This is a genomic window from Mesorhizobium sp. M0340, assembly GCF_040321535.1.
In the GTDB taxonomy this organism is placed as follows: domain Bacteria; phylum Pseudomonadota; class Alphaproteobacteria; order Rhizobiales; family Rhizobiaceae; genus Mesorhizobium.
The window spans coordinates 112,452-224,274 of record NZ_JAMYRR010000004.1; the positions used below are offsets into that span (position 1 = coordinate 112,452).

Consider the following 111,823-nt stretch of genomic DNA (forward strand, 5'->3'; position numbering starts at 1 on the left):
CGACGCAAAATAGCTGACCAATTCGCTAGCGCTCATATAACGCGGGCATTCCTGCCCGAACTTGCTCGGATACCACAGATGCACCCGCGCCTGATTGCGCACCTCGACCGGCAGCTTAAGCCCTTCGAAATGCCCCGCTGCACAACGAATGACCAAATCCTCGGCCTCGTAGGACAGATCGCTCTCATCGAAATAGAACAGGTCGACATCTTTGATGCCGTACCCCGAGGGCTTTCCGGTCAGATGATTCCAGACGCTGTTGTAGAGCGCGCCGGAGACGACCAGCCAGTCGGGCAGGCCTAGCACCCGTACCCGCGACAGCGTCTCACTGACCAGCGGATCGGCTGAGACGATATCGAGAAAGACTGCACGCTGTTCCTCGAAGGGCAGCCCTGAATAGCGCAAATGGTCCATCGCCCTTTGGACGGCGATTCGCCAGGCGCTCGCAACCCCTCAGCCGCGCAGCACGCCGCCGGTCTGCTTGTGCACATTCTCGACGATGCGCTTGGCCAGCGCCTCGAAATCCTCATCGGTCAGCGTCTTTTCGACCGGCTGGATCGACACCTCGATGGCAATCGATTTCTTCGCCGCGCCGAGGGCTGCACCCTCGAAAACATCGAACACCGAGACGCCGGAAATCAGCTTCCTGTCGGCGGCTAGGGCGGCGCGAACGAGTGTGCCGGCTTCGACCGCCTTGTCGACGACGAAGGCGAAGTCGCGCTTGACCGCCTGGAAGGCGGACAGATCGAGCCTTGGCTTTGTCCGCGTCGGCTTGGCCTTAGGCTCGGGCACCGCATCAATGAATACTTCGAAGCCGCAGAGCGGGCCGGAGACGTCAAGCCCTTCCAGCGTCTTCGGGTGGAATTCGCCGAATGTGCCGAGCACGACCTTCGGCCCGAGCTTGATCGTGCCGGAGCGGCCGGGATGATACCAGGCCGGGCCGCCGGCCTCGATCTGCAGCCGCTCGACCGGCGCGCCGCAGGCTTCGAGTGCTGCGATCGCATCGGCCTTGGCATCGAAGACGCCGACGGCGCCGGCGTTGCCGGCCCAATGGCGGCCGGAGCCCTCGAGCTTGGCCGTGCCGCGCCGCACACCGGCGGCAATGCGCCGCTGCTGGTCGGCGCCGTCGCCCTCATAAGTGCCAGACACTTCGAACAGCGCGACATCGCCGATGCCCTTGTCGGCATTGCGCTGCGCTGCCGCGATCAGCCCCGGGAGCAGCGACGGCCGCATATCCGACATATCGGCGGCGATGGGGTTGGCAAGCTTTAGCGCCTGCTGGCCGCCGCCGAACAATTCGGCGTGTTTTGCCGGAATGAACGACCAGGTGACGGCCTCCATCATGCCGCGCACGGCAAGCGCCCGCTTGGCGGCGCGGGTGCGGATCTGCAGCACAGTCAGGATCTTGGCGTTGACCGCATCGTGCGAACCGAGCGGCTGCGGCGCGATATTGTCGACGCCGTGGATGCGCATGACCTCCTCGACCAGGTCGGCCTTGCCGTCGACATCCGGCCGCCAGGACGGGACCGCTACATTGACGACATCGCCCGTGCGCTCCGGCTTGAAGCCGAGGCGGGCAAGAATGTCGAGGCTCGTCGAGCGCGGCACTTCGATGCCGGTCAGCCGCTTCACTTCCGACAAAGGGAACGAGACGATCTTCGGCCGATGGCCGGCATAGCCGACGACCTCGGTTTGCGCCGGCGTGCCGCCGCAGAAATCGAGCACCAGCTTCGTTGCCAACTCCACGCCGGGAACCATCATTTCCGGGTCGACGCCACGCTCGAAGCGGTAGCGTGCATCGCTGATGATGCCGAGCGTGCGGCCGGTGCGGGCGGTGGCGATCGGGTCCCAAAGCGCCGACTCGATCAGCACATCGGTGGTGTTCTCGTCACACCCGGAATGCTCGCCGCCCATGATGCCGGCGATCGATTCGATGCCGTCCTGGTCTGCGATCACGCACATCTCAGGCGTCAGCGTGTATTCGCGGCCGTCGAGCGCCAGCACCTTTTCGCCGTCACGCGCCCGGCGCACGGTGAGATTGCCGGTGACCTTCCCAGCGTCAAAAACATGCAGCGGCCGACCGCGGTCGAAGGTGACATAATTGGTGATATCGACGAGCGCGCTGATCGGCCTCAAGCCGATGGCGAGAAGCCTTTGCTGCAGCCATTTCGGCGACGGTCCGTTCTTGACGCCGCGCACCAGGCGCAGGGCAAAGCCGGGACAGAGCTCCGGCGCTTCGATCGTCACCTTTATCGGCGTCGCGCCTTTGCCGGGGATCGGCTCTATCGGCGCGCTCTTCAGCGTGCCAAGCCCACTCGCCGCCAAATCCCGGGCGATGCCATGGACACTGGTGGCGTCCGGCCGGTTCGGCGTCAGATTGATCTCGATCAGCGGATCGTCGAGATGGGCATAGGCGGCGAAACTGGTGCCGACCGGCGCATCGGCCGGCAGGTCGATGATGCCGTCATGCTCTTCGGATAATTCGAGCTCACGTTCGGAGCACATCATGCCGTGGCTTTCAACGCCACGGATCTTGCTGACGGTCAGCGTCACGTCGATGCCGGGGATATAGGTGCCCGGTGCCGCAAAGGCGCCGATCAGGCCGGCGCGGGCGTTCGGCGCTCCACACACGACCTGCACCGGCGGCTTGCCGTCGCCTGTGTCGACGGTCAGCACGCGAAGCCGGTCGGCATCTGGGTGCTGCACCGCCGTCACCACCTTGGCGATGACGAAGGGGGCTAGGCTCGCCCGGTCGTCGACATGCTCGACCTCAAGGCCGATAGAGGTGAGACGCTCGACGATTTCCGCCAGCGAGGCGTCGGTCTCGAGATGATCCTTGAGCCAGGAGAGGGTGAGTTTCATGACTGTGTTCCGTCTGGTCTTTGCCGGCTGACTGGTCTTTCCAGGCTGACTGGTCTGGGCACATCGCACTTGAAGCTATGCGGCGGCGCGTCGGACATGTGCAGGAAGGCCAGCTGTCCGCGGATTTGCTGCAGCCCGCTCGTCACGCGCTCAAGCCCCCGAACAGCGTTGGCATGTCGAGCGGCCTAAAACCGTAATGCGAAAGCCAGCGGACATCGGCGTCGAAGAAGGCGCGCAGATCCGGCATGCCGTATTTCAGCATGGCGATGCGGTCGATGCCCATGCCCCAGGCGAAGCCCTGATATTCGTCAGGATCGAGGCCACCGTAACGGAGCACATTGGGGTGCACCATGCCGCAGCCGAGGATCTCCATCCAGTCGGAGCCTTCGCCGAAACGCACCTCGCCCGGCCGCGAACGATCGCACTGGATATCGACCTCGAGGCTGGGCTCGGTGAACGGGAAGAAGGACGGCCGGAAGCGCATCTTCACGCTCGGCACCTCGAAGAAGGCCTTGCAGAACTCCTCTAGCACCCACTTCATATTGGCGACATTGGCCGATTTGTCGATCACCAGCCCCTCGACCTGATGGAACATCGGCGAGTGGGTGGCATCGGAATCCTGCCGATAAGTCTTGCCAGGAATGACGATGCGGATCGGCGGCTTCTGCATCTCCATGGTGCGTATCTGCACCGGCGAGGTGTGGGTGCGCAAAAGCTTGCGTTCGCCCTGCGCGTCCGGCTGGAAAAAGAAGGTGTCGTGCATCTCGCGCGCCGGGTGGCCTTCCGGGAAGTTCAGCGAGGTGAAATTATAATAGTCGGTCTCGATGTCGGGGCCTTCGGCGATGGCAAAGCCGAGATCGCCGAAGATCGCCGCGATCTCGTCGATGACCTGGCTGATCGGATGGATGCGGCCGCGCTCGGCCGGCGATTGCCTGACCGGCAGCGTCACATCAACCTTCTCGGCGGCGAGACGGGCCGTAATCGCCGCGTCCTTCAGCTCGGCGCGGCGAACAGAAAGCGCCTCGGTGACGCGGTTCTTGAGGCCGTTGATCGCCGGGCCTTTGACCTGGCGCTCCTCGGCGCTCATCGAGCCGAGCGTCTTCAGCATCTCGGAAACCGAGCCCTTCTTGCCGAGGGCCGAGACACGCACCGCCTCGATCGCCTGCTCGTCGGCGGCCGAGGCAATCTCGGCCATCAGGGAATGTTCGAGAGTTTCCATGTCACTCATGTTCCAGATCCGATTGGAAGCAAAGAAAAACCCGCGCCAGCCCTGCCAGCGCGGGTTTCCCAAATCAAGTGTCGAATAGCTTGGGAAGCGCTGGTCTTAAGCGACAGCGCTTTCAAAAGCATTCGGCGTGGTGTTCTTGAGATATTCGAGCGCGACCTTGGCCTTGGCCACGAGTGCGGCGAAGGCCTGCGGCTCGTGGATGGCCATATCCGACAGGATCTTGCGGTCGATCTCGATGCCAGCCTTGTTGAGACCGTCGATGAAGCGGCCGTAGGTCAGGCCATGCTCATGCGTCGCCGCATTGATGCGCTGGATCCACAGCGCGCGGAACGAACGCTTGCGATTCTTGCGGTCGCGATAGGCATACTGTAGCGACTTTTCCACCGCCTGCTTGGCGATCCGGATGGTGTTCTTGCGACGGCCGTAAAAACCCTTGGCGGCTTTCAGGACCTTCTTGTGCTTGGCGTGCGAGGTGACGCCTCTCTTTACGCGTGCCATGTCATGATCTCCTTAAACGTTGTCCAGGCCGAATGCTCTAAAGGCCGTTCGGCAGAAAATTCTTGATGACCTTCTTGCCGTCCGGTTCAGCCAGAACCATCGTGCCGCGGGCATTTCGAATGAACTTGTTGGAACGCTTGATCATGCCGTGACGCTTGCCGGCCGCAGCCGACAGAACTTTACCCGTACCTGTGATCTTGAACCGCTTCTTGGCGGCCGACTTGGTCTTCATCTTGGGCATTTTGCTACTCCGTTTATATGCGCACCAATGCGCTTTTTGTTCGCTTCAGGCCGACCAAAGCCCGAAAAGCAAATGAAACCGCCACGGCATGCCCTGCCGGGCGGTTTTTTGGGAACGGCGGTCCTATACGTCAAAGCGGGCCGGCGCGCAACACCCCGTACCGAGCAACACTGTACTCAGCAATACTGCACTCAGGGGAAACGGAACAGCACCGGCAATATGCCGGACTGCTGGGCGCCGTCGATCAGTTCGAAAGCCGGCAAGGCAATCAGGAAGACCAGACCGTCCAGCAGCGTGGTTCGCAGCAGGCGCGGCTTGAAGCCGCCGGTGTCGCCTTCCTGATACAGCGACAGCTTCGGAAAAAAGCGCGGCACTTTCGCCAGGTAGGCCTGGTATGGCGCGCCGAGAACCTCCTTGAGGAATTTCTCCTCGCGCAGGATAACGATGTAAAAGGCACCCGCGCAAAGCGCTGCAAAGCCGATCATGGCGGTGATGGAGCCGATCTGTGCGCCGACACCGGCGGCAGCTAAAGTAGAGAAGACATAGAGCGGGTTGCGGGTGATCGAATAGGGGCCGCCGGTCACCACTTCGGAGGATTTGCGACCGCCGATATAGAGCGTCGACCACAAGCGTCCGACGATGCCGAGAAAGATCAGCACGACGCCAACCATTTCGATCGTTTCATGCACAGGCGTATCGGGCGGAAAAACCGACTGCCCGAACAAAAGCATCGCGAACAGGACGACGACGACGACGGCAAGCACCATCCTGCGCGTGTGCTGGTAGCTGCCCAGCCCATATTTGGCTTCCGAATGCTTGACGTCATTGACCATGTCGGGAATCCGATCGTCGAGGGAACCAGAGCGTCTTTGCTCTCGCCGGCGATCGCAGCGTCTGGCCAAGAAAACAGGCGCCCCGCCGATCGCCGGGACGCCTTGCAACATGATTCAGGCGGATTTTATGCACGTCGCCCAAAAGTGCGCAGCGGTTTTGCGACAACGACATGCACAAAACAGAACTAAAGCGCAACGCGCTTTAGCGGGGCGCCAGCACCATCATCATCTGGCGGCCTTCGAGCTTCGGTTCGGCTTCGACCTTGGCGATGGGCGCCACTTCCTCGCGAACCTTGTTCAGAAGCTGCATGCCGAGTTCCATATGCGCCATCTCGCGACCGCGGAAGCGCAATGTCAGCTTGACCTTGTCGCCTTCCTCGAAAAAGCGCCGGACAGCCTTCATCTTGGTCTCGTAGTCGTGGCTGTCGATGTTCGGGCGCATCTTGATCTCCTTGATCTCGATGACCTTCTGGTTCTTGCGCGCCTCGGCCGCCTTCTTCTGGTTGGCGTATTTCAGCTTGCCGAGATCGAGGATCTTTACGACGGGCGGCACTGCATTGGGCGATATCTCGACCAGGTCGAGCCCAGCCTCTTCGGCGAGCAGCAATGCGTCGTTGATGGAGACATCGCCGCGGTTCTGGCCTTCGGCGTCGATTAGCTGGACCCGGGGAACCCGGATGTCACGGTTGGAGCGCGGGCCTTCCTTGGTGGGCGCCGCTGCTTTGAAAGGTCTGCGAATGGTCGTGGTCTCCTTGAGCCGTTTCGTTAAGGGGTTCTTCAATTCAGAATTGCGAACGCGCAATGTGGTGAGCGCGCGGTCGGAGTCAATAGCACAGCATTCTCAGGAAATCACCTGCCCGATGAATGCTCCTCTGCACCAAGCGAAGAAAGTAGCAGAGCACTTTTCGTTGAACCCCCGCTTGTGCCAAAAGACCGGCGTGAGGGAATACACGATGAGCACCACCCCGATCTTCCTGGACCTCGACGGGACGAGCATCGCCGTCAGGCATGCGGCAGGTGCCGAGCCCGGCATCGTCTGGCTTGGCGGCTACAAGTCCGACATGCTGGGCACCAAGGCTGAAACGTTGTCGGAATGGACGCGCAAAGAAGGCCGCGCCTTCCTGCGGCACGATTATTCCGGCCACGGCGAATCGAGTGGTGCCTTTGCCGACGGCACCATCTCGAAATGGCTGGGCGAGAGCCTGGCGGTTTTCCGCCGTTTCACCCGGGGCAGGCAAATCCTGGTCGGTTCGTCGATGGGCGCCTGGATCGCGCTGCGCATGATGCAGGAGTTGCGCAAGGCGGGCGAGAACAGCGTCGCCGGCCTTGTGCTGCTGGCGCCGGCGCCCGATTTCACGTTCGAACTGGTGGAGCCGGTGCTGACCGGGGCGCAGAAGCGCGACCTCAGGAAAAAGGGCTTTTTCGAAGAGCCGTCGGACTATTCCGCCGAACCGTACATCTACACGCGCGCACTAATCGAGGACGGCCGCAACAACCGGGTGATGACCGGGCCGATCGACACGCACTGTCCGGTCCACATCCTGCAAGGCCTGGCCGATCCCGACGTGCCATCGAGCCATGCGTTGAAGCTGGTCAGCCTGCTGCCGGCCGACGACGTCACGCTGTCGCTCATCCCGGACGGCGACCACCGCCTGTCGCGGCCACAGGATCTCGACATGCTGGTGCGGACGGTGGACGCTATGGTGCGGCAGGCGGGATAGAGGCATGCGCATTTCCATTCCGGTGTCCGCCTTCGTCGCGGCGATCGTCGGCTTCGGCGGTACGCTGGCCATCGTCATTGCCGCCGCCAAGGCGGTCGGCGCAACGCAGGTCGAGACCGCAAGCTGGGTGACGGCGCTTTGCCTGGCGATGGCGATCGAGAGCCTGTGGCTGTCCTGGCGCACAAAAATGCCGGTCATCACCGCGTGGTCGACGCCAGGCGTGGCGCTGATCGCCGCGTCGACCGGCTTTTCAATGGGTGAGGCGGTTGGCGCCTTCGTCGTCACCGCGGTCCTGCTGATCACCACAGGCCTGTTCGGGCCCTTGACCAAGCTGATCGCCAGAATACCGGCGTCCGTCGCATCCGGAATGCTGGCCGGCATCGTCGTCACCTTCGCCATCAATGCGGTCAAGACCGTTCCCGTCGACCCTTGGCTGATCCTGCCGCTGGTTGCGGCGTTCTTCGTCATCCGCCTGTTCAACCCGGCACTGTCGGTGCTGCTGGTGCTGATCGGCGGCGGTCTCGCCGCCTTCCTCACCGGCCGGGTCGGCGGTCTGCCGGCACCGGAACTCTCGAGCTTGACGCTGGTGATGCCGCAGTTCACCGCCACTGCAATCATCGGCCTCGCCTTGCCGCTCTACCTCGTCACCATGGCCTCGCAGAACCTGTCCGGCCTCGCCGTGCTGAGGGCAGCCGGCTATCATCCCGAACCCGGGCCGCTGATCGGCGTCACGGGCCTGTTTTCGCTGCTGACGGCGCCGTTCGGCGCCTCGACCACCAATCTGGCGGCAATCTCGGCGGCGATCTGCACCGGGCCCGACGTGCATCCCGATCCGGCCGAGCGCTGGAAGACCGGGCCGTTCTATGCGTTGGCTTATCTCGTCTTTGCCCTGTTCGGCGCCTCGCTGGTGGCGATCTTCGCCGTATTGCCGCAGAGCCTGATCGCGCTGGTCGCCGGCCTGGCGCTGATGGCGCCGCTCGCCAATGCACTGTCGATCGCCTTGAAAGACGAGGACGAGCGGATGGCCGCCACGGTCACCTTCGCCGTCACCGCATCGGGGCTGACGCTGTTCGGCGTCGGCGCGGCGTTCTGGGGGCTGATTGCCGGATTGGTCGTGCTTTTCCTCGAAAATCTCAAAAAGCGATAATCATTTCAGCCGCTTGTCCGGTTTTGGCGATCGCTGTCTTGAATCGCCGTTTTCTCCATCCCATTTCGATTCAACGCAGCCGGATTTGGCTGTCTCCAACTGAAGGATTGGGAGAAATGAACACATCTGCATTGATCCGTCCGGCCTGGACGCCGGCGACCATCGCGTTGATGGTGATCGGGTTCATGGTGTTCTGGCCGCTCGGCTTGGCCATGCTCGCCTACATCATCTGGGGCGACCGGCTCGACGGCTTCAAGCGTGACGTCAACCGCGCCACCGACGGCATCTTCGCCGGCTGCCGCCGCGGTTCCGACAAGGCCGCGCGCTGGGGTCATGGCTCCGCCCGCACCGGCAACGTCGCTTTCGATGACTGGCGCGAAAAGGAACTCGAGCGGCTTGCCGAGGAACGCCGCAAGCTCGACGAGATGCTGAGCGAGTTCGACGAATATGCCCGCGAGTTGCGCCGCGCCAAGGATCAGGAAGAGTTCGATCGCTTCATGGCCAATCGCAACAAGTCGACGTCCCCCACGACCGGGTCGGCGACGAACAACAAACCCAGCGGCAACTCGACGCCAGGCCTGCTCGACGAGTAAGGTCCCGTGCGCGGATAGATAATCCAACGGCGTCGCGTCAGCGGCGCCGTTTCTTTTTTGTTCTAGTCGTTTCCCTCGAATCACGTATCGTCCCGGAATGTCCTTCGGCTTCTTTCGCACCCCGACGAAACCCAAGCCCACGCCCGTCGTGGAGCGCGAGCATTGCGTTGCCGGCCGCACGCTGCCGCTCAAGATCGTCGAGAACGACCGGGCGCGGCGCCTGACGCTGCGCATCGATTCCGGTGGCCGTGGTCTGCGCATCACCGTGCCGCCGGGGCTGCGGCGCGGCGAGGTGGAAAAATTTCTCGACCGCCATCAGGACTGGCTGGAGCAAAGGCTGGCCAAAGTGCCCAACCGGCCGCAGGTGCGGCCCGGCATCAAGATACCGGTGCGCGGCGTGCCGCATCGCATCGTCCATGAACCGTCGAAACGCGGCACCGTCACGCTGTCGCGCGACGAGCGCGGGCCGCTGATGATCGTGCATGGCGAACGCGTGCATCTGCCGCGCCGCATCGCCGATTTCCTCAAGCGCGAAGCCAAGCGCGAGATCGAAGCGCTGGTAACCAAGCACAGTGCGGCGGTCGGCAAGCGCGCCAAGGCGATCCGCTTCAAGGATACGTCGAGCCGCTGGGGGTCGTGCACGTCGGACGGCAATCTGTCGTTTTCCTGGCGCATCATGATGGCGCCGCGGCCGGTGATAAACTACCTCGTCGCGCACGAGGTGGCGCATCTCAAGGAGATGAACCACGGCCCGAAATTCTGGAAATTATGCGAGCAGCTTTGCCCGGACACCGAGCGCTGCAAGGATTGGCTCAAGCGCAATGGCGGCGCGCTGCAGGCGATCGCGTTCGAGTAGTTGTCCGATCAATCGTCATTCGCCGCGTTCAACTCCTCCGGCCGCAACCCCTCATCGACATGGCGCGGCCAGGGCAGAAAATCCTTCTCGAAGGTCTCGTTGCTGAAATAAGCCAGCGCCCGGTGCGCCTCGGCGCCGTTGAAAGCCGCCTTGTCCATCAAATGAGCGATGACCTCATGGGCCTGCGCCAGCTTTTGCCTGAGTTCCGCGACGGTCTTTTCCGGCATGATCTTTGTTCTCCCGCCTTTGTGCCTGAGCAAGTAGCGTTGCGCTCTTATACCAGCAAGGTAGCGCGTTCCGCTCTTACATTAGCAAGGTAGCGCGTTCCGCGCCGGCGGCAAACAGGATGCTTTTTCTCGACTCTTTGGCCGTTTCGTGCCAATCCCGCGCCATGGCGCTCGACATCAAGATATGCGGGTTGAAGACCAACAAGGCACTGGCTGCGGCATTGGCCGGCGGCGCCAGCCATGTCGGCTTCATTTTCTTTGCCAAAAGCCCGCGCTATGTCGAGCCGGCGGAAGCCGGCCGCCTGCGCGAAGCGGCGCGCGGCAAGGCCAAGGCGGTTGCCGTGACGGTCGACGCCAGCGATGCGTTCCTGGATGAGATCGTCGAAAAGATGCAGCCCGACATGCTGCAGCTTCACGGCGCCGAGCCCCCCGAGCGGGTGGCCGAGGTGAAGGCCCGCTACGGCTTGCCGGTGATGAAGGCGCTGCCGGTCAGCAAGGCTGCCGATCTCGCGCGGGTCAAACCCTTCATCGGCATCGCCGACCGCTTCCTGTTCGATGCCAAGCCGCCTAAGGGTTCGGAATTGCCGGGCGGCAACGGTCTTGCCTTCGACTGGCGCATTCTGGCTGGCCTTGACGCCGGCGTTGATTACATGCTTTCCGGTGGGCTCAATGCCGGCAATATCGGCGACGCCTTTCGGCTGGCGAACCCGCCTGGAATAGATGTTTCCTCGGGCGTGGAGAGCGCGCCGGGCGTCAAGGAACCGGCGCTGATCGAACAATTTTTCCGCGCCGTCGGGGCAGCACGCGACAACCGCGCCGCCTGACCACGCTTCAAACCTCAGACCAGGAGATCGGCGATGGACAAGCCGGCGATACCGAATTCCTTCCGCACCGGCCCCGACGAGCAGGGCATGTTCGGCATTTTTGGCGGTCGCTTCGTTGCCGAAACGCTGATGCCGCTGATCCTGGAGCTGGAGCGGCACTGGAACGAGGTCAAGAACGACCCGGATTTCAAGGCCGAACTGACCGATCTCTCGACGCATTACGCCGGGCGGCCGTCGAAGCTCTATTTCGCTGAAGGCCTGACCAGGCATCTTCGTGAGGTGTCCTTGGCAAAGGGCCTCGGGGGCGGCGCAAAGGTCTATTTCAAACGCGAGGACCTGAACCACACCGGCTCGCACAAGATCAACAACTGCCTCGGCCAGATCCTGCTCGCCAAGCGCATGGGCAAGACGAGGATCATCGCAGAGACCGGTGCCGGCCAGCATGGCGTCGCTTCCGCCACGGTCGCGGCGCGCTTCGGGCTTCCTTGTATCGTCTATATGGGCGCGACCGATGTCGCCCGGCAAAGCCCCAACGTCTTTCGCATGAAGCTTCTGGGCGCCGAGGTGCGGCCGGTGACGGCCGGCCACGGCACGCTGAAGGACGCCATGAACGAGGCCCTGCGCGACTGGGTGACCAACGTCGAGGATACCTATTATCTGATCGGCACCGCCGCCGGCCCGCACCCCTATCCGGAGTTGGTGCGCGACTTCCAGTCGGTGATCGGCACCGAGGCGCGCGCCCAGATCCTCGAGCAGGAAGGCCGGCTGCCGGACACCATCATCGCTTGTGTCGGCGGCGGTTCCAACGCTATCGGCCTGTTCCATCCCTTCCTCGACGACAGTGAGGTGCGCATCATCGGCGTAGAAGCCGGAGGCCGCGGCCTCGACGGCGTCGAGCATTGCGCCTCGATGAGTGCCGGCGCGCCCGGCGTGCTGCATGGCAACCGTACCTACCTCCTGCAGAACGCCGACGGCCAGATCATGGACGGCCACTCGATCTCGGCCGGCCTCGACTATCCCGGCGTCGGGCCGGAGCACTCATGGCTGCGCGATTCCGGCCGCGTCGACTACGTGCCGATCCTCGACAGCGAGGCGCTGGAGGCGTTCCAGTTGACGACACGCGTCGAGGGCATCATTCCTGCGCTTGAATCGGCCCATGCCATCGCACAGGCGGTGAAGATCGTGCCTGACATGGACAAGGACCAGATCGTCATCGTCAACCTGTCCGGCCGCGGCGACAAGGACGTGCATACGGTGGCCAATATGCTGGGCATGGAGATCTGATCATGGCCACCCGTATCGACCGCCGCATGGCAAAGCTGAAGGCCGAGGGCCGACCGGCACTCGTAACCTATTTCATGGGCGGCGACCCTGACTACGACACGTCGCTCTCGATCATGAAGGCGCTGCCCGGCGCCGGCAGCGACATCATCGAGCTCGGCATGCCGTTTTCCGATCCGATGGCCGACGGCCCGGCGATCCAGGCGGCCGGCTTGCGGGCGCTGAAGGGCGGCCAGACACTGGTCAAGACACTGAAGATGGCCTCGGAATTCCGCGCCGGCGACAGTGAAACGCCGATCGTCTTGATGGGCTATTACAATCCGATCTACATCTACGGCGTCGAGCGCTTCCTGAGCGACGCGCTGGCCAGCGGCATCGACGGGCTGATCGTCGTCGACCTGCCGCCGGAGATGGACGAGGAACTTTGTATCCCGGCACTCAAGGCCGGCATCAATTTCATCCGGCTGGCGACGCCGACCACCGACGACAAGCGCCTGCCCAAGGTGCTGCAGAACACCTCCGGCTTCGTCTATTATGTGTCGATGACCGGTATCACCGGTTCGGCGCTGGCCGACACCGGCAAGGTGGCGGCAGCTGTCAAACGCATCAAGAGCCATACCGACCTGCCGGTCTGCGTCGGCTTCGGCGTCAAGACAGCAGAGCAGGCGCGCATCATCGGCGCGTCGGCCGACGGCGTCGTTGTCGGCACCGCGATTGTCAATGCCGTCGCCAACGTGCTGGGGCCGAAGGGCGAAAAGACCGCCGATCCGGCCGAGGCCGTCGCCACGCTGGTCAGCGGGCTTTCGCAAGGGGTTCGCGCGGCTCGCCTTGCTGCCGCCGAATAATCTTCCTACGTCTTCTTAAGGGACAGGAGCCGAAGCGATGAACTGGATCACCAATTACGTCCGTCCGAAGATCAATTCGATGCTCGGCCGCCGCACCGACATGCCGGAAAACCTGTGGATCAAGGATCCCGAGACCGGCGAAATGGTGTTCCATAAGGATCTGGAGCAGAACCAGTTCGTCATCCCGTCCTCCGGCCACCATATGAAGATATCGGCTAAGGAACGGCTGAAATTCTTCCTCGACGACGGCAAATACGAGACGCTCGAGTACCCCAAGGTCGTTCAGGATCCGCTCAAGTTCCGCGACGAGAAGCGCTACGTAGACCGGCTGAAGGATGCCAAAGCCAAGACCGGCATGGAAGACGCGATCATCAATGCGCTGGGCACGGTCGAAGGCGTGCCGGTGGTGGTGACGGTGCAGGATTTTGCCTTCATGGGCGGCTCGCTCGGCATGGCGGCCGGTGACGCCATCGTGCATGGTTTCGAGGTCGCCTTGCAGCGCAAGCGGCCGCTGATCCTGTTTGCGGCCTCCGGCGGCGCGCGTATGCAGGAAGGCATCCTGTCGCTGATGCAGTTGCCGCGGACCACGGTCGGCGTCGACAGGCTGAAGGAGGCCGGCCTGCCATACATCGTCGTCCTGACCAACCCGACGACCGGCGGCGTCACCGCCTCCTACGCCATGCTGGGCGACGTGCACATTGCCGAGCCAGGCGCGCTGATCGGCTTTGCCGGACCGCGCGTCATCGAGCAGACGATCAGAGAAAAACTGCCCGAAGGCTTCCAGCGCGCCGAATATCTGATGGAACACGGCATGGTCGACATGGTGGTGTCACGGCTGGAGATGCGCCAGACGATTGCGCGGCTGCTGAGAATGCTGCTCAAGCTGCCGGAGGAGCAAAAACCGCAGGAGCCGGAGATCCTGCCGCCGTCGGTGATTCCGGCCGAAGCCCGGCCGCACGCCTGACGCATTCACCACGAACTGCGATTGCGCGCCATCCGTGACGCGCCTAGAGGGGTTCCGGTTCTCCTGGAACCGGTAACCCGCTCTAACTATCTGTTTTGCCGCATTTATGCGGACGCCAAATGATTCCATTTGGCTGCAAAATGCTCTAGGATTCGCCATGACCACGCTTGCCGCCGACCGCGAAATCGAAAGCCTGATGGCGCTTCACCCGAAGGGCTTCGACCTTTCGCTCGACCGCATTTCGCGGCTGCTCGAACGCCTCGGCAATCCGCAGGACCAGCTGCCGCCGGTCATCCACATCGCCGGCACCAATGGCAAGGGCTCCTGTGCCGCCTTTTCACGGGCGCTGCTCGAAGCAGCCGACTACCGCGTCCACGTCCACACTTCGCCACACTTAGTGAACTGGCACGAGCGCTACCGGCTGGCCGCCGATGGCGGCGGCAGGCTGGTTGACGACAAGGTCTTCGCCGAAGCCATCGCCCGGGTCGCCGAGGCCAATCAAGGCCAGAAGATCACCGTCTTCGAAATCCTCACCGCCGTCACCTTCCTGCTGTTTTCCGAACATCCGGCCGATGCCGTCATCCTTGAGGTCGGCCTCGGCGGCCGCTTCGACGCCACCAATGTCATCGCCGAGCCGGCCGTGTCGGTGATCATGCCGGTCTCCCTCGACCACGAAGCCTATCTCGGCGACCGCGTCGAGCTGATCGCCGCCGAAAAGGCCGGCATCATCAAGCGCGGGTGCCCGGTCGTCATCGGCGCGCAGGAAAGCGAGACGGCGCAGCAGGTGCTCATCGAAACCGCCGAACGGCTCGACTGCCCCGCCTTCGTCTATGGCCAGGATTTCCTTGCCTATGAGGAAAACGGCCGCATGGTCTATCAGGACGAAGATGGATTGATGGACCTGCCGCCGCCGCGCCTGCCGGGGCGCCATCAATTCGCCAATGCGGCGGCGGCGATCGCTGCGGTCAAGGCGGCGGGTTTCGAGATCAGCCACCGCGCTGCCGAGAAGGCGATGACGAATGTCGCCTGGCCGGGCCGCATGCAAAAGCTGCCGCAAGGCCGGCTGAGCGAGCTGGCGCCGAAGGGCGCCGACATCTGGCTCGACGGCGGCCATAATCCCGGCGCCGGCGTGGTCGTCGCTGAGGCCCTGGCGGAGCAGGAGGAAAAGAACCCGCGGCCGCTGTTCCTGATCTCGGGCATGATCAACACCAAGGACCAGAGCGGCTATTTCCGGGCCTTCAAAGGGCTGGTGCGGCACGTCTACACCGTGCCGGTGAGCCTGAGCGACGCCGGCGTGCCGAACGACGAACTGGCGACCCGCGCCATTGAGGCAGGCTTGTCGGCCGAACCGGTCAGTTCCGTTGCAAGCGCACTGATGCTGCTGCGCGACACATGGGACGGACCGCCGCCGCGCATCCTGATCGGCGGATCGCTTTACCTGGCCGGCGCGGTACTGGCCGAAAACGGCACGCCGCCAACCTGAGGCGTGCGTTCGCCGGGCCGCGATGACGCCACACCTGTCAGATCACCGCGAGGAGCCAGTCATGATCAAGGTAAAGCAGCTCGCACACGTTTGCATTTTCGCGAATGACCTGGAGATGACGCGAAGCTTCTATCGGGACGTCCTCGGCATGGACACTCAGTTCAATTTCCTGCGCGACGGGAAGACTTTCGGCTTCTACCTCAATTGCGGCAGCCGTAGCCACGTCGAGGTGTTCCAGAAAGACGGCGCAAGCTATAGCGACTTGAACCAGATCAACCACTTCTGCCTCGAAGTGGAAAACATCGACGCCGCGATCGCCCATCTGAGGTCAAAGGGGGTCGATGTCACTTCCAAGAAACCCGCGTGCGATGACACCTACCAGGCCTGGATCCGCGACCCCAACGGCGTGAAGATAGAACTGTTCGAATACACTGAGAAAAGCGCACAATTCCTCGGCGGCGATCGTATCGCGGATTGGTGAATAGCGCCGCGCCGGACAATGGTAGCGGCGCAGCCGATGGTTGGTGGACTATTTCAACTCGACCTCGATGAAGGCGAATTCGCCATCGTTTGCGCTGATGACGTCATGTTCGACGCCCTCGTTGCGGAAATACGGCGAGCCCTTCTTCATTTCGGCAAAGGATTCCCCATCCTTGGTCAGGAGCTTCACCTTACCGTCGGTCAACGGCACGATCACATAGTCGTGGCCATGGCGGTGCCAGCCGGTGTTGTCGCCCGGGGCGAAACGGTATTCGGTGACGATGACTCGCTCATTGTCGATGAAGACGGTGGCCTTGGCGGATCCGGTCATATCGCTTCTCCTTTGTATTCAGAACAGAAGAATACCGGGCGGCAAGCCGCGAGTGCCAGAGCGCCCCACCAATGACGCCAGCAAAAGAAAGCCCGGCACAAGGCCGGGCTTTCTGCAAAATTTTGATCGGATCAGGCGAGACTGCCGTTGATCCAATGCGACAATGCCGTTTTCGGCGCAGCACCGACCTTCATGTCGGCGACTTCGCCGCCCTTGAAGATCATCAGCGTCGGGATCGAGCGCACGCCGAACTGCGCGGCCAGCTCAGGATTCTCGTCTATGTTGAGTTTGGCGATCTTTATCTTGCTGCCGAGTTCGATGGCGATGTCCTCGAGCGCAGGGGCGATCATCTTGCACGGGCCGCACCATTCCGCCCAGAAATCGACCACGACCGGCTCCTTGGCGTTGAGCACGTCGGCCTGGAAATTGCTCTTGTCGACCTTGACGGTGGCCATGCTGAGATCCTTTCGATTTGTTCGTCGCACCAAATGTGGTGGTGATCGCGTGCGTCTTCAAGCAAGTGTTGTGTCACGCTCCCGTGAGTCTAGCAAGCGCGTCGTCCATGGCCGCTGCCGGCAGATCGATCAGCCGCGGCGCCTCGGTGAACAGCAGCGCCGCCGAGACCTCTCGTCCCGGATAGAGCGGCTGAAGCAGCGCGCGATAGAGTGCGAGCTGCAGAACATAGGCTTGCGGGACTTCGGCGAGCGTAGCTGGCGCTGGCCGATTGGTCTTGTAGTCGACGATCGAAACCTTGTCCGGCGTTACTGCAAGCCGGTCGATCTTGCCGGAAATCGAGCGCAGTTTGCCCCTCACTCCCAGGCTGCCCATGATGGCGACTTCGGCGCGCGAGTTTGGCGCAAACAGCGGTGCGAAACGGCTGTCGGCAAGAATTCTGAAAACGCCAGCCAGGGCCTTGTCGCGCTCGCCGTCGGGCCATGCCGCGCCGGCTCTTGCCAGATAGCGTTCGGCGGCATCCCGGCGTTTTCCCTCGGCGATGCCGGGCAGCATCTGCAGCAATTTGTGCAGCGCCAGCCCGCGCACGACGGCAAAGCCGGGCTCGGCGTCGGCATCCAGCACCGGCGAACGCGTGTCGGCCACCGCTTGCCGCGCCTCGTCGATCAGCACCGAGGCGCCGGACGGCGAGAGCGGCCGCGGCAATTCCTCGAAGGGCGGCAGAGGCTGGAACAGGGTTTCCGGCAATGGCGCAAAGCGTTCAGTCTGTCGTGCCTCATCCACTGACGCCAGTGGCATGGGCGGCAGTTTCGTCGCCTGGAAACGATGCACGGTCTCGCCGGTGGCGGGATGCCGGCGTGCTTCGCTCTCCGCGGCACCGACCAGTGCGCGGCTGACGATCGAATGCCAGGTGCCGGTATTCGGCGCCCGCTTGCCATGGTAGCCGCAGACGATCAGCCGATCCTCGGCGCGGGTCATGCCGACATAGAGCAGCCGGCGATATTCATCGTCGGCGAGCTCTCGGGCGCGGGCCGATGCGGCGCGTGAAAATCCATTGGCGACATCGCTGGCCGAACGCCAGAGATAACCCTTGCCCTCCCAGCAGTCGCCCGAGCCTTCGAACGGCATCAATCTCGGCAGATGCTGGTCGCTGAACGGCGCGGAGCCGCCATCGACAAGGAATACCACCGGCGCCTCCAGGCCTTTGGCGGCATGCACGGTCATGACGCGAACCTCGTCGCGGGTCTGGTCCATTTCGCGCTTGATCTCGGGGCCGGCGTTTTCCAGCGCCGACAGGAAGGATTCCAGTCCCGGCAGGCCGGTCCGCTCCTCGGCCAGGCAGAAATTCAGGAATTCGTCGAGGATGTCGCCGGCCTCCGGCCCGAGCCGCGCGATCATCTTCTTGCGCAGGCCGTCGCGGGCGAGAGCTGCAGCATAGAATTCGAACACCGGCTTGAATGCGGCCTCGTTCGACCATGTGTCGAGCCGGCTGACGGCGGCGGCCAACGCCTCGCTTTCGCCGGCATGCCGGCGCAGCGAGGCGATCAGCGAGACGCCCGACGGCCTCCCCGCAGCAAGCGCGAAAAGCTGCGCTTCCGAGACATCGAAGATCGGGCTGCGCAGCACGGCGGCCAGCGACAGATCGTCCTCGGGCTGGATGAGGAAATGACCGAGTGCGATCAGGTCCTTCACCGCGATATGGCCAGGCAGGCTGAGCCGGTCGGCGCCGGCCACGGGGATGTCGCGGCGCTTCAACGCCCGTGTCAGGGCATGGACGAAGCGGTCGCGCTTGCGCACCAGCACCAGCACGTCGCCGGGCCGGAGTTTCTTGCCACGCCCTTCGATGACCTCGCCGCCGCCGATCCAGCCGGCAATGGTCGCTGCAACGTTTTCGGCAACGCGCACCGCCGGTGCGTGGGCGTGATCCACCGCTTGCGTCCAGTCGTCCGGTTCGTCGACGGCGTCGGCGCCAAGCGAGGGCCAGACCTCGACATAGCCCGGCGCATCGTTGCGGATCGCCTTGTGGTCGAGCGGATCGGGATCGTGGCTGATGCCGCGCCGCACGTTCGGGTCGGCAAAGACACGATCCACCGCCGCAAGCACGTCGTCGGTCGAGCGAAACGACCAGGTCAGCTTGAGATCGGCGAAGGCGGCGGCGGCGGACCTGACTTTGCCGGCAAACAAAATCCGGCTGTCGGCAAAGGAGTCCGGGGCGGCTCCCTGGAAGGAATAGATCGACTGCTTTTCGTCGCCGACCGCAAAGATGGTGCGGTGGACGGCGTCGCGTGCGCCGAGTCCGGCAAAGAACTCCTCCGCCAGCCGCTTGACCACCTCCCACTGGTCGGGACTGGTGTCCTGCGCCTCGTCGAGGAGGATGTGGTCGATGCCCTGGTCGAGCTTGTATTGCACCCATGGGCCGGCGTCGGGCCGCGCCAGTAGATGGACCGTGCGGGTGATCAGGTCGTTGAAGTCGAGGAAGCCGCGGGCGCGCTTCAATTGCTCGTAGCGGGCGATCAGCCAGTCGGCGATGGTCAGCGCCGCACGCGTGCCTTCCAGCATCCTGAACAAGGCCAGCCGGTCGGAGATTTCGAGAATGGCGTCGACCGCCGCCAGATAACGTTCGGCAAGATCGGGCAACCGGTCAAGCAATGCCTTTTTAAACGTCTTTGCCGGATCGTAAGGCTCGCCGTCGGCCCTCAGGAAAGCCTTGGAGAGCAAATTCAGGCGACGGACCGGATGCTCCTCTGCGAAGGCGAGACGGGCGTATGGCAGCATATTGTTCAGCACCACGCGCGCATCGGCGGCCTCGGCCGCCCGTGAAAAGGTGACGAGATAATCCGGCAGGACGCCGGGCAGCGGCCAGACGGAGGCGGCTATGCCTTCGGCCGTCTGCCCGGCGCGGAACTGAAACTCGTCGAACAGCGCCTGAAAACCATCGCCGCCGGCCGCGGCGATGAACGCACGCAAACCATCGCGCTTGCGCACGATCTCGGCCAGCAGTGCGTCGAGCCCATGTTCGCCGCCGCGCTCAAGCACGGTGGCGAAGGCCTCGGCCAATGCCGCATCGCCTGCAACGCCGCCCGAAATCATGTCGCGGCGGGCGGCGGCGAACAGCGAAGCCTCCATTTGCGGATCGAGCATTTCGAAATGCGCCGGGATATTGGCTTCCAGCGGGAACTGATGCAGCACCGATTCGCAGAAGGCGTGGATGGTCTGGATCTTCAGCCCGCCCGGTGTTTCCAGCGCCTCCGCAAACAACCGCCGCGCCCGGCGCATGGTTTCGCGGTCGGGCTGGCGGCCGTCCAGCGCCTCTATCCGTTTCGAGAGCTCGGCATCGCCCAAGGTCGTCCATTGCGACAGGGTCGAAAACACCCGGTTCGACATGTTGGCGGCGGCGGCACGCGTATAGGTCAGGCACAGGATCTTGGACGGATCGGTGCCACGCAGCAAAAGCCGGATAACGCGCTGGGCGAGTACATGGGTCTTGCCGGATCCGGCGTTGGCCGACACCCAGGCGGAATTGCGCGGGTCGGACGCGCTTGCCTGGCTCGCGGCAGTGTCGCTTGGAATGGGGTAGGCCTTTTTCATGCCTCCCCTCCCTCGTCGTCGGCGTCGCCGCCGGCCGACCATTCGAGCACGCGGGCGAGATGGTCATAGTCGCCGTCGGTCTCGCCCTCGCGGAACGGCAGCGCCCGCGACAGATAGCCGGTCGCCGGGTCGGCGTAGTGGATCAGCAGTTTTTCCAGCCGCGCCCACGCTTCTTCGGCGAGATCGGCGGCGGTTCGCGGCTTGCGGTTGTATTCGAGGATGGATTCCTCGAACACTTCGCCATTCGGCCTCAGCCGCACGAAGGCCAGTTGCGACGGCTCGCATGCGCCAAGCTCCTTGAAAGCGCCGCGCCTGAGCAGCGCGCCCTCCAGCGCCAGTTGCGGCGCGAGCAGCGTGTGCGCCTGTGCTTTGGATGGCGACGAGCCGGTCTTGTAGTCGAGGATGTCGGCCATTCCGCCAGCCAGCAGATCGATGCGATCGGCATAGCCGGACAGGGTTACGCCGGATCGGCCGACCCCGGTCTTTTCGGCGCGTTCCTCGGCGTGCCGCCGTGCCACGGCTGCGGCCCGGCCGCGCTCCCATTCGATGATGCCGGCGGCAAGCTTTTCGAAGCGTGGCCACCACACCGCCTCGACATCGGCGGGCAGCGCAGCCTCGGCAAAGCAGGAGCGGCCTGCGGCGATGAGCCCGTCCAGCGCCTCCGGCGCGCGCGGGTCGGCCACCCTCGCTGAGAAGAGGTGCAGAATTGCGTGAAACAGCGTGCCACGCTCGGCAGCGCCCGGATCGCGAATGACCGGATCGAGCGGCATCAGGCCGAGTATCCTTCTGGCATAGACCGCATAGGGATCGCGACGCAGCGTTTCGATCTCGGTGACCGAGAAGTGGTGCGGCCGTACGGTGAGCGGCGGTTTCGGCTGCGGCCGCGGCGCAAAGTCCTGCTTTTCGCCGGCATCGAGCACACGCGCCCAGGCAAGCAGTTCATCGCCGCGCCGGCGAATTGCCGTAGCATGGTCCTCGCCGACGAAGGTAAGGATACGCTGCAGCCAGCGCGAGGGCACCGACGGTGCGTCGCCGGAACGGGCGGAGCGGGCCAGCACCAATTTCTTGGCGCCCATGGCCATCTGGAAATCATGGGCGGCAAGGCCGATGCGCCGCTCCGGCGGTTCAAGATCGATGCCGGTCTTCATCAGCCGCGACATGAAGCGGTCGCTCTCCGGCTTGCGCGGCCACACGCCTTCGTTGAGCCCGCCGACGACCAGCGTATCGACATCCTGAAGCCGCGCTTCCAGCACACCCCAGATGGCGATGTTCCTGTCGGTGCCTTGCGCCGGCTTGACCATCTCGGGCGCGATCAGCGCCTCCATCACGTCAGGCCATTCGTCAGCCGCGAAGGAGAACGACACCGAGGCCGCGACCAGCCCGCGCAAGAGCTCGGCAAGCTTTTCGCCGGCATCGCCGGCATAGAGTTCGCTCAGGCTGCCGTCGGCGGCGTGTCCGAGGCTTTCGAGCGCAACGACGCTGGCACGCACAAGCGTGGCAAGATCGGCATTCTCCTCGCCGCGAAAAGCAACCAGCGGCGCCAGCGCAGCCGCTAGCCGGATCAGCAGCTCGCGCGCCTGTTCTATGCGCCTGACCGAGAGGCGCGATCGCCAGAAAGGCGGGCGGCGATTGCCGCCGCCGTCGAATTCGAGGAGCCGGGTGTCGAAGAGCTGCGGCAGCGACGCGACGTCCGGACGCCCGGTGCCACCGCGCAGCGCCACGAGTTCGACGATTTCGGCCGCATGGCGCATGCTTGCCCGCTCCCGGCCGAGGCCAAGCAGGGGATGCTTGAGCAGCGACAGCAAGGCGACCGGGTCGCCCGGGCGGAAGGCTGCCTGAAGCGCCAGCCTGAGCAGGCTGGCGGCTGGCGTGTTGATGAGCGGCGTGCCCCCGGAATCGTCGGCGGCGACGCCGCCGCGCAACAGCTCGACCGAGACGCGCCGCGCCAGCGCGCGATCGCCGGTGACCAGCGCGGCGCGCTGGCCGGGCCGTTCGACGGCCTGTTTGAGCGCGACGGCGATCGCCACGGCTTCATCGCGTTCGCTGGCGGCTTCGAGAAGCGTCACGTCAGCGAAGGCCTCGGTAATATCACCGGCCGAAAAGCGGGCGCGCGTCTCGGCCCAGAGCTCGGTAGTCTCCGCCGGGCGAAGCGCTTCGCCGACGAGTGCGGCGCGCAATGCAAGCGGCCGCGGCGCAACAGCGAGGTCCTCGACGTCGGCGCGCGGCACGCCGATCTTGCCGATCAACTTTGCCAGGCCGTATTGCGGGTGGCCAAGCAGGGCCGGGCGCGCACCGAGTGCACTGATGGCGGCAAAGGACGGCTCGTCCAGTGTCCGGTCGAGCCCGGGCAGCACAACGGCGCCATTGGGCAGACCGGCGATCACGGCAAGCAGCTCGGCCGTGGCTGGGATCGATCCTGTGGAGCCGGCGGCGATCACCGGCCCGGCCGGCGGATTGCGCCTGAGCCGCGCCGCCTCCAGCCTTATCAGAGCATTGCGATGCGCGGCGGGATTGGAGCGATGGCGTTCCTCGAGCAGCCTCGGCCAGTTCTCGGTCACGATGCTCAGGAAATCGAGCGTCACCTGCCACCAGCCTGCGAGATTGCCGGTCACAAGGTCGGCGAGCCTCGCCCAATCCGTGCCCTCGGTCTCGATCTCGTCCATCAGCCGCGCCAGGTCGCGCGCCAGCCAGAGGGCGTCGGCGGCGGAGGCCGGGATGACGATCTCCTCGTCGAACAATGCGGCGACATGTGCCGGCAGGCGGCGTTTCCACGCTCGCACCAGCGGCGCAAGCAGCAGCAGGCGCTCTACCGCGGCGATCGGCGGCGCAAGGTCGATAGCGGCCGAAGCTCCTGCCTCGAAGGCGGCTTCATCTTCGTCGAATTCGCCAAGCGGGCGGATGACCGGCAGGATCGCCGAGCGGCCTCCGGAGCGCGAGAGAGCATCGACGAAGACGCCGCGAAGCGCCCGCGCCGCACGGCGCGTCGGCACATAGATGGTGAGATCGGCCAGCATCAGCGGATCGCCATCGTAGGCAAAGCCGGGAACCAGGCGCCCCGCAAGCAGCGCCTCTGCCACCGTCGGCAGGAACGGCGCTCCGGGCGGGATCGAGAAAACGCGGCGGGAGCCGCTCATTTCGACTCGGTAAGAGCGCCGGGTGGCTCGGCAACTGCAGCGGGCGTGCCGGCAAGCGCGGCGGCGACCGCTGCTTCCGCCCGCGGGATCGCGTCAGGTGTGCCGACAGTGATCCAGTGACCCTGCATCTTCATGCCGAACAGGCGGCCGGCGGCGATTGCCGCATCGAAATAGGCGTTGAGCGACAGCGGGCCGGCCGGCGCATCCTTGAAGATGCGCGGATGGATGATTGCGGCGCCGGCATAGATCAGGCCGGCCGGATCGTTATTCGCACGCTGCAAGGCGCCGTCCGGCGCCATCAGGAAATCGGTGCCGCCGCTATGTCCGGTTGCCGACTGAAGATCCGCAAGCATCAGCAGAATGTCCCTTGTCGCGTCCTCCCATGCAAGAGCAAGTCGCCTGAGATTGGAGACGCCGCTGTCGATCCAGAAGGTGTCCGCGTTAAGCACATAGAAGGGCGCCCCTAACCTGGGCAATGCCTTGACGATGCCGCCGGCAGAGTCGAGCAAGCCGCTGCTCTCATCCGAAATGACGATTCTCGGCGCACTGCGGCGGGCCACATGGTCCACGATCTGTTGCGGTAGGTAATGGACATTGACGACGGCGTTGGCGACGCCGGCTTCGGCCAGGCAATCCAGCCCCCAGTCGAGCAATGTCTTGCCGGCGATCTTGACCAGCGGCTTCGGCATGGTGTCGGTGATCGGCCGCATGCGCTTGCCGAGCCCGGCGGCGAGCACCATAGCGGTCGTTGGCACCGGTTCCTCGTCCGACACCGCCAGGCCTAAATCCTTAGCCGTCAAATCGAGCGTTCCTCCAGCAAGCCGTGGGCGATGTAGAAATCCTGCAGCCCGGCCAGCACCGGATGCGCCAGCGCCCGGCGAAGATAGTCGCGGATGCGCGGCAGATGCTTCAGATAATAAGGCTTGCCGTCGCGTTTTTCGAGCCGCACGAAGATGCCGAGTACCTTGGAATTGCGCTGTGCGGCCATGATTGCATAGGTTTCGAGGAATTCGTCCTCGTCGAAGACGCCGGCAGCGCGCCGCGCGGCGATATAGGCGGCGAGCGTGTGCTTTTCGATTTCAGGTGAAATGGTGACGCGCGCGTCCATGGCGAGCGAGGCGACGTCGTAGGCGGACGGTCCGATCAGCGCATCCTGGACATCGACGACGCCGAGGCGGTCATGACCGGAACGGTCAGCGCGCCAGATCAGGTTGGGCGAATGGAAGTCGCGCAACATAAGCGTGTATTCGCGCCCCTCGAGCCGATCGAGCACCGCATTCCATTCGCTGCGGTAGCCGGCGCGCAGCGCCTCGTTTGGCGGAGCGCCTGAAATCGCCGGGACATACCAGTCGACCAGCAATTCGGCCTCGATCATCATGGCGTCGCGGTCGAAAGGCGGCACTTCGTGGAAGACACCGCGGCCGGCCTGCATGCGGGCCGGCCATGTTTTGCCGTGCATCATGGCAAGCAGTTCGGCCGCCGCCGCATAACGCGCGGCCACCGGCTGGCCGCGCTTGTCGAGAAAGCCTTGGGAACCGAGATGCTCCAGCAGAAGAAAACCCTGCTCGAGATCCTGGGCATGGATTTCCGGGACGCTGACACCGCCGGCGCGCAAGGCCCGGTCGATGGCGACGAATGCCGAAACGGATTGCGCCGTGTGGGCGATCTCGGCATAGGGTTTGCCGTCGCGGACTGGCGGTCCGAGCACCAGCCTTGGCGAGTTCATCAGCACGCGCGGCGGAAATCCGGCGAGCGTGACGATCTCGTAGGAGCGAGCCGAGGCATCACCGATGAAATATCGTCGCTGCGCTTCGCCCCAACCGGCCTGCCCGAGAAAATCGCGCATTGCCAGCGATCGCGCCGCGCGCTCGAAGGCGGCGCCCTCTCCCGACAGTCTCGCCAGTCGGCCGTCGCCCTGCTGGAAAAGTTCGACCAGCACCGACGTATCCGGCAAATATGCCTCTGCCCGCTCCGGCCATTCGACCAGCGCAGCCGCTTGCGTCAGTGCCTCATCGAAGCCCAGCTCGTCCAGCTCGGATGCCGTGCCCAAGCGGTAGAGATCGAAATGATGGACCGGCACACGCGTGTCGTAGCTCTGGACCAGCGTGAAGGTCGGGCTCGGCACGTCGAGGCCGGCATCGTCGGCCAGCGCCCTGATCAGCGCCCGTGCCAAGGTCGATTTGCCGGCGCCGAGATCGCCCTTGAGAGCGAGCACGTCGCCAATGCGCAGCGACATGGCAAGATCTTCGCCGAGCCTTGCCGTCGCAGCCTCGTCGGCGAGAAAACGCTCCAGCACCAATACCGCCATCGACCGCGCTACTCGGCCGCCGCACGGATGCCCGACGGCGTGTCGGGAAAAGCGCAAACAACCGTGGTGCCCTTATCCCTGCCGGTCTCGATGCGGACGCTGCCGCCATGGAGTTCGACAAAGCTCTTGACGATCGACAGGCCGAGCCCGGCGCCACGGCGGCGGCCGCCATTGGTGCGCGGCTCGAAGCGCCGGAACACTGACTCAAGCAGGTCCGGCGGCATGCCGGGGCCGTCATCGTGAACGGAAAATTCCACGCCGTCGGCAAGCTGGCGGCAGGCGAGCGTTATGGTACTCGCCTCCGGCGCGTAATTGGCGGCATTGCTGAGCAGATTGTAGAGTATCTGGCGGACGCGGATCTCGTCGCCGTGGAAGGTCTTCGGCGCGGCAGCCGCGTCGATCCTAAGCTTGATCGCATGTTCCTCCAGCCGATCGGCGACCAGTTCGGCGGCGGCTGTAATGGTTCGATTGATGTGAACTTCGGAAATGTCGAGTTCCATGATGCCGGCATCCACCGTCGCCAGATCGAGGATGTCGTTGACGATGGTGAGCAGGACCGAGGAGGACGAGCCGACATGCCCGATGTATTCGCGTTGCTTCTGGTTCAACGGACCAGTCGACGGCAGTGAAAGAAGCTCGGTAAAGCCGATGATGTTGGTGAGTGGCGAGCGCAGCTCATAGGAGACGTGCTGCACGAATTCGTTCTTGATCTGGTCGGACTTTTGCAGCGCCTCATTCTTGTCTTTCAGCGCCCGCTCGACATTGACGCTGTCGGTAACGTCGACAAAGGTCATCATCACCTGGCCGTTGGGCAAAGGGATGACGGCGTAGCGCAAAACGGTGCCGTTGTTCAATTCGGTCTGGCCGTGGCGGTCGCGGCGCTCGTCGTCGAAGCCGGTGATGGCGGCAACGAACCCGCCCCACGGACTGTCGACGGCACGGCGGTCGCAAAGTTCGCGGATCGTCGAGACATGGACGTTGGGTTTTGAGGCATCGGCATCCAGCCCCCACAGTGCCGCGAAGGCCGGGTTGGACAATCTCAGCCTGCCGTCGGGGCCGAACACAGCGACGCCTTCGGCAAGGTTGTCGAGCGTCTCACCCTGAACCCGCACAGCGGTCTGATAGCGACTTTCAAGGTCCATCTTCTCGGTCAGGTTCTCAAACACCCAGGTGACGCCGCCCTTGGGCTGCGGATTGGCGACGACGCGAATGGTTTTGCCGTCCGGCAGATGCCACCAATGCTCCTGCGATTCAACCGCGCGGTAGGCGCCGAGCAGGCTCTCTTTCCAGCGCCGCCATTCGGGCTGCTCGGCGATCTTGCCTTCGCTGCGCAGGCGGTCGAGCAGCAAGGCGTTATCCGGCGCGCTGTGCAGGAAGCCGCTGTCGAGGCCCCATAGTTTCTGGAACGCCTGATTGAAAAATCGCAATTTCTCGTCGGTATCGAAAATCGCCACGGCGGTGTTGAGCTGATCGAGCGTGTCGGCGTGGCTCTGCACGGTCCGCTCATATTCGGCGCGAATGGCCTCGATGGCGCTGATGTCGCAGGCAAGACCAGCCGAACCATCCGCCCCGGCAAAATCGGTCACGGCAAACATACGGCGGTCGCCTTCGATCACCGTGGAGAGCGTCTGTTCGAAGACGGGGTGCGACTTGTGCTGCGCAGCGATGGTGTCGCGCGCCTGGCCTCCGAGGAATTCCTTGCCGTCACGAACCGCCGCTTCGGCATTCTCGGCCTCGACCGCTTCGGCATAGGCCCGGTTGACCCATTTCAGCCGCCCGTCAACAGCCCGCAACCATGATGGCATCTTGAGCGCATCCAGAAGGCCGATCAGCGTCTCATGGTCGGCGGCCAAGCGCTGGTTCTCGATCTTCAGCCTGGCCTGGCTTCGCTGTGTCTCCGAAAGCGAGACGAAGCGAACCAGCACATGCGCCGCACTCTTGCGGCCGTGAACCTCGAGCGGCTGGCCGGCCTGCGATTCGATGACCAGATCGAACGGCTTTGCCTTGTCCCGCAGTGACGCGACGGCATGTTCGAGTGCGGCCGCCGAACGCGGCATCAGCCAGCGGCCGAAAGCCAGGAAGGCCGCCCGGTCCTCCGGCGCGCCGCTCTCGAGCGGCAATGTCCCGACAAGCTCGGGCTTCTTGTTTTCGGCCGCCCATACGACCACGCGCTGATCGCGGGAATGGAGCAGCGCCTCGGAGCGCTGCAGCGCGGCATTGACGTCGGCGATACGGGTCCTGAGCTCGGCATTTTCCGCCGCGGTGCGCGCCCGTTCGCGGATCAGAAAGATGGCCGACAGCAATGCCGCCCCCATGACGCCGACGAACATGGCGAGTTGCATGACCTCGACCGTGCTGACTGACAGCCCGGCCTTTTGCGCCACGCGGGTTTGCGCATGTGCAGCAAAGCCAAGCAGCGGACCAACCAGCGCGGAAGAAGCAAGCAGCACCCCGACACGGGTGCCGGCACGCCACAAAAGGCTGCCGCCTCTGGCAGCGGAGCCCGTGATCGAATCGTTATGGCCGCCGGAAACGGCCTGTCCCGCGCAAGGCGGGTTATCCCCCGGCATGTCTTGGTCCTCTTCGCCGCCTGAATGCAAGACCGCCCTGATGCGTGCGCCCGGGCCTCGTCCCCGGACCGCGAATCAGCACCATAGCGCTTGCGCGAATCGGCGTGAAGAATCAATCAGCGCAAAAATAAAGCCGGGCGAAAAGTCAATCGCCCGGCTTCAATATCTAGTGGCAAGTTTCGCCGTGGTTAATAGCGGTAGTGTTCCGGCTTGAACGGTCCCTGCGGAGTGACGCCGATATAGGCGGCCTGTTCGCCAGACAGTTCGGTCAGGCGGGCACCGAGCTTGTCGAGATGCAGGCGCGCGACCTTTTCGTCGAGATGCTTCGGCAGGACATAGACCCGGTTCTCGTACTGGCCGGGCTTGGTGTACAGCTCGATCTGGGCCAACACCTGGTTGGTGAAGGACGCCGACATGACGAAGCTCGGGTGGCCGGTGGCGTTGCCGAGGTTGAGCAGGCGGCCTTCCGACAAAAGGATCATCCGCTTGCCGTCCGGGAAGGTGATCATATCGACCTGAGGCTTGATGTTGGTCCATTTCAGGTTGCGCAGCGAGGCCACCTGGATCTCGTTGTCGAAGTGACCGATGTTGCCGACGATCACCATGTCCTTCATCAGGCGCATGTGATCGAGGGTAACGACGTCCTTGTTGCCGGTGGTGGTGATGACGATGTCGGCCGTCGGCGCCGCCTCTTCGAGCGTGACCACCTCAAAACCGTCCATCGCCGCCTGCAGCGCGCAGATCGGATCGACCTCGGTGACCTTGACGCGGGCGCCGGCGCCCTTGAGCGAAGCCGACGAGCCCTTGCCGACGTCGCCATAGCCGCAGACGACCGCGACCTTGCCGGCCATCATCGTGTCGGTGCCGCGGCGAATGCCGTCGACAAGCGATTCCTTGCAGCCATATTTGTTGTCGAATTTCGACTTGGTGACGGAATCATTGACGTTGATCGCCGGGAACGGCAGCAGGCCTTTTTTCTGCAACTGATAGAGCCGGTTGACGCCGGTCGTCGTCTCTTCGGTGACGCCGCGGATCGCTTCCTTCTGCCTGGTGAAGAAGCCGGGTGATGCCTGCATGCGCTTCTTGATCTGGGCAAACAGGATCTCTTCCTCTTCGCTGCCCGGATTGGACAGCACATCCTCGCCGGCCTCGGCGCGGGCGCCGATCAGGATGTACATGGTGGCATCGCCACCGTCATCGAGGATCATGTTGGAGGTGCCGCCATCGGCCCACTGGAAGATCTTGTCGGTGTAGACCCAATAATCCTCCAGCGTCTCACCCTTGACGGCAAACACCGGAATTCCGGCCTCGGCAATGGCCGCGGCGGCGTGGTCCTGGGTCGAGAAGATGTTGCAGGAAGCCCAGCGGATATCGGCGCCGAGCGCCTTCAGCGTTTCGATCAGCACCGCCGTCTGGATCGTCATGTGCAACGAGCCGGTGATGCGCGCGCCCTTGAGCGGCTTCTTGTCGCCGAATTCCTCGCGGCAGGCCATCAGGCCCGGCATTTCGGTTTCGGCGATCTCGATCTCCTTGCGGCCCCAGCCGGCAAGCGCGATGTCTGCGACCACATAGTCCTTGCTACCCGTCATGGCAGTGCTCCGATGCGAATTGATTGCGGGACGCGCCCCGCCCCGAAGGCGTGTCGGAGGGCGCGAGTTGCCGGCCTGACTAGCAGATCGAGAGTTGGACGACAATGGGATATAAAGAAATCTTTATCCGTGCATGTCTTCGGAAGCGATCAGCACGTCAGCATTCCTCGCCAAAACGGGAAGCAACCAGTTGCTCCAGCGCATCGATGACCTCTTCGGCCTCCGGGCCGCTGGCGGTGACGCGGATCGAATAACCGGGGCTTGCCGCCAGCATCATCAGGCCCATGATCGAGGTGCCGCCGACCTTGACGCCGTCCTTCTCGACCTGGACCGTGGCATTGAAGCCGCTGGCAATTTGAACGAACTTGGCCGAGGCGCGCGCATGCAGGCCGCGCTGGTTGACGATCGGAAAGTCGCGAACGATCTTGTCCTTTTCCGGCAACAGCGCGCTCATTTGCTGCTCAGGAGTTGACTGGCGACATTGATGTATTTGCGGCCGGCAGCCTGCGCTTCATCCAGGGCTGCCGTCATGTTGTCGCCTTTGCGAACGCTGGACAGCTTGATCAGCATCGGCAGGTTCATGCCGGCAATGACCTCGATGCGGCCGGATTCCATCACGGAAATGGCGAGGTTGGAGGGCGTGCCGCCGAACATGTCGGTCAAAACGATGACGCCTGATCCCGTATCGACGCGGCCGACTGCGTCGATAATGTCGCGGCGGCGCTGTTCCATATCATCGTCGGCACCGATCGCCACGGTCTCGAAATTGTCTTGTGGCCCAACGACGTGTTCCACGGCATTGCGGAACTCGGCGGCCAGTTGACCGTGCGTTACAAGCACGAGTCCGATCATTCTTTGGTGGCTCCCGTCATCGCCGCTTCACAGGCGCATTTTATGCTCGCCGACCGTTCCAGGCGGCGGGAGCGCTATCTTGTCGACGCAAGGCCCGTTGACAAGCCCAAAATTGCGCCGGCCCAAGCCAATTTGACGCATTGCAGCAAAAAATCGAAATCGGATCACAGGAAAGGCACAATCGACAGACGCGACATCACTGCCGGCAAGGCGGCCGCGACATTGCGCCCGGCAAGATCGATGCGCGGCACTGTCACACCGACAACGAGTTCGCTGCAGTCTTCCTGGAAACGGGCCATTTTGCCGGCTGGCACCAGCCGGATAATGAGGTCGATCACGCAGCTTGGCTCGAACTGTATCGGTTTGGGGCCGAATCCCGGCACCTCGACGAGGCCGGCTATGCTGGCTGGTGCGCGGCAGACCAGCCGCCCCTCGCAATCGGCGGCAAAGAGCTGGTCATCGCCGATCAGCCGGGAAAACAGCCCACGTTGGCTGCAATGATCGATCAAGGCGAGCGCCAGCGTCGTCTTGCCCAAGCCGGACGGTCCGGTGATGAGAATGCCGCGATCACCTATCAGGATCGCGGTGCCGTGAATGTGTTCAGGCTGCACAATAGGACCAGGCGAGATTGGAATTCATCCCTCAGCCTTCCGCCGGCAGCGTCACCACGAAGCGAGCGCCCTTGATCTCGCCAGGCTTGGTGCCCGGGATGTTCTCGGCGCTCAGCGTGCCGCCATGGGCTTCAACGATCTGCCTGGATATCGACAGGCCCAGGCCCGAGTTCTGGCCGAACGCCTCACCGGCCGGCCGATCGGTATAGAACCGCTCGAAAATGCGATCGATGTTATCGGCCCGGATGCCGGGGCCATTGTCGTCGATGGTGACGATGTTGAACTTGCCGGCGCGTGCCAGCGATATGGTGATGTGGCCACGATCTTCGGGAACGAACGAGCGGGCATTCTCGATCAGGTTGGTGATCACCTGGCCGATCCTCAGATCATGGCCGACGACGAAGTAGCCTTTCACGCCCTGCGGCAGTTTGGCGACCTTGAACTCGATCTCGACCGCCTTCTTGTTGCGCGTGGCCTCGCGCGAGACGGCGACCAGATCGGTGATGAACTTCTTCAGGTCGACGGTTCCCGCGTCCTCCCGCGCCAGCTCGGCATCAAGACGGGAGGCATCGGAAATATCGGTGATCAGGCGGTCCAGCCGCCTCACATCGTGCTGGATGATATCCATCAGCCGGCTCCGCGAATTGTCGTTCTTGGCCAGCGGCAATGTCTCCACAGCGCTGCGCAGCGAGGTAAGCGGGTTCTTCAGCTCGTGCGAGACATCCGCGGCAAAACTTTCGATCGCCTCGATACGGGCGTAGAGCGCATTGGTCATGTCGCGCACGGCGATCGAGAGATTGCCAATCTCGTCCTGGCGGTCGGAGAAGTCGGGGATTTCCTCGCGGTTCTTGACGCCGCGGCGAACCCTGACCGCCGCCGCGGAAAGCCGGCGAAGCGGGTTGGCGATGGTGGAGGCCAGCAGCATCGACAGGATGGCGGTAACCAGGGCGGCGATGCCGAACACGCGCAGGATCGCCTTGCGCTCGGCCGCGACGATCTTGTCGATGTCGCCGCCTTCGGTCGACAGCATCAGCACGCCGAGAACGGCACGGAAGCGCTGGATCGGCACCGCCACTGAAACGATCTGCTCGCCCTGCTCCGAGATCCGCACGATCGTCGACGGACTGCCGGTAAGCGCCTTGACCACTTCCGGAAACGCAGCACCGTTGCCGCCCGGCTGCTCGCGATAGACAGGCAGCTGCTTGTTGCGGAAGAAATCAAAGACGAATTTCTGGATGCGCTCCAGAAGGTCCGGCTGTTCCTCTTCGACCGGCGGCAGGTCGTAGCGAAGGATCTGGCCGCGCGAATAGAGATGGCGGGAATCGAGCAGCAGGTTGGCGTCGCGGTCATAAATGCGGGCGCGCGTGCGCGTCGGCGAGATCAGCCGCCTGAGCACCGGCGCCACGCGCTCCGGATTGATCGGGAAATCGAGATTGTCGAGCTGGTCGGAGCCCGGGCCGAGGCTTTCGCCGGCCTGCAACTCAAGCAGCTTTTCCGGATCGATGCTGATCGAATCGGTTTCGACCGTCGCCGATGCGGCGATCGCGCCGGCGATGATCTCGCCTTGGGTCATCAGGCTCTCGACACGGGCGTCGATCAGCCCGTCGCGAAAGGTGTTGAGGTAGAGAATGCCGGTGACCAGGACGGCAAGGCCGGCGAGATTGAGAAAGAGAATACGCCGTGTCAGGCTGGAAAAGATGTGATGGCCGAGAAACCGGCGCATCGGCACCGTAATTTTCGACACGAAGGCGGGCAGAATCCGCGGCGGGCGCCTGGCGGCGCCCGACCGTCTCACTCGCTCTACTTCCACTGCCATCGAATAGCAGCTCCCGCTCGGTAATTAGTGAGTAGTGAGTCGGCAGCAGGAATAGAGAAATGGTTGGCTGAGATCGCGGCGATGCATGGGTGGCCGCTCGCATCATTCAAAACTGACTACCGACTATTCCCTACTGCCTACTGCCTATTCATGCTTCGCGGAACCGATACCCGACTCCGTAAAGGGTTTCGATCATTTCGAAGTCATCATCGACGGCCTTGAACTTCTTGCGCAGCCGCTTGATGTGACTGTCAATGGTGCGGTCATCGACATAGACCTGCTCATCATAAGCGGAATCCATCAGCGCATCACGGCTTTTTACGACGCCCGGGCGCTGTGCCAGGGAATGCAGGATGAGGAACTCGGTGACGGTCAGCGTCACCGGCTCGCCCTTCCAGGTGCAGGTGTGGCGCTCCTGGTCCATGACAAGCTGGCCGCGCTCAAGCGACCGAGCCTGCTGGTTGGGCGCCTTGGCCGCCGCCTCGCGGGTGCTGGCGCGGCGCAGCACGGCGCGGACGCGTTCGACCAGAAGACGCTGCGAGAAGGGTTTGCGGATGAAGTCGTCGGCGCCCATCTTGAGGCCAAACAGTTCATCGATCTCATCGTCCTTGGAGGTCAGGAAGATCACCGGCAGGTCGGATTTCTGACGCATCCGGCGCAGCAACTCCATGCCGTCCATGCGCGGCATCTTGATGTCGAGGATGGCGAGGTTCGGCGGGCGCGCCGCCAGTCCCTCCAGCGCCGATGCCCCATCCGTGTAGGTTTCGACCCGATAACCCTCGGATTCGAGGGCGATCGAAACCGAAGTCAGAATGTTGCGATCGTCGTCGACAAGCGCGATTGTTGCCATTTCAAGCGGCTCCCTCATGAGCTGTCCCTTCTTTCGTCGAGAAGGGGCTTTTGCAGGACAAATTAGGTACAAAATGTGGCATAGGCTTTATCCGCTGTCACGCGCGGCACGCCGGCGGCCACAATTGTACCTCGATATGGATTGGACGAATGAACATCGCCAATCCTTTGGGCAACCATCAGTGTTTTTGCACATATAAACGATTTAAACAACTTTCAAAATATTTAAATCGATTAATGATTTGATATCATTCGCCTTTTCTGGTTTTGACGTTATTAGCTCCTGCAATGGGGTTTCCGGAATTCGCCGGTAAAGACGCGGTAAATCGAAGAAGGGACACCCATGTCGGAAGCCGGCAAACGCAATCCTGCATGTGCAATCGATCGGATCGGCCTGAGAACCACTGGCGTGGTGCGCTATAATTTCGGCGCGGCCGCGCTCTACGAGGAGGCAATCCGCCGTGGCGAGGCCCGACTCACCGCGCATGGCGCGCTTGCCGCCGAGACCGGGCAGCACACCGGCCGCTCGCCCAGGGACAAATTCGTGGTGCGCGACGAAAGCACCGCGCCGCATGTATGGTGGGACAACAACAAGGCGATTTCGCCGATCCAGTTCGATACGCTGCTTGCCGATTTTCGCGCCCATGCGGCTGGAAAGGACCTTTATGTGCAGGACCTGGTCGGCGGTGCCGACGAGGAACTGAAGCTGCCGACCAGGGTGATCACGGAGCTTGCCTGGCACTCCTTGTTCATCCGCAATCTGCTCATCCGGCCTGCAGCCGCCGAACTCGAGCATTTCGTGCCCGATTTGACGATAATCGACCTGCCGTCGTTCCGCGCCGATCCCGCCCGCCACGGCACGCGCGGCGAAACGGTGATCGCCGTCGATCTTTCGCGCATGATCGTGTTGATTGGCGGTACCTCTTATGCCGGCGAGATGAAGAAGTCGGTGTTCACAGTGCTCAATTATCTGCTGCCGGCAAAAGGCGTGATGCCGATGCACTGCTCGGCCAATGAAGGGCCCGCCGGCGACGCGGCCGTTTTCTTCGGCCTTTCCGGGACCGGCAAGACGACGTTGTCGGCCGACCCGTCGCGCACGCTGGTCGGCGACGACGAGCATGGCTGGGGACCGCACGGCATCTTCAATTTCGAAGGCGGCTGCTATGCCAAGACGATCAAGCTTTCGGCTGAAGCCGAGCCGGAGATCTTCGCCACCACCCAGCGCTTCGGCACGGTGCTGGAGAATGTGGCGCTCGACGCCGGCCGCGTGCCGGATTTCGACGACGGCGGGCTGACCGAAAACACGCGCTGCGCCTACCCGCTCCATTTCATCCCCAACGCCAGCAAGACGGGGCGCGCCAGCCACCCGAAGAACATCATCATGCTGACCGCCGACGCATTCGGCGTGATGCCGCCGATCGCGCGCCTGACCCCGGCGCAGGCGATGTATCATTTCCTCTCCGGCTATACCGCCAAGGTGGCGGGGACCGAGAAGGGCGTTACCGAACCCGAAGCGACATTTTCGACATGCTTCGGCGCACCGTTCATGCCGCGGCATCCGTCGGAATACGGCAATCTGCTGCGCGAGCTCATCGCCCGCCACGGCGTCGATTGCTGGCTGGTCAACACCGGCTGGACCGGCGGCGCCTACGGCACCGGCAAGCGGATGCCGATCAAGGCAACGCGGGCGCTGCTCGCGGCGGCGCTCGACGGCTCGCTGAAAGCGGCCGACTTCCGCACCGACGCCAATTTCGGTTTTGACGTACCGGTGACGGTTGCCGGCGTCGACCGCGCCATTCTCGACCCGAGATCGACCTGGGTCGACAAGCCCGCCTACGACCGGCAGGCGGCAAGGCTGGTCGGCATGTTCGTCGACAATTTCGAAAAGTTCGAAGCCCATGTCGACGCCACCGTGCTCGGCGCCGCACCACGCATGCAGGTAGCGGCTGAATAGCCGTCGCCCCTGGTGATGCTTCAAGGCCCGGCTTCGATCGGGCCTTTTCTTTTTCCGCCTGCCGCGCCATGACTGCGGCATGAACGCCGACGACAAGATCATCATCACCGACGATGCGGTGATTAATCCGGGCGACCTGCACGAGGACTTCATCCGTTCGTCCGGCCCGGGCGGCCAGAACGTCAACAAGGTGGCGACGGCAGTGCAATTGCGCTTCGATGCCGCCAATGCGGCTGGCCTGTCGGAGCGGGTGCGCGAACGGACCATCAAGCTTGCCGGCCAGCGCGCCACCAAGGACGGCGTCATCGTCATCGAAGCCGGACGCTTCCGCACCCAGGAGCAGAACCGGGCGGACGCCCGGGCGCGGCTGACGGCACTGGTTGCCAAGGCCGCCGAACCACCGCCACCGCCGCGCAAGAAGACCAGGCCATCCAAAGGCGCGGTCGAAAGACGGCTCAAGAGCAAGGCCGGGCGCGGCTCGATCAAGAAAATGCGCGGCCGGGTTGAGGATGAGTGACAGCCGAAGCGGCTTCGGATCTCAGATCGCCGGCGTAACGCGCGCAGCTACTGTCGGAGGCGGCTTTCGGGTCGCCGTTTTCGTTTGACGGTGGCATTCTGATTTTCCAGACCAACGGATCAAGCAACGCGATGCTCGTACTGCCCAAAGGCGTCCGCCATATGCCCGGCCACCTCTCGCGCGCCATGCAGGAAGTGCTGGTGGAAGATATCAGGAAAGTCGTGGAGGAAGCCCCGCTGTTCGTGCCTGCAATGCCGCGTACCGGCAAGGAGATGAGCGTGCGCATGACCAATTGCGGCCCGCTGGGCTGGGTCACCGACAAGGAGCACGGCTATCGCTACCAGCCGACCCACCCGGTGACCGGAAGGCCTTGGCCGCCGATCCCGGAGATGCTGCTCGATCTGTGGCGGGACGTATCTGCCTATGCGCACCCGCCGGAGGCCTGCCTGGTCAATTTCTATTCGCAGGATGCCAAGATGGGCCTTCACCAGGACCGCGACGAGGCGGATTTCTCGGCACCGGTCGTCTCGGTGTCGCTCGGCGACGAGTGCCTGTTCCGGATCGGCCAGACGACGCGCGACGGCGCCACCAAATCGTTCAGGCTGAAGAGCGGCGATGTCGTAGTGCTTGGCGGCGAAGGCCGGCTCTGCTTTCACGGCGTCGACCGTATCTACCCCTCGACCTCGGCCTTGTTGAAGAACGGCGGGCGGATCAATCTGACGCTGAGGCGGGTGACGACGCCGACATAGGCTGTTCGGGTGCCCGGGGGTGCCAGTAGCACGACCGCCGTTGTAGCGTTTGGCCAGCAGCAGGGCACTGCCCCGGCCAGGGTTGCAAGCCCGGAGCTGGCGGTGCGTTGCATCGTTGCGCGCACGCCAGGCCTGGAGCGCCAACAGCCGATCTCGGGCGGTCCGGGAATCGCATCATCTCGAGCCGTTCCGCAAACCTAGACCAGCGCTGGCGAATACCCAGTGGCGAAGCATCACATAGTTGACGAGCGGGATTACGAGGCATGTCAGCACAATCGGAATCTGCGCCTGCAGGCCCAGAATCCCGGACAACACGGCGGGCAGAAGAAATGACACCGCCAGACCAAGCAATGTCAGCACGAAAAAGCGAGGCGCCTCGAAACGATGCGCCCCGCTGGACGCGAAGGTAAAATACTTGTGGCCGGCGTAGGAGTAGAGGGCCGCGATGACGTAAGAGAGCACCGAGCCAGAAGCGGGCCGCATCAATGGCGTTTCCCCCATCGAAAATACCGCGGCAAGCAGTGCGTAGAGCAGAGTGGCGCCAAGGCCGATAATCAGGAAACGCGCCGGCTGCTTTGCAAGTCTGAAGCCCGAACCGGCGCTAAACACGGCCGCTGCATATATATTGCGCCCCGAGCGGCAGGTGCGAGACCCAGCCCTCGACCTTGCGCGCGACCGAATTCGCGAAAGGAAACATCAGAAAATGTCTACCTTCGACCTCTGTGAGGCCGGCTGTCTCCATGAGATTCCCGGCTTGGCGGCGACTGATCAGGACAGCATCTTCATCGAAGGGGCAGCGGAAGACGGCAAGGCGTGTCAGCGGATTGTACGGGTTGTGCTCGATCACCGAGACAACGCCGCCGGGTCGGACGACGCGTCGCATCTCGCAAACAAAGCTCGGCCAATGTTCAGGCGGCACATGATGGACGACGCAAACGGCGAATGCGAGGTCGAATGTGCCATCCGCGTAAGGCAGCACGGGAGCCGTGTAGTCGGCATAGGTGACCCAGGGGTTTTCCTCACGCGCCCGGGCGATGGATTCCCTCGAAATGTCGCAGCCGTGAAGGTCTGGAAAAAGCGGCTTCACGTAAGGATGCAGCGCGCCGATCCCGCAGCCGACATCAAGCGCCCGAACGCTGCCGTCGCGCCTCGCGATACCGCGTGTCGCGATCAGGTCGGCGAGAGGGGCCAACTTGGCCTGCAGGAAGAAGTCATGCTTCAGCCCGGAGAACCTGATCGAGTCGTCGACCGTCCTGTTATAGGTGGTGCGATATTGATCGAAGAGTTCGGCCATCAACCAAACCTTCTGTCGCGTGACGCCGACAACGTCGCCTCGGTGTTTCGATTGTCGACTTCCGCCCGGAGCGCGTCCTCGAAGCCAGTAAGGCGATCAATGACGTAGAGCGGCCGGCGCTTGATCTCGGAGTGGATCCCGCCGACATAGAGGCCGACGATACCGGTCATGAACAGGTTGATCCCCGACAAGAAGGAAACAATAACAACTGTCGACGTCCAGCCTTGGACAACACCGAAACTGAATGCCCAGGAAGCCACGGCGAAGAGCCCGAGCAGCGCGGCTACCCCCGAGATAGCGAGCCCGGCCCAGAGCGCCATACGCAAGGGTTTTTCCGAAAAGCCGATGACCCCGTGGACAGCCAGGCGGAGCATCTTCCAGAAAGGATACTTTGTTTCACCTGCGGCGCGCGCCGGCCGCTCGAATGAGACCGCCGTCTGCTTGAATCCCATCCAACCGAACATGCCGCGCACGAAACGGTTGCGCTCCGGCATCTGCTTGAACGTATCGAGAGCCTTGCGGCCGATTAGCCGGAAATCGCCAACGTCGCGGGGAATGTCGACCGAAGTCATCTTCTCCATCAGCCGGTAGAAGATGCTGGCTGTCAGCCGTTTGAACCAGGTTTCGCCTTCGCGCCGCATACGCCTCGCGTAGACGATTTCATAGCCCTCCTTCCACTTTTCCACCAGTTGGAGAACGACTTCCGGGGGATCCTGGAGGTCGGCATCCATGACCACCACGGCTTCGCCGGCAGCCGCATCCATGCCGGCCGTAATTGCAATCTGGTGCCCGAAATTGCGCGACAGTTCGATCAGCCGGAAGCGTGGCTCCTCGGCAACCATCCCACGCAGGTAGATCACACTCGTGTCGGTACTGCCGTCGTCGACGAAAATAGCCTCTGCCGGTGCGTCCAGCACGTCGAGCAGGGCGACTATTCGCCGGATAAGGAGTGGAAGAACCGCCTCCTCGTTGAAGATCGGAATGACCAGGGAATAGCGGAGCTGCGTCGCACGAACTCCGGTACTGCTCGCGTTGATCACAGACTGCTCCCGACAGATCCGCTGGAATTGCCCATCGAACACTAGCCGGGATAGCCTAAGGCGCCGTTAACCGCGCCGTTACAGTTTCCTGAGCGCCACTTCCTCGACCAGATGGTTGGCGCCCTTGCGCAGGATGAGATCGGCTCGGGCGCGGGTCGGCAATATATTCTCGCGCAGATTCTTCAGGTTGATGTTGGTCCACAGACCCTCGGCGATGGCGCGGGCCGCATCCTCGGAAAGTTGCGAATAGCGGTGAAAGAAGGAGGCCGGGTCGCGGAAGGCGGTTTCGCGCAACCGCATGAAGCGGGCGATATACCAGTGATGGATCAGCGCCTCCTCCGCATCGATGTAGATGGCAAAGTCGAAGAAATCCGACAGGAAAGGCACGATCTTGCCGTCCTTCGGCAGCTTGCCCGGCTGCAGGACGTTAATACCTTCGAAGATCAGGATGTCGGGCCGGTCGATGGTTTGGAACGCGCCCGGAATGACGTCATAGGTCAGGTGCGAATAGACTGGCGCGCGGACGTTGCGCTGCGCCGATTTGATGCCGGACAGGAAACGCAGCAGCGCGCCGACGTCGTAGCTGTCGGGAAAGCCCTTGCGCTCCATCAGATTGTTGCGGCGCAGGACTTCGTTCGGCAGCAGGAAGCCGTCGGTGGTGACCAGGTCGACCTTGGGACTCGACGGCCAGCGCGCCAGCAGCTCCTTTAGCACGCGCGCCGTGGTCGATTTGCCGACCGCGACGGAACCGGCAATGCCGATGATGAACGGTGTCTTGGCCGCGTCCAGCGCGTTGAAGAAGGCCTGGCGCTGCCTGAACAGGAGTTGACTGGCTTCGACATGAGCCGACAACAGCCGCGACATCGAAAGATAGATGCGCTCGACTTCGTGGAGATCGACCGGATCGTTCAGCGACCGCAGACGACGGATTTCGTCCTCGGTGAGCGTCATCGGCGTATCGGCGCGGAACCGCGACCATTGCTCGGCCGAGAAGAAACGATAGGGTGAATACTTCTCGGTAGGAGCGAGCTGGTCCATCGAGTTCCTCCGCAGCGATCAGCCCCGGTCCAGCCGAGACGCCTTTTCGGCGATGCCCGAACGACCGGTGCGGTGTTCAAGCTCGTTGAGCACATCGCTCAGCGGAATTTCCGCTATGCCGAGAACGACAAGCCAATGATAGATGAGATCGGCGCTTTCCGAAACAAGCGCGTCCCGGTCGGCGCTGACGGCTGCGATCACCGTTTCGACCGCCTCTTCGCCGAGTTTCTGCGCTGCCTTGCTCATGCCGCGCTGAAAGAGCTTGGCCGTCCACGAATCCGGATCGCCGGAACGCGCGCGTTCGCCAATAATCTTCTCCAGATCGGAGAGCGAGAACTCGGTCATGACGGCGTTTACAGCCTCTTCTTAGCCGGAAAGGCTCTAGGACCGATTACCCGGCGAGTCCAGCCGCATCGGCAGTCCGGCCTGAGCCATGTGCAGCTTGGCTTCGGCGATGCTGTAGGTGCCGAAATGGAAGATCGACGCCGCCAGCACCGCGCCGGCATGGCCGTCGCGAATGCCTTCGACAAGGTGGTCGAGCGTGCCGACGCCGCCGGAAGCGATGACCGGCACGCGTACAGCGTCGGCGACCGCGCGGGTAAGTGCTATGTCGTAGCCGGCCTTGGTGCCGTCGCGGTCCATCGATGTCAGCAGGATCTCGCCGGCGCCGAGATCGACCGCTCGCCGAGCGAACTCGACAGCGTCGATGCCGGTCTTCTCGCGGCCGCCATGGGTGAATATCTCCCAGCGATCGGCCTCGCCCGCAGCGGACACTTTCTTGGCATCGATGGCGACGACGATGCACTGGTTGCCGAATTTGTCGGCAGCCTCGGCGACAAAACTTGGGGTCTTCACCGCCGCCGTGTTGATCGACACCTTGTCGGCGCCGGCCAATAGCAGCTTTCTGATGTCGGCGACCTGACGGACGCCACCGCCAACGGTCAGCGGCATGAAACATTGTTCGGCGGTGCGGGCGACGACATCGAAAATGGTCTCGCGGTTTTCCGACGAGGCGGTGATGTCGAGAAAGCAGAGCTCGTCGGCGCCGGCCGCGTCATAGGCTTTTGCCGCTTCGACGGGATCGCCGGCATCGACCAGGTCGACGAAATTGACGCCCTTGACGACACGACCGTTCTTGACGTCGAGACAGGGGATGACGCGGGCTTTCAGCATCAGATCCTCTCGATCGCCGCAAGAAAGTCGACGAGCAGCTGGCCGACGACGGGCGGAACCTCGGACTGGGAATCAAAGGCCGGGTCGTATGCCGAGAGCGTAACGCCCACGATCGGGATGGACCTGGCCAGTCCGCAGGCAAGCTGCCGTAACTGTTCCGGGCTCGGACCGCCCGGGTGCGTGTAGCGGTTCACCTGCAGCATATTCGGATCGAGAACATCCAGGTCGAGATGCAGATGCGCCCGCACAGTCCCTGTCGCCGTGAGCTTTCCGATCATATCGAGTGCGCCGGCACATTCGGTGCGCACGATTGGCAAGGTTTCCAGCAGGCGCTTTTCGTCGGGATCGAGGTCGCGGGCATCGACCAGCATGCAGCGCGCCGGGTTTATCGGCCGGAACCCCGGAATCGCTGCCGCCATCGGACGCCAGCAGAGCCCGAGAGTCGCCGCCAGCGCCATGCCGTCGAGAAAGCCGTAGGCCGACGTCTCCGGCGTGTTGAGATCGCCGTGCTGGTCGATCCAGATGATCGAATCCGCGGCTTCACCGGCAACCGCTCCGGCGGCGGTCAGACAATTTCCAGCAAGGATAATGGGGAAGCGTCCTCCATCGCGGGCGAGGCTAACCTTGGTCGCGACAGCGTTGCAGACGGCAAAGCCGGTTGCGATTTCGCGCCCCTGCTCGTCTCCCACCTTGCCGATATCTTCGACGGTGACGTCATGGCCAGCCACGGTCAGGGCTTCGACGAGCCCACCGCCGATGATAGCGTCCGGCCCCTGGCCGCACCCTTCATGATGGTGCCCGCTGTCATAAGGGGCGACGATAATCGAGACTTTCATGATGACGCCCCTGCCGTGGGCTTGCCGCGCAGGATCGCCAGCGCCTCGGCCGGATCGATGCGGCCGTCATAAAGCGCGCGGCCGGAGATCGCGCCTTCGAGCTTGCGGGCATCGGGCATGGTCATGCGCACGATGTCGGCGATCGAGGCGAGCCCGCCCGAAGCGATGACCGGGATCGACACCGCGTCGGCGAGATCGATGGTAGCGTCCCAGTTGATGCCGGTCAGCACACCGTCGCGGTCGATATCGGTGTAGATGATGGCGGCGACGCCGGCACCCTCGAATTTCCTCGCCAGTTCGATCACGCCGAGACTCGAGGCCTCGGCCCAGCCTTCGACCGCGACCTTGCCGCCCTTGGCATCGATGCCGACGGCGATCTTGCCCGGGAATGCCTTGCAAGCCTGCCTGACCAGATCCGGATCGCGCACCGCTACGGTGCCAAGAATGACGCGGGCAAGCCCACGGTCGAGCCAGTCCTCGATCTGCGCCAGGGTGCGGATGCCGCCGCCGAGCTGCACCGGATTGCTCGTCGCCTTTAGGATGCCGCCGACCGCCGCGCTGTTGACGCTCTGGCCCTTGAAGGCGCCGTTGAGGTCGACGACGTGCAGCCATTCGAAGCCCTGCTCTTCGAAGGCGCGCGCCTGGGCCGCCGGATCGTCATTGTAGATCGTCGCGGTCGCCATGTCGCCGTGCCGGAGGCGCACGCATTTGCCGTCCTTGAGGTCTATGGCCGGAAACAGGATCACCTTCAGGCGCCTTCGACGATGACAAAGTGCCCGGTCGAGCCGGCGAGCCTGTACTTCAAGGCCTCCTGGTATTCAGGCGAGCCGTAGCATTCCAGCGCCATTTCATAGGATTCGAATTCCACCAGCACGTGGCGATTGCCGGTCGGTCCTTCCGGGCTGGTATACCGCCCGGCGCGCACCGGGAACTTCGCGCCGTATTTCGCGAAAGCCGCGGCATTGGCCTCGATGTACTGCTTGTAGATCTCGGGATCGTGGACATCGACCATTGCCATCCAATAGCCCTTCTTGCTCATGGTTCAGGGCCTCCAGCCTAGGAAATTGGTGATCAGCGCCAGGCCCAGCGCCTGGCTCTTCTCGGGGTGGAATTGCGTTCCGGCCAGGTTGTCGCGGACGACAGCGGCCGTTATCGGGCCGCCATAGTCGGCAACCGCCAGCACCTCATCCTCTTCCCGTGCATCCAGATGGTAGGAGTGGACGAAATAGGCGTGCAGTCCCTTGCCGCCCGTCGCAATGCCGGAAAACAGCGGATGCTTGCGCTTCAGGTCAATCGTGTTCCAGCCGATCTGCGGGATCTTCAGCGTCGGATCGGCCGGCGTGATCTCCTTGACGTCGCCGGCGATCCAGCCAAAGCCCTTTGTGACGGTCTTTTCCAGGCCTCGCTCCGACATCAGCTGCATGCCGACGCAGATGCCGAGGAACGGCCGAGCCTTGGCGATCGCCACCTCCTCGACCGCCTCCCACATGCCGGCGACCGCACGCAGTCCAGCGGCGCAATCGGCATAGGCGCCGACGCCGGGCAGGACGATGCGGTCGGCGGTCCTGACCCGCTCGGCATCGGCGGTGAGTTCAATCGCGGCGGCAATGCCGGCTTCATGCGCGGCACGCTCGAAGGCCTTGGTGGCCGAGCGCAGATTGCCCGACCCGTAGTCGATGATCGCGACCCTCATCTCAGGGCTTTCCCGGAATATGGTTCAGCCCCAGTGCCAGGCCCATCTGCGCCGGCCGGGCATGTGCTGCGTCTGGGACGATACGCTGCGCAGGAGTTTGTGCATCCGAATCCGCAGCGGCTTCCAACACATAGCGGATGTCGGCGTGGGCGCGCCTGTCGGCCTCTACGACGCCCCATTCATGCCAGCCGCGACGGCGCAGGGCTGCAATTCGCAAGCCTTGTCCCTCCAGCCCGACAAAGAGCATGACAAGGAAGGATAAAAGCGAGCCGGCTGTTTCCAGGTCCAGCCTTTCGCCCAGCATCGAGAGCAGGCCCATGGCGACAAACGCCAATGCCGCCTCGACCCACAGCCGGTGCCAGGCCAGCCACAGCGGCGGCACCAGGAAGCCGAGCCAGGCAAAGCCGTCACGGATAAAGGTGGTGTCCACGCTTTCACCGCGGCCTGGCGGCTCCATCACGACATAGATGGCCATGGCGTTACCCTTTCAGGGATCCCTTGGTGGAGGGAACCGCGTCCGGCTGGCGCAGGTCGCGCTCAAGTGCCGAACGCAGCACACGCGCCACGGCCTTGAAGCAGGTCTCGGCGATGTGGTGGTTGTTGGCGCCGTAATGATTGGTGATGTGCAGCGTGATGCCGGCATTCTGCGCCAGAGCGTGGAAGAATTCGCGCACCAGCTCGGTGTCGAACGTACCGATCTTCGGCGACGAGAACGAAACATTCCAGACCAGAAAAGGCCGGCCGGAGACATCGATTGCCGCCCGCGTCAGTGTCTCGTCCATGGCGAGGTCGATCGAGGCGTAGCGCATGATGCCGCGCCGCTCGCCCAATGCCTTGGCCAGCGCCTGGCCGAGGGCGATGCCCGTATCCTCGACGGTATGGTGGTCGTCTATATGCAGGTCGCCCTTGGCCTTCACGGTCATGTCGATCAGCGAATGGCGCGACAACTGGTCCAGCATATGGTCGAAGAAGCCGACGCCCGTCGAAATGTCGGATTTGCCCGAGCCGTCGACTTGAACCGACACGGAGATGTCGGTTTCCCTGGTCTTGCGGCTTATCTCGGCGGAACGGGGCGCCATGACCTCATCCTTGTCTCAGATTTGCACGTCAGGCGTTCACAGGCCTGAAAACGAAAGCCTTCTAGCAGCATGATCCGGCGATTGCCAGTTACCGCTGCGGAGCACTATCCGGCCCGGCGGATGGCCGGTTTGCAATCGTCCGGCCTATGCATACATATGGCCGATCAAGTCACTCGTAACGCACCGATCGCCTCGATGGGATCGGTGCTTGTCGGAGCAGGAAATGTCGAATGAACTGACCATGCATGCCACGACCATCCTGACCGTGCGCAAGGGCGGCAAGGTGGTGATCGCCGGCGACGGCCAGGTCAGCCTCGGCCAGACGATCATGAAAGGCAACGCCAAGAAGGTGCGCCGCATCGGCAAGGGCGGCAACGTCATCGCCGGTTTCGCCGGCGCCACCGCCGATGCCTTCACTCTGCTCGAGCGGCTCGAAGCCAAGCTCGAACAATATCCCGACCAGCTGACACGCGCCTGCGTCGAGCTCGCCAAGGACTGGCGCACCGACCGCTATTTGCGGCGGCTGGAAGCGATGATGCTGGTGGCCGACAAGTCGGTGTCGCTGGCGCTGACCGGCACCGGCGACGTGCTGGAGCCCGAATTTGGCGTCATGGCCATCGGCTCCGGCGGCAATTACGCGCTGGCAGCGGCACGCGCGCTGATGGACAGCGACAAGGGCGCAGAGGAGATCGCCCGCAAGGCGATGCAAATCGCGTCAGACATTTGCGTCTACACAAACAACAACTTCGTCGTCGAAACCCTCGATGCCGCCTGAGCGGAGCCTCCGCTATGGTTTTCGGCCGGTGACCCAGAGGGACCTGCCGATGATCGCCGGCTGGCTTGCCGAGCCGCACGTCGCCGAGTGGTGGGACGACCCAGAGACCGAGATTGCGGAGATCCGCGAGCATATCGACAGCATTTCGGTCGAGCCGCTGATTATCGAGCTGGACGGAAAGCCCATCGGCTATTTGCAGAGCTACGATCCGCATCTGGAGGACGGCCATCCCTATAGCGACCAGCCGTTCGGCACGCTCGGCATCGATCTGTCGATCGGCGTGCCGGAGCTTGTCGGGGTCGGCCACGGCTCCGCGATCGTCCGGCAGTTCGTCGAGCAGCTTTTCGAGGAAGGTACGCCGCGCGTCATCATCGACCCGGACCCCGCCAATGCACGGGCTATCCGTGCCTATGAAAAGGCCGGTTTCACGGCTATCGATCGCAGGAAGTCGGAATATGGCGATGCCGTGCTGATGGCGATTGATGCCCCAGAGGGTGATGCCGGACAGGGTGACGCAGAAGAGGGGCAATAGCAGCATGAGCGTATCCAGCGACAAAACCGTCTCGGCCTACGAAGACAGTTGGCGAATGGGGCTCCTGCTGGTTCTCGGCCTGGTCATCTTCCAGGCCGGGGTCCTCTATGGCATGGGGCGGACGCCGATGTGTACCTGCGGCTATGTCAAGCTGTGGCACGGCATCGTCCAAAGCTCGGAGAATTCCCAGCATATTTCCGACTGGTACAGCTTCTCGCACGTCATTCACGGCTTCCTGTTCTATGCGCTGGCGTGGTTCCTTTTCCCGCGCTCGCCGATCGGGCTCAGGCTGGCGTTTGCGGTCGTCATAGAGGGCGGCTGGGAGCTGCTCGAGAACAGCCCTTTCATCATCGACCGCTACCGCGCCGGCACGATCTCGCTCGACTATTATGGCGACAGCATCATCAATTCGGTGTCCGACACGCTGGCCATGGTGCTGGGGTTTGTCATGGCGCGAAGGCTTCCTATATGGGTGATCGTCACCCTCGCCCTCATCTTCGAATTCGGTGTCGGCTATCTCATCCGGGACAATCTGACACTCAACGTGATCATGCTGCTGCATCCGTTCGAGTCCATTCGGCAGTGGCAAAGTGGAATTTAGTGATATGAGCACCTTCTCTCCCCGCGAAATCGTTTCGGAACTCGACCGCTTCATCATCGGCCAGAAAGACGCCAAGCGTGCGGTGGCGATTGCCTTGCGCAACCGTTGGCGCCGCCAGCAGCTCGAGGGCCAGATGCGCGAAGAGGTGATGCCGAAGAACATCCTGATGATCGGCCCGACCGGTGTCGGCAAGACCGAGATTTCACGCCGCCTGGCACGCCTTGCCGGTGCGCCTTTCGTCAAGGTCGAAGCCACCAAGTTCACCGAGGTCGGTTACGTCGGCCGCGACGTCGAGCAGATCATCCGCGATCTGGTCGAGATCGCCATCGGGCTGGTGCGCGAGAAGATGCGCGAGGACGTCAAGGCGCGTGCCCACGTCAACGCCGAGGAACGGGTGCTCGAAGCGCTCGTCGGCAAGACGGCGAGCCCGGCCACCCGCGACAGTTTCCGCAAGAAGCTGCGCGACGGCGAGCTCGACGACAAGGAGATCGAGATCGAAGTGGCCGATACCGGCAATGGCGGCATGCCTGGCTTCGAGATCCCCGGCATGCCGGGCGCCAATATCGGCGTGCTCAACATCAACGACATGCTGTCGAAGGCGATGGGCGGCAAGAAGACCAAGTTGCGCAAGACGACCGTCAAAGAGTCCTACGGGCTGTTGATCAGCGACGAGTCCGACAAGCTGCTCGATCAGGACGAGGTGGTGCGCAGGGCCCTCGAATCGACCGAGAATGACGGCATCGTCTTCCTTGACGAGATCGACAAGATCGCCTCGCGCGAAGGCGGCATCGGTGCCGGTGTTTCGCGTGAAGGTGTACAGCGCGACCTGCTGCCGCTGGTCGAAGGCACCACGGTTGCGACCAAATATGGACCGGTGAAGACCGACCATATCCTGTTCATCGCCTCGGGCGCGTTCCACGTCGCCAAGCCCTCCGACCTGCTGCCGGAATTGCAGGGCCGCCTGCCGATCCGCGTCGAGCTGCGGGCGCTGGAGAAGGACGATTTCGTCCGCATCCTCACCGAGACCGAAGCCAGCCTGATCAAGCAGTATATCGCGCTGATGAAGACCGAAGGCGTCGACCTGGTCTTCACCGATGACGCGATCGATTCGTTGGCCGGCATCGCCGTCGACCTTAACGCCAGCGTCGAGAATATCGGCGCCAGGCGGCTGCAGACGGTGATGGAACGGGTACTGGACGACATCTCCTATGACGCGCCGGACCGTAACGGCACCTCGGTGACAATCGATGCCGCCTATGTCGAGAAGCATGTCGGCGACCTCTCCAGAAACACGGACTTGTCGCGTTTCATCTTGTAGGAGACTCTTGATTCTCCAAGAGGCCGGGGAATTACCCCCGGCCTCCGTCAAATTCAGCCGGCATTCCGGAGGTGTGGCCAAATGGAAGCATCCGGCAAGCTTTCGTCCCGTCCGGTGCAGGCGTCTCTCGACTCCCGGTGAAGCATTACCTAGTTTGCCGCCGATTATTTGGGCGGCGGCGCATGAAAAAACTGATCCTCGTCATTTTGGGGCTGACGCTGGCGACAGCCATGTTCGCCGCGCAAGCGGCAACGATGGTGCCGCCGGGCAACCGCAACACCGAGCAGCCTGACATACCGGGCGCATCGAGCCGGCGCACCCAGGCGACCAATACCACCTTCCAGGCGAAATACCGCAAAGTCTTTGCGCTGCTCCAGAACGATGCCGAGTTGCGCGGCAAGATCAAGCAGGCGGCCGCGGCCTATGGCATCGACCCAATGCATATCGTCGGCGCCATCGTCGGCGAGCACACCTACAATGTCGATGCCTACGACCGGCTGCAGACCTACTACGTCAAGGCGATCTCGTATTTATCGAGCAAGCTCTCCTTCGCCTATGACGGCGAGGACATCACCGATTTCGTGCAGCGGCCTCAATTCGCCAAATGCGCAGGGAAGTCCGATAGCTACGACCTATGGGAGTGCCGCGAGCAGGTGTGGAACCGGTCGTTCCGCGGCAAGACCGTCAACGGCGAGAGCTTCCCCAACGACCGCTTCGGTGCCACTTTCTTCCAACCTTATTATGCCGGCCAGACTTTTGGCCTTGGCCAGCTCAATCCGTTGACGGCGCTGGAAATGAGCGACCTCGTGCACAAGGTTTCCGGCCTGCCGGAACTCGACGTCAGCGACCCCAACGCGGTCTACAAGACCATCATGGATCCTGACCTGACACTGCCTTATGTCGCAGCAACGATCCGGAAATCGATCGACGCCTATAGAAGCATCGCCGGCTTCGACATCTCAGGCAATCCCGGCATCACGTCGACGCTCTACAATGTCGGCAACCCCGAACAGCGCGCCTATGCGCTGAAGGCCGAGAACGACAAGCGCCGCGCTGCGGGCGAGCCGGAAAAACTGCCTGAGGAAAATTACTATGGCTGGCTGATCAACGACAAGCTGCCGGAGCTGAAAGCGCTGTTTTAGCCAAACGCGTTCGGCCAACTATCCACGCCCTCAGCTCACGCCGCCAGCAGCGACTTCAGCTTGACGGTGTGCGAGCCTAGCGCTTCCGGCGCCGGCTTTGCCTGCTTTGCAATCAGCATCTCGGCCAGCCTTATGTCACGGGCGACCGCGTTGCCGGGGCCGATGCCGCTTGCCGCAACCAGCCTGCCGTCCTCGGCCAGATGAAACAGGATGAAGGCGCCGTCGCCAACGTCGCGGCGAACGATGCTGCGGCCTTCGTCCGACAGGCCGGCGATCTGCAGGGTCAATCCGTACTGATCTGACCAGAACCAAGGCACCGCCGAATGCGCCTCGCCGGCGCCAAGCATGTTCCTTGCGGCGAGTGCGCCCTGCTCCTGCGCATTGCGCCAGGCTTCCAGCCGCACGCGCGGGCCGCCATAGATAGCGAGCGGAAACGAACAGCAATCGCCGGCTGCAAAGATATCCCGGTCGCTGGTGCGAAGCTCGGCGTCGACGGCGACACCATTGTCGATGGTCAGCCCCGCCTCCGCGGCAAGTCCGGTCACCGGCACGGCGCCGATACCGATCACGGCAAGATCGGCGACAATGTCGTGCCCACCGGCAAGCGCGATGCGCACTTCGGCGCCGTCATCGGCAATGGCCGCGATGCCCTCGCCGCACAGGATTTTTACGCCTTCGGCTTCATGCGCCTGATGGATGACCTGCGCGATCTCGGCCGGCACGCCCCGCATCAGAATGCGCGGCTGCGCCTCGATGACGGTGACCGCGGCACCCAGCCTGCGCGCCGCCGCGGCGAGCTCGAGCCCGATGAAGCCGCCGCCGACTATGGTGATGCGATTGCCGGCGTTGAGATGGGCACGAATGGCCAGCGCGTCGTTGAAGGTTCGGAGGTAGACGCAGCGCCCGCCAAGGCCCGGCATAGGTAGTTTGCGCGGCACCGAACCGGTCGCCAGCAGGAGCTTGTCGTAGGCCAGGGCGGAACCGTCTGACAGGCGCACGACATGCGCCGTGCGGTCGATCGCCACAGCCAGAACCGAATGGATATGCCGGATAGAGCGCTCGGCCAGGATCGCGTCGCTGGCGATCGCCTTGATCAGGGGCGCGTCGGCGACCATCGCGTCTTTCGACAGTGGTGGGCGCTCATAGGGAAGATGCGGCTCGTCGCCGACCAAGGTTACGGGGCCATTATAGCCTAGCTCGCGCAGCGCAAGGGCGGCGCGCCCGCCGCATTCGCCGGCGCCGATGACGACCATTCCCTTCGTCATCATCAACCGATCCGGACCAGGACTTTGCCGGCGTCGACTTTGACCGGATAGGTCCTTAGATCGACGCAGACCGGCGCGCCCCTGGCAGCCCCCGTCTTGTAGTTGAAGCGGCCATTGTGCTTCGGGCACTCGATGATGTCGTCCATGACCAGCCCGTCGGCCAGATGCACCTTCTCATGCGTGCAAAGCCCGTCGGTGGCGAAATACTCGTCGTCGGGGCTGCGATAGATAGCAAAGGTGCGGCCGCCATGGTCGAAGCGCATCACGTCCTCTTCGTCGATGTCCTCGGCGTCACAGGCCTCGACCCAGTCGCTCATTTACGGTCCCTCGATTTTGGGTGCCTCGGCATGGGCTTGTCATTCGGCAGCCACCGCAGCGGCAGCGTTGTCGTTGTGGAAGTGCTCGCGATAGGGCCTCGCCGTCGGCGGCAGTTCGCGCTTGATGAAATAATCCTCATTGCGCAGCTGCCGCAGGAAGCTCGGTATCATCTCGCGGTAGCCGGCCAGGATGGACGGTGTCGGCGCCGGCAGATCGTGCTTGATCAGCTCATGCAGCCTGGGCAGCGCATGATAGGGCACCATGGGAAACATGTGATGCTCGACGTGGTAGTTCATGTTCCAGTAAATGAAGCGGCTTATCGGGTTCATGTAGACGGTGCGGCTGTTGAGCCGGTGATCGGTGACGTTTTCAGCCAAGCCGCCATGCTGCAGCAGGCCGACCATGACATGGTGCCACGCGCCGTAAAGCCTGGGCAGCCCGACCAGCATCAGCGGCAGGAACGAGCCCGTGTAGAGCGCCAGGGCAATGGTCGCGGCATAGACTGTCGTCCAGATGCGGGCAATGCGAATTGCCTTCGGCTGCTCCTGGTCGGGAATGAAGGTTCTTTCGGCCGGACTGATGATACCGGCTGCATTGCGCAGCATGTCGCTCATCGCATGCCCGGCGTCGAGAATGCCGACGAAGTTGAGCACGACGCGCAGCAGATCGGGCGGACGCATCACCGAGATCTCCGGATCGCGGCCGACGATGATGGTATCGGTATGGTGGCGCGTATGGCTCCAGCGCCAGGTCACCGGGTTGCGCATGATCATGAAGCAGGCGATCTGATAGACCACGTCGTTCATCCACTGCGTCCTGAAGGCGGTGCCGTGGCCGCATTCGTGCCAGCGTGAATCGGTGGAGGAGCCGTAGAGGACGCCGTAGACGAAGAAGAACGGCACGCACCACCAGCTGCCCCAGAACCAGACGCCGCCGGCTCCGCTCAGGATTAAGGCGCCGAGCCAGATGACCGTATCGCGGATCGCCGGGCCGTCGGAGCGCTGCATCAGCTCCTTCATCTGCTTGCGTGGCACGTCCGTGTGATACCACTCGGCCGCCGCCAGCCCGCTCTCGACGGCGAGCTTCGCGTCGCGGCCGATCAGGCTGTAGTCACGCCGGGACGCTGCTGTGGCGATCGTGTTCCCGGTTCGGAGTCCAATATCCACCATGGCGGAGGCCTCGATCATAGTCGGTCCGCATTCAATAACGCCGAAGCCTGATAGGCTCAATATCACAAAGATAGTTTCTATCATTTTACATCATAATGGTGTAAAAGCAGGACAATAGAGCGAGGCAGCGATGGCGAAACGGCCGACGATTACCGACCTGGCACGCATTTCGGGGGTCAGCGTTGCCACCGTCGACCGGGTGCTGAACAACCGGTTGCCGGTGCGCGAGGAAACCGCGCGCCGCGTCTATGAAGCGGCGACCAGCATTGGCTATCACGCAGCCGGGCTGATCAAGCAGCGGATGCGCCATGAATTGCCGGAGTATCGGCTCGGGTTCCTGCTGTTGCGGCGGGAGGACGTTTTCTACAGCGAATTTGCCCGCGAGCTTGAACTGGCGGTATCGCAGTCGCCGCGCTTTCGCGGCGTGGCGACCATCGACTTCGCCGGCTCGCTGGCGCCGGACGAGATCGTCGAGCGGATGCGCAAGCTGGCCGCCAAATCCAGGGCCGTCGCCCTGGTTGGGCCTGATCACCCGACGCTGACGGTCGCCGTCGAGGCTCTCAAAGCCAATGGCGTGCCGGTGTTCTCCCTGCTTTCCGACTTTGCGTCCGGTATTCGCGAGGGCTATGTCGGCCTGGACAATCGCAAGGTCGGCCGCACCGCTGCCTGGATGATCTCGAAGGCTGCGAAGAGGCCTGGCAAGGTTGCCCTCTTCGTCGGCAGCCACCGCTTCCATGGCCATGAGCTTCGCGAGATCGGTTTTCGCTCCTTCTTTCGCGAGCAGGCGCCGGAATTCACTCTGCTCGAGACGTTGGTCAATCTGGAAGCGAACCAGATCACGCATGATGCAATGATCGAGCTTCTAGCCCGCCACCCTGATCTCGTCGGCTGCTATGTCGCCGGTGGCGGCATGGAAGGCGCGATCTCGGCGCTGAGGGAGGCAAAGCCGGCAGAGGTGCCGGCGGTCGTCTGCAACGAGATCACACCCGATTCCCGCTCGGCGCTGGCGGATAATTTCCTGACGATGGTGATCTCGACGCCACTGGCAGCGCTTTGCCGCGAGCTTGTCGGGCTGATGGCGCATGCCATCGAGATCGGCGCTGCGAATGCGCCGGGCCAGACCTTTCTGCCCTTCGACATCTATCTGCCCGAAAACATCTGACGTCGCGGTCATTGGCGGCGGACATGATGTAATCTATCAGAACGCTTTCAGGCTTGGCTTGCCTGAGCGTCCGTCCAAAAGCGCTCGAAATGCCGAAAATCCATTCTTCATGGCGAAATCTCGCTTGACGCCCACGCGAAATGGAATAAATATTTCACCAACTGAGCATTTTGGTTCTTTCGTTCCGGAAGATCTGTTTCAGGCAAATGCCTCCGGAACTAAAATGGCAATCGGGAGAGAATTCCCTGCGAGATCGGGGATTCCGGGTAGATCGGTGCAGCCGGACACCAATGTGGAGGAGAATCAAATGAAAAAACTGCTTTTGGGCGTCGCGTTCGCGGCGCTTATGAGTTCGTCCGCCTTCGCTGCCAAGATCGGCGTGTCGATGGCGTTGTTCGACGACAATTTTCTCACCGTGCTGCGCAACGGCATGATCGAGCAGGCCAAGGGCATGGACGGCGTCGAACTGCAGGTGGAGGATGCGCAGAACGACGTCGCCAAGCAACTCGACCAGATCAAGAACTTCGCCGCCTCGGGCGTCGACGCCATCATTGTCAACCCAGTCGACACCTCGGCGACCCAGGCGATGTCGGACGCAGCCGCCGCTGCCAAGATTCCACTGGTCTATGTCAATCGCGAGCCGGTCAACGTCGACACGCTGCCCGAAAACCAGGCCTTCGTCGCCTCGAACGAAGCCGATTCCGGCACGCTCGAGACCAAGGAGGTCTGCCGCCTATTCAAGGAGGCCGGCAAGACTGAAGCCAACGTCTATGTGATCATGGGCGAACTGTCGAACCAGGCAGCAGTGCAGCGCACCAAGGACATTGACGATGTGATCGCCACGCCGGAGTGCAGCTTCATCAAGATCATCGATAAGCAGACGTCGAACTGGAAGCGCGAAGAAGCGCAGAACCTGATGACCAACTGGCTGTCGACCGGCAAGCCGTTCGACGGCGTCATCGCCAACAATGACGAAAGCGCGATCGGCGCCATCCAGGCGATGAAGGCCGCCAACATCGACATGAAGTCGGTTGTCGTCGGCGGCGTCGACGCTACCCAGGACGCGCTTGCGGCGATGCAGGCGGGCGATCTCGATGTGACGGTGTTCCAGGATGCGGCCGGCCAGGGCGCCGGCGCGCTTGACGCGGCGCTCAAGCTGGCGAAGGGCGAAAAGGTCGAGCACAAGGTCTACATCCCGTTCCAATTGGTCACGCCGGCGAATATCGACAAGTTCCTGAAGAAGAACTGAGGCAGCGGACCGGCGCGGCGCACCAGCGCCGCTCCTCCTTCTCTCTCGGCCTGAAGAGCGGCCGAAGAGACCGTGGCTGACGGAGGAAGCACGATTGGCACAGACATCTCACGGCGTCGGCGGGCTCAGCTATGATGCGAAGCGGCGCGCATGGCCGGCCGAATTCAACGTCTTCCTGGCGCTCGTCATCCTGGTCGGCGCTTTCGAGCTGATCGGCCGGGTCTTCCTGGGCGACAGCTTCCTGTTCAATACCCGCGACAATATCGATGCGATCTTCAACGAAGCGCGCCTGCAGATCATCATCCTGCAGGTGTCGATTGTCGGCATCATTGCCATCGGCGTGACGCAGGTGATCATTACCGGCGGCATCGACCTGTCCTCAGGTTCGATCGTCGGCGCCACGGCAATGATCGCCATGAGCTTCGCCCAGGTGGCGACCGTCAACGGCAACCCGAACCCCAAGGCGATGTTCATCGCCCAGGGCTGGACCGACCTGCCGGTGATCGTGCCGGTGCTGGTCGCGATCGGCTGCGGACTGCTGGCCGGCCTGGTCAACGGTGCATTGATCGCCTACACCCGCATTCCGCCGTTCATCGCCACGCTCGGCATGATGGTCACCGCGCGCGGCATCGCCAAATGGTGGTCGAAGGGACAGCCGATCTCGTTTCCGACCGAAAGTTTCGCCGCCATCGGCAAGGGGCTGATGCCGGTCATCATCTTCATATCGCTCGCGGTGCTGTTTCAGCTGATCCTGAGCTACACCAAATATGGCAAGCACTGCTATGCAATCGGCTCCAATGAGGACGCCGCGCGCATGTCCGGCATCAACATCGCCAACCACAAGATCCTCGTCTACGTCATTGCCGGCGTCCTCGCCGCGCTCGCCGCCGTGGTGCTGAGCTCGAAGAATCTCACCGCCCAGGCCGGCATGGGTGTGATGTACGAGCTCGACGCGATCGCCATGGCGGTTATCGGCGGCGTCTCGCTGTCGGGCGGCCGCGGCTCGATTATCGGGACGGTGATCGGCTCGCTGATCTTCGGCGTCATCATCTCCGGCTTCACCTTTCTGCGCCTCGACGCCTATTATCAGGAGATGGTCAAAGGCGTGATCATCGTCGGCGCAGTCGTTCTCGACCAGTGGCGCCAACGCCTGCGGGCAATGAGGGCTTGACCATGTCGGACATCGTCCTGAAGACGGAAAACCTGACCAAGTATTATGGCGGCGTCCATGCGCTGGAGGGTGCCAACTTCGAGCTGCGCAAGGGCGAGCATGTCGCTATCATGGGCGACAACGGCGCTGGCAAATCGACCTTCGTACGCCAGATCACCGGCGTCGAGCAGCGCACCAGCGGCAGGATGTGGTTCGACGGCAAGGAAGTGAATTTTGCCGGCCCGATCGAAGCCCGCGAGGCGGGCATCGAGACGGTGTTCCAGAACCTGGCGCTCGCCGACGACCTCGACGTGCCGTCGAACCTGTTCCTCGGCCGCGAGCGGGTGCTGTTCAATCTAGGACCCTTCTCGATCCTCGATCGCAAGTTCATGCGCAAGGCGACCGAGGCAGCCTTGGTCCGCACGGCGGTCAAGATCCCCAATCTTTCCAACACCATCCGCCATATGTCGGGCGGCCAGCGCCAGTGCGTGGCAATTGCCAGAACCGCGACCTTTGCTTCCAAGCTCATCATCATGGATGAGCCGACCGCGGCACTCGGCGTGCAAGAGACGATGCAGGTCGAAAACATCATCCGCACGCTGAAGGAAAATGGCGAACCGCTGATCCTGATCTCTCACAACATGCGCCAGGTGTTCGACCTGGTCGACCGCATCGTCGTTTTCCGGCGCGGCCGCATCGTCGCCAATTTGCGCAAGCAAGACACCGACGGCAACGATATCGTCTCCTACATCACCGGTGCCAAGACCGGGCAGGCGGAGCTTGCGGCGTAACGGCAACGAGGCCACAGGCGCTGACACGCCTTCCCTTCCCAACCATCCTCAAAGGAAAATTCTTCATGCCTCTTCGCTTTGCTCTTCTCGGTGCCGGCCGTATCGGCAAGGTCCATGCTCGCGCCGTTGGTTCCAATCCGCAGGCCAGGCTGGTTGCAGTTGCCGACGCCTTCGAGAAGGCGGCGACCGATCTGGCCTCTGCCTATGGCGCCGAAGTGCGCAGCATCGATGCCATCGAGAAGGCCGGCGATATCGATGCGGTCGTCATCTGCACGCCGACCGACACTCATGCCGATCTGATCGAACGCTTCGCCAAAGCGGGTAAAGCGATTTTCTGCGAAAAGCCGATCGACCTCGACGCCGCCAGGGTGGAACGTTGCCTGGCCGTCGTCGACAAGGCCGGCGCCACCCTGATGGTCGGCTTCAACCGCCGCTTCGATCCGCATTTTGCCGCCGTGCGCAAGGCGATCGACGACGGCGCCATCGGCACCGTCGAAATGGTGACGATCACCTCGCGCGATCCCGGCCCGCCGCCGCTCGACTATATCGGCCGCTCGGGCGGCATCTTCCGCGACATGACCATTCATGATTTCGACATGGCGCGCTTCCTGCTCGGCGAGGAGCCGGTGGCGGTCAGCGCGCACGCTTCGGTGCTGGTCGACAAAAAGATCGGCGAAGCCGGCGACTTCGACAGCGTCAGCGTCATTCTCGAAACCGCCTCCGGCAAGCAATGCGTCATCTCCAACTCGCGCCGCGCCACCTATGGCTACGATCAGCGCATCGAGGTGCATGGCTCGAAAGGCATGATCGCGGCCGAAAACCAGCGGCCGGTGTCGATCGAACTGGCCAACGAGAAAGGTTATACGCGGCCGCCGCTGCACGATTTCTTCATGACCCGTTATCTCGACGCCTATGCCAACGAGATCGCCGCCTTCATCGCGGCAGCGACGTCGGGCAAGAAGGCGGCGCCGAGCGGCCAGGATGGCCTGGTGGCGCTCAGGCTGGCAGATGCGGCGCTGAAATCGGCCAAGGAAGGCAAGACCGTCCGCCTCGACAAAACAATCTGACTATCAAGCACAGGAGCAAGGCGATGAACGGTTCAGCCGGTCGCAATTCCGAAACACGCGCCATCGTCACCGGCGGCGCGCAAGGCATCGGCTTTGCCGTCGCCGAAGCGCTGGCCGATGAGGGCTGCCGGGCGCTGGCGCTGATCGGCCGCTCGCAGGAGAAGGGCGACAAGGCTGTCGCCGCTCTCAAGCGGGCAGGTGTCGATGCCATCTTCATCAGCGCCGACGCCTCAAAAGTGGCCGACTGCAAGCGTGCGGTCGAAATGGCGATTGGCCATTTCGGTACGGTTAACGCGCTGGTCAACGCCGCTGCCACCTCGGCTCGCGGCTCGCTGGTCGAGACCTCCGAGGATCTCTTCGACCAGATATTCCAGACCAATGTGCGCGGCCCGTTTTTCCTGATGCAGGGCGTGGTGGCGCATTTGCTGGCGCGCAAGGCACCGGGCTCGATCGTCAACGTGCTGTCGATGTCGGCGCATTGCGGCCAGTCGTTCCTGGCACCCTATTCGTCGAGCAAGGGTGCGCTGGCGACACTGACCAAGAATGTCGCCAATGCCTATCGCGGCAATCGCATCCGCTGCAATGCGGTGCTGCCTGGCTGGATGGACACCGAGGGCGAAGCGATCGTGCAGAAAAAATGGCACGACGCACCGGACGACTGGCTGGAAAGGGCCGAGGCCGCGCAGCCGATGGGTCAATTGGTGAAACCGGCACAGCTTGCCAGGTTGATCAGCTATATGATCAGCCCGCAGTCCGGCGTCATGACCGGATCGCTGGTCGACTACGACCAGAGCATCGCGGGGGCGTCGCCGGAATAGTGTCGCGGCGCACCCTGACGCTCTGGTCAATGGGCAGAACGCCCATCGCTTCGTCATCCTGGGGCGGAGCAAGGAGCGAAGCGACGCGGCGCAGACCCCAGGATCCATGCCGCGCCTTCAGAGCGCCGCAACGGTGCAGAATTCTGCTCCGCTGCACCCCTCGGCCAAGGTTACGGCATGGATCCCAGGGTCTTCGCGACGGAGCTTCGCTCCTGCTTCGCCCTGGGATGACGAAGTTGCGGAGGCTTCGACCAATCCCGAATTGGCTGCCAACAGGCCTCCAACCCCTCGGATCCCGTGCGCAGCGCTACTACGCAGCCTCATCACCCACGTGACAAGCGCCCCGGCATCGATTATATGAACCGCATGATCAACCTGACCGCCACGTATTGGTACTTTAGCAGCTCGCTGGCGGCGGGAGGATTGCGCTCGATCTGAAGATTGCAGCATCAAAAATCCGAACAGCCGCCAGACCTGGCGGCTTTTTTGTTTGCCGGCAGGTCTCCTAAAGCATGATCCCGAAAAGTGGCACCCGGTTTTCGGAAGAGATCATGCTCCAACAGACAGGAGCAGAAAGCCGTGTTGACGACCACAGACGATCTTCGGGTCAAAGAAATAAGGGAATTGAGCGCGCCGGACGAGGTGATGCGGGAGATACCGCGCACGCTGACGGCGACGCGCACCGTTGCCGCATCACGCAACGCGATCCACGCCGTACTGACCGGCGCCGACGACCGGCTGGTGGTTGTCGTCGGCCCCTGTTCGATCCACGACCCGGCCGCTGCCGTAGACTATGCCAGTCGTCTGGCGACGCTGCGCGAAAGCCTGTCGGACCGGCTGGAGATCGTGATGCGGGTGTATTTCGAGAAGCCGCGCACGACGGTCGGCTGGAAAGGCCTGATCAACGATCCCGATCTCGACGGCAGCTTCAACATCGACAAGGGGTTACGGATGGCCCGCAACGTGCTCTCCGCGGTCAACAATCTCGGCCTTCCGGCGGCCACCGAATTCCTCGACATGGCCACCCCGCAATATATTGCCGACCTCGTCGCCTGGGGAGCGATCGGCGCGCGCACGACCGAGAGCCAGATCCATCGCGAACTGGCGTCAGGCCTGTCCTGCCCGGTCGGCTTCAAGAACGGCACCGACGGCAATTTGCGGATCGCCGCCGAAGCCGTGAAATCCGCCGCCCAGCCGCATCATTTCATGGCGGTGACGAAAGGTGGGCGCAGCGCCATCGCTACGACCACCGGCAACGAGGACTGCCACGTCATCCTGCGCGGCGGTATTGTGCCTAATTATGACGCGGCCAGCATTGCTGCTGCCTGCGCGGAACTCGGCCGGATCGGCGTGGCGCCGCGGCTGATGATCGATGTCAGCCACGCCAACAGCAGCAAGAAGCCGGAAAACCAGCCAGGGGTGGCAGCCGAGGTCGCGGGCCAGGTCGCGGCGGGCGACGAGCGCATCATCGGCGTTATGATCGAGAGCAACCTTGTCGCCGGCCGGCAGGATGTCGTGCCCGGCAGGCCGCTTGTCTATGGCCAGAGCATCACCGATGGCTGCATCGACTGGGCAACCACCGAGACGGTGCTTTACGGCCTTGCCGACGCGGTCGAGCGGCGCCGGTCGGTGCGCCGCGCCATGATATCAAGCCGTCCGGGAGCCGCCTGACCCGGCCGGCGCCGCTGCCATGGACGTTGCGCCCTTCGGGCTCGGAATTCACGCCGCCTTCAAGCCTTCCCAGACGGTGAGCGCCGAAACCGCAACGAGAAGCAGTCCGGCCGCCCGGCCGGCAAGAGCGGTTGCCCTTGGATTGGCGACCAGCAGATCCCGGCTGCGACCGGCGGTAATTGCGAGTCCGCCATAGACAGCGAACTGCGTGGCGATCGTCATCAGCCCCATGATGATCGCCTGCATCCAGATCGGGCCGTAATCCGGCCTCAGAAACTGCGGATAGACGGCAAGAACAAAGAGATAGGCCTTTGGATTGATCAGGCAGGTCATGATCCCCTGGCGAAAGGCCTTCCATGCGGAGCGGCTGGCGGCAGGGCCGTCATGGCCGACGGTGATGGAGCTGCGCATCAGCGTGATGCCGATAAAGGCCATGTAGGCGGCGCCGGCAATCAGCAGCGGATTGAAGAGGATCGGCAAGAAATGCATGAGCAGGCCGACGCCGAGCGCGCCGTTCAGCGTATGCACCACGCCGCCCAGCATGATGCCGCCGGTCGCCGCAAGCCCTCTGCTGCTGCCGCCGGTCAGCGCATTGGCAAGCACGAAAAGCATGTCCATGCCGGGCACGATGATGATGCCGAAAAGGAGGAGAAAAAAGAGCCAGAGGTTTGCCGCGTAGTCCATGTCAGTTGCCTGTCGCCTCATGCAGGCGAGCTGCAGAGGAACTTGTTGATTTTCAATCCGATAGGCGATCCTATAGGTCAGTCCAACTGACGAGGTGTTGTCAGTTGCCTTCGGGCCGAGTGAGGGAATGCGCAAGGCGTCGCGTCTGTTCGAGATCATCCAGATCCTGCGGCTGGCGAGGAAGCCGGTGACGGCGGCAATGATCGCCAAGCGGCTGGAGGTGACGGTGCGCTCGGTCTATCGTGACATTGCCGCGCTGCAGGCGATGCGCGTGCCGATCGAGGGCGGGCGCGGCATCGGCTACATACTGCGTCCTGGCTTCGACTTGCCGCCGTTGATGTTTTCGATCGAGGAGATGGAGGCGATCGTATTGTCTCTCGCGCTGCTCGAACGCACGGGCGACAGCGAGCTCAAGCAGGCGGCCAAGCGCGTCAGCGCCAAGATCGCCGGCGCGGTGCCGCCGCCTTTGCGCCAAACGCTCGACGCCAATCAGTTGCATGCATGGGGTTTTGCCGCGCCATCAGCCTCCGCGGTCGATCTGGCGTTGGTGCGCCGTGCCATCCGCGACGAGGCCAAGCTGGACCTTTCCTACCGCGACGAACTGGGCCGAGCCACCGAGCGCATCATCTGTCCGATCGCCCTCATCTACTACTTCGAAACCGCCAACATCGTTGCCTGGTGCGAGCTGCGCCAGGCAATCCGCAATTTCCGCAGCGACCGGATCGAGGATTGCCAGGCGACGGGACTATGGTTCAAGGGTGAAGGCGACGGTTTGCGGCAGGTCTGGGTGAACGGGTGGGAAACGGACACCTCGGCCGCAGGCGGCTGAAGCGGCCACTGTGAAGCGGATGCCGGGGAGGGCTACCTCACGTCCTCCCAGCGGCTCTCACTGAACGACCTGGCCATCGCGTGCACGGTGCGCTCGATCTCCAAGCCTTCGTCGAAGTCGATGATGCGCGCCGGCTTGCCGGCCAGCCGCGTCAAAAGTTCCCTGCATTCGATGATCTTGAGATCGTTGAAGCCAAGCCCGTGGCCGGGTGCCGGCAGGAAGGCGTCGTAGGGCTTGTGGTGCGGCGCCACCAGGATCGTGCGATAGCCTTGCTCGGTCGGCCGGTCGGCTGTCAGATAGAGCTGGAACTCATTCATCCGCTCCTGATCGTACAGGATCGAGCCCTTCGAGCCAAAAATCTGGATGGCGATCCGGCCTTTGCGGCCCCAGGCCGAACGGTTGACCAGCAGCGTGCCGGCGATGCCGTTTTCGAGATGCATCAGGATGCTGGCGATGTCGTAGGTTTCGACCGCGCGGCGCCCGCCAGAGGCGACGCGGCGTTCGGCATAGGGTTTGGCCATGTCGCACATGACGCGGGCAACGCGGCCGAACAGCACGGCGATGAGCGAAAGCGGATGCACGGCGAAATCGTCGAGCGCGCCGTAACCGGACGCCGCCTCGTGCTTCCAGAAGAACAGCGCCTCCGGATCGGCCATGAAGTCCTCGTCCATCTCGATGCGCAGATGGTTGACCTCGCCGATGATCTTCTCGTCGAGCAGCGCGCCGATATGGCGGATTGCGGGGTTCTGGATGTAGTTATAGCCGAGCGCGGCGACTTTGCCGGACTTTTGGGCCGCCGCAGCCATTGCTTGCGCCTCCGCAAAACTCGGCGCCATCGGTTTTTCACACCACAGATGCTTCCCGGCTTCGAGGATGGCGATGGCCATTTCCGGGTGGAACTGGTTCGGCGTGGTCAGCGAGATGACATCGACGTCGGGATCGTCGACCACCGCCCGCCAGTCACCGGAGGCCCTGGCGAAGCCGAATTCGCTGGCACGGCGTTTGGCAAGGTCCTCGTTGACCTCGCCCAAATGAACCAGCCTTGGCTTGTCCACATCGGGAAAGACGGTACCAACCGCGTTCCAGGCAATGGCGTGGCACTTACCCATGAAGCCCGTGCCGATAAGACCTACCCCGACCATCCGCTTGCCTCCCTGTGTGCAAAGTTTGTGTGGATGAATTAGTCCAATTTGTCTGCAGATGGAACGCTTGTCTCATTTTTTATGGTGTTCTTGTACAGGCCCGCTATGATGGGGCACAGAGGGAACCAGACGATGAGCCTGGGCGGAGCGACAATGGACGAACGGGTGCCGCGCGATTTCGAGACCCTGCGGGCGACGATCCTGGAGCGGCGCCAAAGCCTGCCGAAACGTATCGCCCAGATCGCCGCCTATGCGCTCGACAACCCAGACGATATCGCCTTCGGCACCGCCGCCAGCATCGCCGCTTCCGCCGGTGTCCAGCCTTCGACGCTGATCCGCTTTGCCCAGCAGCTTGGTTTTGATGGTTTCACCAGCCTGCAGTTGGTGTTTCGCGAGCGTCTGCGCGAGCGCAACTCGTCCTATGATGAAAGGCTGGCGGCATTGCGCGCCAAGGCCGAGGAAGGCGCCGGCCACCGCGCGATTTTCGACGGTTTTGTTGCCGCAGCCAGCACCTCGCTCAACGACATTTCGCGCACGCTGAATGAAGACCATTTCGAAGATGCGATCGCCGTGCTGGCCAAGGCCGAAACCATTTACGTGCTGGCCAAGCGGCGCTCCTACCCGGTCGCCTCCTACATCGCCTACGCATTGGGCAAGCTCAAGATCCGCAACCAGCTGATCGAATCGGCCGCCGGCCTCAATGCGGAGATGATCGGCTTTGCCTCTCCAAGGGACGCCGTCATCGCCATAAGCTTTTCACCCTATGCCCCGGCCACCATCGAGGAGGCGCGCGTCATTTCGGAACAAGGCGTGCCGATCGTGGCGATTACCGACTCCTCCTTTTCGCCGCTCGCCCAGTTCGCCAGGGTCTGGTTCGAGGTCGCCGAGGCCGATTTCGCCGGCTTCCGCTCGCTGTCGGCGACGATGGCCTTGGCCATGGCGCTGACCGTCGCGGTCGGCGAGAAGCGGCGCGACAGCGGCAGGAAGCGCAAGCCTTAGAGCACCTCTATCGCCGTTTCGCCTCCTGCCAAAAGCCGCGCTGCGTCGCGGGCAGGCGGCGATCCGAACTGGCGGGCATACTCCCGGCTGAACTGGGAAGCACTCTCATAGCCGACAGCGAAGGCGACACGCGCCACGTTGCCCGGCTGGGCAACCAGCAGATGGCGGGCTTCCAGCAAGCGGATTTGCTTTTGATACTGGATTGGGCTCATGGCCGTCGCCGCCTTGAAGTGACGATAAAACGCAGCACTGCTCATATGGGCGATTTCGGCCAGATCCCCGACCCGAACCGGCTGATGGGGATGCGAGCGGATCCAGGCGATCGCCTGGCCAATCCGGGACAGATGGCCGTCGGCGCGCGCAAGTTCACGAAGCTTTCCGCCTTGCGGGCCTTGCAGGAGCCGAAACAGCATCTCCCGCTCGAGCATGGCCGCGAGCACGGGAATCTCCGCTGGCCGGTCAAGCAGCCGCAGCATTCGACGCAACGCGTCGAGCAGGTCGTCATCAACGGGAGAGGTGGAGAACCTGTCGCCCCCGAGGACCGGCCCGTGCTCAACGAGGAGCGCGGCGACAGCCTGCAGGTCAAGGGTCAAGCCAATGGCCAGATAAGGACGTGCGGCGCTCGCTTCGACTATCTGGCTGATGCTGGGCGTCTCGACAGTGTAGATGAAATAGCTGGCCGGGTCGTAACGAAGAGCCCGGTCGCCGATCAGAACCGTCTTCGCGCCCTGCAATACGAATAAGACCCCCGACCCCCACACACCCGGCAATGGCGCCGTCGCGACTTCGCTGCGGCCGATCGAAACGCGGGGAATCGCCGTTCTTATTCTTCGCCCGCGCGCATGGCGGCCGGCGATTTCGATCAACTCCTGCAGCGCCTCGCTCATTGCGCCAGCATCGCGCATTCGCACCGGCCGCGCAACAGCGTGAGAGGATTAGGCAAGAGCTGGAGAGTTTCCGGCGCGCGGCGCCCGCTGCCTCGCGCCATTTGTGGGTCTTCGACAGCAAACATGGAGACACGATATGACGGCATCGAAAACTGCGCTGGTGACCGGCGCCAACAAGGGTATAGGCCGTGAAATCGCCCGGCGAATGGCGACCATGGGCTTCAAGGTCTGGCTCGGAGCCAGGAGCGCCGAACGCGGCATGGCGGCGGCGCAGGCATTGCGTGCCGAAGGCCACGACGTAGAGTGGCTTGAGCTGGACGTCACGAGGGATGACAGTGTGAAGGCGGCAGCCGAGGCGTTCGGGCAGGCCAGCCGCCGCCTTGACGTGCTGGTGAACAACGCTGGCGTCGCCATCAACTACGACCTGCCGCCGAGCCAGCAGCGGATCGCCGATATCCAGGCCACCTACGACGTCAATGTCTTCGGCCCGATCCGCGTGACCCAGGCATTCCTGCCGCTGCTGCTGGCAGCACATGCTGCGCGGATCGTGATGGTGAGCAGCTCCACCGGCTCCATCGGCCGGGCGCTGGATCCCGCCACCACGAACCACGCCATCAATATGATGAGCTACGGCAGCTCCAAGACAGCGTTAAACGCCATCACGGTGGCCTTCGCCAGGGAGCTCGCACCGCAAGGCATCAAGGTCAACGCCGCCGCGCCTGGCTACACTGCCACCGATCTCAACGGCTATAAAGGTCACCGTACGGTGCAGCAGGCGGCCGAGATCGTCATTCACCTGGCGACCTTGGACGCCGACGGCCCGACCGCCGGGTACTTCAACGATGATGGCCCACTTCCTTGGTAAATCAGCTGGTCTCAGTGGTAGACACTTGACGTTCGTCTGACTTCAAAGTTTCTGAACGCGCGAGCCTTGCACAGCACTTTTCAGCTTGGGAATGCTCGTTCCATATTGACTATGGATTGGAATTATTATTTCATATTGCTGGCGCCACGCTGCCGCTCGCGCGTGTTACCCAAGACAACAAAGCCGATGGGAGGTTCGAATGAGCGAGGCCGTGGAAGCGAAATATTCGCCGCTCGACATCATCACGATCGGCCGCGCTTCCGTCGATCTCTACGGCCAGCAGATCGGCTCGCGCCTTGAGGACATTACTTCCTTTGCCAAGTCGGTCGGCGGCTGTCCGGCCAATATCGCAGTCGGCACTGCCAGACTAGGCCTGCGCTCGGCGCTGCTCACCCGCGTCGGCAATGAGCAGATGGGCCGGTTCATCCGCGAGCAGCTGACCCGCGAGGGCGTTTCGGTCCAAGGCCTCAAGGCCGATCCGGAGCGGCTGACCGCCCTGGTGCTGCTGTCGGTCGAGGATGAAGGCGTCTCGCCGATGATCTTCTATCGCAGCGATTGCGCCGACATGGCGCTTTCGCAAGACGACATCGATGAGGCGTTCATCGCTTCGGCACGCGCAGTCGTCGTCACCGGCACGCATTTTTCACGACCCAACAGCGACGCCGCGCAGCGCAAGGCGATCCGTGTCATGAAAGCCAAGGGCGGCAAGGTGGTGTTCGACATCGACTACCGCCCCAACCTGTGGGGTCTCGCCGGCCACGCCGAAGGTTTCGAGCGCTATGTGAAATCCGACCGCGTGTCGGCGCGGCTGAAGACGGTGCTGCCCGACTGCGATCTCATCGTCGGCACCGAAGAGGAAATCATGATCGCGTCGGGCGCAGACGATTGCCTGAGCGCGCTGAAAACCATCCGCTCGCTGTCGGCGGCAACCATCGTGCTGAAGCGCGGCGCCATGGGCTGCATCGTCTATGACGGGCCGATCAGCGACGATCTCGAGGACGGCATCGTCGGCAAGGGGTTTCCTATCGAGGTCTACAATGTGCTTGGCGCCGGCGACGCCTTCATGTCGGGCTTCCTGCGCGGCTGGCTCGGCGAGGAAAGCCTGGCGACGGCGGCGACCTGGGCCAATGCCTGCGGGGCATTTGCCGTGTCGCGGCTCCTCTGCGCACCTGAATACCCGACCTTCGAGGAATTGCAGTTCTTCCTGAAAAACGGCAGCAAGCACCTGGCGCTGCGCAAGGACGAGGCGATCAACCACATCCATTGGGCGACCACGCGCCGGCGCGACATCCCCTCGCTGATGGCGTTCGCCTGCGACCACCGCGTCCAGCTGGAGGACGTCGCGGCAAAAGCCGGCGCCGATCCGTCGCGGATCCCGGCTTTCAAGGTGCTGACTGTCAAGGCTGCGGCCAAAGTCGCGGCCGGCCGCGCCGGCTATGGCATGCTGCTCGACGAAAAATACGGACGCGAGGCGATGTTCGAATTCGCCCACCATTCCTTCACCTGGCTCGGCCGGCCGGTCGAGTTGCCGGGTTCGCGGCCGCTTCGCTTCGAGTTCTCGCAAGACATTGGTTCGCAACTGACCGAATGGCCGGTCGACCACTGCATCAAGTGCCTGTGCTTCTATCATCCCGATGATCCGGCGGAGCTGAGGACCGAACAGCAGCAGAAACTGCGCGCTTTGTTCGAGGCCGCGCGGAAAGTGGGCAGAGAACTGCTGGTGGAGATCATCGCCGGCAAGCATGGCAAGCTCGACGACATGACCATCCCGCGCGCGCTTGAGGAACTCTACGCACTCGGCATCAAGCCCGATTGGTGGAAGCTCGAACCGCAGGCATCGCACGGCGCATGGGCAAAGATCGAGGCGGTGATCCTGAAAAACGATCCGTGGTGCCGCGGGATTGTGCTGCTCGGTTTGGAAGCGCCGCAGGACGAGCTGGAAGCGGCCTTTGCCGCCACCGCCAAGGCGCCCATCGTCAAGGGCTTTGCCGTCGGCCGCACCATCTTCATCAACGCGGCCGAACAATGGCTTGCCGGCAAGATGTCGGACGATGAAGCGGTTGCCGACATGGCATCTCGCTTCGAGAGACTGACCGAGGCGTGGCTTGCCGCGCGCGGCCGCAAAGCAGCATAAGAAGGCGCGGCGATAAGGACTGCGGAGGAACCGACATGACCAAGACAATCCGCCTGACGATGGCGCAGGCTCTGACCCGCTTTCTTGCTCGACAGATGACCGAGATGGACGGGAAGAAGGTGCCGATCTTCGGCGGCGTCTGGGCGATCTTCGGCCACGGCAATGTCGCCGGCGTCGGCGAGGCGCTGTACCAGGCTCGCGACGAGCTGCCGACCTTCCGTGCCCATAACGAGCAGGCAATGGCGCATGCGGCGATCGCCTATGCCAAAGCCAATTTCCGCCGCCGCTTCATGGCTGCGACCAGTTCGATCGGCCCCGGCGCGCTCAACATGGTGACCGCTGCGGCGCTTGCGCATGTAAACAGGTTGCCTGTCCTGTTTCTGCCCGGTGACGTCTTTGCCAATCGCATTCCCGACCCTGTCCTGCAGCAGGCCGAGGATTTCTCCGACGGCACGGCGACCGTCAATGACTGCCTCCGGCCGGTGTCGCGCTATTTCGACCGCATCACCCGGCCGGAGCAGATCATGCCGGCGCTCAACCGCGCCATGCAGGTGCTGACCGATCCCGCCGAATGCGGCCCGGTGACGCTGGCGCTGTGCCAGGACGTGCAGGCAGAAGCGTATGACTACCCCGAGAGCTTCTTTGCCGAACGAATCTGGCATCAGCGGCGACCGCGTCCGGATCGCCAGGAGCTGGCCGCCGCGGTGGCGGCGCTTAAAGCGGCGAAGAAGCCATTGGTGATTGCCGGCGGCGGCGTACTCTATTCGCAGGCGTCGGGTGAACTGGCCAGACTGGTGCAGGACGCCGGCGTTCCGGTCTGCGAGACGCAAGGCGGCAAATCCTCGCTGCCCGACGATCATCCGCTGAACATGGCGGCGGTCGGCGTCACCGGCACTTCGGCTGCCAACAGGCTGGCCGAAGAGGCCGACGTCGTGCTTGCCGTCGGCACTAGGCTGCAGGACTTCACCACCGGCTCCTGGGCACTGTTCAAGAATGCCGGCAAGACCATTATCGGGCTCAACGTCCAGCCCTTCGACGCCGGAAAGCACCAGGCGCTGACGCTGGTCGCCGATGCGGCGGAAGGGCTCGCCGAACTCGGCGAGGCGCTGAAGGGCTGGAAGGCGCCTGCCGCCTGGACCGACAATGCGATCAAGGGCAAAAAGGAATGGCAGGCGGAGGCGGGCAAGGTGACTGCGTCGACCAATGCCGCCTATCCGTCCGACGCGCAGGTGATCGGCGCCGTACAGCGCGCCATGGGCTCCGGCGTGGTACTGCTCCACGCCGCCGGCGGCTTGCCCGGCGAGTTGCACAAGCTCTGGCAGGCGGGCGCGCCCGGTTCCTACCACGCAGAATACGGGTTCTCGACAATGGGCTATGAAATCGCCGGCGGACTCGGCGTCAAGATGGCCAAGCCGGACGAAGAGGTAGTCGTGATGATCGGCGACGGCTCCTACCTGATGCTCAATTCCGAGATCGCGACCTCTGTGATGCTCGGCCTCAAGCTGACCATCGTGCTGCTCGACAACCGCGGCTATGGCTGCATCAACCGGCTGCAGATGGCGACCGGCGGCGCCAACTTCAACAATCTGCTGAAGGACGCCCGTCACGAAACCTTGCCCGAGATCGACTTCGCCGCGCATGCTGCGAGCATGGGTGCGATTGCCGAAAAAGTGCCATCGATCGCCGGGCTGGAAACGGCGCTGGCGCAAGCGAAGAAGAACACGCGAACGACCGTGCTGGTCATCGACACCGACCCGCTGGTTTCGACCGAGGCCGGTGGAAGCTGGTGGGATGTCGCAGTGCCGGAAGTCTCGGCACGGCCGCAAGTGAATGCGGCGCGCAAGAAATACGAGGAAGCGCTGAGCGGGCGGGTTCTTTGAGCCATCCGCGAACGCGCCTCGAAATGTCTGAAACTGGAGTGACGACTTGAAAGCCAAACTGGGCATGTCCCCCATTGCATGGTGGAACGACGATCTTGCCGAACTCAGCGATGATGTGTCGCTGGAGGAGTGCCTGCGCCAGTCGCGCTCGGCTGGCTTTACCGGCATGGAAATGGGCCGCCGCTTTCCCAACGATCCGCAAATCATGCTGCCAATCCTGAAAGAGGCCGACGTGACGCTTTGCGGCGGCTGGTTCTCGGGGACGCTGGTCAATGAAGACATGGCGAAAAACAAGGATCGTATCCAGCCGATGATCGATCTGTTCAAGGCGGTGAATGCGCCCTGCATCGTCTATGGCGAAGTCGGCCGGTCCATCCAGGGCGACCGCTCGAAACCCCTCGCCAGCAAGCCCAGGCTGTCGGACGATGAGATGAAAGCCTACGCGAAGCAGCTCACGCAGTTCGGCGAATGGTGTGCCGAGCAAGGCATGCCGCTCTCCTATCACCATCACATGGCAGCGGTGGTCGAGACCGAGCCAGAGCTCGACGCCTTCATGCGCTATTCGGGAGAAGGCATTCCATTGCTGCTCGACGCGGGTCACCTGGCCTTTGCCGGGGGCGATGTGCTGCGCGCTATTGATAACCACCACCGGCGCATCAACCACGTGCATGTGAAAGACGTGCGCATGGAGGTGATCAACAAGCTGGATCGTAGCAGGCAATCCTTTCTCGATGCGGTGGCGCTTGGTGCCTTCACCGTGCCGGGAGATGGCTCGCTGGACTTTGGCGCCATCGTCCAGAGGCTCGCCGACCATGGCTATGAAGGCTGGTTCGTGGTGGAGGCCGAGCAGGATCCGAAGAAGAACCCGCCGCTCAAGATGGCGCAGGTCGGCTACAAGGAATTGATGCGGGTGATGACAGCGGCCGGCTATACGGTGGAGACACAAGGCTTTCCCAATGCTTGAGGCTCGCGAGGAAGGGCTGATCCGATGCCGGGGGTGATCCGATGAAGGACTCCGAGCACCCGTTTTTCCGGCCGCTGTGGCGGCGCGTTGCCGTTGTCGCGGTCTGCCTGGTCTGGTCGGTGATCGAATTCGCCACCGGCACGCCGTTCTGGGGCGTGATCGCGCTCGGCTTCGCCGGCTATGCCGTCTGGCAATTCTTCTATCTCTACAAGCCGGCTGACGAGGACAAGCCATCGGCGGACGCCAAACCGAAGGAATGACCATGTCTAAGCTGCTCATCAAAGCCAATAAGGGCCACGGCCGCGTCGCTCATGTGACGCCGCAAAACGCCGGCTGGACCTATGTCGGCTTCGATCTGCATCGGCTCAGACCCGGCGAGAGCGCTTCCGGGCAAACCGCGGATCGTGAGGTCTGCCTGGTGTTCGTCACCGGAAAGGGCAAGGCCAAAGCCGGCGGCAAGGATCTCGGCCTGCTGGGCGAACGCATGTCGCCGTTCGAAGGCAAGCCTTGGTCGGTCTATGTGCCGCAGGGGTCGGAGTGGTCGGTGAGCGCCGATACCGATCTCGAACTTGCCGTCTGCTCGGCGCCAGGACTGGGCGGCGGTCTGCCGGTCCGTGTCATCGGACCTGACGATCTCGGCCAGGAGGTTCGCGGCAAAGGCACCAACACGCGCTACGTCACCAACATCCTGCCGGAGGGCAAGCCGGCCGATTCCTTGCTGGTGGTCGAGGTCATCACACCCGGCGGCCACACATCAAGCTATCCGCCGCACAAGCACGACCAGGACAATCTGCCGGCTGAATCCTATCTCGAGGAAACCTACTACCACCGCCTCAACCCGCCGCAGGGCTTTGCTTTCCAGCGTGTCTATACCGATGCCGACCAGAACGGTGCTCGTTCGCTCGACGAGGCGATGGCTATCGAGGACGGCGACGTCGTGCTGGTACCCAGGGGTTATCACCCCTGCGCAGCCTGCCACGGCTATGATCTCTATTATCTCAACGTCATGGCCGGACCGAAGCGGACGTGGAAATTCCACAACGCGCCCGAGCACGAATGGCTGATGAAGGCCTGACCGCTTCCCTTCGCCCCAACCGCTGGTCCAAGCGAAAAATCGTCGGCTAACGACCCGGCTGTGTGGTTTTGTTACCGAAAACGCCGCAAAGCTTCGTCAATTCGTCATGGAAATCACCTATGGCAGCGGGGCTGACAAGGACTTTCGATGCGCTACGCGATCTATTTCACCCCCCGACAGGACGAACCGCTGGCACGGATCGCCGCCAACTGGCTCGGCCGCGACCCATTCGGTGCCGCCACAAAGCCGGTCGAGGCAGTAGGCGAGTTGTCGGCGGCAGAAGTTGCCTTCCATACCGCCTCGGCGCGCCGCTATGGCTTTCATGCGACGCTGAAGGCGCCCTTCCGACTGGCCTCCAACGAGACGGAAACCTCGCTTCGCGCGGCGCTCGACGATTTTGCCGAGGCGACGCCGGTAGTGACCATCCCGCGCCTGATCGTCAGCCAGATCGACGGCTTCTTCGCGCTGGTGCCGGAAGCACCGCTGCCGTCGCTCAACCGCTTTGCCGATGATGTGGTGCGCGACTTCGACCGCTTTCGCGCGCCGTTGACGGAAGCCGAGATCGAACGGCGCAGCCCCGATTCGCTGAAGCCCGACGAGTTCCGCAATCTCTGCCAATGGGGTTATCCCTATGTGTTCGAGACGTTTCGCTTCCACATGACGCTGTCCGGCCGGGTCTCGTCACAGGAAAGCCCTCGTCTTCGCTTAGCAATCGACAGCCTGTTTGCGGGCGTGCTGCAAAGGCCGGTGCCGGTGGACGCGCTGACGCTGTTTGTGGAAACTGAACCTGGCGCGCCGTTCATGGTGCTGTCCCATCACGCGCTCGGGCGCCGCCCGGCCAGAAGAACTGCCTAATGACTATTTGCTCTAACCGCGTTTGTGCGACGCCAATTGGTTCCAGTTGGCTGCAAAATCCTGCAAGGACTGCTTGAAATGACCGCCGAGACTGTTCTTGACAACGCCCGCATCGTGCTCTCCGACCAGATCGTCCAAGGGTTGATCGTGCTGCGCGACGGCATGATCGCCGCCATTGATGCCGGACCCGGCCGCAGCGGCGAGGACATGGGCGGCGACTTCATCATCCCTGGCCTGGTCGAGCTCCACACCGATCATCTCGAAGGCCATTACGCGCCACGGCCGAAAGTGCGCTGGAACCCGATCGCCGCGGTGCTCGCCCATGACGCGCAGGTGGCGACCGCCGGCATCACCACCGTGCTCGACGCCTTGCGCGTCGGCATGGACGAGGATGCGGACCTGACGGCTGCCGACATACGCAAACTGGCCGACGCGATCGAGGACAGTGTCCAGCAGGACCGGCTCAGGGCCGACCATTTCATCCATCTGCGCTGCGAGGTTTCGGCGCCGGACTGCCTTCCAGCCTTCGCCAATTTCGACGGTGACGAGCGGGTCAGGCTGGCGTCGCTGATGGACCATGCGCCGGGACAGCGGCAATTCGTCGATCTCGAGACCTACGCCTACTACTATCAGCGCAAGCTGAAGCTTACGGATCGCGATTTCCAGAAATTCTGCGAAAAGCGGATGGCTGAATCGGCGAGGAACTCGAGCCCGAACCGCAGCTTCATCGCCGCGGCTTGTCATGAGCGCGGCATCGTGCTCGCCAGCCATGACGACGCGACCGTCGGCCATGTCGACGAAGCGATCGAGCAAGGTGTGCGCGTCGCCGAGTTCCCGACCACCGAGGAGGCAGCGAGGGCTTCGAAAAAGGCAGGGCTCGGCGTATTGATGGGCGCGCCGAACGTCATGCGCGGCGCTTCGCATTCGGGCAATGTCTCGGCCCGCACGCTGGCCGGCGACGGCCTGCTCGATATACTGTCATCGGACTACATTCCGTTCAGCCTGATCCAGTCGGCCTTCTTCCTCGGCGACGTGGTCGAAGGTATCTCGCTGCCGCAGGCTGTGGCCATGGTTTCGAAGAACCCGGCCGAGGCGGTCGGCCTCACCGATCGCGGTGTCATCGAGCCCGGCCGGCGCGCCGATCTGGTTCGCGTGCGCGTCGACGACCATGTCCCGGTCGTCCGCACGGTCTGGCGGCAGGGACGCCGGGTCGCATGATGGTGTCGGCATCGGTCGAGCGTGAATTGTCCGCGGCGGGATTTCCGATCCGCGACGGTGTCTTCGTCGCCGTCGTCGGGCCGAGCGGTGCCGGCAAGGACACGGTGATCGGCTATGCGCGCGCGGTGTTTGCCGGCGAGAGCCGGCTGGAGTTCGTGCGCCGGGTGATCACCCGGCCGAGCGATGCGGCCACCGAGGATCACGATACGCTCGCCGATGCTGCCTTTGTCGAGGCCGAAGCGGATGGCGCCTTCGCCATTTCCTGGGAGGCGCATGGCCTGCACTACGGCATCCCGGCCGAAGTCGACTGGTCGGTCTCCAACGGCCGTGTCGCGATCGCCAACGTCTCGCGCGCGATCATCCCGGCGCTGCGGGAGCGCTACGCCAATCTGGCTGTCGTCGAGATCACGGCTACACCGGATATCCTGGCCGAGCGGCTGGCATTGCGCGGTCGCGAGTCGCGCGGCGAAGTGCTGGCACGGCTGGCGCGCAGTGCCAATGTGGCGCTGTCCGGACCGGGTGTCACCTCGATCGACAATAGCGGCCCTCGTGAAGCCGCCGGCGAGCGCTTCGCCGAGGTGCTGCGCAAGGCCATGGCCTTCTCCATGTCGGGCCTTATCTAAAGTAGCGCCCATCCGATGCATTCGGTATGGGCGCTACTTGTCTAACCAATATCTTTGGAAGCCGGTACCCCCTTTTCGGGATTATGGCGTCATGCGGCGTGACGGTCCCGACCAGCGTGACGAGTATCCGCGGCAGTGGTTGTCGAAGGCTTCACTGGCGCATCCGCCGGTGTATCCAGAACTGCAACGTGATGGCGATACACCATTTCCCAGCCCTTCCAGCCGGTGAACAGCAGTATGCAGACCACTATGAACGACAAGAGCACACCCCATGGGCGGACCGCGGCTTCGGCGCCTTGGGCATAGCGAAGATAAAAATTGATCAGTGCCACAACGACCGCGGTCAGGTTGCCCAGCATGTGATACCAGGCGTCCGACAAGGCGCGAATGCGCGGCTCGTTGAGGAAGTCGATAAAACCGGCTGTCGCGGCGAGAAGAGCCATTACAATGGCTGCCCCGATCAGCCACATCGATGCCCGTGCCCAGAAAGCATCGGCAGTTCCCCAGAAAACCAGGTCGGTGACAAAGGCACCGACAAGAAACGCGACAGGAAAAGGTATCAGCATCGGGTGGAGGGGGTGAGTTCCGACCTTTGCGGTACTTACTGGATTCGTGGGCATGGGACGCCTCCGCATAGCAAAGCTTAAATAAACGCTTCGATACGGGTTTCGTTCCAAATGGAGATTAATCTGAACTCCTGTCGCGAAGCTCAGGCCGACCTTGTGATGCCTGCCAATGGCAGTCGGCCCATTTCATCCAGCTATTTTTGCGTCATTCCGCGGCAGCACCCGCCACGCCCTTACGGGTAGCTTCCAGCATCCGCCGCCGCGCCCTGAACACGCCCCATTGCTGGTCGACCAGCACGCCGATGAGGATCACCCCGCCCATGACGGCGAAGTTGAGCGAGGACGGGATGCCGAGCAGGTTGACGAGGTTCTGCAACTCCTGCAGCAGCACCGTGCCGAGCAGGACGCCGATCAGCGAGCCTTCGCCGCCGCGCAGCGAGAAGCCGCCGAGCACCGCTGCCGCGATGGCGTAGAGTTCGTAGAACTGGCCGTGGCTCGCCGGCGAGATCGAGCGTGTGTACATGGCGAAATAGATAGCCGACAGCGCCGTCAGCACGCCGCAGATGACATAGGCGGCTATGACGATGCGGCCGGTGCGGATGCCGGAATATTTTGCCGCTTCCTCGTTCTTGCCGATGGCGTAGAGATAGCGCCCGAATACCGAACGGTGCAGCACCACCCACATGACGACGGCGATGACGATCAGCGCGATGAAACTGTTCGGCACGCCCCAGGACCGCCCCGCCGTCAGGAATTCGAGTTCCGGGAAGTTCTGCCCAAAGGCAAAGCCGGCGGTGCCGTCGGCAGTGTAGAAGCGCGCCACGCCGCGATAGATCAGCAGGCCGCAGAGAGTGACGACAAACGGCTGCAACTTCAGCCGGGTGATCAGCCAGCCATGCATCAGGCCGATGATGGCGCCGAGCGCGATGATCAGCACGAAGGCCAGAGGCCACTCCATCTCCCGCACGGCGATGAAATCGATGAACAGCGTACCGAGTAGCGCAACCACCGAGCCGACCGACAATTCGATGCCGCCGGTGATGATGACGAAGGCTTGGCCGATCGACAGGATGCCGAACAGCCCGATCAGGTTCGAGGTGTTGGCGAGATTGATCGGCAGCAGGAAGCGCGGGTTGATGATCGCCACCACCGCGCCGACCACCAGGATCAGGATCAGCAGGCCGAGATCTTTCTTGCTCATCGTCTTCTCCCAACGCCTGCGAATTACTTCGGCTGCTTGCCGACCGCCAGCAGCAGCACGTTTTCCTGGCTGAACCGGTCCTTGTCGAGAATGCCGGAGATCTGGCCCTCATGCATGACGGCAATGCGGTCGGAAACGCCGATCACCTCCTCCATGTCGCTGGAGATCATCAGCACGGCGACCCCGGCATCGGCCAGCGCCCGCATCAGCCCGTAGATCTCGGCCTTGGCGCCTATATCGATACCGCGTGTCGGCTCATCGAGGATCATCACCTTCGGCTTCATCGCCAGCCATTTGGCCAGCACGACCTTTTGCTGGTTGCCGCCCGACAGCGTGCCGGTGCGCGTCTGCACGGAGGGCGCCCTGATGCCGAGATCGGTCTTCTGTTTTTCGGCGGTGGCGGTCTCGGCGCTGGCCGAGACCAGCGAGCGCCGCGAATGCGCCGGCAGATTGGGCAGCGAGATGTTCTGGGCAATCGACAGGTCGAGCAGGATGCCGGTCAGCTTGCGGTCTTCCGGGACGAGGAAAATCCCGTTGGCCACTGCGTCGGCGGCCGAACCAAGAACCAGGTCTTTTCCGTCAAGCTGGAACGAGCCGCCAAAGCTCCTGTCGATGCCGAACAGCACGCGCGCCAGTTCCGTCCGGCCGGAGCCGACGAGGCCGGCCAGGCCGAGGATCTCGCCATGCCTCACATCGAGGTCGACGGGCCGGTCAGGATAGGCGGCGGTGCGAATGGCCTTGACCGACAGCGCGACGGAGCCCGGCGGGCGCGCCGATTCTGCGGCCTTCTCGCGCTCCTTCAGCATGCGGCCGATCATCAGCTTGACCATCTGGTCGTGATTGATGGCGCTCTTCGGCAAGGTCCCGGCGAGCATTCCGTCCCTGAGCACGACGACGCGATCGGCGACGCGCTCGACCTCGTGAAGGCGGTGCGAGATGAAAATGACACTGATGCCGTCTGCCTTCAGCGCCTTGATGACACCGAGCAGCTTGTCGGTTTCGGCGATCGGCAGGCTGGACGTCGGTTCGTCGAGGATAACCAGCCGTGCCTTAATAGACAGCGCCTTGGCGATCTCGACCATTTGCTGCTGCGCCAGCGACAGCGCCGACACCGGCGTATCGGCTGAGAAATTGGCGCCCACGCGTTTGAGCAGCGGCGCCGCCTGCGCTCGCAGCCTGGCGCAGTCGACGAGCTTGAGCGGCCCGGCGCGCAGCGGTTCGCGGCCGAAGAAGATATTGGCGGCCACGTCGAGGTTTTCGAACAGGTTGAGTTCCTGGTGGACGAAAGCGATGCCCGAGCCGATGCTGGCCTCGACAGTCAGCCCGTCATGAGCGACGCTATCGACGGTGATGGTGCCGGTGTCCGGCCTGGTCACGCCACCGAGGATCTTCATCAGCGTCGATTTGCCGGCGCCGTTTTCGCCGACCAGGCCGATGACCTCGCCGGGCCTGACCTCCATCGAGAACCCGTCCAGCGCAACGACGCCGGGATAGGTCTTGCGCACACCGTCGAGGCTCAGGAACGGAGCGTCCGCAGATGCAACGATGGATGGGTCGGAATAATTCATCACGCCTGACAGCAGCCGGTGAGCCGTTTGGTCTCAGACTGACGAGCCGCGCGAGGCCCGTCAATAGAACGCCGGCTCAAGGCGAACCTTGAGCCGGCGCAACCTAATTCGCTCAGTTTCCAGACATCGCCTTGAGGCTGGCGGCGTAGGCGTCGACATCGTCCTTGCCGATGATCTTGGTCGGGATGATGATCAGGCCATCGGCGGGAATGCCCGACTTGTCGCCCTCGAGATAGGCAGCCATCAGCTTCATGCCCTGATAGGCCCATTCGAAGGGCTGCTGCACGACGGTGGCGGCGACGGTGCCTTCCTTGACGCCGCCCAGCGTGATCGGATCGTCGTCGAAGCCGACGACGGTGATCTGGCCGAGCTTGCCGGCATCGCGCAGCGCTTCATAGATGCGCGGCGTGTTGTAGGAATAGAAGCCGACCATGCAGGTGACGTCGGGGCTGGCGACCAGCGCGTCCTCGACGTTCTTCTTGGCGCGAGCCTGATCGATGTCGTCGCCACGCACGTCGACCAATTCGATCTTGGTGCCGGCGAGACCTTCCTTCATGCCCTGGATGCGCTCCTTGGCGTTGTCGGCGCCGAGCAGGCCGACGAAGCCGAGGCACTTGCCGCCGTCAGGCATTGCCTTCTTGGCGATCTCTGCCGCCTGCTTGCCGGCATCGACATTGGACGAGCCGATATAGGCGACACGCTTGGTCTGCGGCGCGTCGCTGTCGGTGGTGAACAACGCCGTTTCCGAGGCGATCTTGTTCAGCCCGTCGGTCGACGTCTTGGGATCGACGGCCGAGACCATGATCGCCTTCACGCCGGCCGTCACCAGATCGTCCATCAGGCGCTGCTGGATGGCGACCGAGGACTGCTCCGGATATTTGAGTTCAAGATTGTAGTTGGGCAGTTCGGCTTGAGCCTTCTTGACGCCGGCTTCCGCCGCCTTCCAGAAATCGGAAGCGCCGTTGACGACGAAGGCCAGTGTCGGCTTGTCGTCGGCCCGCGCAATTGCGCTGGCGGACAGGCCGAGCAGCAGGGCCGCAGCGGCGACGGACGCATTTCGTATCACAGATTTCATATTCAACCTCCCATTTTGACTCAGTAATTTTCGCTGATGATGAACGTGCCGGCGCGGCTTGGACGCCCTCCTCCTCAAGGGTTTCCGGCAGCGAAGAACGACGCCATTCCAGCCGCGATCGTCGACTTTAGAGACTCATTCGCCGTTCGTAAATAGTCCGATTTGTCTGACATTTTCCGGAGCGGCAGGCAAGCTTCGGCTGACGGGAACCGTCCGATACCAGGCTGGCTTGCGTTCCGAACATGCGCGGTCCGAGGTCGTCCGGGCATGATGGATTGACGTTATAGTGATGCCGGATATTAGTAAAGAGTATTAGTTTGGTCGAGATTCTCGCACAAAGGAGAGAGGCCTCCCCAGTCGCAACCGTTTTGAACCGGGGACTACATCGCCTAAGAGGTCGATTATATCTATTAGTAGCGCTTCGCCCTATAAATGCGAGATTCGAGGGACCAATGACATGAACGAACCACTGCGTGATCCCGTCCTTGAGGGTACCAGGCGGCGCAAGCCGTCCGGGAAAAACCCCAAGGGCCGTGTTACCATGACCGACATCGCCAGGGTCGCCGGCTGTTCGCAGGCGACGGTTTCGTTCGTGCTCAACAACACGCCGGGCATCAGGCTGTCGCAGCAAACCCGAGAGCGGGTGATCGAGACGGCGCGAGCACTGGGCTATTCGCCGCCGGTGTTTTCTGCCTTGCGAGCCCCGGTTGCCGCATTCGACGGGCTGGATGGCGTGATCGGCTTCGCCGTCGACCAGTTGGCGACCAGCCCGGAGGCGGTCGTCGCCATTGAAGGGGCGCGGCAAGCCTCGTGGAACGCCGGCAATGTAGTGTTGGTGGCGCAGACCATGGGCGACGAGGTGATGGAGCCCCGGGCCATCGCGGCACTGACCAAGCGGGGCATTTCGGCGCTGATCTACATGACCATCTTCACCCGCGAGATCGTCGCGCCGGACTATCTCTACGGCCTCGACATTCCGGTCATCCTGCTCAACTGCTACACCGCCGACTATGCCTTCCCCGCCGTGGTGCCGAGCGAGATCGCCGGCGGCCAGAGCTCGACCCGGCATCTGATCAGCTATGGCCATCGCCGTATCGCCACCATCACCGGCGAGCCCTGGATGCAGGCGGCTCAGGACCGGCTGAAAGGTTACCGCCGGGCGCTGGCGACGGCCGACATCCCGTTCGACCCGGCGCTGGTCGTCGAAGGCGATTGGTCAGCGAGCGCCGGCTATGCCGCGACCGTCAAGCTCTTGGCGCTGAAGGACCGGCCGACCGCCATCTTCTGCCAGAACGACCGTACCGCGATCGGCTGCTACGAGGCGCTGAAGGAGGCCGGCCTGCACATCCCCCAGGATATTTCGGTGGTCGGCTATGACGACGAGGAGATCGCGCGGCATCTGTTCCCGCCGCTGACGACGTCGATCCTGCCGCATATGGCAATGGGACAATGGGCGATCGAGCAGCTCGAAGTCCCCGCTGCTCCCGGTCGCGGCCGCTATCCCATCACCAAGCTCGAATGCCCGCTGGTGGAGCGGGAGTCGGTTGGCGCTGTGGCGGGCTGAGCGCCGGCGATCGACAATGGCACAGGCTTGACATCGGGCCCGGCGTATACCCGATTGATTTCATGCGATTGCAAAGCTGCTACAATTTTCAGGACTTCCGCCGGCTGGCAAAACAGCGCCTGCCAGGCCCGATCTTCAACTATATCGATGGCGGCGCGGACGACGAGACGACGCTGCGGCGCAACACGGCGGCTTTCGAGGACTGCGATCTCGTCCCCAACGTCCTTGCCGGCGTTGGACAGGTCGACATGTCGGTCACCGTTATGGGCCAGAAGCTGGCGATGCCGGTCTATTGTTCGCCGACGGCTCTCCAGCGGCTGTTTCACCATAGCGGCGAGCGCGCCGTCGCCGCGGCGGCGGAGAAGTTCGGCACGATGTTCGGCGTCTCGTCGCTCGGCACGGTCAGCCTGGAGGAAGTGCGCCAGCACAGGACGCCACAGGTCTATCAGTTCTATTTCCACAGGGATCGCGGCCTGAACCGCGCCATGATGGAGCGCGCCAAGGCGTCCGGCGTCGAGGTGATGATGCTGACGGTCGACAGCGTCACCGGCGGCAACCGCGAGCGTGACCTGCGGACCGGCTTTTCCATCCCCTTTCGGCTTACGCTCGGCGGCATGATGCAGTTCGCGATCAAGCCGAGATGGGCTATCGACTATTTGACCCACGAAAAGTTCAGCCTGCCGCAGTTGGACGGCCATATCGATCTCGGTGGCGGAGCGCTTTCCATCAGCCGCTATTTCACGGAGATCCTCGACCCGTCGCTGGATTGGAAGGACGTCGAAGACATGGTCCGCTTCTGGAACGGCCAGTTCTGCCTGAAGGGGATCATGAGCGTCGCCGATGCCAGAAAGGCGGTCGACATCGGCTGCACCGGCATCGTTCTGTCAAATCATGGCGGCAGGCAGCTGGACGGCTCGCGCAGCCCCTTCGACCAGCTGTCCGAGATCGTCGACGCGGTGGGCGACAAGATAGACGTGATCATCGACAGCGGCGTCCAGCGCGGCACGCATGTGCTGAAAGCCCTGTCGCTGGGCGCCAAGGCCGTCGGCGTCGGGCGGTATTATCTGTTCCCGCTGGCAGCCGCCGGACAGGCCGGCGTCGAACGGGCGCTCGGCTTGATGCGAACCGAGATCGAACGCGGCATGCGGCTGATGGGATGCAGGTCGGTGGCAGAGCTTTCCAGGGAAAATGTGCGGTTTAGGTGAGGGAGCCGGGACGCACAGCATAAGCTTTTCGAAGTGCGAACCCTATACCGACCTGGCGCCCGTTTCGAAGACGGCCTCGCCGGAACAGCGTCCGTATGTCCGCCCTCAAGCTGCCGCTGCGTGTAACGCGCCGTTAACGCCGTTCGCGGCTGACAGGATGCTGGCCGCAGTTCGAAGGTATAGTCTGCGTCTCGCTGTCAGGTGCGGAGGCGAAAATGAATTTGCTTCGGATTGCGCTCTTGTGCACGGCCATGATCGACCTTGGAATGCCGGCCGTTCGTGCTGAGGATCGGCCTGTGCCGTCGAACAATAATGCCGCAACAGCGCAGCCGCCCGTTCATTGTGAAGGCCAAAATTGTCTCCCGCCGGCGCAAGATCCCGTGCAGGAATGCACTGGCCAGGATTGCACGCCAGCTCCGCCGACTGAACCGGGCCCGGAGATCAAGCAGGCCGACTGAGCAGCATTAGCTGACGATCCCCTTTTTGGCATGGGCAGCGCTCACGTCTCGCGACCTTCCGGCCGCAGGCGATAGATTCTGTTACCTATGTTCCCGGGGTGGGCATGAGTTTAATAGCGCCGCATCGGGGCGATGATGAGAACTCTGCCTATTGCCTCTAGAACACTCCCAAATGGGGCGTGAGCCAATCGCGCGGGTTTAGATCCTGTCGCTTCATTCCCGATGCCGCAATGCGTCCACAATAATCTTGAACGCAGGAAGGTTTTGGCGGCGGCTAGGATAATAGAGGAAATAGCCATCGAAGAAGGGCGACCAGTCGTCGAGGACCTGCACCAGCAACCCTGAGGCGACGTGCCGCTCCACGATGTTCTCGGGAACATAGGCGATACCATAGCCACTCACCGCGGCGTCGATCATGGCGTAGGTGTTGTTGAAGGTAAGTTGACCGTCCACACGGACACGCAGCGCCTGTCCATCCTTCTCGAACTCCCATGCGTACAGACCGCCGGCGGTTTCGTGGCGCATGTTGATGCAGATGTACCGGACCAGATCCTGCGGATGCACAGGCACACCGTGCGCCGCGAAGTATCGCGGCGAAGCCACGGCGACCAATCGCCAGTCCGGGCCGATGCGGACCGCGATCATGTCTTTCTCGACGCTCTCTCCAAGCCGGACACCGGCGTCAAAGCCTTCCTCGACGATGTTGCGGAAGGTGCTGTCCAGGATCAGTTCGACGCCGATGTCGGGATAGGCGCTGAGGACCGGCTTAAGCTTCGGCCAGACCACGCTTTCGAGCGCGTGGTCGGACAGGGTCAACCTGATCGAGCCTGACGGCTTTTCGCGGAACGCCATCAGCGCTGCGATCTCGTCTTCGATTTCACCAATGCGCGGAGCGATCGTCTGTAGCAGCCTTTCGCCCGCAACGGTCGTCGCGACATTACGCGTCGTGCGGGTCAGAAGGCGTATGCCCATGCGTGTTTCGAGCTGCTTGATCGTGTGACTGAGCGTCGATTGCGCGACGCCGAGCTTTGCCGCTGCCTTGGTGAAGCTGCGCTCTTCTGCGACGGCCTGAAACCACGTCAATTGGTTGAGATCGGTTCTGGCCATGAGCTTCCTTCGTTTGCCATCTCGCAACAGATTATTCGATGTAGTCGATTAGTTCATGCCAATTTCGACGGGTAATCGTTTTATGGCAAAACCACTAGGTTTGCACTGCAACAATTCAGCGGGACCGAACCATATGGCGATCGCCGCCACAGCAGATGCAGGTAGCAACCGGACAGGCGATTTCGATCAGCGGCCTCTTCGCGGTGGCTGCGAGCATGGTCATCACCACTGCTCGGTGCCGTGGTCGGCGGGCTGCTGCTGGCTGGCATGTCAATCTTCGCCGCGTTCGTCGGCAGCGTGATTCTGGCCGGCAATGGGCCGCGTCTGCTCAAGCCTGAATGACCAGCAGGATCGGCCAATCTCAAATCCACTCTAACCTTGCAGGAGATCATAGATGCCTACGAACATCCCTGACGCAACAAACCAGAAAGCCCCGGCCCGAAACATTCACCGGCGTGAGTTGATGAAGCTGACCGGAACAGGCATCGCCGCATTCGGCGCGATGTCACTTGGAAACCTAACCTTCGCAAAGGCTCAAGACATGTCCAACGGTGCAAACAATTTCTATACGAGCGATCAGGTGACGCTGCAGAAAGTCACCTTCAAGAGCCAATACCAGATGAATGTCGCGGGGAATCTGCTCGTTCCCAAGGACCTTGACCGCAATGCACGTCATCCGGCCATCGTCGTCGGCCATCCAATGGGCGCGGTGAAAGAGCAAAGCGCGACGCTCTATGCCACCAAGATGGCCGAGCGGGGCTTCATCGCCATGGCGATCGATCTGCCATTCTGGGGCGAGAGCGAGGGCGAAGCCCGACAGATCGTTTCACCGGATGTCTATGCCGAGGCATTCAGCGCGGCGGTGGACTTCCTCGGGACACGCGCGTTCGTGGACCGCAACCGCATTGGCGCGATTGGTGTCTGCGGCAGCGGCAGCTTCGTCATCAGCGCCGCCAAGATCGACCCACGCATGCGCGCCATTGCCACGGTAAGCATGTATGACATGGGCGCGGCGAACCGAAACGCACTCAATCACTCGCTAAGCGTCGAGCAACGCAAGCAGATCATCGCGGCCGCCGCCGAGCAGCGCTACTCCGAATTCGAAGGCGGCCAGATCCAGTATACGGGCGGAACCGATCTCGAACTGACCGCGTCGACGCATCCCATCCAGCGTGAGTTCTACGATTTCTATCGGACACCCCGCGGAGAGTTTACCCCGGCGGGTGTCTCCGACCAGATAACGACCAAGCCGACGCTGACCAGCAATGTCAAATTCATGAACTTCTACCCGTTCAACGACATCGAGACGATCTCGCCGCGCCCAATGCTGTTCATCAGCGGCGTTCAGGCGCATTCGAAGGAGTTCAGTGAGGAAGCCTACAGACTGGCAGCCGAGCCGAAGGAACTGGTCTGGGTCCAGGGCGCCGGTCACGTCGATCTCTACGACCGTGTGGACCTGATTCCGTTCGACAGGCTTACCAGCTTCTTCGGTCAGCATCTGGCAGCTTAACAAGGCCGTATTCGTCGAAGGGTGCGGCCGTGTGCCGGAACAATGGATATGGCCGCACCGATTGGGAGACCTTAAATGACACGCGACGCCACATGGCTTTCACGCCGCACCTTGCTGGCAGGCGCTGTCAGCTTCGCGCTTCCCTCTTCGGTGCACTCTCAGACCTCCACAACCCCGGGTACGAAAGGAGCCCCGATGCGCCTGAGATTTGTTTTTGCAGATCAGGATTTCACGGCGACGCTGGAGAACAATCCTTCCGCGCACGACCTGGTCTCGATGCTGCCGCTGGACCTGACGATCGACGACTATTCGTCCAACGAGAAGATCGCCTATCTGCCGCGCAAGCTCACCGAGGAAGGCAACGGTCGCTTCGGGAACGAGGCGGCTGGCGATCTTTGCTACTACGCCCCCTGGGGCAATCTCGCGATGTTTCATGGTCCCTATCGCTGGTCGCGCGGCCTGATCCGGCTCGGGCGACTAGACCAGGGACCTGCGCCGCTTCTGATGCGCGGAGAACATCCGCTGCACGTCGAAATGCTTTCCTGAACCTGGAAGGCCGCTGCGCATCAGGACAATGCCGCGGGTGTCGGAAAAACCCGCATCATTCACCGGGAACAGCAAGAAGCTGCAAACGCAGAAGGAGACGAACATGAAGAAGATTCTCGCTGCCGCTGCAATCAGCACCGCCGGCTTAATGCCGGCCGAGGCCGAGACCATCGAAATCCGCACGAACGGCAGCACGCCGGCCGTGATCGGAACGGCGGACAACTTCACCGGGCAGGCGGTCATCAGTCCGCTCTATCCGCCTACCGACATGACGCGGGCGAGCACCGGACTTGTGAACTTCGCGCCCGGCGCGCGGACGGTCTGGCACAGCCATCCGGCAGGCCAGATGCTTATCATCACGGGCGGTCAAGGCTGGGTGCAGGAAGAGGGCAAGGAGCGGCGAGGCATCAATCCTGGCGATGTGGTCTGGATTCCGGCCGGCGTGAAGCACTGGCATGGAGCGACCGCGATCAGCCCCATGGCGCATATCGCCTTGAGCTACATGCGGGACGGCAAGAACGTCGACTGGTTCGAACCTGTTTCCGACGAGCAATACCGCTGACGGGATACTGAACGAAAGGCTTCATCATGAAAACCTCGACCGTTCTGGCTCTCGCTCTTTCCATGGGAGCCGTCGATGCCGCCGCGCAGGCCGGATCGCAGACCGGCAGCCTGTCCCGCGAGGACGTGCGAACGGTTTCGCCCGCGCTTGAGCGCTACGCCGATGAGAAGCTTGCAAATGGCCTCTGGAAGAGGCCGGGCCTGTCGCTGCGGGATCGCAGCATCGTCACTGTCGCTGCCGTGATCACGCGCAACCAGGACATTCTCCTGCCGGAGCAGGTGCATCTCGCACTCGACAATGGGGTGAAGCCGGCCGAAATCTCAGAGATTATCACGCATCTCGCCTTCTATGCCGGCTGGGGCAATGCGGTTGCCGCGACGGGCATCACGAAGGAGGTGTTCGCGGCGCGCGGTGTCGGACCCGACCAACTCCCCAAGGCCATGGTTGATTTCCTGCCGCTGGACGAAAAAGCCGAGGCCGATCGCGCCGCCCGCGTCGCGCAAGGCACAGGACCGGCATCGCCGGGATTGGTGAGGGATACGACCGTCGTATTGTTTCGCGACCTGTGGCTGCGGCCCGATCTCGCCCCGCGCGATCGCAGTCTGGTGACGGTCAGCGCCCTGATCTCGGCCGGCCAGGTCGAGCAGATTCCCTACCACCTCAACCGGGCGATGGATAATGGACTGATGCGCATGGAAGCCTCCGAAGCCATCAGCCATCTCGCGTACTACGCCGGATGGCCGAACGCTTTCTCGGCAGCCGCCGTTGCGCGCTCCGTGTTCGAGAAGCGCTCCGCCAACTGAACACTGCTGGTCGCGATGACTCCTTTGCCCTCATCGTCCAGACCGCCGCCCTCGGCCGCCGTGACGTTGCTGCCGATCATGGCGGCCGTGTTGGCCGGCTTCCTCGTCATCGGCGCGGCCCTGCCGGTGCTGCCGCTGCATGTGAATCAGGATCTCGGCTTCGGAACTTTCGTCGTCGGCCTGGTTGCGGGCTCGCAATTTGCCGCGTCTCTGGTCACGCGCATATGGTCCGGCACCTATTCGGATGCGAATGGTGGCAAACGCAGCGTCGTCCTCGGCCTGATCGCCGCCGCCGGTGCTGGATTGCTGTATCTCCTGTCCTTGACCTTCGTGAGTTCGCCAACCCTCTCTGTTGCGATTCTTCTGGTGGGACGTGCGGTGGTCGGTGGAGCCGAAAGCTTCATCATCACCGGGGGCGTGAGCTGGGGATTGGCAATGGTCGATTCCGGCCATGCGGGGAAGGTCATCGCCTGGGTCGGCACGGCCATGTTCGCGGCGCTCGCCTTCGGCGGTCCGCTCGGCACGATGCTCTTTGTACCGTACGGCTTTGCGGCGATCGGCCTTATCACGACCTTGGCGCCACTGCTCGTTCTGCTGTTCCTATTGCGAGCGCCGAGTCCGCCTGTCCTATCGGCACGGACGAGATCCACTTTTGGCGGCGTGATTGGAGCGGTCTGGCTACCCGGACTTGGCGCGGCGCTTAGCAGCATCGGCTATTGCGCCATTCTCGCATTCAGCTCGCTCCTTTATGCCAATCACGGCTGGCAGCCCGTCTGGCTTGCCTTCACTGCCTTTGGCGCGGCGTTGATCGTGGCGCGAATGATGTTTGGCCATCTACCGGATAAGTTCGGTGGCGCGAGAATCGCCTTGGTGTTCGTTCTGGTGCAAGCGGCCGGATTGATCCTCATGGGATTGGCCCGAAGCATGATGATGGCATCCGCCGGAGCCGCTCTCGCGGGACTCGGCTACTCGCTCGTCTATCCCGGTCTGGGTGTCGAGGCTGTCCGTGACACCTCGCCTGAAAGCCGCGGGCTGGCAATGGGCATCTACACGGTCTTTCTCGATGTCGCGATGGCTCTAGGAAGCCCGGTGTTGGGATGGGCTGCCGATCGAGCAGGTTTGAGCGTTGTGTTCTTTATCAGCGCCGGTGTCACCTTTTGTACGACGGCCATTGCCTTGTATTTAGCCTACAGCACGCACCGAGGCCGACGGGCGCCTGCAAAGAGGTCTTATTGGTAAACTTCGCGGCAATCAGCGGCCTTCTACGTTCGCAACCGAAGTAGATTTAGAGTGAAATGGCTGATGCCACCCAAGTGATATATGGCACGTGCCTGCTGATCAGAAATCAGCCATTCAACCCGAGAGATTCGACCTTTTCCACCGCCTAACGCCGCCGTTTCTACGCCTTTCGCTCGCGGACTATCTCCCGCGATTTGCGCGGGCGTAGTCTGGTGGGAATCGGGCTATATAGTGCGATCGGTGGATATTTGGCGCGCCCGAAGAGATTCGAACTCCTGACCCCCAGATTCGTAGTCTGGTGCTCTATCCAGCTGAGCTACGGGCGCGCAACAGGCCATGCTTGGCATAGCCCCGCGATCCGATCCTGGCGACCGGCCGCGATGTGAGCTGTTCCCTAGCGACTGAATTTGCGAAAAGCAAGCCGATCCTGGCCAAAAGTTTTGCAGTCATGCTTTGCCGTCATGCGCCGGCCGGCGAAGGCAAGACCACGTCACGCGGCGGCCGAGCCGACAAGGTCGTAGTCTTGGATCGGTCATTCGTAACGAAATGAGCCGTTGCACGGCGGCCGAGCCGATGGCTCGTAGTCTCGGACCAACCCTTTGTGAATTGAAACGATCCGTAACGAAACGGTTCGTTACGCGGGGCGGCGCAGCCCGTTGCGGGCCTGGTCGAGCCGGACCGGCTGGTCGGGAATGGTGACCGCGAATGTGGTGCGGCCGCCGATCGATTCGACCAGCTCCACCGTGCCGCCATGGGCGCGGATCAATTCATGGGCGATCGCCAGGCCAAGGCCGGTGCCGCCGCTGCGGGCCGAGCCGCGAAATGCCGCGAACAGGTTTTCTCGCGCCTTTGGCGGCAGGCCGGGGCCGGTGTCGGTGACGACGATGCGGCTGACGCTGCCGATGCGCTCGGCCGATATGGTCAGGCGGCGCACCACGGCGCTCTCGGTGTCCGCCGCCATCGCCTGCACGGCGTTGCGGCTAAGATTGGTGAGCACGCGGAAGAGCTGGTCGGAATCTGCATCGACCTCGAGCACCGGGTCGACGGCGTTGACGAATTCGATGCCGCACTCGATATCGAGCAGGCCCTGGACGTCTTCGACCAGCTGGCGCAGCCGCAGCCTGCGGCGCGACGGCGGCGGCTCCTGGGTGCGGCCATAGGCCAGCACGCCCTCCGAATAGGACACCGCACGGTCGAGCGCGCGCAGCAGTTTTGGCGCGAAGGCCTGCACGGTCGGGTCCTTGACCTGGCGCAGGCGGTCCGACATCAGCTGCGCCGAGGCGAGGATGTTGCGCATGTCGTGGTTGATCTTCGACACGGCCAGGCCGAGGTCGGCCAGGTGCTTCTGCTCGGTCAGCATCTTTTGCAGCCGCTCCTGCATCTGCGACAGTTCGCGTTCGGCGACGCCGATCTCGTCGGCCCGGGCGGCGGGGTGAATGATGCGGCCGGGATCGTCGGGCGCCTCGGAAAAGGACAGCATCGAGCGTGTCATCGTCCTGATCGGGCCGATCATGATCAGGTCTATCGCGGCATAGACCAGCATGGCGGTGAACAGCGAGATCAGCAGCGAGACGAAGGCGACGTTGCGCGAATAGATCAGCATGGCATTGCGCAGGCGGTGGTCGGGCATGATCAGCTCGAATTCCTTGTCGCTGTCGCCGACCGGCCCGAAAACGCGCAGCATCCGCTTGCCGCCGAAAAACAGCGTGTCCAGCGCGCCGGTCATGCCCTTGATCATGCCGACATTGGCGATATCGATATGCTCGTCGACCTGCGGCGGCATTTCGGCCACGACCAGAAGCCGCGAGACGCCGCCGTCGCGCACGGCGATCGCCTTGGCGCCGATCGCCATCAGTACGTCGTTCTGGGCGGCACGCGACAGCGAGGCAGGTTCGCCCTGCACCAGGACGATGGAAACCGCGGCGGCGGTGCTCAGCCTCTCCTTCAGCCAGCTCAGCCTGTAGCTGGCGATCCAGGGCACGAAGATGAGGATTTCGGCCAAGAGCACGAAGACGATGGTAAGCAGCAGCAGCTTCGTCGACAGGCCGCGCGCCAGCGGCACCCTGCGGGTGGCGGCCTTCGCCCGGGCGATGCTTTCGTCGGTTGCTGGGACTTCACTCATGCTCGTCGTCACGGCTGCCTGTCATCACGGCTGCTTGTCTTTAGGACTGCTCGTCTTCACGATCGCTTGATCGGGCAAGATTAGGCGATTGCGGCTTTTTTGCCAAATTCATCCTTGGTCGAAGCCGGAAAGAGGGCGCAAGGACTTCCCTGCCAGTCCGACAACGCCGGCCCGACAGGCTGGATTGACTTCCAAAACCCTTCTTTCTATAAGCCCGCTCACGCTCGGGCCATTCGTCCCGGCGCGGTTTCGATCGCGCCAAAACCGGCCCGGCAAAGCTCCTGTTACAAAGTGACAGAATCAAGAAGGGCCGCACCCCGCGGTATTTAAACAAATGAAGCGTACTTACCAGCCGTCCAAACTCGTTCGCAAACGCAGGCACGGCTTCCGTGCCCGCATGGCCACCAAAGGTGGCCGCGGCGTCGTCGCAGCCCGCCGCAACCGCGGCCGCAAGCGTCTCAGCGCCTGAGCACCAAGCGAGAGACAAGATCGTTGCCCGCAACCGGCAAGCCAACGGGTGCCCATCCCAAGCGGCTTCTGAAGCGCGCGGAATTCCTGGCCGTCCGTCGTGGTGAAAAGCGCCGCGGGCGGCTTTTCCTCGTCGAGGTCCTGGGCCGCGGCGACGGCGAGGCGCCGCGCGTCGGCTATACCGTCACCAAGAAGGTCGGCAACGCCGTCGTTCGCAACCGCATCCGGCGGCGGCTGCGAGAGGCCGTGCGCACGCATGCCGCGGATGACATGGTGCCCGGCAATGATTATGTCATCGTCGGGCGCGAAGACGTGCTTACGACTCCGTTCGGCCAGTTGAAGGCCGAACTCTCCCGCAGATTGCGTGGAACACGATAGGCCAAGGGCTTCGATGGAAAACAACCGCAACTTCTTCATCACCATCGCACTGTCGGTGCTGATCCTGGCGCTTTGGCAATATTTCTACGTGATGCCGCGCAGCGAGATGCAGCGCGAAGCCGCCCGCATCGAAGAACAGCGCGTGGCGGAGCAGAAGAAGGCTGCCCAAGGCACCGCTCCCGGCGCGAGCGAAACGCCGGTGCAGCCGGGCGCCATTCCGAGCGCGCCCGGCGGCGACGCGGTGACGCCGGCCGGCCGCGAGCAGGCGATTGCTTCGACGAAGCGCGTCAAGATCGACACGCCGAGCCTCGAAGGTTCGATCAACCTCACCGGCGCGCGCCTCGACGATCTCCGGCTCAAGCATTACAGGGAGACGGTCGACAAGACCTCGCCCGAGATCGCGTTGCTCAACCCGGCGTCCCTGCCAAACGGCTATTTCGCCGAGATCGGCTTTTCCGGCACGCCGGATGTGGGCAGGCTGCCCGGCCCCGACACGGTCTGGCAGACCGACGGCAATGCGACGCTGACACCAGCGACGCCGGTCACGCTGACCTTCACCAACGACAAGGGTCTGGTTTTCAAGCGCACCTTCTCGGTCGACAGCCAATATATGTTCACCGTATCCGACACGGTCCAGAACGGCGGCTCGGCACCCGCGACGTTGTCGAACTATGGCCGAGTCACCCGCTTCGACAAGCCGGCTATCGCCAGCACCTATGTGCTGCACGAGGGCCTGATCGGCGTTACCGGAAGCGAGGGCCTGCAGGAATACAAATACTCCAGCGTCGAATCGGACAAGGAGTACAAACCAGGCAAGTCGAGCGACGGCTGGCTCGGCATCACCGATAAATACTGGGCGGTGACCCTGGTGCCGCCGAGCGGCCGCGAATTTCAGCCCAAATTCTCTTATTTCGAGTTCAAAAGCGGACCCCACCCGCATAGCTACCAATCCGATTTCCTGTCCGATCCGGTCACAATCGCTCCCGGGCAATCGACGACCGTGGAGTCGGAGATATTCGCCGGCGCCAAGGAAGTTTCGACGATCAACGCCTATGAAAAGGACCGTCATATTCGCCAGTTCGACCTGCTGATCGACTGGGGCTGGTTCTATTTCATCACCAAGCCGATGTTCTGGCTGATCGACACGCTCTACAAATTTTTCGGCAATTTCGGCTTGGCGATCCTCGCCACCACCGTCATCGTCAAGGCGCTGTTCTTCCCGCTCGCCAACAAGTCCTATGCGTCGATGGCGAACATGAAGAAGGTGCAGCCCAAGATGCTCGAGATCCGCGAGAAATACGCGGACGACAAGATGAAGCAGCAGCAGGCGATGATGGAGCTGTACAAGACCGAGAAGATCAATCCGCTCGCCGGCTGCTGGCCGGTGGCGTTGCAGATTCCGGTGTTCTTCTCGCTCTACAAGGTGCTCTACATCACCATCGAGATGCGGCACGCGCCGTTCTTCGGCTGGATCCAGGATCTGGCGGCGCCGGACCCGACATCGATTTTCAACCTGTTCGGGCTGATCCCGATCACCTTGCCGCACATGCTGATGATCGGCGTCTGGCCGCTGATCATGGGCGTGACGATGTTCCTGCAGATGCGCATGAACCCGACGCCGCCGGACCCGACGCAGGCGGCGATCTTCACCTGGATGCCCGTGATCTTCACCTTCATGATGGCGGGTTTTCCGGCCGGTCTCGTTATCTACTGGGCCTGGAACAACACGCTGTCGATCCTGCAGCAGGGCGTGATCATGAAGCGGCAGGGCGCCAAGATCGAACTGTGGGACAATCTGGTCGCGCTGTTCCGCAAGAAACCGTCGCCGGCGGAATAGCCGGCGCTCCGATGATGCGAAACCAGAAAGCCCCGGTTCGTCCGGGGCTTTTTGTACAGGCTGGCGGTCTGGATTAAGCGATTGGTACGGCCGGGCGGATCGCGCTATTTTGACCTGGCTGGCAGTTGCCCGACGGAGCTCGATATGACCGGACCCAATCCATCGATCAAGCATCCGATCCCGTTGCACACGCGCGTCGGCTTTCTGAAACCGCTGGTAACGGCGCCGAACATCGAGATCGGCGATTTCACCTACTATGACGACCCTGACGGGCCCGACAAATTCGCCGAAAAATGCGTGCTGCATCATTACCCGTTCATCGGCGACAGGCTGGTCATCGGCAAGTTCTGCGCCATTGCCGAAGGCGCGCGCTTCATCATGAACGGCGCCAATCACGCCATGTCCGGTTTTTCGACCTATCCGTTCAACATCTTCGGTCACGGCTGGGAGGAAGGCTTCGACCCGGCGACATGGTCGAAGGAGGTCCGCGGCGACACGATCGTCGGCAATGATGTCTGGATCGGCATGGAAGCGGTGATGCTGCCGGGCGTGAAGATCGGCGACGGCGCCATTGTCGCGGCAAAGTCGGTGGTGACGCACGATGTGCCGGCCTATGCGATCGTCGCCGGCAATCCGGCCAAGGTGGTAAAGATGCGCTTCGACGACAGGACCATCCGGCGGCTGCTGGCGCTGGCGTGGTGGCACTGGCCGGTGGAAAAGATCAGCCGCAATCTCGATGCCATTCGTGGCAGCAACATTTTTCTTCTGGAGGCAGCGGTTTGAACGCGTTGAACAAGACCACGATCGGCATCGAATTGTTCACGCGAGCCTGGATATTCATCCGCGGCGTGCCGGCGATGAAATTCCTGCCGCCGGAGGGTCCGCCCGAGATCGCCTTTGCCGGCCGCTCCAATGTCGGCAAATCGTCGCTGATCAACGCGCTGGTCAACCAGAAGGGGCTGGCGCGCACCTCCAACACACCGGGCCGCACGCAAGAACTCAACTATTTCGTGCCGGGCGGATTTTCGGGAGAAGGCGCCGACCTGCCGCCGATGGCCCTGGTCGACATGCCGGGCTATGGCTACGCCACGGCGCCGAAGGAAAAGGTCGACGAGTGGACGAAGCTCGTGTTCGACTATCTGAAGGGCCGGGTGACGCTGAAGCGCGTCTACGTGCTGATCGATGCCCGCCATGGCATCAAGGCCAAGGACGACGAGGTGCTGTCGCTGCTCGACAAGGCGGCGGTGTCGTATCAGATCGTGCTGACCAAGACCGACAAGATCAAGGCGGCGGGGGTACCGCGACTGGTCGAGGAAACGCTTCAGAAGATCAAGAAACGCCCGGCGGCCTTCCCCTTCGTGCTCGCCACGTCGTCGGAAAAGAGCGAGGGCCTCGAGGAACTGCGTGCGGCGATCGTGCTCGCCGCCAATGGCGGATAGGCAACGGCCTCCGACGGCTGGTCAGGCGGGACTGGAGGCCCGTTCCTGCTCTGCAAGCTGTTCTGTGCCGTAGGCCTTCAGGAACACGTCGACGCCCGACCTGACGATATGTTCGATCTCGGCCACACTTGGCGCCTTGGTGCGGTAGGCGAATATGCACTGGCGGAAAAGACCGGCCAGGCACAGTTCGGTGAACTGATAGGCGGCAAGCTCGACGTCGTCGATCTTCAGCAGACCGCGTTCGATAGCCATGTTGAGGAAAACGACAACCCTGTCATGGCCGCGCTTCGGCCCGCGTTCGTAAAATCGCGCGCCAAGCTCCGGAATCCGTTCCGACGCACCGATCACCGTCCGCTGCGCCAGGATGACCCTGGCCGAAGTGATCTTCATGGATAGCACGATGCCGAACTTCACCAGCGTCTGGCGAAGGTCGCCGATCTGGTCGAGCACCTCATACATGTTCTTGAAGATCGTGCCGCGTTCTTCCTCGATCAGCGCTTCGAACAGCTCTTCCTTGTTGGCGAAGTAGACATAGATCGTGCCCTTGGACACGCCGGCCTCGCGCGTAATGTCGTTCATCGACGCGGCTTCGAAGCCCTTGTCGATGAAGACACGGCGCGCACCCTCGATGATCTGGCTGCGCTTGACCGGGTCTTGCCCCGCGGCCGGGCGGCCGCGCGGCAGACTGTCCAGCAGATCGCACTGCTCCTTGCCAGCGCTGGATGGGCCTGAATCAGACAAAGGAGCGGCCTTGGGGGCTTCGGCCATAATGTCACACCTCGTAAAATAATTCGAACCATCCGGTTCGATTGCTCTTGATATGGGCCTGTTTAAGCGCTAAGTCAACGTCGAGATCGAACCGAACGGTTCAGTCTGACAACATTCAGCGCCAGTTAATTTAGAGAGATATCATGTCCTCGAACGCGCCCACCAGTGCCGAAGTCCGTCCTTTCCCCAGCGCCAAGGTCCAACCTGCGATCGAAGCGCCGGAAGCCCCTCTCAAGCCCGCCGACATCACCCCGCTGGCTCCCGCCAAAAAGAAGCGCTCTATGCGCTCGATGTTGTTGCCCATCATCGGCTTGGCCCTGCTGGGCGCCGGCGCATGGTATGGCTATGACTACTGGACCGACGGGCGCTTCATGATCTCGACCGACGACGCCTATGTCCAGGCCGACACGGCGTTCATCTCGCCAAAAATCTCAGGCTATGTCGATCAGGTCAAAGTGACTGAGAACCAGCAGGTGAAGGCCGGCGACCCGCTGCTGATCGTCGATGACGGTGACTACAAGATAGCCGTTGCCCAGGCCGAGGCGCAGATCGCCACGTTGAGCAAGACGCTCGACCGCATCGATGCCCAGACCGAAGCGGCCCGCGCCTCGCTCAAGCAGGCGCAGGCGCAGAAGACCGCCGACCAGGCCGCGGCAGACAATGCGAAGCGGGTTCAGGTCCGCGCCGCCCAGTTGCTCAAGACCCGCGTCGGTACCCAGGCCCAGTTGGACGATGCCCAGACGGCGGTCGAGCAAGCCAATGCCGCTCTAGCCGGCGCCGACGCGCAGATCGCGGCTGCTCAGGCCAATATCGGCGTGCTCCAGGCGCAGCGGGCGGAATCGGCCAGCACGCTGGCCTCGCTGCAGCTTGCCCACGACAAGGCGGTGCGGGATCTGTCTTTCACCGTGCTGCGCGCACCCTATGACGGCGTGGTCGGCAACCGCTCGGTCGAGCAGGGCGACCTGATCAGCCCCGGACAGAAGCTCGCCGTCATCGTGCCAATGGACAAGCTCTACATCGTCGCCAATTTCAAGGAGACGCAACTTGCCCGGCTGGTGCCTGGTGAAAAGGTCAGGGTGTCGGTCGACGCGATCGATGGCCAGGATTTCGAGGGTACCGTGTCGTCGCTGGCGCCGGCTTCGGGAGCAGTGTTCTCGCTGCTGCCGCCGGAGAACGCCACAGGCAATTTCACCAAGGTGGTGCAGCGCGTTCCGGTTCGCATCGACGTGCCCGCGGATGTGCTGAAGACGGGCAAACTGCGCGCCGGCCTGAGCGTCGTCGTCGCCGTCGACAGCCGCACGGCGCCTTCGGCATCGAAGTAAAGCGGAACCGGGAGCAAGGGTCATGGCGACCGCAACCATTACCGCCGGATCGGTGTCGGCCATCCCGGCCCAGACAGATCACATCCCGATCCGCCGTGTCATCGCCTTCCTGGCGATGGTGTTCGGCATGTTCATGGCGATCCTGGACATCCAGATCGTCTCAGCCTCGCTGGCCGAGATCCAGGCGGGCTTGAGCGCCAGCTCGGACGAGATCCCTTGGGTGCAGACGGCCTATCTGATTGCCGAGGTCGTGATGATCCCGCTGTCCGGCTTCCTCAGCCGGATGCTGTCGACGCGCGTGCTGTTCACAATCTCGGCGGCGGGCTTCACCGCGGCCAGCGCGCTGGCGGCGACCGCAACCAATATCGACCAGATGATTGTTTACCGCGCCGTGCAGGGCTTTATCGGCGGCGGCATGATCCCGAGCGTCTTTGCAGCCGCCTTCACCATCTTCCCGCCGTCCCGCCGCGCCGTCGTCTCGCCGATGATCGGCCTGGTGGCGACGCTGGCGCCGACCATCGGCCCGACCGTCGGCGGCTATATCAGCCATGCCATGTCCTGGCATTGGCTGTTCCTGGTCAACGTCGTGCCCGGCATTCTGGTGACGACGGCCGCCTGGTCGCTGATCGACTTCGACAAACCCAATCTCAAGCTGTTCAGCAAGTTCGACTGGTGGGGGCTTGCCGGCATGGCCGCCTTCCTGGGCTGCATGGAATATGTGCTGGAGGAAGGTCCCAACAACGACTGGCTGCAGGATCAGGCGGTGTTCGTCTGCGCCGTCATCATGACCTTCGGCGCGGTGCTGTTCTTCTGGCGCGTGTTCACCGCCGAGGAGCCGATTGTCGATCTGAGGGCTTTCAGCAATATCAATTTTGCGTTCGGCTCGCTGTTCTCCTTCGTGGTCGGCATCGGCCTCTACGGTCTGACCTATCTTTATCCCGTGTTCCTGGGGCGCATCCGCGGCTACGATTCGATGATGATCGGCGAGGCGCTGTTCGTCAGCGGCCTGGCCATGTTCTTCACCGCGCCGATCTCCGGCATCCTGTCGAACAAGATGGACCCACGCATCATGATGATGATCGGCTTCTTCGGCTTCGCCACGGGAACTTGGTGGATGACGCATCTCACCGCCGACTGGGATTTCTACGAACTGCTGATCCCGCAGATCCTGCGCGGCTGCTCGATGATGCTGTGCATGGTGCCGATCAACAACATTGCGCTCGGAACCTTGCCGCCGGAGCGGCTGAAGAATGCGTCTGGCCTGTTCAACCTGACCCGCAATCTCGGCGGCGCCGTCGGCCTGGCCGTCATCAACACCGTGCTGATCGACCGCAATGCCTTCCACTACGCCAGGCTCTCCGAGCACGTGCAATGGGGAAGTGCCGCTGCGCAGCAGAAGCTGCAGAACATGACGCTCAGCTTCGAGCAGACCGCCGGGCTCGACGCCTCCAAGGCGGCCATCTCCAAACTGTCAGGCATGGTCCAGCAGCAGGCGTCGCTGCTGTCGTTCATGGACGTATTCTTCATGCTGACGGTTTTGTTCGCGACGCTTGGGCTCTTCACCCTGGTGATCCGCAAGCCAGCCGCTCAGGGCGGCGGTGGCGGAGGCCATTGAGGCGCGCTGGATCCCCCGCCTGGCGCCCTCGCGCATGGCCCCGAAAAGCGATTTTCGGGGTCATGCGCAAAATCAACCATTACGAAGTCTTGGAGCGGCGGACACTCCCACCGCTCCAACTTTTTGTTTGAGCATCGGATTTTCCCAAAACCGCTTCGCACTTTTGGGTCCGATGCTCTAGCGCGCTCCGACAAAGTAAGGGGCGCGGCCGTCCTCACGCCGTCGCCGGCTTGAAGGTCAAGGCGACGCCGTTGATGCAGTGTCGCAACCCGGTCGGCGGCGGACCGTCGTCGAAGACGTGGCCGAGATGGCCGCCGCAGCGGCGACAATGGACCTCGGTGCGGGTCATGCCCAACGACCTGTCCACGGTCTTGCCGATGGAATTCGGGATTTCCTGCCAGAAGCTCGGCCAGCCTGTGCCGGAATCGAACTTGGTCTCAGACGAATAGACCGGCAGGCCGCAGCCCGCGCAAGCGAAGATGCCTTTGCGGTGCTCGTTGAGCAGCGGACTGGTGCCCGGATATTCGGTGCCCTCCTTGCGCAGCACATTGAAGGCCGCGTCGGACAGGATGGCGCGCCACTCGGCCTCGGTCTTGGTAACCTCGAAAGTCTCGGCCGCGCGTGCATCCCGGGCTCCGCCCATGCGCAGCGCGGTGGCGCCTGCGACAACGCCAATGGCTGCCGCACCACTCAAAAGAAGCTCGCGACGGTTCATAGCCATTCCTCCTGTTACTGCTTGTGCCAAATTCGACCGCCACACGGAAATCAAAAGCCGGTGACGATCGCTGTCCTCAAAGCGGGACTCCGCGCCTATCCATCTTGCGTGAACGGCGCGGAGTGTGCGCAGGGAGGCCCTTAGCGATATCTTCGCCGGCAGCGTGCGTTTGTTACATCTTCGGCAAGAGAACCTTATCGACGACGTGGATGACGCCGTTGGACTGTTCGACATCGGCGATGGTCACATTGGCGACGTTGCCGTTTTCGTCGGTCACGGTGACCTTGCCGCCGTCAGTCTTGAGCGACAGTTCGCAACCACCGACCGTCTTGACCTTGTGCGTGCCACCGTCGTGCTTGACCATCTTGGCGACGTCGGCGGCCATCGCTTTGGCGCCGATGACATGGCAGGTCAGGATCTTGACCAGCTTATCCTTGTTTTCAGGCTTGAGCAGCGTCTCCACCGTGCCGGCTGGAAGTGCCGCAAAGGCCTCGTTGGTCGGCGCGAACACAGTGAAGGGGCCAGCGCTTTGCAGCGTATCGACCAGGCCGCCTGCCTTGACGGCAGCGACCAGCGTCGTGTGGTCCTTCGAGTTGACCGCATTTTCGACGATGTTTTTCTGGGCATACATGGCGGCGCCGCCGACCATTGGATTTTGGGCATAGGCAATGGTGGCGAGCGCAGAAATGGCGACCGTGCCGGCAAGCAAAAGGGTGGCGAATTTACGCATAATTTCAATCTCCTCGGGTTATCATTCCCCTCATTCGGGAACGCAAGGAGATACGCGATAGAAAAATCCTGAGTTTCGTCCTCTCCGCAAAAAATTGTGCCACTGAAATTTTCCCGGCGCGGATCGACAACCACCAACAAGCTTTGCAGGCGTTTAAATCGCGGAAGATAGATTTTCAGGTCTGCTTCCGGGAGATGAGAAGCGGTCAGATGCTCTTCAGATCGCCCGCTGCGACCACCGGTCCAGTCGGCTGGCCGGTCGGTGAACCGCCGGCAGGCTCGACGCTGACCGCAAGCACGGCGCCTTGCGCCAACTTCTCCTGGACGGGGGGCGGGATGGCCAAATGCGCGGTCGCGCCGGCCGGGATGACGCCCATCGACACCGGCGCCTTCTTGCCTTCGATCATCCACAATTCGAAGTCCTTGCCGGCGGCCCGCTCGCCGGAAACGTGGGACAGACCGACCTCGTGACGGGCGGCATCGTAGACAACGAGATATTTGACGTCGCTGCCTTCGGCCGCCAGCGAGGCGACAAGCCGCGTCTGCGGCGGTTCGGTGGGCGGGCGGAAGTAAGGTACGGCGATGTAGATCGCCAGCGCTGCAATGGCGGCGGCGGCAAGACCGCGCCAGAAGCCAAGGCTCGACCAGAGGCCGGCGCGCGGCTCTGCAGCGAACAGCCGGCGGTCCAATGCTTCCTTGACCCTGATCGGAGGCTCTGTCGCCGGATAGGCGGCGGCCATCGGCGAAAGATGCGCCTCCCAGCTATCGACAAGGCGCGCGAAGGCGGCGTCCGCATCAATGCGGCGGGACGCGATCTCGCGTTCATCGGCGGCCAGCACGCCAAGAACGTATTCGGCGGCGAACAGGTCGTCACCCCCACGTTCCGGTCCATTGTCGTCAGCCAGCGTCATCTTTCCAGGCATTCTCTCAGTTTCAACAGGCTGCGACGCAGCCAGGTCCGCATCGTGTTCAGCGGTACGCCATAGCGCTCCGCCAGCTCGGCATAGCTTTTGCCATCCAGATAGGCGCCCCGGACGGCCGCCGCCCGGTCCTTCTCCAATTCCTCGAGACAATGGTAGATACGTTCGGACTCACCGCCCGCCACGGCCATGGCCTCCGGCCCCGGCGCCGGATCGGCCACGTCGAGCGCGGCATCGATATAGGCGGCAGGCTCTCGCCGCGCCCTGATCCGATCGATCGCATGATTGCGCGCAATGGCCACCAGCCAGGAGATCGGGCTCAGATCCGAAACGGCGAAACGGTCCGCCTTCGTCCATATCTTGACGAAGACCTCTTGAAGCGCCTCTTCCGCATCTCCCCGATCCTTCAATACACGAAGGCAGACACCGAAAAGTTTCGCGCTGGTCTGCCGGTACAGCAGATCGAACGCAGCCCGGTCCTTCATCGAAGTCCGGACAATCAGGTTGCTGATGTCCTGCGGCGTCATCGGCCGCCAAATTAGGCGATTGCAATGTATTTGCAACGACTGAAATGGTCTTGCGCATCGGCAGCGCCAGCCTCGATTGCCAATGAAATCGCCTCCCGCTAGCTTGCCATCAGCGGGAGGGTGACCATGTCGATCGAGCGGGTTCTGTGGGAGCATGACGCAACCGGCCAGGCCGCACTCGTGCACAAGGGAGAGCTCACACCGCAAGATCTCGTCGATGCAGCGATCGCCCGGGCCGAGGCCACCCGGCCGGAGATCAACGCCATCGCCGAACCGCTTTTTGAGGCGGCGCGGGCGCGCGCGAAAACCGTCGACCACAAGCTGCCGCTTGCCGGAGTGCCCTTTGCGCTGAAGGACCTCGGTATCGCCATGAAGGGCGTGCCGACGCATGGCGGTAGCCGCATCCCGGCTTTCACCCCCGATTTCAACTCGGTCATGACGGAACGCTATCTGGCCGCCGGCCTGATCCCGATCGCCACCAGCACCGCACCCGAACACGGGCTGAGGCTGATGACGGAGTCCGTGGCTTACGGTGTCACCCGCAATCCGTGGAACACCGCGCACACGACCGGCGGTTCCTCGGGCGGTGCGGCGGCGCTGGTCGCGGCCGGCGTCGTGCCGGTGGCGCACGCCTCGGACGGCGGCGGCTCGATCAGGGTGCCTGCCGCTTGTACCGGGCTGGTCGGGCTGAAAACCTCGCGCGGCCGCGTGCCCTTGACACCGCTCGTCACCGAAAGCTGGTACGGCTTCGTCGTCGACCATGCGTTGGCCCGCTCAGTGCGCGATACGGCGCTGCTGCTCGACCTGACCCACGGGGCTGACCCGCTGTCGCCCTACGCGGCACCCTCGCCGAGCGGCAGTTTTGCTGCAGCGGCCGGGCGCGATCCGGGCAAGCTCAACCTCGCCTTCTATCGAAAATCGCCGCTCGGCCTGCCGATATCGGAAGAGACGTTGAAAGCTCTGGATGCGGCGATCGCGCTGGCGCGCGAAGGCGGGTACAGCGTCGAGGAGATCGACCTGCCCTATATCGATCGCGATTTCATCGCCGATTTCGCCAGAACCGTCGCCGCGGCGGTGGCCGGCACGATGCGTGGCGAGGCCTTGCGCGTCGGCCGCTCCATCTCAGGCGATATCGAACGGGCCACGCGCGTGATGAGCCGGTTCGGTGAAATCCTCTCGGCCGGCGAAATCTACGCCGGCCTGCAGCGGCTGCACGCCGCCTCGCGACGGCTTATCACCGAAACCGCGCGCTATGATGCGGTGCTGATGCCTGTCATCGCGCACCCGCCGCTCGCCTGCGGCACCATGGACCCGAAAGGCGTCGACGAGTTCATCGAGAATGTCCTGGACAGACTGCGCCTCGCCGGCCTGCTGAAGTTCAAGCCGCTATTCGGCCAGCTGATGGACAAGAGCCTCTGGTTCACCCACTGGCCGGCCATCCAGAACGTCAGCGGGCAACCGTCGATCACGCTTCCGGTCTACGTCACCGATGCCGGCCTGCCGCTCGGCGTCCAGGCCGCCGGCCGCCCCGGCGACGAGGAAACGCTTTTGTCGTTCGCCGCGCAGATGGAAAAGATCTCGGGCTGGCTGGGACGGCGGGCGCCGCTGCAGGTGCCGGCGTAGACCATGATCCCGAAAGGTGGGAACCGGTTTTCGGACAAGATCATGGTCAAACAAATAGTAGTACCGATTTGATCGATCGCGACAGCAAAGCCGTTTGCCCCCTCGTCCAATTCCCGCTAAGACGCCGCCGTTCATGCCAAGCTGGGAACCACGCCGATGACGGATGTCGCCGCCACCGCCGAAATGCAGGCCGCGCTGCTTTCAAGGGCGCTGCCCTATATGCAACGCTACGAGAACAAGACGGTCGTGGTGAAATATGGCGGCCACGCGATGGGCGACATCGCGCTCGGCAAGGCTTTCGCCCGCGACATCGCACTTTTGAAACAATCCGGCGTCAACCCAATCGTCGTGCATGGTGGTGGGCCGCAGATCGGCGCCATGCTCAGCAAGATGGGCATCGAATCCAAATTCGAGGGCGGCTTGCGCGTCACCGACCAGAAGACCGTCGAGATTGTCGAGATGGTGCTGGCCGGGTCGATCAACAAGGAGATCGTCGCGCTGATCAATGCCGAGGGCGAGTGGGCGATCGGCCTGTGCGGCAAGGACGGCAACATGGTGTTTGCCGAAAAAGCGCGCAAGACCATGATCGATCCGGATTCCAACATCGAGCGGGTGCTCGACCTGGGCTTCGTTGGTGAGCCTGTCGAGGTCGACCGCACATTGCTCGACCTCCTGGCGCGGTCCGAAATGATCCCGGTGCTGGCGCCGGTAGCGCCCGGCCGCGACGGCCATACCTACAACATCAACGCCGACACTTTTGCCGGCGCCATCGCCGGCGCCTGCCAGGCGACGCGCCTGCTGTTCCTTACCGACGTGCCCGGCGTGCTCGACAAGGACAAGAAGCTGATCGACGAGCTGACCGTGGCCGAGGCCAAGGCCCTGATCAAGGACGGCACGGTCTCGGGCGGCATGATCCCCAAAGTCGAGACCTGCATCGAGGCAATCGAGCGCGGCGTCGCAGGCGTCGTCATCCTTAACGGCAAGACGCCGCATGCGGTGCTGCTCGAGCTGTTCACCGAACACGGCGCCGGCACGCTGATCGTGCCGTGAGGCCGGTCTGAGGGGCTCAAGCGTTTGGCGAAATAGCGGTCACGGACTGACGCTGCAGGCGTTCGACAACCATCGATTCCTCTTGCTCGTCTTGCGGCGAGCCCCAGAATTCGGCGAGCGTCGGGCCATTTTTCAGGCGGCGGTCGCGGACCAGAAAGCCCCAGACTTCGCGGAACCAGACGCGGCGGCCCATTTTGGTGTACCAGCGCATCGAATGCCGTTGCTCCGGATCCTTGTGGAACAGGATACGCGCCAACGCCTTGGGCCGCGACTGCACCGCCAGTTCGATCAGCTTGACGGCAAAGAACAACATCCACGGCTTGAGGCGGGTCATCTGCAGCACCTGATGCTTGTAGTCCCACAGGCGGGCGTCCAGCTGGATCACCTTGCGGTCCCTGGCAATCCTGAAGAACGGCGTCCAGCGATGCGGCGTCACATAGAGCGCCTGGATCTGGTCAGGGTCATAAGCGATCAGCTGGCGGAAGCCGCGCCAGAGGTCGCGCAAGCTTTCGTCCTCGAAACCGGCCACCCAGGTCGCCATCGACAAGATGCCGTTGAGGCGCAGCAGCCGTATCGCCTCGCGGTCGGATGAGGTGCTGCCGCCCTTGCGGATCAATGCAAGCGTCTGCTCGTCGGTATTTTCCATGCCAAGCAGCCAGCGAATGACGCCGGCCTGGCGATAAAGATGCAGGCTGTCGGCGTCGCGGACGATGTCGTCGGCGCGGGTGGAGCCGACGATCAGCACCGGCACATTCTCGGCGATCATCGCGTCGAGAAAGGCGCGCCAGGCTTTTTTGGACGACGTCGGGTTCTCGTCGGCAAGGTTGATCAGCTCGACACCATGCTCGCGGTAAAGCCAGGCAATCTCCCGCGCGAACTTCATGGGGTCGCGGTGCCGCCAGCGCGTCCAGAAGCCGCGCTGGCCGCAATAGTTGCACAGATGCGGACAGCCTCGCGAGAACTGCATGACCACCGCGCGCTTGCCTCCCCAGTAGCTGTAGCGACTGAAGTCGATCAGTTCCCAGCCGATGCGGTAGTCGTCTAGGTTGATGATCGTTCTTGCCGGCCGGGTTGCAAAGGGCTGGCGCAAATCGTCAGGAAAGGCGATGCCCGCCACATCCGGCAGCGGCTTGCGTTTCTCAAGCGCTTCGACCAGCGCGACGATGGTCGCCTCGCCCTCGCCGCGCACGATGAAGTCGAAGACATTCGTTTCAGCCAGTATGTCGCGCCAATGATAGGTCGGAAACACGCCGCCATAGATCAGGATTGTCGCCGGCTGGATGTCCTTGACCATGCCGGCGATCAGCAGGGCTGTCGGATGCGCAGAGGTCGAGCCGGAATGGCCGATCAGAATGCAGTCGGGATGGTCGCTCAAGGCGTCCCGGACCAGCGTGGCAAGCGCCATCGGCCCGAATTCGGCGTCCACAAGCCGCACTTGATGTCCCGCGTCGATCAGCGGACCGCCCAGTGCCAGCAAACCGAGCGGCGGCAGATGGTCGTCCGGCACACGGCTGCCGATGGCGGTATGCGGCGGGTTGATCAGGACGATTTTCATGGCGGGCCTTATGCGATGGCGGTCCGCATGTCGTAGTCGGCCATCTAGTTCCGGAGATTGGCTCGCTTCAGCAGTTTGTATGCAGCTTTTCCGCAGAAATGCCTATCGTCTGAGATGTGCCAGCGGCACATGGCCGGGTCCCTTGATGTTCTGCAGCACAAGCTGCGTGTGGACGTCGCGCACGCCTTCGAGCCGCATCAACCGGTGCATGACGAAGGCATTGAGTTCGTCGACCGACGGCACCATGACATGCAGCAGGAAATCGTAGTCTCCCGTCATCGTCCAGCACGACGACACCTCGTCCATGCGCTGCACGGCGGCGATAAAGGTTTCGGGCGAGCCGTCGCTGTGGGTCACGAGGCGCACCTGGATGAACACTTCGACCATCAGACCGACGGCGCGGCGGCTGAGCACCGCGGCGAAGCCTTTTATGATGCCCGCCTGCTGAAGAGCCTCGAAGCGCCGCGCGCAAGGTGTCGTCGACAGGCCGATCTGCTGCGCCAATTCCGATACCGGCTTGCGCCCGTCGCGCTGCAGGATGTCGAGCATCTTGATCTCGAATTCGTCGAATTGAGGCATTTTCACTCTCCCAAAGCTCGATCGTGGAGTCTTTTACCTCCAACCCTGCATTTGAGCCACCATCAAAGCTGATTTGCCTCGCGCGATCCGGCTAGAATTTCCGGCAATTCGCTGGTCATGATTTCCAGGGAGAGCAAGCCATGACAATGAACGTTGCCGACTATGCCCGCGAATGCGCGGCGCGAGGCCTTCGCGGCGATTACTCCGTCTGCCGTGCCGATTTCACCGTGGCGCAGGGCTACAATTATAGCGACGAAGAACAGGCGGTTTGGCGCACGCTGTGCGACCGCCAGACGAAGCTGACCAGGAAGCTGGCCCACCACTCCTACCTCGACGGCGTCGCGGCACTCGGCCTTCTCGACAAGATCCCGGATTTCGGTGCGGTCAGCGAGAAGCTGCGCAAGTTCACCGGCTGGGAGATCGTCGCCGTGCCGGGGCTCATCCCCGCCCAGCCGTTCTTCGACCACCTCGCCAACCGCCGGTTCCCGGTCACCAACTGGCTGCGAACCCAAAAGGAGCTCGACTACATTGTCGAGCCCGACATGTTCCACGACTTCTTCGGTCACGTGCCGATCCTGACGCAGCCGGTCTTTGCCGACTTCATGCAGATGTATGGCAAGAAGGCCGATAGCGTGATTGCGCTCGGCGGCGACGAGATGATCACCAGGCTTTACTGGTACACCGTCGAATACGGCCTGATACGCGAGCCGGGCCAGCCGCTGAAGGCTTTCGGCGCCGGGCTGATGTCATCCTTCACAGAGCTTCAGTTCGCGGTCGAAGGCGGCGAGGCGCACCATGTTCCCTTCGACTTGGAAACCGTAATGCGCACCGGCTACGAGATCGACAAGTTCCAGCGTGCCTATTTCGTGCTGCCGTCGTTCGACGCCCTGCGTGATGCTTTCGAGACCGCCGATCTTGCGGCGATCGTGGCGCGCCGCAAAGGCGAGCCAGCGCTCGACCCGGCGAGCCTATAGGCTGTCGGTTGTTTCCAACGCCTCGGCCTTCAGCCGGGCCAGTTGGTCGCGCTGAAGGTCGAGGGATGCCGTGACGAAGCGCAGGATCGTGGCGAGTTCAATGTCGGTGAATGTGGCGATCACCTTTTCCCCCTCCTGCGCGATCGCGCCATAATAGCGCGTCGATAGTTCTCGCGTGAGTTCCGTCGCCTCTATGACCACCTTGCGCCTGTCCTCGAGGCTGGCCGCCGCCCTGCTGTTCCGCATCGCCATACGCGGATTTTGACAGTCTGGCCATAGCGCGGTTGAATGCAGACAGGGTGGAACTCTCCCAGCGGAAGGCTCAGGGCCGAACTCAGGCGGCTTCGGAAATATCGCGGTCGATGATCGACAGATTGCGGCCGCGATGCTTGGCCTCGTAAAGCCGCTGGTCGGCGGCGCGCATCAGCTCCGACACTGCGGCGTCCCTGCCGCAGGTGATGCCGCCAATACTGACTGTCAGCGGAACGGATCGTTCGTCGACCGGCCGGAAACGGATACGCTCGACCTCACGGCGGATGCGCTCAGCGACGCGCCTGGCCTCGTGTTCGGTGGCACCAATCAGAAGGGCGCAGAATTCCTCGCCGCCGATGCGCCCAAGCACGTCGCCGCTGCGCACGCCACGCTCTATCGCCTTTGCGATCAGGAGCAGCGCATCGTCGCCGATCAGATGGCCGTAGCTGTCGTTGATGGTCTTGAAATGGTCGGCATCGACAATCAGCAATGCCCCGCGATCGGACTTACGCCGAGAGCCGTCGAGGGCGGCAAAGAAACTTTCGCGGTTGAGCATGCCGGTCATGTCGTCGCGGCTCGCCTTTTCCGCCAGGCGCCGGTGCGCGGCTGCAAGCTGGGCATGATTGCGAGCAAGGTCGCGGTGCGCGTTCTTCACCCTTTCGCTTTGCCAGAATGCATAGGCGCCGGTGCCCCAGGCCAGAACGAGTGGGCACAGGGTAGATGTCAGCCAGATGGTGCGATTGATCGAAAATCCCATCGCCGGCACAACGATCAGCGTCGGCAGAAGTGAGGCGGCGACGGAGGCGAAAGCGATGGCGGCAGACTTTAGAAATATGTGATTCATCGCTGGCTCCCACTGCTCCGTCTTGGTGTCAGCAAGCGCTGAATGCCACCTTTCGGCGATGCTTAAGATGTTAATCGTTTCGCCATTTTCACCACTCTTGGCGCGCACAGGTTGTGGATAAACCTCCTGTTAGAAAGATCGTTTCGTGGCATAAGGACGGTATGACCACACTTCCCGACCCCGCCCGCTTTGCCCATGTCACCGACTGGGTGTTCGATCTCGACAACACGCTTTATCCGCACCATTCGAATCTGTTCTCGCAGATCGATGTGAAGATGACCGCCTACGTCGGAGAATTGCTGACGCTGCCGCGCGCGGAAGCACGCAAGCTGCAAAAGGAGCTCTACCGCGAATACGGCACGACACTGAACGGATTGATGACGCGCCACGGCATCGACCCCGACGATTTTCTCGAGAAAGTGCACGACATCGATTATTCCTGGCTGGTGCCCGATCCCGTCCTCGGCACCGCCATTCGCCAGCTTCCCGGCCGTAAATTCATCTTCACCAATGGCGATCGCCGGCATGCCGAACGCACCGCGCGGCAGCTGGGCATTCTCGAGCATTTCGACGATATTTTCGATATCGTCGCAGCCGGACTGAACCCCAAGCCGGCGCGGCAATCCTATGAGAGATTTGCCGAACTCCATGCCGTTACCGGGCAAAATGCGGTGATGTTCGAAGATCTCGCCCGCAACCTGTCGGTACCGAAATCGCTGGGCATGACCACGGTGCTGGTGGTGCCGCGCAATTTCGAGCCGACCTTCTCGGAAATTTGGGAACGCGACCCGGCCAACGAGGATGATGTGGACTTCGTCACCGACGATCTCGCCGGCTTTCTCACGGCGATCGTCGAAGTCCCTGCTTGAGGCAGCCTGCGCGCTTCAAGTCCTGCTTGCTTGTCAAAGTTTATAGAAGCGGCTGACGATCCCCCAGGCCTCGTCGGCGGTCTCGACAAAATCGATGATATCCTGGTCGCCGGGAGTGATCGTGCCTTGCTCGGCGAGGAAATCGAGGTCGATTGCCCTTTCCCAGAAAGCCTTGCCGAACAGAATGACCGGCACGCGTTCCATGCGGCCGGTCTGGATCAGGGTCAGCGTTTCGAAGAACTCGTCCATCGTGCCGAAGCCGCCGGGAAATACCGCAACGGCCTTGGCACGCATGACAAAATGCATCTTGCGGACCGCGAAATAGTGGAAGTTGAAGCAGAGTTCCGGCGTCACGTAGGCGTTTGGCGCCTGCTCGTGCGGCAGCACGATGTTGAGACCGATCGACGGCGCGCCAACATCGTCGGCGCCACGATTGCCGGCCTCCATGACGCCCGGCCCGCCGCCGGTCACCACGACGAATTCGCGATAGTACGAGGTGGCCGACTGCTGTGAGCAGAGGCGGGCGAATTTGCGCGCCTCCTCGTAATATTTGCTGTTTTGCTCGAGGTTCTTCTTCTGCGTCTCGTTCTTGGCCGCCCAGGCTTCGCCGCCGGGCTCGGGAATGCGGGCGCCGCCGAACAGGATGACGGTCGATTGGATGCCGCGCTCGGCCAGGATCATCTCCGGTTTCAGCAGTTCGAGCTGCAGCCTGACCGCGCGCAACTCGCGCCGCGTCATGAAATCGGGGTCGTTCCAGGCCAGCCGATATGTCTCCGCGCGCGTTTGCGGCGTGTCCGGCACGCTTCTCGACCGCTCCAGATCCTCGTCCGAATGCGGCAGCGGCGTCCATCCCGCCTTTTCCATGGGAGTCATATTTGCTTTACCCGTCCAATCATTCACTTGCGCCGTCCCGTGACGCTGCCGCGATTGACCCTCCCCAAGCCTTCACATAGGGTCCGCGCGACTTTCAAACAGGTTAAGGCGCCGGCCCTTAACAGCTTGGTAATGGAGCGAATTCATGTCGAAGCACGATCTCGCGAGCCTCGAGGAGATCATCGAGAACGCCTTCGAGGAACGCGACACGATTTCGACCGCAACCCGCGGCGAGACGCGCGAGGCCATCCAATCGGCGCTCGACCTGCTCGACCGGGGCGTCGCCCGCGTCGCCGAGCGGCAGGCCGACGGCAAATGGCACGTCAACCAGTGGCTGAAAAAAGCGGTGCTGCTGTCCTTCCGGCTCAACCCGATGGAGATCATCAAGGGTGGTCCCGGTCAGGCGGTTTGGTGGGACAAGGTGCCCTCGAAGTTCGACGGCTGGAGCGCCGTCGATTTCGAGAAGGCCGGCTTCCGCGCCGTGCCGTCGTCGATCGTGCGCCGCTCCGCCTATGTCGCGCCGGGCGCCGTGCTGATGCCGTCCTTCGTCAATGTCGGCGCCTATGTCGACAGCGGCACCATGGTCGACACCTGGGCTTCGGTCGGCTCCTGCGCCCAGATCGGCAAGAATGTGCATCTGTCGGGCGGTGTCGGCATCGGCGGTGTGCTGGAGCCGATGCAGGCGGGTCCCACCATCATCGAGGACAACTGTTTCATCGGCGCCCGTTCCGAAGTGGTCGAAGGCTGCATTGTGCGCGAAGGCTCGGTGCTCGGCATGGGCGTCTTCATCGGCCAGTCGACCAAGATCGTCGACCGCGCCACCGGCGAGATCTTCTACGGCGAGGTGCCGCCTAATTCCGTCGTCGTCGCCGGCTCGCTGCCGGGCAAGCCTTTTCCAAACAACGAGCCCGGCCCCAGCCTCTACTGCGCCGTCATCGTCAAGCGGGTCGACGCCAGGACCCGTTCCAAGACATCGATCAACGAATTGCTGCGCGATTGATCTTTCTCAACGAATACGGACGGAATTCGCTTGCCTGATAGATCAGACCTCATCTGGCTTTTCTTCAAAGCTTCGGGCCGCGTCAGCCGCGCGGCCTATTTTCTTGGAGGATTGCTGGTGGCCATCATACAGGCCTTCCCGCTCTACCGTTTCACGCTGGTGCCGGAAGGCACCACCGAGAGCAACATGTGGTCGTTTATTTTCTTCATCGCCTTCATTGCCTCGCTTTGGTCGAACGTGGTGCTGGCGGTCAAGCGGTTGCACGACCTCGACAAGCCGGGCGTTGCGGCGCTGGTGCTTTTCGTGCCGGTTGTCTCGATCATCGCTTTCCTGGTGCTTTGCCTGTTTCCAGGGCAACCCGGCCCCAACCGCTACGGCAAGCGCACCAATGCCCCGGCTGAACCCTGAGCGCCGATCGGACATTTCGTCATGCGCTACCGCTCGCTTGATCCGAAACTGATCCTCGAAACCGCCGAACGGCTGGAAGGGCGCGTCGCCGAGCGCTTTCCCGATGCAGGCTTGCGCGGCGTCGCCGCCGAGCTGGTGTCGCTGTCGCGCGATCTGGCAAAAGCTGCCAAGGCGCTGGAGGCGCCGATCTGGTGGCTGCGCGGCCTCATCATCGCCGCCTTCGTCGCCGGAGCGCTGATGTTCCTGTTCGTCGGCACAATCCTGCCGCTCGGCCGCATCTCGGGAAACCACGATGCCTTCCAGTCGGTGCAAGGAATCGAAGCCTCCCTCAACGTGATCATCCTCGCGGTGCTGGGCTTCCTGGCCCTGATTCGCTCCGAGGAGCGGATCAAGCGCAAGCGGGTGTTTCGCCAGCTCCACGGGTTGCGGTCGCTGATCCATGTCATCGACATGCACCAGCTGACCAAGGATCCGGCCGCACTTTCACCCAGTTTCAAGCCGACTGCCCATTCGCCAGCCCGCATCACCAACGCCGCCGACCTTGCCCGCTATCTCGACTACTGCTCCGAAATGCTGTCGATCACCGGCAAGATCGCCGCGCTGTTCGCGCAATCGGTGAATGACGCCGTGGTCATCGACGGCGTCAACGACATCGAGAACCTGGCTTCGAACCTCTCGCGAAAGATCTGGCAGAAGATCACGCTGATCGAAACCCCTCATGGGCAGCCGGCACGTGCGGCGAAGACCGATCCCGAGCCGGGTCCGCCGCGTCGGCCTGCAATCCGCAGACGACCGGGGCCGGCAAGCTAAAA

Annotated in this window: 112 protein-coding genes and 1 tRNA gene (1 of these 113 running past the window's edge); 57 read left to right on the forward strand and 56 right to left on the reverse strand. The window is 62.8% G+C overall.

The annotated features are described in order from the left end of the window. The 7 genes from NKI79_RS07275 to infC form a co-directional block, all read right to left on the reverse strand. Positions 1–414 carry the 5' portion of a nucleotidyltransferase family protein gene (locus NKI79_RS07275; RefSeq protein ID WP_352800732.1) on the reverse strand. It extends 189 nt beyond the left edge of the window, so the window shows 414 of its 603 coding nt (coding positions 1–414); it begins with the start codon at positions 412–414; its stop codon lies off the left edge, out of view. 39 nt (positions 415–453) lie between these two features. Then, positions 454–2,862, reverse strand: coding sequence for a phenylalanine--tRNA ligase subunit beta (gene pheT, locus NKI79_RS07280; protein WP_352800734.1), 2,409 nt, complete (start codon positions 2,860–2,862; stop codon positions 454–456). Positions 2,863–3,004: 142 nt separating this feature from the next. Further along, positions 3,005–4,090, reverse strand: a complete 1,086-nt coding sequence (gene pheS, locus NKI79_RS07285) for a phenylalanine--tRNA ligase subunit alpha (protein ID WP_352800736.1) — start codon at positions 4,088–4,090, stop codon at positions 3,005–3,007. 96 nt (positions 4,091–4,186) lie between these two features. Beyond that, entirely contained in the window at positions 4,187–4,588 is a 402-nt protein-coding gene (gene rplT / locus NKI79_RS07290; protein ID WP_006201247.1) for a 50S ribosomal protein L20, read from the reverse strand. 37 nt (positions 4,589–4,625) lie between these two features. Continuing rightward, the gene (gene rpmI, locus NKI79_RS07295; protein ID WP_006201248.1) at positions 4,626–4,829 is read right to left on the reverse strand and encodes a 50S ribosomal protein L35; all 204 of its coding nucleotides are present in this window, start codon (positions 4,827–4,829) and stop codon (positions 4,626–4,628) included. Positions 4,830–5,020: 191 nt separating this feature from the next. Beyond that, positions 5,021–5,662: a methyltransferase family protein gene (locus tag NKI79_RS07300; RefSeq protein WP_352800738.1), complete on the reverse strand. Its 642-nt coding sequence runs from the start codon at positions 5,660–5,662 to the stop codon at positions 5,021–5,023. A 202-nt stretch (positions 5,663–5,864) separates the two neighbouring features. Continuing rightward, complete coding sequence (infC, locus tag NKI79_RS07305; RefSeq protein ID WP_023677573.1) at positions 5,865–6,401, reverse strand: translation initiation factor IF-3; 537 nt, start codon at positions 6,399–6,401, stop codon at positions 5,865–5,867. A gap of 214 nt (positions 6,402–6,615) precedes the next feature. Between infC and NKI79_RS07310 the strand changes: the two genes are divergently transcribed. The 4 genes from NKI79_RS07310 (at position 6,616) to NKI79_RS07325 (ending at position 9,979) form a co-directional block, all read left to right on the forward strand. Then, on the forward strand, positions 6,616–7,383 hold the full coding sequence (locus tag NKI79_RS07310) for an alpha/beta hydrolase (protein WP_352800740.1): 768 nt from the start codon (positions 6,616–6,618) through the stop codon (positions 7,381–7,383). Positions 7,384–7,387: 4 nt separating this feature from the next. Continuing rightward, on the forward strand, positions 7,388–8,530 hold the full coding sequence (locus tag NKI79_RS07315; RefSeq protein WP_352800742.1) for a benzoate/H(+) symporter BenE family transporter: 1,143 nt from the start codon (positions 7,388–7,390) through the stop codon (positions 8,528–8,530). A gap of 116 nt (positions 8,531–8,646) precedes the next feature. Beyond that, positions 8,647–9,123: a DUF2852 domain-containing protein gene (locus NKI79_RS07320; protein ID WP_352800744.1), complete on the forward strand. Its 477-nt coding sequence runs from the start codon at positions 8,647–8,649 to the stop codon at positions 9,121–9,123. A gap of 97 nt (positions 9,124–9,220) precedes the next feature. Continuing rightward, on the forward strand, positions 9,221–9,979 hold the full coding sequence (locus tag NKI79_RS07325) for a M48 family metallopeptidase (RefSeq protein ID WP_352480203.1): 759 nt from the start codon (positions 9,221–9,223) through the stop codon (positions 9,977–9,979). An 8-nt stretch (positions 9,980–9,987) separates the two neighbouring features. On the opposite strand, the gene NKI79_RS07330 is transcribed toward NKI79_RS07325, so the two are convergent. Further along, positions 9,988–10,206, reverse strand: a complete 219-nt coding sequence (locus tag NKI79_RS07330; RefSeq protein ID WP_254815955.1) for a hypothetical protein — start codon at positions 10,204–10,206, stop codon at positions 9,988–9,990. Positions 10,207–10,370: 164 nt separating this feature from the next. Between NKI79_RS07330 and NKI79_RS07335 the strand changes: the two genes are divergently transcribed. From NKI79_RS07335 to NKI79_RS07360, 6 genes are all read left to right on the forward strand, one after another. Beyond that, entirely contained in the window at positions 10,371–11,030 is a 660-nt protein-coding gene (locus NKI79_RS07335; RefSeq protein WP_352801071.1) for a phosphoribosylanthranilate isomerase, read from the forward strand. 33 nt (positions 11,031–11,063) lie between these two features. After that, a complete protein-coding gene (trpB, locus tag NKI79_RS07340; protein ID WP_352800746.1) occupies positions 11,064–12,314 on the forward strand; it encodes a tryptophan synthase subunit beta in 1,251 nt (416 codons plus the stop codon). 2 nt (positions 12,315–12,316) lie between these two features. Then, positions 12,317–13,156 carry a tryptophan synthase subunit alpha gene (gene trpA, locus NKI79_RS07345; RefSeq protein WP_352480201.1) on the forward strand — a complete coding sequence of 280 codons (840 nt, stop codon included), beginning with the start codon at positions 12,317–12,319 and terminating at the stop codon, positions 13,154–13,156. Between the two features lie 37 nt (positions 13,157–13,193). Beyond that, on the forward strand, positions 13,194–14,120 hold the full coding sequence (gene accD, locus NKI79_RS07350) for an acetyl-CoA carboxylase, carboxyltransferase subunit beta (protein ID WP_352800748.1): 927 nt from the start codon (positions 13,194–13,196) through the stop codon (positions 14,118–14,120). Positions 14,121–14,277: 157 nt separating this feature from the next. Then, positions 14,278–15,603: a bifunctional folylpolyglutamate synthase/dihydrofolate synthase gene (locus NKI79_RS07355; protein WP_352800750.1), complete on the forward strand. Its 1,326-nt coding sequence runs from the start codon at positions 14,278–14,280 to the stop codon at positions 15,601–15,603. A 61-nt stretch (positions 15,604–15,664) separates the two neighbouring features. Beyond that, on the forward strand, positions 15,665–16,084 hold the full coding sequence (locus NKI79_RS07360; protein ID WP_352800752.1) for a VOC family protein: 420 nt from the start codon (positions 15,665–15,667) through the stop codon (positions 16,082–16,084). A 48-nt stretch (positions 16,085–16,132) separates the two neighbouring features. Here the strand turns inward: NKI79_RS07360 and NKI79_RS07365 are convergent, their stop codons facing one another. From NKI79_RS07365 to NKI79_RS07425, 13 genes are all read right to left on the reverse strand, one after another. Further along, entirely contained in the window at positions 16,133–16,414 is a 282-nt protein-coding gene (locus NKI79_RS07365; RefSeq protein WP_254815949.1) for a cupin domain-containing protein, read from the reverse strand. A gap of 131 nt (positions 16,415–16,545) precedes the next feature. Further along, on the reverse strand, positions 16,546–16,869 hold the full coding sequence (gene trxA / locus NKI79_RS07370; protein WP_023677558.1) for a thioredoxin: 324 nt from the start codon (positions 16,867–16,869) through the stop codon (positions 16,546–16,548). 73 nt (positions 16,870–16,942) lie between these two features. Further along, entirely contained in the window at positions 16,943–20,455 is a 3,513-nt protein-coding gene (gene addA / locus NKI79_RS07375) for a double-strand break repair helicase AddA (protein WP_352800754.1), read from the reverse strand. After that, complete coding sequence (gene addB, locus NKI79_RS07380; protein WP_352800756.1) at positions 20,452–23,589, reverse strand: double-strand break repair protein AddB; 3,138 nt, start codon at positions 23,587–23,589, stop codon at positions 20,452–20,454. The genes addA and addB overlap by 4 nt, the downstream gene beginning before the upstream one ends. Beyond that, positions 23,586–24,329 carry a nucleotidyltransferase family protein gene (locus NKI79_RS07385; RefSeq protein WP_352801073.1) on the reverse strand — a complete coding sequence of 248 codons (744 nt, stop codon included), beginning with the start codon at positions 24,327–24,329 and terminating at the stop codon, positions 23,586–23,588. The genes addB and NKI79_RS07385 overlap by 4 nt, the downstream gene beginning before the upstream one ends. Positions 24,330–24,385: 56 nt before the next feature. Beyond that, positions 24,386–25,897, reverse strand: coding sequence for a tRNA (adenosine(37)-N6)-threonylcarbamoyltransferase complex ATPase subunit type 1 TsaE (gene tsaE, locus NKI79_RS07390; RefSeq protein ID WP_352800758.1), 1,512 nt, complete (start codon positions 25,895–25,897; stop codon positions 24,386–24,388). Positions 25,898–25,905: 8 nt separating this feature from the next. After that, entirely contained in the window at positions 25,906–28,467 is a 2,562-nt protein-coding gene (locus tag NKI79_RS07395) for a sensor histidine kinase (protein ID WP_352800761.1), read from the reverse strand. A 188-nt stretch (positions 28,468–28,655) separates the two neighbouring features. Then, complete coding sequence (gene ahcY, locus NKI79_RS07400; RefSeq protein WP_352800763.1) at positions 28,656–30,056, reverse strand: adenosylhomocysteinase; 1,401 nt, start codon at positions 30,054–30,056, stop codon at positions 28,656–28,658. A gap of 157 nt (positions 30,057–30,213) precedes the next feature. Further along, complete coding sequence (locus NKI79_RS07405; RefSeq protein WP_352800765.1) at positions 30,214–30,510, reverse strand: HPr family phosphocarrier protein; 297 nt, start codon at positions 30,508–30,510, stop codon at positions 30,214–30,216. After that, positions 30,507–30,908 (reverse strand): PTS sugar transporter subunit IIA, encoded by a 402-nt coding sequence (locus tag NKI79_RS07410; protein ID WP_254815942.1) that lies wholly within the window; start codon positions 30,906–30,908, stop codon positions 30,507–30,509. Before NKI79_RS07410 ends, NKI79_RS07405 begins: the two co-directional genes overlap by 4 nt. A gap of 164 nt (positions 30,909–31,072) precedes the next feature. Beyond that, positions 31,073–31,519, reverse strand: coding sequence for an HPr kinase/phosphorylase (locus NKI79_RS07415; RefSeq protein ID WP_352800767.1), 447 nt, complete (start codon positions 31,517–31,519; stop codon positions 31,073–31,075). 31 nt (positions 31,520–31,550) lie between these two features. Beyond that, the gene (locus NKI79_RS07420) at positions 31,551–33,335 is read right to left on the reverse strand and encodes a sensor histidine kinase (RefSeq protein ID WP_352800769.1); all 1,785 of its coding nucleotides are present in this window, start codon (positions 33,333–33,335) and stop codon (positions 31,551–31,553) included. A gap of 148 nt (positions 33,336–33,483) precedes the next feature. Then, positions 33,484–34,185, reverse strand: a complete 702-nt coding sequence (locus NKI79_RS07425; protein ID WP_023677547.1) for a response regulator transcription factor — start codon at positions 34,183–34,185, stop codon at positions 33,484–33,486. A 342-nt stretch (positions 34,186–34,527) separates the two neighbouring features. On the opposite strand from NKI79_RS07425, the gene NKI79_RS07430 reads away from it, so the two are divergent. The 3 genes from NKI79_RS07430 to NKI79_RS07440 all read left to right on the forward strand — a co-directional run bounded on the left by NKI79_RS07430 (position 34,528) and on the right by NKI79_RS07440 (position 37,404). Then, complete coding sequence (locus tag NKI79_RS07430) at positions 34,528–36,138, forward strand: phosphoenolpyruvate carboxykinase (protein WP_352800771.1); 1,611 nt, start codon at positions 34,528–34,530, stop codon at positions 36,136–36,138. A gap of 79 nt (positions 36,139–36,217) precedes the next feature. Continuing rightward, the gene (gene arfB / locus NKI79_RS07435) at positions 36,218–36,655 is read left to right on the forward strand and encodes an alternative ribosome rescue aminoacyl-tRNA hydrolase ArfB (RefSeq protein WP_352480188.1); all 438 of its coding nucleotides are present in this window, start codon (positions 36,218–36,220) and stop codon (positions 36,653–36,655) included. A gap of 131 nt (positions 36,656–36,786) precedes the next feature. Next, positions 36,787–37,404 carry an alpha-ketoglutarate-dependent dioxygenase AlkB family protein gene (locus NKI79_RS07440; RefSeq protein WP_352800773.1) on the forward strand — a complete coding sequence of 206 codons (618 nt, stop codon included), beginning with the start codon at positions 36,787–36,789 and terminating at the stop codon, positions 37,402–37,404. Between the two features lie 174 nt (positions 37,405–37,578). Here NKI79_RS07440 and NKI79_RS07445 read toward each other — a convergent pair whose 3' ends face one another. The 12 genes from NKI79_RS07445 to hisB all read right to left on the reverse strand — a co-directional run bounded on the left by NKI79_RS07445 (position 37,579) and on the right by hisB (position 45,557). Further along, on the reverse strand, positions 37,579–38,013 hold the full coding sequence (locus NKI79_RS07445; RefSeq protein ID WP_352480186.1) for a GtrA family protein: 435 nt from the start codon (positions 38,011–38,013) through the stop codon (positions 37,579–37,581). After that, positions 38,006–38,698, reverse strand: coding sequence for a class I SAM-dependent methyltransferase (locus NKI79_RS07450; protein ID WP_352480185.1), 693 nt, complete (start codon positions 38,696–38,698; stop codon positions 38,006–38,008). Before NKI79_RS07450 ends, NKI79_RS07445 begins: the two co-directional genes overlap by 8 nt. After that, positions 38,698–39,738: a glycosyltransferase family 2 protein gene (locus NKI79_RS07455; protein ID WP_502901905.1), complete on the reverse strand. Its 1,041-nt coding sequence runs from the start codon at positions 39,736–39,738 to the stop codon at positions 38,698–38,700. Before NKI79_RS07455 ends, NKI79_RS07450 begins: the two co-directional genes overlap by 1 nt. 78 nt (positions 39,739–39,816) lie before the next feature. Beyond that, a complete protein-coding gene (gene coaA, locus NKI79_RS07460; RefSeq protein WP_352480184.1) occupies positions 39,817–40,776 on the reverse strand; it encodes a type I pantothenate kinase in 960 nt (319 codons plus the stop codon). 18 nt (positions 40,777–40,794) lie between these two features. Then, a complete protein-coding gene (locus NKI79_RS07465) occupies positions 40,795–41,121 on the reverse strand; it encodes a phosphoribosyl-ATP diphosphatase (RefSeq protein ID WP_352800776.1) in 327 nt (108 codons plus the stop codon). 36 nt (positions 41,122–41,157) lie between these two features. Beyond that, entirely contained in the window at positions 41,158–41,952 is a 795-nt protein-coding gene (hisF, locus tag NKI79_RS07470; RefSeq protein WP_352801075.1) for an imidazole glycerol phosphate synthase subunit HisF, read from the reverse strand. Beyond that, positions 41,949–42,785, reverse strand: a complete 837-nt coding sequence (locus tag NKI79_RS07475; RefSeq protein ID WP_352800778.1) for an arginase family protein — start codon at positions 42,783–42,785, stop codon at positions 41,949–41,951. Before NKI79_RS07475 ends, hisF begins: the two co-directional genes overlap by 4 nt. Continuing rightward, on the reverse strand, positions 42,782–43,531 hold the full coding sequence (hisA, locus tag NKI79_RS07480) for a 1-(5-phosphoribosyl)-5-[(5-phosphoribosylamino)methylideneamino]imidazole-4-carboxamide isomerase (RefSeq protein WP_352480182.1): 750 nt from the start codon (positions 43,529–43,531) through the stop codon (positions 42,782–42,784). The genes NKI79_RS07475 and hisA overlap by 4 nt, the downstream gene beginning before the upstream one ends. A gap of 2 nt (positions 43,532–43,533) precedes the next feature. Further along, positions 43,534–43,824 (reverse strand): DUF1330 domain-containing protein, encoded by a 291-nt coding sequence (locus NKI79_RS07485; protein WP_352800780.1) that lies wholly within the window; start codon positions 43,822–43,824, stop codon positions 43,534–43,536. A 3-nt stretch (positions 43,825–43,827) separates the two neighbouring features. After that, positions 43,828–44,478 (reverse strand): imidazole glycerol phosphate synthase subunit HisH, encoded by a 651-nt coding sequence (hisH, locus tag NKI79_RS07490; RefSeq protein WP_352480180.1) that lies wholly within the window; start codon positions 44,476–44,478, stop codon positions 43,828–43,830. A 1-nt stretch (position 44,479) separates the two neighbouring features. Further along, entirely contained in the window at positions 44,480–44,953 is a 474-nt protein-coding gene (locus NKI79_RS07495; RefSeq protein WP_352800782.1) for a DUF2628 domain-containing protein, read from the reverse strand. A 4-nt stretch (positions 44,954–44,957) separates the two neighbouring features. After that, the gene (gene hisB / locus NKI79_RS07500) at positions 44,958–45,557 is read right to left on the reverse strand and encodes an imidazoleglycerol-phosphate dehydratase HisB (protein ID WP_352647742.1); all 600 of its coding nucleotides are present in this window, start codon (positions 45,555–45,557) and stop codon (positions 44,958–44,960) included. A 223-nt stretch (positions 45,558–45,780) separates the two neighbouring features. Here hisB and hslV point away from each other — a divergent pair, with 223 nt between their 5' ends. The 5 genes from hslV to NKI79_RS07525 all read left to right on the forward strand — a co-directional run bounded on the left by hslV (position 45,781) and on the right by NKI79_RS07525 (position 49,925). Next, entirely contained in the window at positions 45,781–46,332 is a 552-nt protein-coding gene (gene hslV / locus NKI79_RS07505) for an ATP-dependent protease subunit HslV (RefSeq protein ID WP_254815927.1), read from the forward strand. Beyond that, on the forward strand, positions 46,322–46,864 hold the full coding sequence (locus NKI79_RS07510) for a GNAT family N-acetyltransferase (RefSeq protein WP_352477085.1): 543 nt from the start codon (positions 46,322–46,324) through the stop codon (positions 46,862–46,864). Before hslV ends, NKI79_RS07510 begins: the two co-directional genes overlap by 11 nt. A 4-nt stretch (positions 46,865–46,868) precedes the next feature. Continuing rightward, a complete protein-coding gene (locus NKI79_RS07515; RefSeq protein WP_352800785.1) occupies positions 46,869–47,465 on the forward strand; it encodes a DUF2585 domain-containing protein in 597 nt (198 codons plus the stop codon). Positions 47,466–47,469: 4 nt separating this feature from the next. Further along, on the forward strand, positions 47,470–48,783 hold the full coding sequence (gene hslU, locus NKI79_RS07520) for an ATP-dependent protease ATPase subunit HslU (protein WP_352477083.1): 1,314 nt from the start codon (positions 47,470–47,472) through the stop codon (positions 48,781–48,783). 182 nt (positions 48,784–48,965) lie between these two features. Further along, on the forward strand, positions 48,966–49,925 hold the full coding sequence (locus NKI79_RS07525; protein WP_352800786.1) for a DUF1402 family protein: 960 nt from the start codon (positions 48,966–48,968) through the stop codon (positions 49,923–49,925). 35 nt (positions 49,926–49,960) lie between these two features. On the opposite strand, the gene NKI79_RS07530 is transcribed toward NKI79_RS07525, so the two are convergent. From NKI79_RS07530 to NKI79_RS07540, 3 genes are read right to left on the reverse strand one after another with little or no spacing between them, the layout of a single operon-like run. Beyond that, positions 49,961–51,190, reverse strand: a complete 1,230-nt coding sequence (locus NKI79_RS07530; protein WP_352801077.1) for an NAD(P)/FAD-dependent oxidoreductase — start codon at positions 51,188–51,190, stop codon at positions 49,961–49,963. 2 nt (positions 51,191–51,192) lie between these two features. Then, a complete protein-coding gene (locus NKI79_RS07535; RefSeq protein ID WP_023677524.1) occupies positions 51,193–51,507 on the reverse strand; it encodes a MocE family 2Fe-2S type ferredoxin in 315 nt (104 codons plus the stop codon). 39 nt (positions 51,508–51,546) lie between these two features. Further along, complete coding sequence (locus tag NKI79_RS07540) at positions 51,547–52,677, reverse strand: fatty acid desaturase family protein (protein ID WP_352801079.1); 1,131 nt, start codon at positions 52,675–52,677, stop codon at positions 51,547–51,549. A 130-nt stretch (positions 52,678–52,807) separates the two neighbouring features. Here NKI79_RS07540 and NKI79_RS07545 point away from each other — a divergent pair, with 130 nt between their 5' ends. The 7 genes from NKI79_RS07545 (at position 52,808) to NKI79_RS07575 (ending at position 60,585) form a co-directional block, all read left to right on the forward strand. Continuing rightward, entirely contained in the window at positions 52,808–53,839 is a 1,032-nt protein-coding gene (locus tag NKI79_RS07545; protein WP_352800788.1) for a LacI family DNA-binding transcriptional regulator, read from the forward strand. A 307-nt stretch (positions 53,840–54,146) separates the two neighbouring features. Then, complete coding sequence (locus NKI79_RS07550) at positions 54,147–55,088, forward strand: sugar ABC transporter substrate-binding protein (RefSeq protein WP_254815920.1); 942 nt, start codon at positions 54,147–54,149, stop codon at positions 55,086–55,088. Between the two features lie 94 nt (positions 55,089–55,182). Then, positions 55,183–56,259: an ABC transporter permease gene (locus NKI79_RS07555; RefSeq protein WP_292655972.1), complete on the forward strand. Its 1,077-nt coding sequence runs from the start codon at positions 55,183–55,185 to the stop codon at positions 56,257–56,259. 2 nt (positions 56,260–56,261) lie between these two features. Further along, positions 56,262–57,029, forward strand: coding sequence for an ATP-binding cassette domain-containing protein (locus NKI79_RS07560; RefSeq protein ID WP_254815918.1), 768 nt, complete (start codon positions 56,262–56,264; stop codon positions 57,027–57,029). A 65-nt stretch (positions 57,030–57,094) separates the two neighbouring features. Continuing rightward, complete coding sequence (gene iolG / locus NKI79_RS07565; protein ID WP_254815917.1) at positions 57,095–58,096, forward strand: inositol 2-dehydrogenase; 1,002 nt, start codon at positions 57,095–57,097, stop codon at positions 58,094–58,096. A 23-nt stretch (positions 58,097–58,119) separates the two neighbouring features. Further along, the gene (locus NKI79_RS07570; RefSeq protein WP_352800789.1) at positions 58,120–58,914 is read left to right on the forward strand and encodes an SDR family oxidoreductase; all 795 of its coding nucleotides are present in this window, start codon (positions 58,120–58,122) and stop codon (positions 58,912–58,914) included. A 579-nt stretch (positions 58,915–59,493) separates the two neighbouring features. Further along, positions 59,494–60,585 (forward strand): 3-deoxy-7-phosphoheptulonate synthase, encoded by a 1,092-nt coding sequence (locus NKI79_RS07575; RefSeq protein WP_352686493.1) that lies wholly within the window; start codon positions 59,494–59,496, stop codon positions 60,583–60,585. A gap of 48 nt (positions 60,586–60,633) precedes the next feature. Here NKI79_RS07575 and NKI79_RS07580 read toward each other — a convergent pair whose 3' ends face one another. Continuing rightward, complete coding sequence (locus NKI79_RS07580) at positions 60,634–61,269, reverse strand: LysE family translocator (RefSeq protein ID WP_352800791.1); 636 nt, start codon at positions 61,267–61,269, stop codon at positions 60,634–60,636. A gap of 127 nt (positions 61,270–61,396) precedes the next feature. On the opposite strand from NKI79_RS07580, the gene NKI79_RS07585 reads away from it, so the two are divergent. Further along, positions 61,397–62,098 carry a helix-turn-helix transcriptional regulator gene (locus tag NKI79_RS07585; protein WP_352800793.1) on the forward strand — a complete coding sequence of 234 codons (702 nt, stop codon included), beginning with the start codon at positions 61,397–61,399 and terminating at the stop codon, positions 62,096–62,098. Between the two features lie 32 nt (positions 62,099–62,130). Here NKI79_RS07585 and NKI79_RS07590 read toward each other — a convergent pair whose 3' ends face one another. Next, positions 62,131–63,240: a Gfo/Idh/MocA family protein gene (locus NKI79_RS07590; protein ID WP_352800795.1), complete on the reverse strand. Its 1,110-nt coding sequence runs from the start codon at positions 63,238–63,240 to the stop codon at positions 62,131–62,133. 153 nt (positions 63,241–63,393) lie between these two features. Here NKI79_RS07590 and NKI79_RS07595 point away from each other — a divergent pair, with 153 nt between their 5' ends. After that, positions 63,394–64,239 (forward strand): MurR/RpiR family transcriptional regulator, encoded by an 846-nt coding sequence (locus NKI79_RS07595; RefSeq protein WP_352464792.1) that lies wholly within the window; start codon positions 63,394–63,396, stop codon positions 64,237–64,239. Here the strand turns inward: NKI79_RS07595 and NKI79_RS07600 are convergent. Next, positions 64,236–65,126, reverse strand: a complete 891-nt coding sequence (locus tag NKI79_RS07600) for an AraC family transcriptional regulator (protein ID WP_352800797.1) — start codon at positions 65,124–65,126, stop codon at positions 64,236–64,238. The two genes, NKI79_RS07595 and NKI79_RS07600, sit on opposite strands and share 4 nt — an antisense overlap. A gap of 136 nt (positions 65,127–65,262) precedes the next feature. On the opposite strand from NKI79_RS07600, the gene NKI79_RS07605 reads away from it, so the two are divergent. From NKI79_RS07605 to phnN, 9 genes are all read left to right on the forward strand, one after another. Further along, positions 65,263–65,991, forward strand: coding sequence for an SDR family oxidoreductase (locus NKI79_RS07605; RefSeq protein ID WP_352800799.1), 729 nt, complete (start codon positions 65,263–65,265; stop codon positions 65,989–65,991). Positions 65,992–66,190: 199 nt separating this feature from the next. Continuing rightward, a complete protein-coding gene (locus tag NKI79_RS07610; protein ID WP_352800801.1) occupies positions 66,191–68,125 on the forward strand; it encodes a bifunctional 5-dehydro-2-deoxygluconokinase/5-dehydro-2-deoxyphosphogluconate aldolase in 1,935 nt (644 codons plus the stop codon). A gap of 35 nt (positions 68,126–68,160) precedes the next feature. Next, positions 68,161–70,005, forward strand: a complete 1,845-nt coding sequence (gene iolD, locus NKI79_RS07615) for a 3D-(3,5/4)-trihydroxycyclohexane-1,2-dione acylhydrolase (decyclizing) (RefSeq protein WP_352800803.1) — start codon at positions 68,161–68,163, stop codon at positions 70,003–70,005. A 46-nt stretch (positions 70,006–70,051) separates the two neighbouring features. Then, a complete protein-coding gene (gene iolE, locus NKI79_RS07620; RefSeq protein ID WP_352686472.1) occupies positions 70,052–70,969 on the forward strand; it encodes a myo-inosose-2 dehydratase in 918 nt (305 codons plus the stop codon). A 41-nt stretch (positions 70,970–71,010) separates the two neighbouring features. Continuing rightward, a complete protein-coding gene (locus tag NKI79_RS07625) occupies positions 71,011–71,229 on the forward strand; it encodes a DUF3329 domain-containing protein (RefSeq protein WP_254815905.1) in 219 nt (72 codons plus the stop codon). Between the two features lie 2 nt (positions 71,230–71,231). After that, a complete protein-coding gene (iolB, locus tag NKI79_RS07630; RefSeq protein ID WP_352800805.1) occupies positions 71,232–72,044 on the forward strand; it encodes a 5-deoxy-glucuronate isomerase in 813 nt (270 codons plus the stop codon). Positions 72,045–72,191: 147 nt separating this feature from the next. Beyond that, on the forward strand, positions 72,192–72,899 hold the full coding sequence (locus tag NKI79_RS07635) for a DUF1045 domain-containing protein (protein ID WP_352800807.1): 708 nt from the start codon (positions 72,192–72,194) through the stop codon (positions 72,897–72,899). Positions 72,900–72,977: 78 nt separating this feature from the next. Further along, positions 72,978–74,117: an alpha-D-ribose 1-methylphosphonate 5-triphosphate diphosphatase gene (locus tag NKI79_RS07640; protein WP_352800809.1), complete on the forward strand. Its 1,140-nt coding sequence runs from the start codon at positions 72,978–72,980 to the stop codon at positions 74,115–74,117. Further along, on the forward strand, positions 74,114–74,740 hold the full coding sequence (phnN, locus tag NKI79_RS07645; protein ID WP_352800811.1) for a phosphonate metabolism protein/1,5-bisphosphokinase (PRPP-forming) PhnN: 627 nt from the start codon (positions 74,114–74,116) through the stop codon (positions 74,738–74,740). The genes NKI79_RS07640 and phnN overlap by 4 nt, the downstream gene beginning before the upstream one ends. Before the next feature lie 89 nt (positions 74,741–74,829). Here the strand turns inward: phnN and NKI79_RS07650 are convergent, their stop codons facing one another. The 4 genes from NKI79_RS07650 to NKI79_RS07665 all read right to left on the reverse strand — a co-directional run bounded on the left by NKI79_RS07650 (position 74,830) and on the right by NKI79_RS07665 (position 79,150). Further along, positions 74,830–75,360, reverse strand: a complete 531-nt coding sequence (locus NKI79_RS07650) for a DUF2231 domain-containing protein (protein ID WP_352800813.1) — start codon at positions 75,358–75,360, stop codon at positions 74,830–74,832. A gap of 151 nt (positions 75,361–75,511) precedes the next feature. Next, positions 75,512–76,507 carry an ABC transporter permease gene (locus NKI79_RS07655; RefSeq protein ID WP_254815901.1) on the reverse strand — a complete coding sequence of 332 codons (996 nt, stop codon included), beginning with the start codon at positions 76,505–76,507 and terminating at the stop codon, positions 75,512–75,514. Positions 76,508–76,530: 23 nt separating this feature from the next. Continuing rightward, positions 76,531–78,075 (reverse strand): sugar ABC transporter ATP-binding protein, encoded by a 1,545-nt coding sequence (locus NKI79_RS07660; RefSeq protein WP_352800816.1) that lies wholly within the window; start codon positions 78,073–78,075, stop codon positions 76,531–76,533. Between the two features lie 112 nt (positions 78,076–78,187). Beyond that, entirely contained in the window at positions 78,188–79,150 is a 963-nt protein-coding gene (locus NKI79_RS07665) for a sugar-binding protein (protein ID WP_254815899.1), read from the reverse strand. Positions 79,151–79,691: 541 nt separating this feature from the next. Between NKI79_RS07665 and NKI79_RS07670 the strand changes: the two genes are divergently transcribed. Next, positions 79,692–80,714 (forward strand): LacI family DNA-binding transcriptional regulator, encoded by a 1,023-nt coding sequence (locus NKI79_RS07670; RefSeq protein WP_502909799.1) that lies wholly within the window; start codon positions 79,692–79,694, stop codon positions 80,712–80,714. 62 nt (positions 80,715–80,776) lie between these two features. Further along, positions 80,777–81,919 (forward strand): alpha-hydroxy acid oxidase, encoded by a 1,143-nt coding sequence (locus NKI79_RS07675; RefSeq protein ID WP_352800820.1) that lies wholly within the window; start codon positions 80,777–80,779, stop codon positions 81,917–81,919. Positions 81,920–82,590: 671 nt separating this feature from the next. On the opposite strand, the gene NKI79_RS07680 is transcribed toward NKI79_RS07675, so the two are convergent. Beyond that, complete coding sequence (locus tag NKI79_RS07680; protein WP_352800822.1) at positions 82,591–83,484, reverse strand: LysR family transcriptional regulator; 894 nt, start codon at positions 83,482–83,484, stop codon at positions 82,591–82,593. 394 nt (positions 83,485–83,878) lie between these two features. Here NKI79_RS07680 and NKI79_RS07685 point away from each other — a divergent pair, with 394 nt between their 5' ends. From NKI79_RS07685 to NKI79_RS07705, 5 genes are all read left to right on the forward strand, one after another. After that, positions 83,879–84,994 carry an alpha/beta hydrolase gene (locus NKI79_RS07685; RefSeq protein ID WP_502909793.1) on the forward strand — a complete coding sequence of 372 codons (1,116 nt, stop codon included), beginning with the start codon at positions 83,879–83,881 and terminating at the stop codon, positions 84,992–84,994. Between the two features lie 75 nt (positions 84,995–85,069). Then, positions 85,070–85,540, forward strand: coding sequence for a cyclophilin-like fold protein (locus NKI79_RS07690; protein WP_352736731.1), 471 nt, complete (start codon positions 85,070–85,072; stop codon positions 85,538–85,540). A 28-nt stretch (positions 85,541–85,568) separates the two neighbouring features. Then, positions 85,569–86,102, forward strand: coding sequence for a (R)-mandelonitrile lyase (locus NKI79_RS07695; RefSeq protein WP_352800824.1), 534 nt, complete (start codon positions 85,569–85,571; stop codon positions 86,100–86,102). 26 nt (positions 86,103–86,128) lie between these two features. After that, entirely contained in the window at positions 86,129–86,905 is a 777-nt protein-coding gene (locus NKI79_RS07700) for a carboxymuconolactone decarboxylase family protein (RefSeq protein WP_502899781.1), read from the forward strand. Between the two features lie 15 nt (positions 86,906–86,920). Beyond that, positions 86,921–88,144, forward strand: coding sequence for an arabinose transporter (locus NKI79_RS07705; protein ID WP_352800826.1), 1,224 nt, complete (start codon positions 86,921–86,923; stop codon positions 88,142–88,144). 249 nt (positions 88,145–88,393) lie between these two features. Here NKI79_RS07705 and NKI79_RS07710 read toward each other — a convergent pair. Together NKI79_RS07710 and NKI79_RS07715 are read right to left on the reverse strand one after the other, a co-directional pair. Further along, positions 88,394–88,470, reverse strand: a tRNA-Arg gene (locus NKI79_RS07710). 308 nt (positions 88,471–88,778) lie between these two features. Beyond that, on the reverse strand, positions 88,779–90,266 hold the full coding sequence (locus NKI79_RS07715; RefSeq protein ID WP_352647791.1) for an ATP-binding protein: 1,488 nt from the start codon (positions 90,264–90,266) through the stop codon (positions 88,779–88,781). 334 nt (positions 90,267–90,600) lie between these two features. On the opposite strand from NKI79_RS07715, the gene rpmH reads away from it, so the two are divergent. The 5 genes from rpmH (at position 90,601) to yihA (ending at position 94,388) form a co-directional block, all read left to right on the forward strand. Then, positions 90,601–90,735: a 50S ribosomal protein L34 gene (gene rpmH, locus NKI79_RS07720; protein ID WP_008833937.1), complete on the forward strand. Its 135-nt coding sequence runs from the start codon at positions 90,601–90,603 to the stop codon at positions 90,733–90,735. A gap of 23 nt (positions 90,736–90,758) precedes the next feature. Continuing rightward, positions 90,759–91,112, forward strand: a complete 354-nt coding sequence (rnpA, locus tag NKI79_RS07725) for a ribonuclease P protein component (RefSeq protein ID WP_254815896.1) — start codon at positions 90,759–90,761, stop codon at positions 91,110–91,112. A 13-nt stretch (positions 91,113–91,125) separates the two neighbouring features. Beyond that, positions 91,126–92,949 (forward strand): membrane protein insertase YidC, encoded by a 1,824-nt coding sequence (yidC, locus tag NKI79_RS07730; protein WP_352477052.1) that lies wholly within the window; start codon positions 91,126–91,128, stop codon positions 92,947–92,949. Positions 92,950–93,093: 144 nt separating this feature from the next. Beyond that, positions 93,094–93,732 carry a CatB-related O-acetyltransferase gene (locus tag NKI79_RS07735; protein ID WP_352452996.1) on the forward strand — a complete coding sequence of 213 codons (639 nt, stop codon included), beginning with the start codon at positions 93,094–93,096 and terminating at the stop codon, positions 93,730–93,732. Further along, on the forward strand, positions 93,729–94,388 hold the full coding sequence (gene yihA / locus NKI79_RS07740; protein ID WP_352472343.1) for a ribosome biogenesis GTP-binding protein YihA/YsxC: 660 nt from the start codon (positions 93,729–93,731) through the stop codon (positions 94,386–94,388). Before NKI79_RS07735 ends, yihA begins: the two co-directional genes overlap by 4 nt. A 21-nt stretch (positions 94,389–94,409) precedes the next feature. Here the strand turns inward: yihA and NKI79_RS07745 are convergent, their stop codons facing one another. Continuing rightward, entirely contained in the window at positions 94,410–95,156 is a 747-nt protein-coding gene (locus NKI79_RS07745; protein ID WP_352800829.1) for a TetR/AcrR family transcriptional regulator, read from the reverse strand. 143 nt (positions 95,157–95,299) lie between these two features. On the opposite strand from NKI79_RS07745, the gene NKI79_RS07750 reads away from it, so the two are divergent. Then, positions 95,300–96,478, forward strand: coding sequence for an HlyD family secretion protein (locus tag NKI79_RS07750; protein ID WP_352686454.1), 1,179 nt, complete (start codon positions 95,300–95,302; stop codon positions 96,476–96,478). Positions 96,479–96,500: 22 nt separating this feature from the next. After that, on the forward strand, positions 96,501–98,093 hold the full coding sequence (locus tag NKI79_RS07755; protein ID WP_352800831.1) for a DHA2 family efflux MFS transporter permease subunit: 1,593 nt from the start codon (positions 96,501–96,503) through the stop codon (positions 98,091–98,093). A gap of 214 nt (positions 98,094–98,307) precedes the next feature. Here the strand turns inward: NKI79_RS07755 and msrB are convergent, their stop codons facing one another. The 4 genes from msrB to NKI79_RS07775 form a co-directional block, all read right to left on the reverse strand. Next, on the reverse strand, positions 98,308–98,808 hold the full coding sequence (gene msrB, locus NKI79_RS07760) for a peptide-methionine (R)-S-oxide reductase MsrB (RefSeq protein ID WP_352800833.1): 501 nt from the start codon (positions 98,806–98,808) through the stop codon (positions 98,308–98,310). Between the two features lie 172 nt (positions 98,809–98,980). Next, positions 98,981–99,538, reverse strand: a complete 558-nt coding sequence (locus tag NKI79_RS07765; RefSeq protein WP_352800835.1) for a fasciclin domain-containing protein — start codon at positions 99,536–99,538, stop codon at positions 98,981–98,983. Positions 99,539–99,743: 205 nt separating this feature from the next. Beyond that, positions 99,744–100,448 carry an anti-sigma factor gene (locus NKI79_RS07770; RefSeq protein WP_352801083.1) on the reverse strand — a complete coding sequence of 235 codons (705 nt, stop codon included), beginning with the start codon at positions 100,446–100,448 and terminating at the stop codon, positions 99,744–99,746. Beyond that, positions 100,445–100,984, reverse strand: a complete 540-nt coding sequence (locus tag NKI79_RS07775; protein WP_352501141.1) for a sigma-70 family RNA polymerase sigma factor — start codon at positions 100,982–100,984, stop codon at positions 100,445–100,447. The genes NKI79_RS07770 and NKI79_RS07775 overlap by 4 nt, the downstream gene beginning before the upstream one ends. Before the next feature lie 126 nt (positions 100,985–101,110). Between NKI79_RS07775 and NKI79_RS07780 the strand changes: the two genes are divergently transcribed. Both NKI79_RS07780 and argB read left to right on the forward strand, forming a co-directional pair. Next, the gene (locus tag NKI79_RS07780; protein ID WP_352800836.1) at positions 101,111–102,607 is read left to right on the forward strand and encodes an amidase; all 1,497 of its coding nucleotides are present in this window, start codon (positions 101,111–101,113) and stop codon (positions 102,605–102,607) included. Positions 102,608–102,763: 156 nt separating this feature from the next. Further along, a complete protein-coding gene (gene argB, locus NKI79_RS07785) occupies positions 102,764–103,657 on the forward strand; it encodes an acetylglutamate kinase (RefSeq protein WP_023677482.1) in 894 nt (297 codons plus the stop codon). 16 nt (positions 103,658–103,673) lie between these two features. On the opposite strand, the gene bchE is transcribed toward argB, so the two are convergent. Both bchE and NKI79_RS07795 read right to left on the reverse strand, forming a co-directional pair. Continuing rightward, positions 103,674–105,212, reverse strand: coding sequence for a magnesium-protoporphyrin IX monomethyl ester anaerobic oxidative cyclase (gene bchE, locus NKI79_RS07790; RefSeq protein WP_352800838.1), 1,539 nt, complete (start codon positions 105,210–105,212; stop codon positions 103,674–103,676). A 102-nt stretch (positions 105,213–105,314) separates the two neighbouring features. Beyond that, positions 105,315–105,791, reverse strand: a complete 477-nt coding sequence (locus tag NKI79_RS07795) for an Lrp/AsnC family transcriptional regulator (protein WP_352506020.1) — start codon at positions 105,789–105,791, stop codon at positions 105,315–105,317. A gap of 140 nt (positions 105,792–105,931) precedes the next feature. On the opposite strand from NKI79_RS07795, the gene phhA reads away from it, so the two are divergent. Beyond that, on the forward strand, positions 105,932–106,765 hold the full coding sequence (gene phhA, locus NKI79_RS07800) for a phenylalanine 4-monooxygenase (protein ID WP_254815886.1): 834 nt from the start codon (positions 105,932–105,934) through the stop codon (positions 106,763–106,765). On the opposite strand, the gene NKI79_RS07805 is transcribed toward phhA, so the two are convergent. After that, positions 106,760–107,017, reverse strand: a complete 258-nt coding sequence (locus tag NKI79_RS07805; RefSeq protein ID WP_352800841.1) for a hypothetical protein — start codon at positions 107,015–107,017, stop codon at positions 106,760–106,762. The genes phhA and NKI79_RS07805 overlap by 6 nt on opposite strands. A gap of 82 nt (positions 107,018–107,099) precedes the next feature. Continuing rightward, on the reverse strand, positions 107,100–107,861 hold the full coding sequence (locus NKI79_RS07810; RefSeq protein ID WP_352800843.1) for a GGDEF domain-containing protein: 762 nt from the start codon (positions 107,859–107,861) through the stop codon (positions 107,100–107,102). Between the two features lie 161 nt (positions 107,862–108,022). Between NKI79_RS07810 and NKI79_RS07815 the strand changes: the two genes are divergently transcribed. After that, complete coding sequence (locus NKI79_RS07815; protein WP_254815882.1) at positions 108,023–108,730, forward strand: pyrimidine 5'-nucleotidase; 708 nt, start codon at positions 108,023–108,025, stop codon at positions 108,728–108,730. A gap of 33 nt (positions 108,731–108,763) precedes the next feature. Here the strand turns inward: NKI79_RS07815 and NKI79_RS07820 are convergent, their stop codons facing one another. Further along, entirely contained in the window at positions 108,764–109,603 is an 840-nt protein-coding gene (locus tag NKI79_RS07820) for an LOG family protein (RefSeq protein WP_352477036.1), read from the reverse strand. A 145-nt stretch (positions 109,604–109,748) separates the two neighbouring features. Between NKI79_RS07820 and dapD the strand changes: the two genes are divergently transcribed. From dapD to NKI79_RS07835, 3 genes are read left to right on the forward strand one after another with little or no spacing between them, the layout of a single operon-like run. Then, positions 109,749–110,603, forward strand: a complete 855-nt coding sequence (gene dapD / locus NKI79_RS07825) for a 2,3,4,5-tetrahydropyridine-2,6-dicarboxylate N-succinyltransferase (protein WP_352506026.1) — start codon at positions 109,749–109,751, stop codon at positions 110,601–110,603. A 30-nt stretch (positions 110,604–110,633) separates the two neighbouring features. Further along, complete coding sequence (locus NKI79_RS07830; RefSeq protein WP_352455974.1) at positions 110,634–111,011, forward strand: DUF805 domain-containing protein; 378 nt, start codon at positions 110,634–110,636, stop codon at positions 111,009–111,011. A 21-nt stretch (positions 111,012–111,032) separates the two neighbouring features. Then, the gene (locus NKI79_RS07835; RefSeq protein ID WP_352477033.1) at positions 111,033–111,821 is read left to right on the forward strand and encodes a hypothetical protein; all 789 of its coding nucleotides are present in this window, start codon (positions 111,033–111,035) and stop codon (positions 111,819–111,821) included. Positions 111,822–111,823 lie beyond the last annotated feature (2 nt).

Excerpts from the sequence above, each read along its gene's own strand:
- pheT (WP_352800734.1), bottom strand. The coding sequence starts at position 2,862 with ATGAAACTCACCCTCTCCTGGCTCAAGGATCATCTCGAGACCGACGCC.
- pheS (WP_352800736.1), bottom strand. The coding sequence starts at position 4,090 with ATGAGTGACATGGAAACTCTCGAACATTCCCTGATGGCCGAGATTGCC.
- rplT (WP_006201247.1), bottom strand. The coding sequence starts at position 4,588 with ATGGCACGCGTAAAGAGAGGCGTCACCTCGCACGCCAAGCACAAGAAG.
- rpmI (WP_006201248.1), bottom strand. The coding sequence starts at position 4,829 with ATGCCCAAGATGAAGACCAAGTCGGCCGCCAAGAAGCGGTTCAAGATC.
- NKI79_RS07300 (WP_352800738.1), bottom strand. The coding sequence starts at position 5,662 with ATGGTCAATGACGTCAAGCATTCGGAAGCCAAATATGGGCTGGGCAGC.
- NKI79_RS07310 (WP_352800740.1), top strand. The coding sequence starts at position 6,616 with ATGAGCACCACCCCGATCTTCCTGGACCTCGACGGGACGAGCATCGCC.
- NKI79_RS07315 (WP_352800742.1), top strand. The coding sequence starts at position 7,388 with ATGCGCATTTCCATTCCGGTGTCCGCCTTCGTCGCGGCGATCGTCGGC.
- NKI79_RS07320 (WP_352800744.1), top strand. The coding sequence starts at position 8,647 with ATGAACACATCTGCATTGATCCGTCCGGCCTGGACGCCGGCGACCATC.
- NKI79_RS07325 (WP_352480203.1), top strand. The coding sequence starts at position 9,221 with ATGTCCTTCGGCTTCTTTCGCACCCCGACGAAACCCAAGCCCACGCCC.
- NKI79_RS07330 (WP_254815955.1), bottom strand. The coding sequence starts at position 10,206 with ATGCCGGAAAAGACCGTCGCGGAACTCAGGCAAAAGCTGGCGCAGGCC.
- NKI79_RS07335 (WP_352801071.1), top strand. The coding sequence starts at position 10,371 with ATGGCGCTCGACATCAAGATATGCGGGTTGAAGACCAACAAGGCACTG.
- trpB (WP_352800746.1), top strand. The coding sequence starts at position 11,064 with ATGGACAAGCCGGCGATACCGAATTCCTTCCGCACCGGCCCCGACGAG.
- trpA (WP_352480201.1), top strand. The coding sequence starts at position 12,317 with ATGGCCACCCGTATCGACCGCCGCATGGCAAAGCTGAAGGCCGAGGGC.
- accD (WP_352800748.1), top strand. The coding sequence starts at position 13,194 with ATGAACTGGATCACCAATTACGTCCGTCCGAAGATCAATTCGATGCTC.
- NKI79_RS07355 (WP_352800750.1), top strand. The coding sequence starts at position 14,278 with ATGACCACGCTTGCCGCCGACCGCGAAATCGAAAGCCTGATGGCGCTT.
- NKI79_RS07360 (WP_352800752.1), top strand. The coding sequence starts at position 15,665 with ATGATCAAGGTAAAGCAGCTCGCACACGTTTGCATTTTCGCGAATGAC.
- NKI79_RS07365 (WP_254815949.1), bottom strand. The coding sequence starts at position 16,414 with ATGACCGGATCCGCCAAGGCCACCGTCTTCATCGACAATGAGCGAGTC.
- trxA (WP_023677558.1), bottom strand. The coding sequence starts at position 16,869 with ATGGCCACCGTCAAGGTCGACAAGAGCAATTTCCAGGCCGACGTGCTC.
- addA (WP_352800754.1), bottom strand. The coding sequence starts at position 20,455 with ATGAAAAAGGCCTACCCCATTCCAAGCGACACTGCCGCGAGCCAGGCA.
- addB (WP_352800756.1), bottom strand. The coding sequence starts at position 23,589 with ATGAGCGGCTCCCGCCGCGTTTTCTCGATCCCGCCCGGAGCGCCGTTC.
- NKI79_RS07385 (WP_352801073.1), bottom strand. The coding sequence starts at position 24,329 with ATGGTGCTCGCCGCCGGGCTCGGCAAGCGCATGCGGCCGATCACCGAC.
- tsaE (WP_352800758.1), bottom strand. The coding sequence starts at position 25,897 with ATGGCGGTATTGGTGCTGGAGCGTTTTCTCGCCGACGAGGCTGCGACG.
- NKI79_RS07395 (WP_352800761.1), bottom strand. The coding sequence starts at position 28,467 with ATGCCGGGGGATAACCCGCCTTGCGCGGGACAGGCCGTTTCCGGCGGC.
- ahcY (WP_352800763.1), bottom strand. The coding sequence starts at position 30,056 with ATGACGGGTAGCAAGGACTATGTGGTCGCAGACATCGCGCTTGCCGGC.
- NKI79_RS07405 (WP_352800765.1), bottom strand. The coding sequence starts at position 30,510 with ATGAGCGCGCTGTTGCCGGAAAAGGACAAGATCGTTCGCGACTTTCCG.
- NKI79_RS07410 (WP_254815942.1), bottom strand. The coding sequence starts at position 30,908 with ATGATCGGACTCGTGCTTGTAACGCACGGTCAACTGGCCGCCGAGTTC.
- NKI79_RS07420 (WP_352800769.1), bottom strand. The coding sequence starts at position 33,335 with ATGGCAGTGGAAGTAGAGCGAGTGAGACGGTCGGGCGCCGCCAGGCGC.
- NKI79_RS07425 (WP_023677547.1), bottom strand. The coding sequence starts at position 34,185 with ATGGCAACAATCGCGCTTGTCGACGACGATCGCAACATTCTGACTTCG.
- NKI79_RS07430 (WP_352800771.1), top strand. The coding sequence starts at position 34,528 with ATGTCGGAAGCCGGCAAACGCAATCCTGCATGTGCAATCGATCGGATC.
- arfB (WP_352480188.1), top strand. The coding sequence starts at position 36,218 with ATGAACGCCGACGACAAGATCATCATCACCGACGATGCGGTGATTAAT.
- NKI79_RS07440 (WP_352800773.1), top strand. The coding sequence starts at position 36,787 with ATGCTCGTACTGCCCAAAGGCGTCCGCCATATGCCCGGCCACCTCTCG.
- NKI79_RS07450 (WP_352480185.1), bottom strand. The coding sequence starts at position 38,698 with ATGGCCGAACTCTTCGATCAATATCGCACCACCTATAACAGGACGGTC.
- coaA (WP_352480184.1), bottom strand. The coding sequence starts at position 40,776 with ATGGACCAGCTCGCTCCTACCGAGAAGTATTCACCCTATCGTTTCTTC.
- NKI79_RS07465 (WP_352800776.1), bottom strand. The coding sequence starts at position 41,121 with ATGACCGAGTTCTCGCTCTCCGATCTGGAGAAGATTATTGGCGAACGC.
- NKI79_RS07475 (WP_352800778.1), bottom strand. The coding sequence starts at position 42,785 with ATGAAAGTCTCGATTATCGTCGCCCCTTATGACAGCGGGCACCATCAT.
- NKI79_RS07485 (WP_352800780.1), bottom strand. The coding sequence starts at position 43,824 with ATGAGCAAGAAGGGCTATTGGATGGCAATGGTCGATGTCCACGATCCC.
- hisH (WP_352480180.1), bottom strand. The coding sequence starts at position 44,478 with ATGAGGGTCGCGATCATCGACTACGGGTCGGGCAATCTGCGCTCGGCC.
- NKI79_RS07495 (WP_352800782.1), bottom strand. The coding sequence starts at position 44,953 with ATGGCCATCTATGTCGTGATGGAGCCGCCAGGCCGCGGTGAAAGCGTG.
- hisB (WP_352647742.1), bottom strand. The coding sequence starts at position 45,557 with ATGGCGCCCCGTTCCGCCGAGATAAGCCGCAAGACCAGGGAAACCGAC.
- hslV (WP_254815927.1), top strand. The coding sequence starts at position 45,781 with ATGTCGAATGAACTGACCATGCATGCCACGACCATCCTGACCGTGCGC.
- NKI79_RS07510 (WP_352477085.1), top strand. The coding sequence starts at position 46,322 with ATGCCGCCTGAGCGGAGCCTCCGCTATGGTTTTCGGCCGGTGACCCAG.
- NKI79_RS07515 (WP_352800785.1), top strand. The coding sequence starts at position 46,869 with ATGAGCGTATCCAGCGACAAAACCGTCTCGGCCTACGAAGACAGTTGG.
- hslU (WP_352477083.1), top strand. The coding sequence starts at position 47,470 with ATGAGCACCTTCTCTCCCCGCGAAATCGTTTCGGAACTCGACCGCTTC.
- NKI79_RS07525 (WP_352800786.1), top strand. The coding sequence starts at position 48,966 with ATGAAAAAACTGATCCTCGTCATTTTGGGGCTGACGCTGGCGACAGCC.
- NKI79_RS07530 (WP_352801077.1), bottom strand. The coding sequence starts at position 51,190 with ATGACGAAGGGAATGGTCGTCATCGGCGCCGGCGAATGCGGCGGGCGC.
- NKI79_RS07535 (WP_023677524.1), bottom strand. The coding sequence starts at position 51,507 with ATGAGCGACTGGGTCGAGGCCTGTGACGCCGAGGACATCGACGAAGAG.
- NKI79_RS07540 (WP_352801079.1), bottom strand. The coding sequence starts at position 52,677 with ATGGTGGATATTGGACTCCGAACCGGGAACACGATCGCCACAGCAGCG.
- NKI79_RS07545 (WP_352800788.1), top strand. The coding sequence starts at position 52,808 with ATGGCGAAACGGCCGACGATTACCGACCTGGCACGCATTTCGGGGGTC.
- NKI79_RS07550 (WP_254815920.1), top strand. The coding sequence starts at position 54,147 with ATGAAAAAACTGCTTTTGGGCGTCGCGTTCGCGGCGCTTATGAGTTCG.
- NKI79_RS07560 (WP_254815918.1), top strand. The coding sequence starts at position 56,262 with ATGTCGGACATCGTCCTGAAGACGGAAAACCTGACCAAGTATTATGGC.
- iolG (WP_254815917.1), top strand. The coding sequence starts at position 57,095 with ATGCCTCTTCGCTTTGCTCTTCTCGGTGCCGGCCGTATCGGCAAGGTC.
- NKI79_RS07570 (WP_352800789.1), top strand. The coding sequence starts at position 58,120 with ATGAACGGTTCAGCCGGTCGCAATTCCGAAACACGCGCCATCGTCACC.
- NKI79_RS07580 (WP_352800791.1), bottom strand. The coding sequence starts at position 61,269 with ATGGACTACGCGGCAAACCTCTGGCTCTTTTTTCTCCTCCTTTTCGGC.
- NKI79_RS07585 (WP_352800793.1), top strand. The coding sequence starts at position 61,397 with ATGCGCAAGGCGTCGCGTCTGTTCGAGATCATCCAGATCCTGCGGCTG.
- NKI79_RS07590 (WP_352800795.1), bottom strand. The coding sequence starts at position 63,240 with ATGGTCGGGGTAGGTCTTATCGGCACGGGCTTCATGGGTAAGTGCCAC.
- NKI79_RS07595 (WP_352464792.1), top strand. The coding sequence starts at position 63,394 with ATGGACGAACGGGTGCCGCGCGATTTCGAGACCCTGCGGGCGACGATC.
- NKI79_RS07600 (WP_352800797.1), bottom strand. The coding sequence starts at position 65,126 with ATGAGCGAGGCGCTGCAGGAGTTGATCGAAATCGCCGGCCGCCATGCG.
- NKI79_RS07605 (WP_352800799.1), top strand. The coding sequence starts at position 65,263 with ATGACGGCATCGAAAACTGCGCTGGTGACCGGCGCCAACAAGGGTATA.
- NKI79_RS07610 (WP_352800801.1), top strand. The coding sequence starts at position 66,191 with ATGAGCGAGGCCGTGGAAGCGAAATATTCGCCGCTCGACATCATCACG.
- iolD (WP_352800803.1), top strand. The coding sequence starts at position 68,161 with ATGACCAAGACAATCCGCCTGACGATGGCGCAGGCTCTGACCCGCTTT.
- NKI79_RS07625 (WP_254815905.1), top strand. The coding sequence starts at position 71,011 with ATGAAGGACTCCGAGCACCCGTTTTTCCGGCCGCTGTGGCGGCGCGTT.
- iolB (WP_352800805.1), top strand. The coding sequence starts at position 71,232 with ATGTCTAAGCTGCTCATCAAAGCCAATAAGGGCCACGGCCGCGTCGCT.
- NKI79_RS07635 (WP_352800807.1), top strand. The coding sequence starts at position 72,192 with ATGCGCTACGCGATCTATTTCACCCCCCGACAGGACGAACCGCTGGCA.
- NKI79_RS07640 (WP_352800809.1), top strand. The coding sequence starts at position 72,978 with ATGACCGCCGAGACTGTTCTTGACAACGCCCGCATCGTGCTCTCCGAC.
- phnN (WP_352800811.1), top strand. The coding sequence starts at position 74,114 with ATGATGGTGTCGGCATCGGTCGAGCGTGAATTGTCCGCGGCGGGATTT.
- NKI79_RS07650 (WP_352800813.1), bottom strand. The coding sequence starts at position 75,360 with ATGCCCACGAATCCAGTAAGTACCGCAAAGGTCGGAACTCACCCCCTC.
- NKI79_RS07655 (WP_254815901.1), bottom strand. The coding sequence starts at position 76,507 with ATGAGCAAGAAAGATCTCGGCCTGCTGATCCTGATCCTGGTGGTCGGC.
- NKI79_RS07660 (WP_352800816.1), bottom strand. The coding sequence starts at position 78,075 with ATGAATTATTCCGACCCATCCATCGTTGCATCTGCGGACGCTCCGTTC.
- NKI79_RS07665 (WP_254815899.1), bottom strand. The coding sequence starts at position 79,150 with ATGAAATCTGTGATACGAAATGCGTCCGTCGCCGCTGCGGCCCTGCTG.
- NKI79_RS07670 (WP_502909799.1), top strand. The coding sequence starts at position 79,692 with ATGACCGACATCGCCAGGGTCGCCGGCTGTTCGCAGGCGACGGTTTCG.
- NKI79_RS07675 (WP_352800820.1), top strand. The coding sequence starts at position 80,777 with ATGCGATTGCAAAGCTGCTACAATTTTCAGGACTTCCGCCGGCTGGCA.
- NKI79_RS07680 (WP_352800822.1), bottom strand. The coding sequence starts at position 83,484 with ATGGCCAGAACCGATCTCAACCAATTGACGTGGTTTCAGGCCGTCGCA.
- NKI79_RS07685 (WP_502909793.1), top strand. The coding sequence starts at position 83,879 with ATGCCTACGAACATCCCTGACGCAACAAACCAGAAAGCCCCGGCCCGA.
- NKI79_RS07690 (WP_352736731.1), top strand. The coding sequence starts at position 85,070 with ATGACACGCGACGCCACATGGCTTTCACGCCGCACCTTGCTGGCAGGC.
- NKI79_RS07695 (WP_352800824.1), top strand. The coding sequence starts at position 85,569 with ATGCCGCGGGTGTCGGAAAAACCCGCATCATTCACCGGGAACAGCAAG.
- NKI79_RS07700 (WP_502899781.1), top strand. The coding sequence starts at position 86,129 with ATGAAAACCTCGACCGTTCTGGCTCTCGCTCTTTCCATGGGAGCCGTC.
- NKI79_RS07705 (WP_352800826.1), top strand. The coding sequence starts at position 86,921 with ATGACTCCTTTGCCCTCATCGTCCAGACCGCCGCCCTCGGCCGCCGTG.
- NKI79_RS07715 (WP_352647791.1), bottom strand. The coding sequence starts at position 90,266 with ATGAGTGAAGTCCCAGCAACCGACGAAAGCATCGCCCGGGCGAAGGCC.
- rpmH (WP_008833937.1), top strand. The coding sequence starts at position 90,601 with ATGAAGCGTACTTACCAGCCGTCCAAACTCGTTCGCAAACGCAGGCAC.
- yidC (WP_352477052.1), top strand. The coding sequence starts at position 91,126 with ATGGAAAACAACCGCAACTTCTTCATCACCATCGCACTGTCGGTGCTG.
- NKI79_RS07735 (WP_352452996.1), top strand. The coding sequence starts at position 93,094 with ATGACCGGACCCAATCCATCGATCAAGCATCCGATCCCGTTGCACACG.
- NKI79_RS07745 (WP_352800829.1), bottom strand. The coding sequence starts at position 95,156 with ATGGCCGAAGCCCCCAAGGCCGCTCCTTTGTCTGATTCAGGCCCATCC.
- NKI79_RS07750 (WP_352686454.1), top strand. The coding sequence starts at position 95,300 with ATGTCCTCGAACGCGCCCACCAGTGCCGAAGTCCGTCCTTTCCCCAGC.
- NKI79_RS07755 (WP_352800831.1), top strand. The coding sequence starts at position 96,501 with ATGGCGACCGCAACCATTACCGCCGGATCGGTGTCGGCCATCCCGGCC.
- msrB (WP_352800833.1), bottom strand. The coding sequence starts at position 98,808 with ATGAACCGTCGCGAGCTTCTTTTGAGTGGTGCGGCAGCCATTGGCGTT.
- NKI79_RS07765 (WP_352800835.1), bottom strand. The coding sequence starts at position 99,538 with ATGCGTAAATTCGCCACCCTTTTGCTTGCCGGCACGGTCGCCATTTCT.
- NKI79_RS07770 (WP_352801083.1), bottom strand. The coding sequence starts at position 100,448 with ATGACGCTGGCTGACGACAATGGACCGGAACGTGGGGGTGACGACCTG.
- NKI79_RS07775 (WP_352501141.1), bottom strand. The coding sequence starts at position 100,984 with ATGACGCCGCAGGACATCAGCAACCTGATTGTCCGGACTTCGATGAAG.
- NKI79_RS07780 (WP_352800836.1), top strand. The coding sequence starts at position 101,111 with ATGTCGATCGAGCGGGTTCTGTGGGAGCATGACGCAACCGGCCAGGCC.
- argB (WP_023677482.1), top strand. The coding sequence starts at position 102,764 with ATGACGGATGTCGCCGCCACCGCCGAAATGCAGGCCGCGCTGCTTTCA.
- bchE (WP_352800838.1), bottom strand. The coding sequence starts at position 105,212 with ATGAAAATCGTCCTGATCAACCCGCCGCATACCGCCATCGGCAGCCGT.
- NKI79_RS07795 (WP_352506020.1), bottom strand. The coding sequence starts at position 105,791 with ATGCCTCAATTCGACGAATTCGAGATCAAGATGCTCGACATCCTGCAG.
- phhA (WP_254815886.1), top strand. The coding sequence starts at position 105,932 with ATGACAATGAACGTTGCCGACTATGCCCGCGAATGCGCGGCGCGAGGC.
- NKI79_RS07805 (WP_352800841.1), bottom strand. The coding sequence starts at position 107,017 with ATGGCGATGCGGAACAGCAGGGCGGCGGCCAGCCTCGAGGACAGGCGC.
- NKI79_RS07810 (WP_352800843.1), bottom strand. The coding sequence starts at position 107,861 with ATGAATCACATATTTCTAAAGTCTGCCGCCATCGCTTTCGCCTCCGTC.
- NKI79_RS07815 (WP_254815882.1), top strand. The coding sequence starts at position 108,023 with ATGACCACACTTCCCGACCCCGCCCGCTTTGCCCATGTCACCGACTGG.
- NKI79_RS07820 (WP_352477036.1), bottom strand. The coding sequence starts at position 109,603 with ATGACTCCCATGGAAAAGGCGGGATGGACGCCGCTGCCGCATTCGGAC.
- dapD (WP_352506026.1), top strand. The coding sequence starts at position 109,749 with ATGTCGAAGCACGATCTCGCGAGCCTCGAGGAGATCATCGAGAACGCC.
- NKI79_RS07835 (WP_352477033.1), top strand. The coding sequence starts at position 111,033 with ATGCGCTACCGCTCGCTTGATCCGAAACTGATCCTCGAAACCGCCGAA.